The sequence below is a fragment of the Palleronia pelagia genome, assembly GCF_900110115.1.
In the GTDB taxonomy this organism is placed as follows: domain Bacteria; phylum Pseudomonadota; class Alphaproteobacteria; order Rhodobacterales; family Rhodobacteraceae; genus Palleronia; species Palleronia pelagia.
Window position 1 is genome coordinate 387,370 of sequence record NZ_FOCM01000001.1, and the last position, 112,118, is coordinate 499,487.

Annotated in this window: 100 protein-coding genes, 1 tRNA gene and 1 pseudogene (2 of these 102 only partly in view); 49 read left to right on the forward strand and 53 right to left on the reverse strand. The window is 68.3% G+C overall.

Annotation, left to right across the window (positions count from 1 at the left end):
- The 3 genes from BMX96_RS01950 to BMX96_RS01960 all read right to left on the reverse strand — a co-directional run.
- Positions 1-1,023: the 5' portion of an FIST N-terminal domain-containing protein gene (locus BMX96_RS01950; RefSeq protein ID WP_236736924.1), read on the reverse strand. Its footprint begins 60 nt before the window's first position; 1,023 of the gene's 1,083 nt are visible here — the first part of the coding sequence; its start codon is at positions 1,021-1,023; the stop codon falls past the left edge of the window.
- Between the two features lie 115 nt (positions 1,024-1,138).
- Positions 1,139-1,801 carry a response regulator gene (locus tag BMX96_RS01955; RefSeq protein ID WP_091843704.1) on the reverse strand — a complete coding sequence of 221 codons (663 nt, stop codon included), beginning with the start codon at positions 1,799-1,801 and terminating at the stop codon, positions 1,139-1,141.
- 215 nt (positions 1,802-2,016) lie between these two features.
- A complete protein-coding gene (locus tag BMX96_RS01960) occupies positions 2,017-3,786 on the reverse strand; it encodes a PQQ-dependent methanol/ethanol family dehydrogenase (RefSeq protein ID WP_091843706.1) in 1,770 nt (589 codons plus the stop codon).
- Between the two features lie 257 nt (positions 3,787-4,043).
- Between BMX96_RS01960 and BMX96_RS01965 the strand changes: the two genes are divergently transcribed.
- Together BMX96_RS01965 and BMX96_RS01970 are read left to right on the forward strand one after the other, a co-directional pair.
- A complete protein-coding gene (locus BMX96_RS01965; RefSeq protein ID WP_091843709.1) occupies positions 4,044-5,018 on the forward strand; it encodes an ABC transporter substrate-binding protein in 975 nt (324 codons plus the stop codon).
- Positions 5,019-5,029: 11 nt separating this feature from the next.
- The gene (locus tag BMX96_RS01970; RefSeq protein ID WP_236736925.1) at positions 5,030-5,698 is read left to right on the forward strand and encodes an ABC transporter ATP-binding protein; all 669 of its coding nucleotides are present in this window, start codon (positions 5,030-5,032) and stop codon (positions 5,696-5,698) included.
- Between the two features lie 36 nt (positions 5,699-5,734).
- On the opposite strand, the gene BMX96_RS01975 is transcribed toward BMX96_RS01970, so the two are convergent.
- The 6 genes from BMX96_RS01975 to BMX96_RS02000 form a co-directional block, all read right to left on the reverse strand.
- The gene (locus BMX96_RS01975) at positions 5,735-6,274 is read right to left on the reverse strand and encodes a tetratricopeptide repeat protein (RefSeq protein ID WP_091843714.1); all 540 of its coding nucleotides are present in this window, start codon (positions 6,272-6,274) and stop codon (positions 5,735-5,737) included.
- Between the two features lie 60 nt (positions 6,275-6,334).
- On the reverse strand, positions 6,335-7,123 hold the full coding sequence (locus tag BMX96_RS01980; RefSeq protein WP_073128806.1) for an ABC transporter permease: 789 nt from the start codon (positions 7,121-7,123) through the stop codon (positions 6,335-6,337).
- 94 nt (positions 7,124-7,217) lie between these two features.
- Positions 7,218-7,931, reverse strand: a complete 714-nt coding sequence (locus tag BMX96_RS01985; protein ID WP_091843717.1) for an ABC transporter ATP-binding protein — start codon at positions 7,929-7,931, stop codon at positions 7,218-7,220.
- Positions 7,928-8,356: a hypothetical protein gene (locus tag BMX96_RS01990; RefSeq protein WP_091843720.1), complete on the reverse strand. Its 429-nt coding sequence runs from the start codon at positions 8,354-8,356 to the stop codon at positions 7,928-7,930. Before BMX96_RS01990 ends, BMX96_RS01985 begins: the two co-directional genes overlap by 4 nt.
- Before the next feature lie 11 nt (positions 8,357-8,367).
- A complete protein-coding gene (locus BMX96_RS01995) occupies positions 8,368-9,339 on the reverse strand; it encodes a YVTN family beta-propeller repeat protein (RefSeq protein ID WP_091843722.1) in 972 nt (323 codons plus the stop codon).
- Between the two features lie 75 nt (positions 9,340-9,414).
- Positions 9,415-10,578: an ABC transporter substrate-binding protein gene (locus BMX96_RS02000; RefSeq protein ID WP_330220626.1), complete on the reverse strand. Its 1,164-nt coding sequence runs from the start codon at positions 10,576-10,578 to the stop codon at positions 9,415-9,417.
- A 133-nt stretch (positions 10,579-10,711) separates the two neighbouring features.
- Between BMX96_RS02000 and pedF the strand changes: the two genes are divergently transcribed.
- The 6 genes from pedF (at position 10,712) to BMX96_RS02030 (ending at position 16,739) form a co-directional block, all read left to right on the forward strand.
- The gene (gene pedF / locus BMX96_RS02005) at positions 10,712-11,404 is read left to right on the forward strand and encodes a cytochrome c-550 PedF (RefSeq protein ID WP_091844380.1); all 693 of its coding nucleotides are present in this window, start codon (positions 10,712-10,714) and stop codon (positions 11,402-11,404) included.
- Positions 11,401-12,303: a substrate-binding periplasmic protein gene (locus tag BMX96_RS02010; RefSeq protein ID WP_091843725.1), complete on the forward strand. Its 903-nt coding sequence runs from the start codon at positions 11,401-11,403 to the stop codon at positions 12,301-12,303. The genes pedF and BMX96_RS02010 overlap by 4 nt, the downstream gene beginning before the upstream one ends.
- Positions 12,304-12,382: 79 nt before the next feature.
- A complete protein-coding gene (locus BMX96_RS02015) occupies positions 12,383-12,919 on the forward strand; it encodes an SRPBCC family protein (RefSeq protein WP_091843728.1) in 537 nt (178 codons plus the stop codon).
- Positions 12,920-12,954: 35 nt separating this feature from the next.
- A complete protein-coding gene (locus BMX96_RS02020) occupies positions 12,955-13,440 on the forward strand; it encodes a (2Fe-2S)-binding protein (RefSeq protein WP_073126412.1) in 486 nt (161 codons plus the stop codon).
- A gap of 69 nt (positions 13,441-13,509) precedes the next feature.
- Complete coding sequence (locus BMX96_RS02025) at positions 13,510-15,876, forward strand: xanthine dehydrogenase family protein molybdopterin-binding subunit (protein ID WP_091843731.1); 2,367 nt, start codon at positions 13,510-13,512, stop codon at positions 15,874-15,876.
- 74 nt (positions 15,877-15,950) lie between these two features.
- Positions 15,951-16,739 carry an FAD binding domain-containing protein gene (locus BMX96_RS02030; protein ID WP_091843734.1) on the forward strand — a complete coding sequence of 263 codons (789 nt, stop codon included), beginning with the start codon at positions 15,951-15,953 and terminating at the stop codon, positions 16,737-16,739.
- Between the two features lie 137 nt (positions 16,740-16,876).
- On the opposite strand, the gene BMX96_RS02035 is transcribed toward BMX96_RS02030, so the two are convergent.
- Both BMX96_RS02035 and BMX96_RS02040 read right to left on the reverse strand, forming a co-directional pair.
- The gene (locus BMX96_RS02035) at positions 16,877-17,734 is read right to left on the reverse strand and encodes an FAD:protein FMN transferase (protein WP_175481633.1); all 858 of its coding nucleotides are present in this window, start codon (positions 17,732-17,734) and stop codon (positions 16,877-16,879) included.
- Positions 17,731-19,854 carry a 4Fe-4S binding protein gene (locus BMX96_RS02040; RefSeq protein WP_091843739.1) on the reverse strand — a complete coding sequence of 708 codons (2,124 nt, stop codon included), beginning with the start codon at positions 19,852-19,854 and terminating at the stop codon, positions 17,731-17,733. Before BMX96_RS02040 ends, BMX96_RS02035 begins: the two co-directional genes overlap by 4 nt.
- Before the next feature lie 88 nt (positions 19,855-19,942).
- Here BMX96_RS02040 and BMX96_RS02045 point away from each other — a divergent pair, with 88 nt between their 5' ends.
- Both BMX96_RS02045 and BMX96_RS19525 read left to right on the forward strand, forming a co-directional pair.
- Positions 19,943-20,728 carry an ABC transporter permease gene (locus BMX96_RS02045; protein WP_091843742.1) on the forward strand — a complete coding sequence of 262 codons (786 nt, stop codon included), beginning with the start codon at positions 19,943-19,945 and terminating at the stop codon, positions 20,726-20,728.
- A gap of 229 nt (positions 20,729-20,957) precedes the next feature.
- Positions 20,958-21,185 carry an EF-hand domain-containing protein gene (locus tag BMX96_RS19525; RefSeq protein WP_091843745.1) on the forward strand — a complete coding sequence of 76 codons (228 nt, stop codon included), beginning with the start codon at positions 20,958-20,960 and terminating at the stop codon, positions 21,183-21,185.
- Positions 21,186-21,222: 37 nt separating this feature from the next.
- Here BMX96_RS19525 and ilvN read toward each other — a convergent pair whose 3' ends face one another.
- Both ilvN and BMX96_RS02060 read right to left on the reverse strand, forming a co-directional pair.
- Positions 21,223-21,780 carry an acetolactate synthase small subunit gene (gene ilvN / locus BMX96_RS02055; RefSeq protein ID WP_091843747.1) on the reverse strand — a complete coding sequence of 186 codons (558 nt, stop codon included), beginning with the start codon at positions 21,778-21,780 and terminating at the stop codon, positions 21,223-21,225.
- An 87-nt stretch (positions 21,781-21,867) separates the two neighbouring features.
- Positions 21,868-23,622 carry an acetolactate synthase 3 large subunit gene (locus tag BMX96_RS02060; protein WP_091843750.1) on the reverse strand — a complete coding sequence of 585 codons (1,755 nt, stop codon included), beginning with the start codon at positions 23,620-23,622 and terminating at the stop codon, positions 21,868-21,870.
- 387 nt (positions 23,623-24,009) lie between these two features.
- Between BMX96_RS02060 and BMX96_RS02065 the strand changes: the two genes are divergently transcribed.
- From BMX96_RS02065 to BMX96_RS02080, 4 genes are all read left to right on the forward strand, one after another.
- Entirely contained in the window at positions 24,010-24,867 is an 858-nt protein-coding gene (locus tag BMX96_RS02065; RefSeq protein WP_175481634.1) for a YihY/virulence factor BrkB family protein, read from the forward strand.
- A 184-nt stretch (positions 24,868-25,051) separates the two neighbouring features.
- Positions 25,052-26,143: a TRAP transporter substrate-binding protein gene (locus tag BMX96_RS02070; protein ID WP_073126388.1), complete on the forward strand. Its 1,092-nt coding sequence runs from the start codon at positions 25,052-25,054 to the stop codon at positions 26,141-26,143.
- 120 nt (positions 26,144-26,263) lie between these two features.
- Positions 26,264-27,178: a TRAP transporter small permease subunit gene (locus BMX96_RS02075; protein ID WP_073126386.1), complete on the forward strand. Its 915-nt coding sequence runs from the start codon at positions 26,264-26,266 to the stop codon at positions 27,176-27,178.
- 1 nt (position 27,179) lies between these two features.
- Positions 27,180-29,534: a TRAP transporter large permease gene (locus tag BMX96_RS02080; protein WP_091843757.1), complete on the forward strand. Its 2,355-nt coding sequence runs from the start codon at positions 27,180-27,182 to the stop codon at positions 29,532-29,534.
- A 286-nt stretch (positions 29,535-29,820) separates the two neighbouring features.
- On the opposite strand, the gene BMX96_RS02085 is transcribed toward BMX96_RS02080, so the two are convergent.
- From BMX96_RS02085 to BMX96_RS02100, 4 genes are all read right to left on the reverse strand, one after another.
- A complete protein-coding gene (locus BMX96_RS02085) occupies positions 29,821-30,654 on the reverse strand; it encodes an arginyltransferase (protein WP_073126381.1) in 834 nt (277 codons plus the stop codon).
- A gap of 79 nt (positions 30,655-30,733) precedes the next feature.
- Positions 30,734-31,177, reverse strand: coding sequence for an RDD family protein (locus BMX96_RS02090; protein WP_073126379.1), 444 nt, complete (start codon positions 31,175-31,177; stop codon positions 30,734-30,736).
- Positions 31,178-31,242: 65 nt separating this feature from the next.
- On the reverse strand, positions 31,243-31,653 hold the full coding sequence (locus BMX96_RS02095; protein WP_073126376.1) for a DUF2852 domain-containing protein: 411 nt from the start codon (positions 31,651-31,653) through the stop codon (positions 31,243-31,245).
- A 101-nt stretch (positions 31,654-31,754) separates the two neighbouring features.
- Positions 31,755-32,240 (reverse strand): YbaK/EbsC family protein, encoded by a 486-nt coding sequence (locus BMX96_RS02100; RefSeq protein ID WP_091843760.1) that lies wholly within the window; start codon positions 32,238-32,240, stop codon positions 31,755-31,757.
- 79 nt (positions 32,241-32,319) lie between these two features.
- Between BMX96_RS02100 and BMX96_RS02105 the strand changes: the two genes are divergently transcribed.
- Together BMX96_RS02105 and BMX96_RS02110 are read left to right on the forward strand one after the other, a co-directional pair.
- Entirely contained in the window at positions 32,320-35,091 is a 2,772-nt protein-coding gene (locus BMX96_RS02105; RefSeq protein WP_091843763.1) for a bifunctional [glutamine synthetase] adenylyltransferase/[glutamine synthetase]-adenylyl-L-tyrosine phosphorylase, read from the forward strand.
- A gap of 9 nt (positions 35,092-35,100) precedes the next feature.
- Complete coding sequence (locus BMX96_RS02110; RefSeq protein ID WP_091843766.1) at positions 35,101-35,376, forward strand: hypothetical protein; 276 nt, start codon at positions 35,101-35,103, stop codon at positions 35,374-35,376.
- Positions 35,377-35,623: 247 nt separating this feature from the next.
- Here BMX96_RS02110 and eda read toward each other — a convergent pair whose 3' ends face one another.
- Entirely contained in the window at positions 35,624-36,265 is a 642-nt protein-coding gene (gene eda, locus BMX96_RS02115; RefSeq protein WP_091843769.1) for a bifunctional 4-hydroxy-2-oxoglutarate aldolase/2-dehydro-3-deoxy-phosphogluconate aldolase, read from the reverse strand.
- Between the two features lie 25 nt (positions 36,266-36,290).
- Entirely contained in the window at positions 36,291-38,096 is a 1,806-nt protein-coding gene (gene edd / locus BMX96_RS02120) for a phosphogluconate dehydratase (protein WP_091843771.1), read from the reverse strand.
- A 110-nt stretch (positions 38,097-38,206) separates the two neighbouring features.
- Here edd and BMX96_RS02125 point away from each other — a divergent pair, with 110 nt between their 5' ends.
- Together BMX96_RS02125 and BMX96_RS02130 are read left to right on the forward strand one after the other, a co-directional pair.
- Complete coding sequence (locus BMX96_RS02125; RefSeq protein ID WP_091843774.1) at positions 38,207-39,418, forward strand: RSP_2647 family RNA methyltransferase; 1,212 nt, start codon at positions 38,207-38,209, stop codon at positions 39,416-39,418.
- A complete protein-coding gene (locus BMX96_RS02130) occupies positions 39,415-39,966 on the forward strand; it encodes an RSP_2648 family PIN domain-containing protein (RefSeq protein ID WP_091843776.1) in 552 nt (183 codons plus the stop codon). Before BMX96_RS02125 ends, BMX96_RS02130 begins: the two co-directional genes overlap by 4 nt.
- 103 nt (positions 39,967-40,069) lie before the next feature.
- Here the strand turns inward: BMX96_RS02130 and BMX96_RS02135 are convergent, their stop codons facing one another.
- Together BMX96_RS02135 and BMX96_RS02140 are read right to left on the reverse strand one after the other, a co-directional pair.
- A complete protein-coding gene (locus tag BMX96_RS02135) occupies positions 40,070-40,753 on the reverse strand; it encodes a M48 family metallopeptidase (RefSeq protein WP_091843779.1) in 684 nt (227 codons plus the stop codon).
- 150 nt (positions 40,754-40,903) lie between these two features.
- The gene (locus BMX96_RS02140; protein ID WP_091843781.1) at positions 40,904-41,332 is read right to left on the reverse strand and encodes an OsmC family protein; all 429 of its coding nucleotides are present in this window, start codon (positions 41,330-41,332) and stop codon (positions 40,904-40,906) included.
- A gap of 186 nt (positions 41,333-41,518) precedes the next feature.
- On the opposite strand from BMX96_RS02140, the gene BMX96_RS02145 reads away from it, so the two are divergent.
- The gene (locus tag BMX96_RS02145) at positions 41,519-41,995 is read left to right on the forward strand and encodes a MarR family winged helix-turn-helix transcriptional regulator (RefSeq protein ID WP_091843784.1); all 477 of its coding nucleotides are present in this window, start codon (positions 41,519-41,521) and stop codon (positions 41,993-41,995) included.
- A 546-nt stretch (positions 41,996-42,541) separates the two neighbouring features.
- Here the strand turns inward: BMX96_RS02145 and BMX96_RS02155 are convergent.
- The 7 genes from BMX96_RS02155 to BMX96_RS02185 all read right to left on the reverse strand — a co-directional run bounded on the left by BMX96_RS02155 (position 42,542) and on the right by BMX96_RS02185 (position 47,806).
- Complete coding sequence (locus BMX96_RS02155) at positions 42,542-42,838, reverse strand: chorismate mutase (protein WP_407944645.1); 297 nt, start codon at positions 42,836-42,838, stop codon at positions 42,542-42,544.
- On the reverse strand, positions 42,835-44,019 hold the full coding sequence (locus BMX96_RS02160; protein WP_091843787.1) for a vWA domain-containing protein: 1,185 nt from the start codon (positions 44,017-44,019) through the stop codon (positions 42,835-42,837). Before BMX96_RS02160 ends, BMX96_RS02155 begins: the two co-directional genes overlap by 4 nt.
- Positions 44,020-44,184 (reverse strand): hypothetical protein, encoded by a 165-nt coding sequence (locus BMX96_RS19530; protein WP_091843791.1) that lies wholly within the window; start codon positions 44,182-44,184, stop codon positions 44,020-44,022. It lies immediately after the preceding gene.
- A complete protein-coding gene (locus BMX96_RS02170; protein WP_236736927.1) occupies positions 44,181-45,557 on the reverse strand; it encodes a DUF2927 domain-containing protein in 1,377 nt (458 codons plus the stop codon). Before BMX96_RS02170 ends, BMX96_RS19530 begins: the two co-directional genes overlap by 4 nt.
- Positions 45,554-45,991, reverse strand: coding sequence for a GNAT family N-acetyltransferase (locus BMX96_RS02175; RefSeq protein WP_091843798.1), 438 nt, complete (start codon positions 45,989-45,991; stop codon positions 45,554-45,556). Before BMX96_RS02175 ends, BMX96_RS02170 begins: the two co-directional genes overlap by 4 nt.
- The gene (locus tag BMX96_RS02180) at positions 45,991-46,890 is read right to left on the reverse strand and encodes an AEC family transporter (RefSeq protein ID WP_091843801.1); all 900 of its coding nucleotides are present in this window, start codon (positions 46,888-46,890) and stop codon (positions 45,991-45,993) included. Before BMX96_RS02180 ends, BMX96_RS02175 begins: the two co-directional genes overlap by 1 nt.
- 76 nt (positions 46,891-46,966) lie before the next feature.
- A complete protein-coding gene (locus BMX96_RS02185; RefSeq protein ID WP_073126339.1) occupies positions 46,967-47,806 on the reverse strand; it encodes an AAA family ATPase in 840 nt (279 codons plus the stop codon).
- 178 nt (positions 47,807-47,984) lie between these two features.
- On the opposite strand from BMX96_RS02185, the pseudogene dksA reads away from it, so the two are divergent.
- A pseudogene (gene dksA, locus BMX96_RS02190) lies at positions 47,985-48,406 on the forward strand (RNA polymerase-binding protein DksA).
- Between the two features lie 72 nt (positions 48,407-48,478).
- The gene (locus tag BMX96_RS02195; protein WP_091843804.1) at positions 48,479-49,612 is read left to right on the forward strand and encodes an FAD-dependent monooxygenase; all 1,134 of its coding nucleotides are present in this window, start codon (positions 48,479-48,481) and stop codon (positions 49,610-49,612) included.
- On the opposite strand, the gene tpiA is transcribed toward BMX96_RS02195, so the two are convergent.
- Positions 49,609-50,355, reverse strand: a complete 747-nt coding sequence (gene tpiA, locus BMX96_RS02200; RefSeq protein ID WP_091843806.1) for a triose-phosphate isomerase — start codon at positions 50,353-50,355, stop codon at positions 49,609-49,611. The two genes, BMX96_RS02195 and tpiA, sit on opposite strands and share 4 nt — an antisense overlap.
- Before the next feature lie 107 nt (positions 50,356-50,462).
- On the opposite strand from tpiA, the gene BMX96_RS02205 reads away from it, so the two are divergent.
- Complete coding sequence (locus BMX96_RS02205) at positions 50,463-51,392, forward strand: isopenicillin N synthase family dioxygenase (RefSeq protein WP_091843809.1); 930 nt, start codon at positions 50,463-50,465, stop codon at positions 51,390-51,392.
- A 6-nt stretch (positions 51,393-51,398) separates the two neighbouring features.
- Here the strand turns inward: BMX96_RS02205 and BMX96_RS02210 are convergent, their stop codons facing one another.
- Positions 51,399-52,136: a DsbA family protein gene (locus BMX96_RS02210; protein ID WP_091844381.1), complete on the reverse strand. Its 738-nt coding sequence runs from the start codon at positions 52,134-52,136 to the stop codon at positions 51,399-51,401.
- A gap of 158 nt (positions 52,137-52,294) precedes the next feature.
- Between BMX96_RS02210 and BMX96_RS02215 the strand changes: the two genes are divergently transcribed.
- The 4 genes from BMX96_RS02215 to prfB all read left to right on the forward strand — a co-directional run bounded on the left by BMX96_RS02215 (position 52,295) and on the right by prfB (position 58,586).
- Entirely contained in the window at positions 52,295-53,434 is a 1,140-nt protein-coding gene (locus tag BMX96_RS02215; RefSeq protein WP_091843812.1) for a pyridoxal phosphate-dependent aminotransferase, read from the forward strand.
- Positions 53,435-53,593: 159 nt separating this feature from the next.
- On the forward strand, positions 53,594-54,775 hold the full coding sequence (locus BMX96_RS02220; RefSeq protein ID WP_236736928.1) for an N-acetylmuramoyl-L-alanine amidase: 1,182 nt from the start codon (positions 53,594-53,596) through the stop codon (positions 54,773-54,775).
- Between the two features lie 111 nt (positions 54,776-54,886).
- Positions 54,887-57,382 carry a penicillin-binding protein 1A gene (locus BMX96_RS02225; RefSeq protein ID WP_091843817.1) on the forward strand — a complete coding sequence of 832 codons (2,496 nt, stop codon included), beginning with the start codon at positions 54,887-54,889 and terminating at the stop codon, positions 57,380-57,382.
- 76 nt (positions 57,383-57,458) lie between these two features.
- Positions 57,459-58,586 (forward strand): peptide chain release factor 2, encoded by a 1,128-nt coding sequence (gene prfB, locus BMX96_RS02230; protein WP_091843820.1) that lies wholly within the window; start codon positions 57,459-57,461, stop codon positions 58,584-58,586.
- A 4-nt stretch (positions 58,587-58,590) separates the two neighbouring features.
- Here the strand turns inward: prfB and BMX96_RS02235 are convergent, their stop codons facing one another.
- The 7 genes from BMX96_RS02235 to BMX96_RS02265 all read right to left on the reverse strand — a co-directional run bounded on the left by BMX96_RS02235 (position 58,591) and on the right by BMX96_RS02265 (position 66,730).
- The gene (locus BMX96_RS02235; protein WP_091843823.1) at positions 58,591-60,774 is read right to left on the reverse strand and encodes a spermidine synthase; all 2,184 of its coding nucleotides are present in this window, start codon (positions 60,772-60,774) and stop codon (positions 58,591-58,593) included.
- Between the two features lie 86 nt (positions 60,775-60,860).
- Positions 60,861-62,111 (reverse strand): glycosyltransferase, encoded by a 1,251-nt coding sequence (locus BMX96_RS02240; protein WP_091843826.1) that lies wholly within the window; start codon positions 62,109-62,111, stop codon positions 60,861-60,863.
- A 256-nt stretch (positions 62,112-62,367) separates the two neighbouring features.
- Positions 62,368-62,940, reverse strand: coding sequence for a bactofilin family protein (locus tag BMX96_RS02245; RefSeq protein ID WP_091843829.1), 573 nt, complete (start codon positions 62,938-62,940; stop codon positions 62,368-62,370).
- Positions 62,930-64,240 carry a M23 family metallopeptidase gene (locus BMX96_RS02250; RefSeq protein ID WP_091843832.1) on the reverse strand — a complete coding sequence of 437 codons (1,311 nt, stop codon included), beginning with the start codon at positions 64,238-64,240 and terminating at the stop codon, positions 62,930-62,932. The genes BMX96_RS02245 and BMX96_RS02250 overlap by 11 nt, the downstream gene beginning before the upstream one ends.
- Before the next feature lie 182 nt (positions 64,241-64,422).
- Complete coding sequence (locus tag BMX96_RS02255) at positions 64,423-65,241, reverse strand: ferritin-like domain-containing protein (protein WP_091843835.1); 819 nt, start codon at positions 65,239-65,241, stop codon at positions 64,423-64,425.
- A 41-nt stretch (positions 65,242-65,282) separates the two neighbouring features.
- Positions 65,283-65,741 carry a peroxiredoxin gene (locus BMX96_RS02260; RefSeq protein WP_091843838.1) on the reverse strand — a complete coding sequence of 153 codons (459 nt, stop codon included), beginning with the start codon at positions 65,739-65,741 and terminating at the stop codon, positions 65,283-65,285.
- 56 nt (positions 65,742-65,797) lie between these two features.
- Positions 65,798-66,730: a hypothetical protein gene (locus BMX96_RS02265; protein ID WP_139209922.1), complete on the reverse strand. Its 933-nt coding sequence runs from the start codon at positions 66,728-66,730 to the stop codon at positions 65,798-65,800.
- A 246-nt stretch (positions 66,731-66,976) separates the two neighbouring features.
- Between BMX96_RS02265 and BMX96_RS02270 the strand changes: the two genes are divergently transcribed.
- From BMX96_RS02270 to BMX96_RS19110, 6 genes are all read left to right on the forward strand, one after another.
- The gene (locus tag BMX96_RS02270; RefSeq protein WP_091843843.1) at positions 66,977-67,237 is read left to right on the forward strand and encodes a hypothetical protein; all 261 of its coding nucleotides are present in this window, start codon (positions 66,977-66,979) and stop codon (positions 67,235-67,237) included.
- Positions 67,238-67,307: 70 nt separating this feature from the next.
- The gene (locus BMX96_RS02275; protein ID WP_091843845.1) at positions 67,308-70,652 is read left to right on the forward strand and encodes a YhdP family protein; all 3,345 of its coding nucleotides are present in this window, start codon (positions 67,308-67,310) and stop codon (positions 70,650-70,652) included.
- Between the two features lie 16 nt (positions 70,653-70,668).
- Positions 70,669-71,721: a tRNA preQ1(34) S-adenosylmethionine ribosyltransferase-isomerase QueA gene (gene queA, locus BMX96_RS02280; protein ID WP_091843848.1), complete on the forward strand. Its 1,053-nt coding sequence runs from the start codon at positions 70,669-70,671 to the stop codon at positions 71,719-71,721.
- 93 nt (positions 71,722-71,814) lie between these two features.
- The gene (locus tag BMX96_RS02285) at positions 71,815-72,468 is read left to right on the forward strand and encodes a protein-L-isoaspartate O-methyltransferase family protein (protein WP_091843850.1); all 654 of its coding nucleotides are present in this window, start codon (positions 71,815-71,817) and stop codon (positions 72,466-72,468) included.
- Entirely contained in the window at positions 72,465-73,889 is a 1,425-nt protein-coding gene (locus BMX96_RS02290; RefSeq protein WP_091843853.1) for a TolC family outer membrane protein, read from the forward strand. The genes BMX96_RS02285 and BMX96_RS02290 overlap by 4 nt, the downstream gene beginning before the upstream one ends.
- Positions 73,890-73,993: 104 nt before the next feature.
- A complete protein-coding gene (locus tag BMX96_RS19110) occupies positions 73,994-75,220 on the forward strand; it encodes a hypothetical protein (RefSeq protein ID WP_139209924.1) in 1,227 nt (408 codons plus the stop codon).
- A 6-nt stretch (positions 75,221-75,226) separates the two neighbouring features.
- On the opposite strand, the gene BMX96_RS02300 is transcribed toward BMX96_RS19110, so the two are convergent.
- On the reverse strand, positions 75,227-76,687 hold the full coding sequence (locus BMX96_RS02300; protein WP_091843858.1) for a cobyric acid synthase: 1,461 nt from the start codon (positions 76,685-76,687) through the stop codon (positions 75,227-75,229).
- Between the two features lie 58 nt (positions 76,688-76,745).
- Here BMX96_RS02300 and BMX96_RS02305 point away from each other — a divergent pair, with 58 nt between their 5' ends.
- On the forward strand, positions 76,746-77,309 hold the full coding sequence (locus BMX96_RS02305) for a hypothetical protein (RefSeq protein ID WP_091843861.1): 564 nt from the start codon (positions 76,746-76,748) through the stop codon (positions 77,307-77,309).
- Positions 77,310-77,395: 86 nt separating this feature from the next.
- On the opposite strand, the gene BMX96_RS02310 is transcribed toward BMX96_RS02305, so the two are convergent.
- A complete protein-coding gene (locus tag BMX96_RS02310) occupies positions 77,396-77,713 on the reverse strand; it encodes a DUF6280 family protein (protein WP_073126289.1) in 318 nt (105 codons plus the stop codon).
- A 217-nt stretch (positions 77,714-77,930) separates the two neighbouring features.
- On the opposite strand from BMX96_RS02310, the gene efp reads away from it, so the two are divergent.
- A complete protein-coding gene (gene efp / locus BMX96_RS02315) occupies positions 77,931-78,494 on the forward strand; it encodes an elongation factor P (RefSeq protein WP_091843864.1) in 564 nt (187 codons plus the stop codon).
- On the opposite strand, the gene BMX96_RS02320 is transcribed toward efp, so the two are convergent.
- Positions 78,491-79,297, reverse strand: a complete 807-nt coding sequence (locus tag BMX96_RS02320; protein WP_091843867.1) for a fructosamine kinase family protein — start codon at positions 79,295-79,297, stop codon at positions 78,491-78,493. The two genes, efp and BMX96_RS02320, sit on opposite strands and share 4 nt — an antisense overlap.
- Positions 79,290-80,021: a CAF17-like 4Fe-4S cluster assembly/insertion protein YgfZ gene (ygfZ, locus tag BMX96_RS02325; protein ID WP_091843869.1), complete on the reverse strand. Its 732-nt coding sequence runs from the start codon at positions 80,019-80,021 to the stop codon at positions 79,290-79,292. Before ygfZ ends, BMX96_RS02320 begins: the two co-directional genes overlap by 8 nt.
- A gap of 133 nt (positions 80,022-80,154) precedes the next feature.
- Between ygfZ and BMX96_RS02330 the strand changes: the two genes are divergently transcribed.
- On the forward strand, positions 80,155-81,360 hold the full coding sequence (locus BMX96_RS02330) for a pyridoxal-phosphate-dependent aminotransferase family protein (protein ID WP_091843872.1): 1,206 nt from the start codon (positions 80,155-80,157) through the stop codon (positions 81,358-81,360).
- A 142-nt stretch (positions 81,361-81,502) separates the two neighbouring features.
- Here the strand turns inward: BMX96_RS02330 and BMX96_RS19115 are convergent, their stop codons facing one another.
- From BMX96_RS19115 to BMX96_RS02340, 3 genes are read right to left on the reverse strand one after another with little or no spacing between them, the layout of a single operon-like run.
- Positions 81,503-81,676, reverse strand: a complete 174-nt coding sequence (locus BMX96_RS19115) for a histidinol phosphate aminotransferase (RefSeq protein ID WP_139209926.1) — start codon at positions 81,674-81,676, stop codon at positions 81,503-81,505.
- Positions 81,677-81,712: 36 nt separating this feature from the next.
- Positions 81,713-82,822, reverse strand: coding sequence for a pyridoxal phosphate-dependent aminotransferase (locus tag BMX96_RS02335; protein ID WP_091843874.1), 1,110 nt, complete (start codon positions 82,820-82,822; stop codon positions 81,713-81,715).
- On the reverse strand, positions 82,819-85,968 hold the full coding sequence (locus BMX96_RS02340) for a valine--tRNA ligase (protein WP_091843876.1): 3,150 nt from the start codon (positions 85,966-85,968) through the stop codon (positions 82,819-82,821). Before BMX96_RS02340 ends, BMX96_RS02335 begins: the two co-directional genes overlap by 4 nt.
- Before the next feature lie 141 nt (positions 85,969-86,109).
- On the opposite strand from BMX96_RS02340, the gene BMX96_RS02345 reads away from it, so the two are divergent.
- Together BMX96_RS02345 and BMX96_RS02350 are read left to right on the forward strand one after the other, a co-directional pair.
- Positions 86,110-88,413, forward strand: a complete 2,304-nt coding sequence (locus BMX96_RS02345) for a xanthine dehydrogenase family protein molybdopterin-binding subunit (protein ID WP_091843879.1) — start codon at positions 86,110-86,112, stop codon at positions 88,411-88,413.
- Complete coding sequence (locus BMX96_RS02350; protein WP_091843881.1) at positions 88,394-89,533, forward strand: DUF2235 domain-containing protein; 1,140 nt, start codon at positions 88,394-88,396, stop codon at positions 89,531-89,533. The genes BMX96_RS02345 and BMX96_RS02350 overlap by 20 nt, the downstream gene beginning before the upstream one ends.
- Here BMX96_RS02350 and BMX96_RS02355 read toward each other — a convergent pair.
- Positions 89,511-89,996 carry a PaaI family thioesterase gene (locus tag BMX96_RS02355; protein ID WP_091843883.1) on the reverse strand — a complete coding sequence of 162 codons (486 nt, stop codon included), beginning with the start codon at positions 89,994-89,996 and terminating at the stop codon, positions 89,511-89,513. The two genes, BMX96_RS02350 and BMX96_RS02355, sit on opposite strands and share 23 nt — an antisense overlap.
- A gap of 67 nt (positions 89,997-90,063) precedes the next feature.
- Positions 90,064-90,927: a methylenetetrahydrofolate reductase [NAD(P)H] gene (metF, locus tag BMX96_RS02360; RefSeq protein ID WP_091843885.1), complete on the reverse strand. Its 864-nt coding sequence runs from the start codon at positions 90,925-90,927 to the stop codon at positions 90,064-90,066.
- Between the two features lie 93 nt (positions 90,928-91,020).
- Between metF and BMX96_RS02365 the strand changes: the two genes are divergently transcribed.
- On the forward strand, positions 91,021-91,953 hold the full coding sequence (locus BMX96_RS02365) for a LysR family transcriptional regulator (protein ID WP_091843887.1): 933 nt from the start codon (positions 91,021-91,023) through the stop codon (positions 91,951-91,953).
- Between the two features lie 148 nt (positions 91,954-92,101).
- Entirely contained in the window at positions 92,102-92,890 is a 789-nt protein-coding gene (locus tag BMX96_RS02370) for an inositol monophosphatase family protein (protein ID WP_073126264.1), read from the forward strand.
- Between the two features lie 33 nt (positions 92,891-92,923).
- Here BMX96_RS02370 and BMX96_RS02375 read toward each other — a convergent pair whose 3' ends face one another.
- Genes BMX96_RS02375 through putA form a run of 3 tightly spaced genes read right to left on the reverse strand, consistent with a single transcriptional unit; the run spans position 92,924 to position 97,579 of the window.
- Positions 92,924-93,658: a rhomboid family intramembrane serine protease gene (locus BMX96_RS02375; RefSeq protein ID WP_091843889.1), complete on the reverse strand. Its 735-nt coding sequence runs from the start codon at positions 93,656-93,658 to the stop codon at positions 92,924-92,926.
- 31 nt (positions 93,659-93,689) lie between these two features.
- Positions 93,690-94,190: a GNAT family N-acetyltransferase gene (locus tag BMX96_RS02380; protein WP_175481635.1), complete on the reverse strand. Its 501-nt coding sequence runs from the start codon at positions 94,188-94,190 to the stop codon at positions 93,690-93,692.
- On the reverse strand, positions 94,187-97,579 hold the full coding sequence (putA, locus tag BMX96_RS02385; RefSeq protein WP_091843893.1) for a bifunctional proline dehydrogenase/L-glutamate gamma-semialdehyde dehydrogenase PutA: 3,393 nt from the start codon (positions 97,577-97,579) through the stop codon (positions 94,187-94,189). Before putA ends, BMX96_RS02380 begins: the two co-directional genes overlap by 4 nt.
- Before the next feature lie 111 nt (positions 97,580-97,690).
- Here putA and BMX96_RS02390 point away from each other — a divergent pair, with 111 nt between their 5' ends.
- Both BMX96_RS02390 and BMX96_RS02395 read left to right on the forward strand, forming a co-directional pair.
- A complete protein-coding gene (locus BMX96_RS02390) occupies positions 97,691-98,170 on the forward strand; it encodes an Lrp/AsnC family transcriptional regulator (RefSeq protein WP_091843895.1) in 480 nt (159 codons plus the stop codon).
- 53 nt (positions 98,171-98,223) lie between these two features.
- Positions 98,224-98,766 (forward strand): tetratricopeptide repeat protein, encoded by a 543-nt coding sequence (locus tag BMX96_RS02395; protein ID WP_091844382.1) that lies wholly within the window; start codon positions 98,224-98,226, stop codon positions 98,764-98,766.
- A gap of 38 nt (positions 98,767-98,804) precedes the next feature.
- Here BMX96_RS02395 and BMX96_RS02400 read toward each other — a convergent pair.
- A tRNA-Ile gene (locus tag BMX96_RS02400) sits at positions 98,805-98,881 on the reverse strand.
- Between the two features lie 158 nt (positions 98,882-99,039).
- Here BMX96_RS02400 and purM point away from each other — a divergent pair.
- The 3 genes from purM (at position 99,040) to rnd (ending at position 101,914) form a co-directional block, all read left to right on the forward strand.
- Positions 99,040-100,089: a phosphoribosylformylglycinamidine cyclo-ligase gene (gene purM / locus BMX96_RS02405; protein ID WP_091843897.1), complete on the forward strand. Its 1,050-nt coding sequence runs from the start codon at positions 99,040-99,042 to the stop codon at positions 100,087-100,089.
- On the forward strand, positions 100,086-100,679 hold the full coding sequence (gene purN / locus BMX96_RS02410) for a phosphoribosylglycinamide formyltransferase (protein ID WP_091843900.1): 594 nt from the start codon (positions 100,086-100,088) through the stop codon (positions 100,677-100,679). Before purM ends, purN begins: the two co-directional genes overlap by 4 nt.
- 77 nt (positions 100,680-100,756) lie before the next feature.
- Entirely contained in the window at positions 100,757-101,914 is a 1,158-nt protein-coding gene (gene rnd / locus BMX96_RS02415) for a ribonuclease D (RefSeq protein WP_091843902.1), read from the forward strand.
- Here the strand turns inward: rnd and BMX96_RS02420 are convergent.
- Positions 101,911-102,363, reverse strand: a complete 453-nt coding sequence (locus BMX96_RS02420; protein WP_236736929.1) for a hypothetical protein — start codon at positions 102,361-102,363, stop codon at positions 101,911-101,913. The two genes, rnd and BMX96_RS02420, sit on opposite strands and share 4 nt — an antisense overlap.
- A gap of 129 nt (positions 102,364-102,492) precedes the next feature.
- Here BMX96_RS02420 and BMX96_RS02425 point away from each other — a divergent pair, with 129 nt between their 5' ends.
- Positions 102,493-102,906, forward strand: a complete 414-nt coding sequence (locus BMX96_RS02425; protein ID WP_073126242.1) for a SufE family protein — start codon at positions 102,493-102,495, stop codon at positions 102,904-102,906.
- Between the two features lie 71 nt (positions 102,907-102,977).
- Positions 102,978-104,738 (forward strand): ABCB family ABC transporter ATP-binding protein/permease, encoded by a 1,761-nt coding sequence (locus BMX96_RS02430; protein WP_407944650.1) that lies wholly within the window; start codon positions 102,978-102,980, stop codon positions 104,736-104,738.
- 61 nt (positions 104,739-104,799) lie between these two features.
- On the opposite strand, the gene BMX96_RS02435 is transcribed toward BMX96_RS02430, so the two are convergent.
- Positions 104,800-108,555 carry an efflux RND transporter permease subunit gene (locus tag BMX96_RS02435; RefSeq protein WP_091843906.1) on the reverse strand — a complete coding sequence of 1,252 codons (3,756 nt, stop codon included), beginning with the start codon at positions 108,553-108,555 and terminating at the stop codon, positions 104,800-104,802.
- Positions 108,552-109,769, reverse strand: coding sequence for an efflux RND transporter periplasmic adaptor subunit (locus BMX96_RS02440; RefSeq protein WP_091843908.1), 1,218 nt, complete (start codon positions 109,767-109,769; stop codon positions 108,552-108,554). The genes BMX96_RS02435 and BMX96_RS02440 overlap by 4 nt, the downstream gene beginning before the upstream one ends.
- A gap of 231 nt (positions 109,770-110,000) precedes the next feature.
- Here BMX96_RS02440 and BMX96_RS02445 point away from each other — a divergent pair, with 231 nt between their 5' ends.
- The 3 genes in view from BMX96_RS02445 to der are tightly spaced (at most 47 nt apart) and all read left to right on the forward strand, a layout consistent with a single transcriptional unit that may run on beyond the window.
- A complete protein-coding gene (locus tag BMX96_RS02445) occupies positions 110,001-110,654 on the forward strand; it encodes a hypothetical protein (RefSeq protein ID WP_091843911.1) in 654 nt (217 codons plus the stop codon).
- A 19-nt stretch (positions 110,655-110,673) separates the two neighbouring features.
- On the forward strand, positions 110,674-111,975 hold the full coding sequence (locus tag BMX96_RS02450; RefSeq protein WP_091843914.1) for a PQQ-like beta-propeller repeat protein: 1,302 nt from the start codon (positions 110,674-110,676) through the stop codon (positions 111,973-111,975).
- A gap of 47 nt (positions 111,976-112,022) precedes the next feature.
- A protein-coding gene (gene der, locus BMX96_RS02455; protein WP_091843916.1) for a ribosome biogenesis GTPase Der crosses the window boundary here: on the forward strand, positions 112,023-112,118 show its beginning. 1,368 nt of this gene lie beyond the right edge of the window; the window shows 96 of its 1,464 coding nt (coding positions 1-96); it begins with the start codon at positions 112,023-112,025; the stop codon falls past the right edge of the window.

Here is a 112,118-nt window from a genome sequence, read left to right on the forward strand (position 1 = left end):
CGGGCCAATCTGTTCGCCGTAGGTGGAAAAGCCCACCACGTTGTTCCGCGACAGGACGTCCGACACCGCGCGTGCGCTCTGGCCCTGCTCGGCGGCGATGCGGCGCAGGATGCAGTCGCAAGCCAGGATGTCTGTGGGGCCGCGGTCGCGCGCGATCTCGTACAGCGCGCGATCCAGGTGGCTCGAAAGGTCGTCGGCCCGCGCCACGCGCAAAACCATCCCGGTTTCGATCGCCGAGAAGAACACGAGCTCGCCCCGGTCGTTCACCCGCTGGATGGCGCGGACATGGTGTTGGTCGCCCAGCCGCACCACCACCGGGTGCGCGGCGAAGGTGAATTCGTTCAGCTGCTCGGGGTCCTTGCCGATCAGCCGCGCGTATTCGCGCGCGGCGGGCGCGCCGTTGATATGCGTGACCAGCCGCCGCTCGGGCACCGCCCCGGTCACCACCAGCCGGGTCTCGGTCGGGTGCAGGTTGTTCAGACTGAAGACATGCGTCTCGCAATCGGTCGCCACCAGAGACAGGATCGCCGCGTTTTCCAGCACATCGCCGTTGAGACCCAGCCGGGTCTTGCGGAACGACTGCCCGTCGCCCGCCGACCCGCCGAACAGGGGCAGGGCGCCCATCCCGGGCGCGATGGCCGAAAGCAGCCGGTCTTCCTGCAACGACAGCCCGTCGACCAGCAGGAAGCCGAACCCGCCGGGCATCTCGGGCACATCCGCGCCGAGCTGCATGCGTGCCTGCACGATCCGGTCCGACAGGTAGGTGCCGTCCAGATCGGTCAGCGGCGCGATGACGAACGGCGTCACGCGGAAGCGGGCGCGCGGCAGGGCGGTCGCCAGCACCGCATCCTCGCAATAGCCGTCGGGGCCGATCTCGCCCGCGGTCGTCACGAGGATGGTATTGCTGTTGGGAAACCTCTCGGCGGCCTGCCGCGTCAGCGTGTCGAAGTCGCTTGCGGGCGAGGCGAACAGGTACAGCGTGTCGATGTCCTGGTCCGAAAGCTGCTGCCCGACCTGGTCCACGACATCCGGCGCCCGCGCGGGCACCGCGCAGGACGGGATCAGCCGCTGGGGCGCGCCGTCGCGCTGGATCGAAGCCGTCGCGTCGATGTGTCGTCCTCCCGCGCGAAAGGGTGGATCAGCCGTCCGCGTTTGGCAAGATCGAGGCGAACTTGGCCTGCTGCGCCACCAGCACGGCCTGGGTGCGGCTCTGCACGCCAAGCTTGCGCATGATCGCCGTGACGTGGGCCTTCACCGTGGTCTCGGCGATGGACAGGTCATAGGCGATCTGCTTGTTCAGCTTGCCGTCGCAGATCAGCTCGAGGATGCGGGCCTGCTGCGCGGTCAGCGAGCCCAGGCGCGTCACCGCGTCGGCGCGCCCCTCGGGCTGGGGGCAGGCGACGAAATGGTCGGGCAGGTAGGTCCGGCCCTCGGCGATGGCATCCAGCGCGTTGCGGAATTCCACGTGGGGCGAATGCTTGGGCACGTAGCCCGCCGCGCCGGCCTGGACGGCGGCCGAGATGATGGCGTTTTCCGTCATCGAGGACACCACGATCACCGGCGTGCCGGGCGCGCTGTTGCGGATGCGGATCAGGCCGTCCATGCCGGTCACGTCCGGCAGGTTCAGGTCCAGCACGACGAGGTCGGGCGCCCCGTCCTCGGCGATGATCTCCAGCCCCGATTTCAGGCTCTCGGTGGTCGCCACCGCCTTGAACAACGCGACGTTGCGCAAGGTCAGCTCGAGCGCGTCGCAAAACAGCGGGTGGTCGTCGATGACCAGCGCCCAGCCCGACGCGTCCATCCGCGGGGCGGTCTCGTCGGATCGGGTGTGGTGGGATGGTGCTTGCATGATTTCACGCTAGGCCGGCTTCGCGCCGGATGCACCTGTCAAAAGGTCGATAGGGCGATCTCGGCACCGCCGCGCGCACGCCGTGCGAAAAGGAAAGGGGCGATGCGTTCCGCGACGCACCGCCCCTTGGGATCGTTGGACCGGGCCTTGCGGCCCGGCCGCTTGTCTTATTCGGCCGAGGCCAGCTGCTTCGGCAGCTTGAAGGTCCAGAGAAGACCACCCTGGTTGAGGTAGTTGACCTTCTTGGCGACTTCGCCACCCCAGAGCGGCACCGCGCCGCCCCAGCCCGAGATCACGGTCACGTACTGCTCGCCGTCCTGTTCCCAGGTGACGGGCTGGCCGACGATGCCCGAGCCGGTCTGGAACGACCACAACTCTTCGCCGGTCTCGTCGTCATAGGCGACGAAGCGGCCTTCGGGGGTGCCGGTGAAGACAAGGCCGCCCGCGGTCGCCATCACGCCACCCCAGAGAGGCGCGTCGTTTTTGGCTTCCCAGACCCATTCGCCGGTATTGGGATCGATGGCCTTGAGCGACCCGATATGGTCCTCGTAGTTAGGCTTGATGGTGAAGCCCGAGCCCAGATAGGCCGCGCCCTTCTTGTAGCTGATGGGCTCGTTCCAGATATCCATACCCCATTCGTTCGAGGGCACGTAGAACAGGCCCGTCTTCGGCGAATGCGCCATGGGCATCCAGTTCTTGCCGCCCAGGAACGAGGGCGACGAGAACACGATCTCGCCCTTCCCGCCGTCGGCGGCCTCGGACGGATCGCCGGGGCGGTTGTCTTCGTTGAAGATCGGGCGGCCGGTGTCGTCGATGCCCTCGGCCCAGGTGATGTCCTTCACGAAGGGCGCGGCCGAGACGAAAGCGCCGTCTTCGGCGTTCAGAACGTAGAAGAACCCGTTGCGGTCGGCAGTGGCCAGGCGGTCGTTGCCCTCGGCGTCCTGGAAGGCGACGACCTCGTTCACGCCGTCGTAGTCCCACCCCTCGCGCGGGGTGGACTGGAAGTGCCATTTGATCTCGCCGGTGTCGGGGTCGATCCCCAGCCGCGAGGCGGCATAGAGGTTGTCGCCGGTGTTGCCCTCGGTGGGCTGGCCGGCGCCGCGCAGGTGGCTGTTCCACGGCGCGGGGTTGCCGGTGCCGAAGATCAGCGTGTTGGTGCGCGCGTCGTACGAGCCGCCCAACCAGGTGGCGCCGCCACCCGTCTTCCACATATCGCCCGGCCAGGTGGCGTTCAGCTCGCCCGTCATGGTCGATTCTTCGCCGTTGAGGGTGCCCATGTGGCCCTCGATCACGGGGCGGGTCCAGACCATCTCGCCGGTGTCGGCGTCGCGGGCCTGCACTTCGCCGACGATGCCGAACTCACCGCCCGAGTTGCCGGTCACCACCAGCCCGTCCACGATCAGCGGTGCGGCGGTGTAGGAATAGCCGGCCTTGTAGTCGGCGATCTTGTCGCGCCACACCACGTCGCCGGTCTTCAGGTCCAGCGCCACCAGGCGCGCATCCAGCGTGCCGAAGATGATCTTGTCGTTCCAGATGGCGGCGCCGCGGTTCACCACATCGCAGCAGGGCAGGATGCCCTCGGGCAGGCGCGCGTCGTACTGCCAGATCTCCTCGCCGGTCTTGGCGTCGATGGCGTAGAGGCGCGAGTAGGAGCCGGTGATGTACATGATCCCGTCATGGATCAGCGGCTGGGTTTCCTGGCCGCGCTGCTTCTCGCCGCCCAGGCTGAAGGCGTAGGCGGGCACGAGGTTGGCCACGTTGTCCTTGTTGAGCATGTCTAGCGGCGAATAGCGCTGCAGGTCACGGCCCATGCCGTTGGTCAGCACGTCGCCGCCCGAGGCGGCGTCGCCCGCCAGCATCTCTTCGGTCACGCCCTGGGCGTGCGCGACGCCGGTGGCCAGAAGGCCCGCGGCGACGATGGTAACGAAACGATTCATTGGTGTCCTCCCTGATCGTTTGGGACGCAGACGCATCCCGGTCCGGACACGCTCGCAGTCGGCTCGATCATCGGCAGGCCTCTAGGCCACACATATTGAACAATGGTCGTACGACCCTGGGCGGGCGCGCGGTTGGCACGGAATTTCTTCTTGCGCTCAGTGGTTTGGCCGCGCGCCGCCGGCGCGTTTCGCCTTTGGTCGTATATGGATGCCGGCGCCCGCTGGTATCGTCGCGACAGCCACCCTGGGAGGAGATCATGGGAGTCATCAAGGCATTCGGCGCCGCCGTTCTGGCGGGCGCCCTCGGTACGGTCGCGGCATGGGCCGAGACGCCGACATTGCGCGCCGCGGTCCTGAAGTTCGGCACCGTCAACTGGGAGCTCGACACGATCCAGCACTACGGTCTGGACGCCGAGCAGGGCTTCACGCTCGACGTGCAGGGCGTTGCATCGGGCTCGGCGGGCGAGATCGCGTTCCAGGGCGGCGAGGCCGACGTGATCGTGTCCGACTGGCTCTGGGTGGCGCGGCAGCGCGCGGCGGGCCGCGACTACGTGTTCATTCCGTATTCCAAGGCGGTGGGCGGCGTGCTTGTCCCGGAAGGCTCCGGCGCCATGACGCTGGCGGATCTCGCCGGTGGCAAGATCGGTATCGCGGGCGGCCCGTTGGACAAGTCCTGGTTGATCCTCCAGGCCTACGCGCGGTCCGAGCTGGGCATGGACCTGTCCGGCGAGACCGAGCAGGTCTACGGCGCGCCCCCGCTCATCTACAAGACGGCGACGGGCGGCGACCTGGATGGCGCCATCAACTACTGGCACTTCATGGCCAAGATGGAAGCCGCCGGCATGCGCAAGCTGATCGATATCAGCGACGCGGCCATAGCCCTTGGACTCGACCCCGAGACGCCGCTGCTCGGATATGTGGTGAAGGGCGAGATGTTGCGTGATTCCCCCGAGTTGGTGCGCGGTTTGGCCGCCGCGTCGCGCGCCGCGAAGGACCTGCTGGGCACCGACGACAGCGCGTGGGACCGGCTGCGCGACCGCATGAATGCCGACAACGACGCCGAATTCGCGGCACTGGTCCAGGGCTTTCGCGCGGGTATCCCGGCCGAGGGTCCGGTGGACGAGGCCGCGGCCACGCGCATGCTGTCGCTGATGGCCGAGCTTGGCGGGGACGAGCTGGTGGGCGAGGCGACCGAGCTGCCCGAGGGCACGTTCCTGCAACCCGGCAGCTGATGTCGGCCACCGTGACCGAACTCAGACCGGGCGGTTCCGATCGCCCGGTTCTGCATATCCGGATCAACGGATTGCGGCTGGACGGGCGGCCCGTCCTGGGCGCGATGGAGCTGCGGGTGAAGCGCGGCGAGACGGTGGCGCTGGTCGGCCCGTCGGGCATCGGCAAGACGACGCTGCTGCGCGCCGTGGCCGGGCTGCAACGCGGGGCCGAGGGGCATATCGACGCCCCCGCGCGGACCGCGATGATCTTCCAGGAGCCCACCTTGCTGCCCTGGCGCACGCTGACCGACAACCTGCGGGTCACGACCGGGATTGATGCGGGCGCGGCCGACAAGCTGCTCGCCGAAATCGGGCTGGGCGGGCGCGGGGATGCTTTTCCGGGCCAGCTGTCGCTGGGCCAGCAACGCCGGATGGCGCTGGCCCGCGCCTTTGCCACGCGGCCCGAGCTGTTGCTGATGGACGAACCCTTCGTGTCGCTCGATCCCGGACTGGTGGACGAGATGATGGGCCTGTTCCTGCGCCTGCGCGCCGAGACTCAGGCCACCACGCTGTTCGTGACCCATGTGCGGGACGAGGCGGCGCGTCTGGCCAGCCGGATCGTCACGCTGGGCGGGCCGCCTGCGACGGTGGTCGACGACGCGCCCAACCGGGCCGGACCCAAGGGGGTGGGATACTGCTGACCTGCGGATCGATCCCGCCCGTGCCGTTGCGGCGGCTCAGAACAGCGGCGCGAACCGCCACTCGTCCGCGTCTGGCGTGACCGCGTTCGGGTCGTAGTCCGCCGCCTGAAGGCGCTTGGCGATATCCAGACCGTCGCGCGCGGCGGCATCGACCATGCGGCGGCCTTCCTCGGCGTCCTTGGCGATGCCGTGGCCGCGCAGCAGGTTCATGCCGTGGTTGAACTTGCCCACCGGGTCGCCCAGGTCCGCGGCACGCCGGTCCCACGCGGCACTCGCGTCGGGGTCGTAGTCGCCGCCCAGCCCGTTGTTGTCCAGCTGGCTCATCCACGTCATCGCGCCGGGATAGCCCGCCTCGGCGCAGCGCTCGAAAATCGCGCGGGCCGTGGCGTGGTCGCCGGACTTCGTCATCATGTAGCCCGACGCGCACAGGGTCATCGAGGTCTCGCCCCGCGCCGCGCGATCACGCATGGATTGCCACGTCATCTCGTCTGGATTGAGGGTGCCCAACGGATCGTCCTCGGCCAGGGCGGGCAAGGCGATCAGGCAGGCGATGGTGCAGGACAGGATCTGTTTCATGGGTCCACACCTAGCACGATCGTCCCGGCGCACCCATCGCGCCATGGTCGTAGACCGGGATCAGGCGCGCTTGCGGATCAGGCCGCGGGCCGGGTCGTATCCCCAGATCGCCAGGGCCCCGAAGGCCAGCGTGGCCAGCGTGACCCAAAGCAGCGCCCAGGGCTCGAGCCGCAGATACAGCGCGAAGCGGATCAGCTCGACCGCGTGGGTGAAGGGGTTCACCGCGCAGATGTCGTGCAGGAGTTCGGAAGATTCCGCCATCTTCCAAAGGGGATAGAGGGCGGAGCTGAGAAAGAACATCGGGAAGATCACGAAGTTCATCACGCCCGCGAAATTCTCGAGCTGGCGGATGAAGGACGACAAGGCCAGCCCCAGGGCGCCCAGCATCAGGCCCGCCAGCGCAAGCGCGGGCAGCACCGTGACATAGCCCCAGCCCGGCACGGTGATGCCGAACAGCGCGGCGATGGCGAGGAAGGCGTAGACCTGCAGGATCGAGATCGCGGTGGCGCCCGCCAGCTTCGACAGCAAGAGCCACCAGCGCGGCAGCGGTGCGGTCAGCAACAGCCGCATGGACCCCATCTCGCGGTCGTAGACGAGGCTCAGCGCGCTCTGCATCCCGTTGAACAGCAGGATCATGCCGCACAGGCCCGGCACGATATAGGTCTCGTAGGTGATGTAGGTCTGGTAGGGCGGGATGATGCTGAGCCCCAGTGCGGCGCGGAACCCGGCCGCGAAGACCAGCAGCCACACGAGTGGACGCACCAGCGCGGCGAGGAACCGCTCGCGCTGGTGGACGAAGCGCAGGGCCTCGCGCGCGACGATCGCCCTGAAGGCGGTGAGCCAGCTCATGGGTGTCCGGCCGACGAGGGGGGCCGCTCGCCCCCCGCGCTGCGCGCCCCCCCGAGAGGTATTTGGGGAAAGATGAAGGGGCGGGCGGCGCGGATCATGCGGCCACCCTGGTCAGGGTGAGGAACGTGTCGGAAAGGTTTGATCCTGCGGTGATTTCGGCGGCGCGGCCGTCGCGCAGGATGCGCCCCCGGTGCAGGATCAGGAGATGGTCGTCGGCGCGCACCTCGTCCGTCAGGTGGGTGGCCCAGAGGACGGTCAACCCGTCGCCGCAGAGGTCGTGGACGTGGTCGGTGATGGCGCTGCGGCTGGCGGCATCGAGGCCCACGGTGGGTTCGTCCAGCAGCAGCACGCGGGGCCGGTGGACCAAGGCGCGCGCGATCTCGGCCCGGCGGCGGTGGCCGCCGTTGAGGGCCCGCGCCCGCTCGCCCGCCCGTGCCCGCATGTCCAGCCGGTCGAGCGCGGCGTCGATCCTTGTGTCGGCCTCGCGTCCCGAGATCCCGTGCAGCGCCGCGAAATAGCGCAGGTTCTGCCGCACGGTCAGGTCCAGGTCGAGCGTCGTCTGCTGGAACACGATGCCCATGGCCCCCAGCGCCCGGCGCGGCGCGGTGTCGAGGTCGTGCCCCGCCATCGTGATCCGGCCGCCGGCGGTCGTGAAAAGCCGCGTCAGCAGGCCGAACAGCGTGGATTTTCCTGCCCCGTTCGGGCCCAGAAGGGCGCAGAATCGGCCCGCCGGAATGTCGAAGGACACCCCGTCCAGCGCCTGCCGCGCGCCGTAGGAGAAGCTCAGATCCGCGACCGACAGGCTCATTGGATGGTAATCTCGACCCTCTGGGTTTCGCCCTCGGTTCCGGGGATCGCCAGCGCGTAGCTGCCGGGCTTGATCGCGATGAAGCCGATTTCCATGGTGCCGGCCTCGTCGAATTCGACCGAATCAAGCCCCAGTGGCCGGATTTCCAGCCCGTTGATGACGATCTCGTCGATCCAGATGGCGCGAAAGAAGGCGGCGCCGGCCAGCGCCAGTTCCTGGCTGCCGTCCGCCTGGATCTCGATCTCGTAATAGGTGCCGGATTGCAGCGTCAGAGGACCGTCCGACACGGGCTGGCCGGCGGCAAGCGTCAGGGGCGGAAGGTCCTCTTTGTTGCCCGCGCTCAGGAGGCCGGCGAAGCCGAGATCGTGGGCGATGGCGGGGCCGGCGGCCAGCACCAGGGCAAGGGGCAGGGCGCGAAAGCGCATGTACGGTCCTTTCAGTTGGTGGGGCGGAAGGCGGCACCCCAGGGGAAGCGACCCACCTTGATGGTCTTCTCGGCCGTGCGCGAGGCCACGTCGACGACGGTCACGTCGCCCGACAGCCCGTTGGTGGTGAAAAGCTTGCTGCGGTCCGCGTTGAACGCCATGTGCCAGACCCGGCGGCCCACCAGGATGTAGTCCTCGACCTCGTAGGTCTCGGCATTGACCACGGCCAGGTGGTTCGATGGCCCCAGCGCGACGAAGGCGATCTCGTCTCCGTTGGTGAATTCGAACCCCACGGGTTGCACGCGGTCGGGATGGATGTTGGGCAGGTCGAAATCGATCTTCGCCTTCTCGGACTGCGTTTCGACGTCGAACACGGTGATGGTGCCGCCGATTTCCGAACTGACCCACAGCTCGGTTCCGTCCTTCACGAACTCGGCGTGGCGGGGGCGGCTGTCGACCAGCGTGTTGGCGAAAAGCTCCTGCGTCTCGGTGTCGATCCAGTGCGCCATGTTGGTGGTCTCGGACGTGGTGATGGCGATGGTGCCGTCGGGGCTGACCGCCATGCCTTCGGGCTCGATTCCGACGTCGATCTGGGCCACGACCTCGCGCGAGACGGTGTCGACCACGGTGGTGATCGCGTCGTCCTCGTTCGCGATGTAAAGGTGCCGGTTGTCGGGGTGCAGCACGAATTGCTCGGGGTCCTCGCCCGAGGGCAGGTCGTGCAGGATCTCGCCGGTTTCCGGGTCCATGACCTGCACCGCGTCACTGTCGGACGCGCAGATATAGACCACGCTGTGATCCTTGGCGAAGGTGATGCCGCGCGGGCGTTCGCCGGTGGGAATGGTACGCGTGACTTCGAGCGTCTCGATGTCGATGACCGAGATCGTGTCGTCGAATTCATTTGTCACCCAGATCTCGTCGGCCTGTGCGGGCAGGGCGACTGCCAGGGCGAGCGCGCTGGTGGCAAGGGTGGTTCGGATCATCGGCGTGTGTCTTTCTTGTTGCCGGGGAGGGGGTGCTGTCCCCGCTCGGGTATTACCGGACCGGCGAAGTTGGGTTCATTCGGAGAAGTCGGTGCATTGGGTTTCGGGGGCGTCGCGGCCCAGCGTGTCGAGTTCGGTCACCGGATGCAAAAAGCCTTCGAGCGGGGCTTGCGCCACCAATCCACGGGGATGGACCAGCGGGATCGGCTGGCGCATCTGGCCGTTCCACGCGCGGAAGCTGAGAGGGCGGCCAAGGAAGCCGCCGAGCTCGAAATCCGGGCCCAGGATGTAGTCGCGCAGTGCCTCCGGCTCGGCTGAACCAGTGCGCGTGGCGGCTTCGCCGAGGGTCCGGATGGCAGCCCAGGCGGCATAGTCGCGCGGCTGCATGGCGCGGCCCGCGATCTCGAGGAAGCGGTTCTGCAACTGCCGCGCGCCCCACTGCTCGACCACCGGGTGCCAGCCCGTGGGCACCAAGCCTTCCGAGCCCACGATCGGCCGCGGCTCCCACGTGTTGTACAGCATGTAGCGGGCGAAGTCGTGGATCTCGTCGGCGACGATCAGTGCATCGTAGCGGCCGAACTCCTGCGTGAAGAGCGGCATCTCGGTCGTGGCGGCGCGGCGGATATCGGTGTCGTAGCGCCAGTCCTTCCTGTCGCCGACGCGCAGCCCGAATTTTCGCAGCGATTGCTCGATGCTGGCCGCGAAGGCCTGGTCCGCCGGGTCGCCGCCCGTCACCATCGGCAGCTCGTCCCATCGCCGCAGCACCAGGAACTGCGCCAGCGCGTCGGTGCGCATGGCCGTGGAGGGCAGGGCGTGCAGCATGTTGGCGCGGCAGTCACCCTCGCGCAGGCGATTGTCCGGCGCGGCAACGTTGAAAACCAGCGCGTCGGCGGCGGCGGGCAAGTCCGTGACCGACAGAAGCGCGTCGGCGGGCGCGTCGACCAACAGCAGGTCCGTCCGCTCCAGCAGCGGCCCGGCGGCGGCCGCGATGTCCTCGCCCGGCGCGATGTCGACGAGGTCGAGCGCGTAGGTCTGGCCGGTGAAGCGGCCGGTCGTGGCGTTGTCCTCGATCCCCAGCCGCGCGCCGGCGATGCCCAGGTCCGGCGGCGGCAGGTCCAGGTCCGACACGGTGGGCGGCGGCGTTTCCTGCAGCCGCAGGTAGCCGATGGTCAGGTCCTGCGCCCATGCCGGCGCGGCAAGAAGGGCGAGGGATACGGCCAATGAACGAAATTTCATCATCCGCTCAGCGTATGGTGCGCCGCGGGTCGGGGAATTCGACTTTGGTGCAGGCAGGCGAAGGTCGCATGGAGCGGATGCGTCCGCTGCAGTAGCCATGGTGCCAACGCAGACCATGCAAGTGGAGGAGCAGATCATGCGGACCACATCGAAATTCGCCGTGGCGCTGACCGCCTTGGGGCTGGCCACCATGGCGTACGGCCACGGGGATGTCGCCCCGCAGGCCGTGGACACCGCCGGCCTGCCCGAGGTGGGCGAGGAATGGCTGACCGAGAACCCCTATCGCGTGGACGCGGCGGGCGAGGAGGTCTGGTTCAAGGCCATCCAGATCGGCGATTCGGGCTACAACCAGAACTGCGCCCGCTGCCACGGCCTGGGCGCCGTGTCGGGCGGGCTGGCGCCGGACCTGCGGTATCTCGAGGCCGAGGAATACGGCGACGAATGGTATGTCGAACGCTTCCGCCACGGGTACACCCAGAACGGCACCACCAAGATGCCGGCCTTCGGCGAGCTTCTGGGCCAGGAGGCCGCCTGGGCCATCCGCACCTATATCGAGACCCGGCCCGACGGCGAACAGGTGGCCGAGCACTCGGACGCGCTGCGCAGCATCCGCGACCAGCTTGCGGCCTGGGCCGAGGGCAACGGCGACGCGGATCCCGACGCGGCCAAGGCCGAGCTCGACGCCATCGCGGCGGATATAGAGACCCTGTCCTATGCACCGGTGGCCGACTCGATCGCCTGGCGCGCGAGCCGCCAGATCGACGGCACCGACGCCGGCTACAGCACCGCCGCCGACACACTGACCGTCGGCCTGTCCGCCGCGCAATGAGCCTGCGCGCCGTCCTTGCGGCGGGACTGATCTGCCTTGGGCTGTCGCTGCCGGCGGCGGCCCAGGACCCCTGCGCCGATTACGTCCCGCAGCCCAAGCCGCAGAATACGGGCCGGGACGAGGTCGGTCAGGACCTCGAGACGATCATGGAGCGCGGGTTCATGACCTTCGCGCTCTACGAGGATTACCCGCCCTACAGTTGGGAAGAGGGCGGCCAGCCCCGCGGCGTCGATGTCGAGATCGCCAGGCTGATCGCCGAATACGTGGGCGTCGACCCGCAGTTCCGCTTCGTCGCGGCGGGCGAGAACCTGGACGCCGACCTGCGCAACAATGTCTGGAAGGGTGGCATCGTCGGCGGGGCGGTGTCGAACGTGATGATGCGCGTGCCTTACGACAGCGCCTTCGCCTGCCGCCACGAGCAGGTCGTCTTCACCGGGCAGTACAGCGTCGAGCGCGTGGCCATCGCCTATCGCGAGGCGGAATATCCCGAGGAAAAGCCGGTGCCGGCCTATTTCCGCTTCGACACCGTGGCCGTCGAGAACGACTCGATCTCCGACTTCTACCTGTCGGCCTTCGCCGGCGGGCAACTGGCCCAGGGCGTGCGCCGCTTTCCCGACATGGAGGCCGCGATGGATGCCCTGGCGGCGGGCGAGACGATGGCCGCCATGGGGCCGCGCGGACAGCTGGAATGGGGCCTGGCCGACGGGCTCGGGCTGCACGAGCCGCCCCTGCCGGGCCTCGCGGTCGGCGACTGGACGCTGGGCGTGGCGGTGAACTTCCGCTTCCGGCCGCTTGCCTATACGGTTGACGACGCCATCCGCGACGGGCTGCAATCGGGCGCGATCGCCGGGATCTACGAGTCTTACGGGCTGAGCCTCGAGACGCCCGCCTACCGCTGAGCGCGGAAATTGGCCATTGGTCCTATAGGCGGGGCCGGGCGCCGCGCCTAGCGTAACCAACATAAAGGGAGACCCACCCATGGAAATGACCGGAAGCCGCACGATCGAGGCGCCACGCGACGCGGTGTGGGACGCGCTTCTCGACCCCGAGGTGCTGAAGCAATGCGTGCCGGGCTGCACCGAGATGTCGGGCAACGCCGACGAGGGCTTCGAGGCCACGGTGGTGCAGAAGGTCGGCCCGGTGAAGGCGACCTTCAAGGGGGCCGTGACGCTGGACGACAAGGTGCGCCCCGAAAGCCTGACCATCTCGGGCGAGGGCAAGGGCGGCGCGGCGGGCTTCGCCAAGGGCGGCGCCGATGTCACCCTGCGCGAAGAAGGTGACGCCACGGTGCTGGACTACCGGGTCGAGGCCAAGGTGGGCGGCAAGCTCGCCCAGCTGGGCAGCCGCATCATCGACAGCTTCGCCGCCAAGATGGCGGACCAGTTCTTCAACAGCTTCAAGGAGGCGGTCGAAGGCCCCTCGGCGCCCGAGGGCGAAGGCGACGATGCCGCCGCGCCCGTGGAGGCGCAGAAAGAGAAAAAAGGTTGGTTCGGCCGAAAGAAGGCCGCAACCTGACCGCGACGATCATCGGACCATCCAGGGAGAAAGACATGAATTCCATCAAGCTGCGCGTGAACGGCAAGGAGGTGACCGGCCAGGTCGAGGGCCGGACCCTTCTGGTCGACTTCCTGCGCAAGGACCTGCGCCTGACCGGCACCCACGTGGGCTGCGACACCACCCAGTGCGGTGCCTGCGTGGTGCACGTGAACGGCGAGCCGGTGAAGGCCTGCGCGATGCTGGCGGCCGAGGCCGACGGCGCCGAGGTCGCCACGATCGAGGGCCAGGCCAATGCCGACGGTTCGCTGTCGGTGGTCCAGCAGGCGTTCCAGGACCACCACGGCCTGCAATGCGGCTTCTGCACGCCGGGCATGGTGATGGCGGCGACCGCGCTGCTGAAGGAGAACCCCAAGCCCTCCGAGGCCGAGATCCGCGAATACCTGGACGGCAATATCTGCCGCTGCACCGGGTACCACAACATCGTGAAATCCATCATGGCGGCCTCCGGTCAGGACGTGCCCGCCATGGCGGCCGAGTAATCCAGAACATCGTTTCAGGGGCCGGGATGTCGCGACGCGAGATCTGACCCCGCAGGGAGGAGATTCCACATGCCCAAAGACGGCGGCATCGGCAGCAGCACCAAACGGCGCGAGGACGTACGCTTCCTCAGCGGCACGGGGCGCTATACCGACGACATCAACCTGCACGGCCAGCTCTACGCGCATTTCGTGCGCTCGGACGTGGCCCACGGCAAGATCAACGGCATCAACGCGGACGCGGCCATGGCCATGCCCGGTGTGGTGCGCGTGTTCACCGCGAAGGATTTCGAAGGCGTGGGCGGCGTGCCCTGCGGCTGGCAGATCACGTCCATCGACGGCAGCCCCATGCAGGAGCCCAAGCACCCCGTCCTGGCCGAGGGCAAGGTGCGCCACGTGGGCGACCCGATCGCCGTGGTCGTGGCCGAAAGCCTGGGCCAGGCCCGCGACGCGGCCGACGCGCTCGAGATCGATATCGAGATGCTGCCGGCGGTCATGGACATGAAGGAAGCCGTCAAGGATGGCGCGCCCAAGGTGCATGACGACCTGAGCTCGAACCTCTGCTACGACTGGGGCTTCGTCGAGGACAACAAGGATGCCGTCGCCAAGGCCATCGCCGATGCCGACCACGTCACCACGCTGGAGCTGGTCAACAACCGCCTCGTCGCCAACCCGATGGAGCCGCGCGTGGCCGTCGGCGACTACGACATGGCCAATGACGAGCACACGCTCTACACCACGTCGCAGAACCCGCACGTGATCCGCCTGCTGATGGGCGCCTTCGTGCTGGGCATCCCCGAGCACAAGCTGCGCGTGGTCGCCCCCGACGTGGGCGGCGGTTTCGGCGCCAAGATCTTCCACTACGCCGAGGAAGCGTTCTGCACCTTCGCGGCCAAGCAGCTGCGCCGCCCGGTCAAGTGGACGTCCTCGCGCTCGGAAGCGTTCATGTCCGACGCCCACGGTCGCGACCACGTGACCAAGATCGAACTGGCGATGGACAAGGACAACAACTTCACCGCCATCCGGACGGAAACCTACGCCAACATGGGCGCCTACCTGTCCACCTTCGCCCCGTCGGTCCCCACCTGGCTGCACGGCACGCTGATGGCCGGCAACTACAAGACGCCGCTGATCTACGTGAACGTGAAGGCCGTCTTCACCAACACGGTGCCGGTCGACGCCTACCGCGGCGCGGGCCGCCCCGAGGCGACGTTCCAGCTGGAGCGGGTGATCGACAAGGCGGCGCGCGAGCGCGGGGTCAGCCCCATCGAGCTGCGGCGCCAGAACTTCATCACCGAGTTCCCCTATGCCACGCCCGTGGCGGTGGAATACGACACCGGTGACTACCACGCGACCATGGACCGCGTGCTCGAGATGGCCGATCACGCCGGCTTCGAGGCGCGCGCCGCGGAAAGCAAGAAGAACGGCAAGCTGCGCGGCTTCGGCATCGCCCACTACATCGAGGCCTGCGGCATCGCGCCGTCGAACCTCGTGGGTCAGCTGGGCGCCCGGGCGGGTCTCTACGAATCCGCCACCGTCCGGGTGAACGCCACCGGGTCGATCAGCGTGATGACCGGCAGCCACAGCCACGGGCAGGGGCACGAGACCTCGTTCGCACAGGTGGTGTCCGAGATGATCGGCATCGACGCCACGCAGGTCGACATCGTCCACGGCGACACCTCGAAGACGCCCATGGGCATGGGCACCTACGGCTCGCGCTCGATCGCGGTCGGCGGCTCGGCCATGGTCCGCGCCACCGAGAAGATCATCGCCAAGGCCAAGAAGATCGCGGCCCACCTGATGGAGGCCAGCGAGGGCGATATCGAGCTGAAGGACGGCCAGTTCACCGTCGCGGGCACCGACAAGTCGGTCGCCTGGGGCGACGTGACGCTGGCGGCCTACGTGCCCCACAACTACCCGCTGGAGGACATCGAGCCGGGGCTGGAGGAAACCGCGTTCTACGATCCGGCGAACTTCACCTATCCGAGCGGTGGCTATGCCTGCGAGGTTGAGGTCGACCCGGACACTGGCAAGGTCGACGTGCTGTCCTTCTCGGCCGCGGACGATTTCGGCAACGTCATCAACCCGATGATCGTCGAAGGCCAGGTCCATGGCGGTGTGGCGCAGGGCTTCGGCCAGGCGATGATGGAAAACTGCGCCTACGACGCGGACGGACAGCTGATCTCGGCCAGCTACATGGACTATGCCATGCCGCGCGCGACCGATCTGCCGATGTTCAAGGTGGACCATTCCTGCCAGACGCCCTGCACCCACAACCCGCTGGGCGTGAAGGGCTGCGGCGAGGCCGGTGCCATCGGCTCGCCCCCGGCCTTCGTCAACGCGGTCATCGACGCGCTGCACCGGGGCGGCCACAAGGTCGAGCACATCAACATGCCGCTGACCCCCGACCGGGTCTGGACCGCCATCCAGAACAGCTGAGGTCCAGGAACTGAAGGCGGACCCCCGCGCGTGACCCGCGCGGGGGCAACCCGACCCAACAGGAGACAGAGAGAATGCAGAATTTCGAATTCGTCCGGCCCACCAGCGTTGCCGACGCGGTCGCGGCCCTGAAGGGCGACGAGGCGCAGCCCATGTCGGGCGGCCAGACCTTGATGCCCACCATGAAGGCCCGGCTTGCCGCGCCCGAGATCCTGGTGAGCCTGACCGCCATCGACGAGATGAAGGGCGTCCGCAAGGACGGCGACCAGATCTGGATCGGCGGCGGCACCACCCACGCCACCGTCGCGCGCGAGACCGCCGAAAGCTTCCCGGCGCTGTCGTCGCTGGCGGGACGCATCGGTGATCCCAGCGTGCGATCGCGCGGCACCATCGGCGGGTCCATCGCCAACAACGATCCCTCGGCCTGCTACCCGGCGGGCGCACTGGGGTCGGGCGCCACCATCGTCACCGACCGCCGCGAAATCGCGGCCGACGACTTCTTCCAGGGCATGTTCATGACCGCGCTGGACGAGGGCGAGATCGTCACGGCAGTGAAGTTCCCGGTGCCGCAAAGGGCGATCTACCAGAAGTTCATCCAGCCCGCGTCGCGCTTCCCGCTGACGGCCGTGTTCGTCGCCCATTTCGGCGACGATGTCCGCGTGGCCGTCACCGGCGCGTCCTCGGACGGCGTCTTCCGCTGGACCGAGGCCGAGGAGGCGCTGAAAGGCAACTTCAGCGCCGACGCGGTGTCGGGGCTGAGCGTGTCGGCCGACACGATGATCTCGGACCTGCACGGCTCGGGCGCCTACCGCGCGCAGCTGACCAAGGTCATGACCCAGCGCGCGGTGTCCGCGCTGGCCTGATCCCAGGGGTGAGACAGGATCGGGCGCCCCGCTGGAAACGGCGGGGCGTTTTGCGTTGCGCCCACATGTGAACGGCGCACGGGTCGGCAGCGGATCGCCGAGTATTTGAAGACCAGTGATGCGAGGGGCGTGGCGCGTCAGATCCGGCGGTGGCGGCCGTTGGCATCGACCGTGTGGATGGCCGTGGCGCCGGCGCCTTCCAGCAGACCGGGAAGCTCCCCGGGCGCCATGAACAGCGCGGCAGTCGACAGGGCGTCGGCCAGGGTGGCGTCCGGCGCCTCGACCGACACCGTGGCGTGGCGGGACGCCCTGCCATCGGGCGCGATCAGGTGCGGCGCCGCGCTGGTGGTGGCGATGGCGCCACCGGTGAGGGTCGTCCGGGCGACGAGGCCGGCGGCGGGGTCGGCGATGCCCAGCTGCCAGGGGCCGCCAAGCGCCGCGAATTCCCCCATGTTGACCAGGATCTCGCCCAGGCCCAGCGCGGCGAGACGCGCGCGCACCCTGTCGGTGGCGAAGCCCTGGGCGATGCCGTTGAAGGTCAGCGACTGGCCCCGCCGCAAGGCCACGGTCCCGGGCGCGCGATGGACGCGGTGCCACCCCACCGCGGCACGTGCGGGCGCCGGGTCGCGGCCTTGCGCCAGGGCCGCCCAGACGGCTTGCACGGTCGGGTCGAACAGGCCGCCGGTCAGCGCGTGCGCGCGGTCCACCTGCTGCGCGAGCTCGGTGAACAGGGGCGAGGGCCGCAAGATGCGCGAGGTGTTCAGCTGCACGAGTTCGCTGTCCTCGCGGTAGAAGCTGAAGGCCCGTTCGACGGTCTCGATCTCCTCGCGTGCGGCGGCGATGGCGTCGCGGGCCAGCGCGGGGGGCGCGCGCAGGGTCATCGACAGTTCGGCCCCCAGCCCGAAGCCGCGCCAACGGGTCTCGGGCCAGGCCGGGGTCGCGGCGGGCGCGGCCAGCGCCGCGGCGCTGAGGGCGAGGAAGCGGCGGCGTCTCATTCGGCGGGCACCGGGCCGGCATTGGGGTGGGCGGCGGTCGCGCGGGCCCGCCGCTTGGCGTCCACGATCAGCGGCACGCATTGGCGCGGGTCGTCGTGGATCGTCACGCAGTCGAGGCATTGGAAGCATTCGGAATAATCCACGCGGCCCGATTTCTCGATGCTGCCATAGCGGCATTTCACGCGGCAGAGCTGGCAGGGCGAGCCGCATTCCGCCCGCCGCGCGATCCAGTCGCGTCCGCGCAGGACGCCGCCGATGGCCATGAGCGCGCCCAGCGGGCAGACATAGCGGCAGAACCCCTTGAAGAGCGTCATGGACAGCACCAGCCAGAAGACGGCGTAGGCCACGTAGTACCATTCGCGCACGAAGAAGGTGGTGATCGCGGTCTTGAACGGCTCGACCTCGGCGGCCTTGTCGATGCGGGCGGGCGCGGTGAAGACGACGACCACCAGCGCCAGCAGCACCGCGTATTTCAGCCATTTCAGCCGCGCGTCCCACCGCGCCGACGGCTCGACCTGCGGCACGCGCAACAGGCGGCCCAGATGCGCGGCGAACTCCTGCAACGCGCCGAAGGGGCAGAGCCACCCGCAGAACAGGCCGCGCCCCCAGGCCACCAGCCCGGCGATGGCCACGGCCCAGATCACCAGCGAGAAGGGGTCGTAGGCCAGGAACATGAAACTGCCGCCCTCGACGCCCGCGCGCAGCACGCCCATGGCCGTGACGATCGACAGCTGCCCCTGTCCCCACCAGCCGATGAAGACCGTGACGAAGGCCAGGATACCCAAGCGGATCGCCGTGAAGTGGCGATGCCCGGCCAGCCGGTTCATCGCCCCGCCCAGCAGCATCAGCAGCAGCGTGAGGAACAGACCCAGCACGACCAGATCGGGCGCACGGGTCTTCAGCGCCTCGAGCCAGGGCGGCGCGGGCTTGCGCAGCTCGGGCCGGGTGAAGAAGCGTTCGGGCGTCGATTGCGTGCTGCTGAGCGTGACGGATCCCACCTCGGGCTTGAACATGCCGTGTTCGCGCACCGCCTTCACGTTCAGCGTCCAGTCCGACGCGGGGTCGAAGCCCAGCCGCCGGTCGGTGCGCAGGATCAGGGCGGATCCGAAATCCACCGCGTCGTGCAGCGCGTCCGGCACGTCGTCGGCCAGCGAGAACAGCAGGTCCGCGTCGCGCAGCGCCACCGGGAAGCCGCCCTGCTCGGCGCTGATCCAGTCGGGCGACGTATTGCGCGTAAACCCGTCAGAAACGAGGCCGTGGCGCGCGGTCTCGGCCACGAGGATCGGCTCGTCGTCGTTCGAGATCTCGAGGAAGGACTGCAGCGCCGCGAAGCCATCCTCGGACAGCACGGCGCGGGCGATGGCGGGCGGGCCGAGGTCGACCACCCACAGGTCCATGTAGGGCGCGTCGGGGTCGTCGCGCGCGGCGGGGTCGTCATCCGCCCAGACGGTGCCCGCGAATTCCGCGTCGATCTCGGCATTCGTCACCGTCAGGCGCCGCACGATGCCCTGGTCGACCAGGTCGGCCCAGCTCAGCGCCTCGTCATGGGTCGGGTCGGGATAGGCGGGCGGGCCGCTGCTGATCCCGCCCATCTTCTCGCGCGCGACCTGCAGCGTGGCGGCCAGAAGCGACTCGTGCGCGATCCGGACCGAGGCGGTGGCCTTGGTCACCCCGTCCAGGTAGACCAGCGCGCTGCTCTCGTCCGCCTCGCCGTAGGGGTTGCCCACCACCAGCGTGTCCGAGATCGACAGGCCGCGGTACTGGTCGAAGAAATCGTAGAACAGGTGCTCGGGCAGGCCCGAGACGAAGATCGGCTCGTTATGGTCCAGAAGCCGGACGTCCAGGAACCGGCCGTCGAGATCCAGCACCACCAGCACGTTCACCGGTGCACCGGAGAAGCCGGGCAGGGGGGCCATGGGCCGCGTCTCAAACACGTAGCCCGCCGCCGCGCCGCCCGAGTTCAGAAGGCTGTAGACCCCCTGGTCGTTCAGCGCCGGGCCCAGCTCCATGGGCGCGCGGATATGGGCGGCGATCTCGTCGCGCGGCGTGACCTCGGCGCGGGCGGCATGGGCCGCCACGGCCAGAGCAAGGGCAAGGATCAGTGACAGCACCCGCGACATGCGCCAACGCTACGTCCGCGCCGCGCGCGGTCCCATGCGACGAAGGTCGGGATGCGTTGCGCAGCCCCCACGGGCGAATGTCGAACCCATGCAGCAGCACGCCTCCTCCGACCGCAATCCCGGCCCCGTGACCATCGCGGTGTCGCTGCTGGCGCTGGTCGTTGCGTGGGCGCTGGCGGCGCGTATCTCGGCCGACCCCGAGATCCTGCCGGGCCCGGACGAGGTCTGGCGCATCTTCACCTCCGAGGTCGCGAAGGGCGCGCTGCAGTTCCACGTGGCGGCCACGCTGGCGCGGATGGCGGCGGCCTTCGCCATCGCCATGGGGGCGGGCGTTGCGTTGGGGCTGGCGCTGGGACTGGTACCACGGCTGAACCGCTGGCTGGGCCCGTGGGTAGTGGTGGCGCTGAACGTGCCCGCGCTGGTGGTGATCGTCCTTTGTTATCTCTGGATCGGCCTGAACGAGGTGGCGGCGATCACCGCCGTCGCGCTGAACAAGACCGCCATGGTGACGGTAAACATCCGCGAAGGGATCTGGGCGCTGGATCCCCGCGTGTCCGAGATGGCGCGCGCCTTCCGCATGTCGCCCGCGGCGCGGCTGCGCCACGTGATCCTGCCGCAGCTCTGGCCGTTCCTGGCGGCCAGCACGCGCAACGGGCTGGCGATCATCTGGAAGATCGTGCTGGTGGTCGAGTTCCTGGGACGCTCGAACGGGGTCGGCTTCCAGATCCACCTGTATTTCCAGCTGTTCGAGGTCGGCTACGTCTTGGCCTACGCCTTCGCCTTCGTCGCGGTGATGCTGCTGATCGAGTACGCTTTGCTGCAGGGCTGGGAACGGCGGACCACCGCCTGGCGCAGGGCCGCCGTCACCGGCTGATCCATGCGCGGCCCGCCGCTGGTCAGGCGCGGGCCGATGGGTCGGAACCCGCCACCGCTTCGACGTTGTTCCGGCGCGCGCGATGCGGCGCCGATTGCAGGCAGTGTGGCCGGCGTGGGACCGCCGGAAACATGTAGTCCGGGGTGTGGTCGCTGACGGGTCCCTTCGGCCGGGCGAATGTACGGATGCCTGGCCTTCGCGCCCGGCGCCGAATTCACGGAGAGCACAGATGACCCGATATATCCTGATCCTTGCCTTCTCCAGCCTGTGGATGTCGTCATCCCACGCCCAGGAGATCGACGCCGATGGCGACGGACTACTGAGCCTGCGCGAGGCGCAGACCGCCATCCCGGAACTGACCGAAGAGGTCTTCTTGATGGCCGACACCGACGGCAACGGGCTGCTTAGCCAAGCCGAACTCCTTTCAGCCAACGAGCGTGGCCTGCTGCCCAGCTGACTGCCCGCGGCGCCCTGCTATCCGTCCGCCGACCGGCCTAGCCGCGCGCCAGGGCCGCGACGCCGGTCCGCGCCATCTCGACCAGGCCCAGCGGGCGCATCAGGTCGGCGAAGGCGTCGATCTTGCCGGGCGCGCCGGTGATCTCGAAGGTGAAGTTCTCCAGCGTCGAGTCCACCACGCTGGCGCGGAAGATATCGGCAAGGCGCAGCGCCTCGACACGCTTGTCGCCGCCGCCGGCGACCTTGAACAGAGCCAGTTCACGCTCGACCGATGCGCCCTCGACGGTCAGGTCGTGCACCTCGTGCACCGGCACGATCCGGCCAAGCTGCGCCTTGATCTGCTCGATGATGGCGGGCGTGCCAGCCGTCACGATGGTGATGCGCGACGTGTGGCCGGTGTGGTCGATCTCGGCCACGGTCAGCGACTCGATGTTGTAGCCGCGTCCTGAAAACAGGCCGATGACGCGGGCCAGCACGCCCGCTTCGTTGTCGACGATCACGGCCAGCGTGTGCCGTTCGATGACGTCGGAATGCGGGTCGCGCAGGTCGTAGGCCGAATGCTTCGACGTGCCCTTCTTGATCTTCAGCGTGCTCATACTGTCCTCCGGCGCGCCGGCGCCTGCTTTATCTTTCCAGAAATACCTTGGGGGGCGCGGGGGGCTGGCCCCCCGCATCCCGGCGTCTCAGACCAGCACCGCGCCCGGGGCGGTGATCTGGCCCTGGGTCTCGGCATTGGCCAGCAGCATCTTGTTATGCGGCTCGCCCGACGGGATCATGGGGAAGCAGTTCTCGTGCTTCTCCACCAGGCAATCGAACAGCACCGGGCCGTCATGGGCGATCATCTCGCGGATGGCGTCGTCCAGATCGTCCGGATCGCTGACCTGGATGCCCTTCGCGCCGAAGGCCTCGGCCAGCTTGACGAAATCGGGCAGCGCCTCGGACCAGCTGTGGGAATAGCGCTCGCCGTGCAGCAGCTCCTGCCACTGGCGCACCATGCCCAGGCGTTCGTTGTTGAGGATGAACTGCTTCACCGGCAGGCGATACTGCACCGCGGTGCCCATCTCCTGCATGTTCATCAGCCACGAGGCCTCGCCCGCCACGTTGATGACCAGGGCGTCGGGATGGGCCAGCTGCACGCCGATCGAGGCCGGGTGGCCATAGCCCATGGTTCCCAGGCCACCGGACGTCATCCAGCGGTTGGGGTCCTCGAACCCCATGTATTGCGCGGCCCACATCTGGTGCTGGCCCACCTCGGTGCAGACATAGCGGTCGTGGTCCTTGGTCAGCGCCTCGAGCCGGGCCAGCGCGTGCTGGGGCTTGATGGTCTTGGCCGAGGGATCGAAGGCCAGGCAATTCACGGCACGCCACTGGTTGATCTGCTCCCACCACTTGGCGATCGCCTCTTGGTTGGTCTTGCGGCCCTTGGCCTTCCAGATGCGCAGCAGGTCCTCGAGCACGTGGGCCACGTCGCCGAGGATCGGCATGTCCACGTGGATCACCTTGTTGATCGAGCTCGCGTCGATATCGATATGGGCCTTCTTCGAGTTCGGGCTGAAATCCTGGATTCGGCCGGTGATGCGGTCGTCGAACCTCGCGCCGATGTTGATCATCAGGTCGCAGCCATGCATCGCCAGGTTGGCCTCGTAGAGACCGTGCATGCCCAGCATCCCCAGCCAGTTATTGCCCGACGCGGGGTAGGCGCCCAGCCCCATGAGGGTCGAGGTGACGGGGAAGTCGGTCTCGGCCACCAGCTCGCGCAGCAGCTGCGACGCCGCGGGGCCCGAGTTGATGACGCCGCCGCCCGAGTAGATGATCGGGCGCTTGGCCTTGGCCATGGCGTCGGCCAGCTCGGCGATGATGTCGGGATCGCCCTTCACCCGCGGCTGGTAGCGGCTGACATTGGCCTTCTGTTTGGGCGTGTACTTGCCCGCGGCGAATTGCACATCTTTCGGGATGTCGATCAGGACCGGGCCCGGGCGGCCCGACGCTGCCACGTGGAATGCCTCGTGCAGGACACCGGACAGGGCGTCGGTCTCCTTCACCAGCCAGTTGTGCTTGGTGCAGGGGCGGGTGATGCCGACGGTATCGGCCTCCTGGAAGCCGTCAGTGCCGATCATGAAGGTCGGGACCTGCCCGGTCAGCACGACCAGCGGGATCGAATCCATCAGCGCGTCGGTCAGGCCGGTCACCGCGTTGGTGGCGCCCGGGCCCGAGGTCACCAGCGCAACGCCGACCTTCCCGGTGGAGCGCGCGTAGCCTTCGGCCGCGTGAACGGCCGCCTGTTCGTGGCGGACGAGCACGTGGCGGATGTCGTTTTGCAGGAAGATCTCGTCATAGATCGGCAGGACCGCGCCGCCGGGATAGCCGAACACGACCTCGACCCCCTGGTCCCTCAGCGCCTGAACCACCATCTTCGCGCCTGTCATCGGCTTCGTCATCGTCCTGGTCTCCGCAATTCGCGCCATCTTCGGCGCATAAAAAAGCCCCCGAGGGTCAATCGAGGGCGCGTCCTTCCGTGATCGGGTCCGGCTACCGGTCCCTGCGCCCTGTCGATCTGCGTACGACGTCAATAAGCGGCATCACGATCTCGATCCTTTCATCGGTCCTGAGCCTGATAGTCAGAGCCGAACGGAGGGTCAACCGCCTGTCGGGGAAAACATGTCCTCGAATTGCATTTTCTTGAACTTTTGTTGCGCAGAGGGGCGTGAAGAAGAACTTTTGTGAAAATCTGCTGGGCGAAACAGCGTTTTTCCCGGTGTCGGAACGGCCCCCGCTCCCACGCGTTCGCAATTTGAGAGAAGGGGTGCCACGAGATGACGGACACGATGACACACAGCACGGCCCGCCCGCAGGGCGTCATGGGACTGGCCAAGGGCGTGAAGGCCGAGGCCGACCGGATGAAGCTGACGCTCGTCGGCGCCGGCGTCGCTTTCTTCGGCCTGCTGGCGCTGTTCCCCGGCATCGGCGCGATGGTCGCCATCGCCGGCCTGTTGGTCGATCCCGCCATGGTCGTCGACCAGATGGAGACCCTGTCATCGGTCCTGCCAGCGGCGGCGGCCGAGATCATCGTCGGGCAGGCGCAGGAGGTCGTGTCGAACCGGTCCGGCGGGCTGGGGCTGGCGGCGGCGGCCGGTCTGCTCCTGTCGCTCTACTCGGCATCGAAGGCGATGCAGGGGATCATGGACGGGCTGAACCTGGTCCACGGGGTCGAGGAACAGCGCGGGCTGATCCGTGCGACCGTGCTGAAGCTGTCCCTGACGCTGGGCCTGATCCTCGGCGTTCTCGTCTGCGTCGCGGTGGGGGCGGTGGTGCCCGCGGTCCTGGCGTGGCTGCCGCTGCCGGCGGGACAGGAAACCTTGATCATGCTCGTGCGCTGGCCGCTTCTGCTGATCATCGCCGGGGCCGGCATCGTGCTGACCTACCGCGTCGCGCCCGCGCGGCATTTCCCGAGTTGGTCCATGCTCGTCCCGGGTGCGGCGCTGGCCTGCGTGCTCTGGATCCTCGGCAGCATCGGCTTCGCGATCTACGTGCGCAGCTTCGGATCCTACAACGAAACCTTCGGCGCCATCGGCGGCACGATCATCCTTCTCATGTGGATGTGGCTGTCGGCCTGCATCGTCCTTCTGGGGGCCGTGGTGTCGAAACTCCTGGAAGAGCGATCGGAGAAAAGCGACACAACCTGACATGGATTGACCCTGCGGCAACCTGAGCTTGCCGCCCGAAATCGAGACGACTGCGCAATAAAACTGCGCTGGCCTGTCGCGATTCGGTATTTATTCCTCTCGCACCCTTGGCTAGGGTCCGCCCACTGCAACCGATCCGGGCGGGGCGCCAAGACCCCGTGCCGATATCCTTGGGAGGAATGTAATGGATCGTCGCTCTTTTCTGAAAAAGTCCGCTCTGGGCGGCTCGGCCGCCGCCGCCGCCTCGACGCTGGCCGCGCCGCTCTACGCGCAGGGCAACCGGACGCTGACCATGGTGACCTCGGTGCCGGACGGCTTCGCGATCTTCGATGACGCCGCGCAGCTGGCCGCCGACTACATCACCGAAATGACCGACGGTCAGGTGACCATCCAGAAGAACCCCGCCGGTTCGCTGGTTGGCGCGTTCGAGGTGTTCGACGCCGTGTCCGCCGGCCAGGCCGACCTGTATCACTCGGCCGACTACTACTTCCTGAACCAGCACCCGGGCTTCGCCTTCTTCACCGCCGTGCCGTTCGGCATGACCGGCCAGGAAATGGCGAACTGGTACTACCAGCGTGGCGGCCACGAGCTCCACAACGAGCTGGCCAGCCTGTTCAACCTGAAGTCGTTCCTCGCCGGCAACACGGCCATGCAGCCCGGCGGCTGGTTCAACCGCGAAATCACCTCGGCCTCGGACCTGCAGGGCCTGCGCTTCCGCATGCCGGGCCAGGGCGGCCAGGTGCTCAGCCGTCTGGGCGCGTCGGTGCAGAACATCCCCGGTGGCGAAATCTACCAGGCCCTGTCGTCGGGCGCGATCGAGGGCGCCGAGTGGATCGGACCCTACGCGGACGAGCGTCTGGGCTTCCAGGAGATCACCAAGATCTACTACACCGCCGGTTTCCACGAGCCGGGCTCGGCCCTGACCATCGGCATGAATCTCGACGTGTTCAACAGCCTGACCGCCGCCCAGCAGAAGATCGTCGAGGTCGCCTGCGCCGCGGTGCACCAGCACAACCTGTCGCTGTCGCTGGCCGAGAACGGCGCCGCGCTTCAGCGTCTGCAGGACCAGGGTGTCCAGGCCAAGCAGTTCCCCGATGACGTGTGGGATGCCTTCGGCCGCGCTTCGGCCGAGGTCCGCGAGGAGAACATGTCGGACGAGCTGTATGCGAAGATCGCGAACAGCTACTTCGAGTCGATGAATGAATCGGCCAGCTGGGCCGACATCGCCGACAACGAGTATGTGCGTCAGCGCAACCGCGTGAACGCCAGCATGTAAGACCGGAGCCCGGGCCATCGTTGCCCGGGATCTTTGGACGCGGCGCTGCTCCCGATGGTTCGGGGGCAGCGCCTTTCCGCGAAACCGGCAACCATGGCCGGGCGCTGGAGGAGGGGCAAAATGTTGGACGCGCTCGTCTGGTTCGTCAGCAATGTCGGGCTGGGCTTTTACAACTTTCTGTATGCGATCACGCATCCCGCATCGTGGCTTGGCTGGGCCGACCGCGAGGCGCTGGTGCGTTTCATCTATTACGGCGCATCGGTCGAATTCTTCTTCGTGGTGTTCGACATCGTGCTGGTGCTGACGGCCATCGGGATCTGGCGGCAAAGGCTGCTCTGGGCCGGCGTGGTCACGCTCGAAGCGATATCCAACGGCCTCGGCCGGGTGGTCGCCTGGGCGGGCCTCATCATGGTGCTGCAGCAGATCGTCATCGTCTTCGTGCAGCGGATCTTCGCGACCTCCAGCATCACGCTGGGCTTCGGCACGTCGGTCACCTTCGACATCAGCTGGTGGGCCGAGGGGCTGAAGTTCTACAACGCCCTGATCGTGGCGCTCTGCGTGTCCTACACCTTCGTCCAGCGCGGCCACGTGCGGGTCGACATCATCTATGCCGCGATCTCGTACCGCGCGAAGCGGATCATCGACATTATCGGCGCCATCATCTTCATGGTGCCCATCGTCGTGCTGATCTGGCTCTACAGCTGGTTCTTCATGTGGCGTCACCTGATCGTGCCCGCGCCCTCGGCGTCGGATACGCTCGACCGCCTGATCCAGCGCTCGCAGATCCTGCGCTGGAACGTCGAGACCACCGGCTTCGCGCCGCAGGGCTTCTCGGCCTATTTCCTCTTCAAGATCCTGCTGGTGCTCTTCGCCGCGCTGGTCTTCCTGCAGGCGGTGACCGTCATCTGGCGCGCCATCGCCGAGCTGCGCGAAGGCCCCGAGGGCGAAAACAAGTACCTGGATCTCGACGTGCTGGAAGATACGACCGCCGGCACGCCCCCCACTGAAAAAGAACTCCAGTCAGGAGCGAACTAAGATGCCATTCGGTCTGGACGGGGTCGAAGTCGCCCTGATCATCACCTTCCTGTGCCTGTTCGGCGGGATCCTCTCGGGCTTCCCGGTGGCCTTCGCCATCGGCGGCGCGGGTGTCATTTCCTTCGGTATCGTCGCGGTGCTCGACAACGCGGGCCTGCTCATCCACCAGGCCATCGATACCAGCTCGGCCGAGTATACCGCGCTGGTGGCCGAGGGGGTCGCCCGCGACGCCATCTCGACCTTCCGATACCCCGACCTGCCACGGGTGAACGAGGCGATTTTCCCCCAAGGCTGGGAAGTCGCCATGGATCGCAACCTGTCCTTCGTGGTGAACCGCATCAACGAACGCGTGCTGGCGGGCCAGTCGATCGAGACGCTGCTGGCGGTGCTGATGTTCGTCCTGATGGGCATCACGCTGGAACGCTCGCGCATTGCCAACGACCTGCTGACCACCATGGCGCGGGTCTTCGGCCCGCTGCCCGGCGGTCTCGCCGTTTCGGTGGTCGTCGTGGGCGCGTTTCTGGCGGCCTCGACGGGCATCGTCGGCGCGACAGTGGTGACCATGGGCCTGCTTTCGCTGCCCACCATGCTGCGCAACAACTACTCGCCGGAACTGGCGACCGGCGTCATCGCGGCGTCGGGCACCCTGGGCCAGATCATCCCGCCCTCCATCGTCATCGTGCTGCTGGGCACACTGGCGGGGGACCTCTACGCCACCGCGCAAGAGGCGCGGGCCCAGGCGCTGGGTTGCCGTGACGCGCTGACCCTGCTGGGCGAGGCGGCTGTGGTTTCGGTGGGCACCCTGTTCCAGGCGGCGCTGCTGCCGGGCATCTTCCTGGCGTTCCTCTACGGCGCCTATGCCTTCGGCTATGCCGTTCTGAACCCGCGCAAGGCACCGCCGGTCTTGGTCGACGGCGGCCCGGGCGAGATCATCACCCGCAACGAGGCGCTGACCTGGTTCTTGGGCGTGCCCGTCGCGCTGATCGTCGGGCTGTTCGTGCTCAGCGGGGCAGGGATCATCGGCTCCCAGACCCTGGGGGATCCGACGCAGGACACGACGGCCTCGGCATCGCTGCGCACCAACGTCTCCGAGCAGTGCCAGGCCTCGATGATCGAGCTGCACGGCCAGGACGCGTGGGACCGCGCGGTCGCCGAACAGGCGGCCATCTCCGAGGCCAGCTCCACCGCGACCGAGACAGTGGCACTGACCGAGGAAGAAACCGCCGCCGCCGAAGCCGCGCGCATGGCCGATCTCGCCCCAATGGGCACCGGCATCGCCATCGGCCTTCTGCTGGCGGGTCTCGTGCTGGCGCTGGCACGGGGCGTGGCGCCCACCGCGGACCACCGTCCGCTGGCCGTGGGTGCGCTGGGTCTGGTGCTGATCGCCCTGTGCGACCTGGTCTTCGTGGCCCCCACGACGACGCCGGGCGTGACCTTCCTCATCATCCTGCTGCCGCTTCTGCTGGTCCTCTACGGCCTCAAGAGCGCCGCGGGCCTCCTGGGCAAGAACGACCTGGTGCGCGTGGTCTTCCCGCCGCTGGTGCTGATCATCGCGGTGCTTGGCTCGATCCTGGGGGGCATCACCAACCCGACCCCGGCCGCCGCGCTGGGGGCGGGCGGGGCCATCATGCTGGCGGCCTATCGCCGGCTGCAGGAGGACGGGAAATCCGGCCGCATCATCCTGTGGACGACCTATGCCATCGTGCTGATGATCCTGATCGGGGTGAATTTCGACCTGCGCGTCAACGTCGGCGATGCCGGGTTCGAAACCTGGACGGCCTACATCCTGGCGCAGGCCGCGTATCTCTTCGCGATCTTCGGGATGCTCTACGCCTGCGCGGTGCTGTGGTTCGGCGGCGTGCTGCCGGCCGTGGTGCGCGAGACGGCGAAGGTCACGTCGATGGTGTTCACCATCCTCATCGGCTCGCAGCTGCTGAACCTGGTGGTGATCTCCTACGGGGGCGAGCACTATATTCAGCAGTTCCTGCGCAGCTTCGACAACGAGATGGTCGTCTTCCTGATCGTGATGCTGGTGCTGTTCTTCCTGGGCTTCGTGCTGGACTTCCTCGAGATCATCTACATCGTCATCCCCATCGTGGGCCCCGTCATCTACGGCGGCACCATGGACCCGAAATGGGTGACGATCATGATCGCGGTGAACCTTCAGACCAGCTTCCTGACGCCACCCTTCGGGTTCGCGCTGTTCTACCTGCGCGGCGTTGCGCCGAAGGAGGTCACGACGGGCCATATCTACCGCGGAGTGCTTCCCTTCGTGCTGATCCAGGTGATCGGTCTGGCGCTGCTCTGGACCTTCCCGGGCATCGTCACGCTGGTGCCCTCGCTGTTCCCGAACTGATCCCGGTGGCCGCGCCTCGCGCGGCCCCCGATCTCCGAAAGACAGGGGGGCGCGCCGGACAGATCCCGGCGCGCCCCCTTCCTTTTGCCGCACTGTAAGACGCCGACGCCAGCGAACGGAACCCGCCCGTACGACCAGCGGAGACCGCGCCCGTCCAAGGGCGCGCCTCGCCACATCACTGGTCTTCAAATACTCGAATCCGACCAAGCGCCGTCCGCAGACGCCCGCCTGGATGGAAAGCCGAGGCTGCCTTGACGGCCGCCCGCGCGGAACGCGAGCAGGGTCGTCAGTCGCGCCCGTTCATCGTGTCGGGCAAATCGATCCGGGCCACCTGTTCGGCGATCGGATCGGTCGACAGGGGCTGGGTCTTGGCCGAGAACGCCTCGGGCGAGGTCAGGGTCTGCCAGCGCCGGTCGGCATACACCTCGAGCGCGTCGAACTTGGCCTTGTAGCCCATCTTGGGGCTGCCCGGCACCCAGTAGCCCAGGTAGACATAGGGCAGGCCGGCCTCGCGCGCGATCTCCACGTGGTCGAGGATCGCGAAGGTCCCCAACGAGTCGCCCGCCAGGTCCGGGTCGAAGAACGAATAGACCATGGACAGCCCGTCATCGAGCACGTCGGTCAGGCACACGGCTGCAAGGTCCGAGCTGCCGTCGTTCGCGTCGGTCGCGGCGTATTCCACCACGCGGCTGCGGATGGGCGTCTCCTCGATCATCGCCGCGAATTCGAAGATATCCATGTCGGCCATGCCGCCATCGGCGTGTCGGCTGTCCAGATAGCGGCGGAAAAGGGCGTATTGATCTTCGGTCGCCCAGGGTGCGTTGGCCCGGCGGCTCAAATGCGCGTTGCGCTTGAGAACCCGGCGCTGGGTGCGCGATGGCTTGAAATCGGCCACCCGGATCCGCGCCGACAGGCAGGCCGAACATTCGGCGCAGCTGGGACGGTAAAGCACGTTCTGCGACCGGCGGAAGCCCTGTTTGGACAGGCTGTCGTTCAGCAATTGCGCCTCGTCGCCCTGCAGGGACGTGAACAGCTTACGCTCCATGCGGCCCGGCAGATACGGACAGCTTTGGGGCGCCGTCACGTAGAACTGCGGCGCAAGTGGTAACGAATGGCGCATACGACCCCCGGGGCTGACGAAACGGAGCCTAGCAACGCATCATCTGCCCGCCAAGCCCCGCAGTGGTCGCGTTTTTCGCTCAGCCCGCCGCGCGGTTGATCGCCGCCGTGCCGATCACGTGGTCGGTCAGACCCTGCGCCCGCGGGGTGGCCAGCATCATCACGCCCGAGACCAGCTGCAGCGGGAAGACCGCCATCGAGGCCGCGTAGCCGGCCGTGTGAAGAAATGCCGCGGTCAGGTCCAGCGGCAGGCCGCGATGGTCGCGGATCTCGATCGCCATGAGGCGCATGCCCCAGGTCGCCGACCCCCGTGCGAGGGTTGCCGTGCGATAGGCGAAGCCGACGCAGGCCGCGAAGAACGGAAAGTAGAAGATCGAGGTGAACAGCGTCAGCGGCGTCAGGACCAGCGACAGCGCGAAGATCGCGCAGATATCCACCAGCCACGCCAGGGCGCGCTTGGTCGGCACGCCCGCGTAGAACGCGTCGTGCAGGTCCGGGTCGGGCAGGCCGGGATGGGGCGTCATGTCGGGTCCTTCAACGGGGCGCCGCCCCCCGAGGGGGGCGGTGTCGCTTGTCTGGGTGATCGGGGTCATGCGTCTTCCGATTCACGCTGGTCGTTGTCGCGCTTCTTGGCGCGTTCGTCCATGAACTGGTCGAACTCGGCCTTGTCCTTCGCTTCGCGCAGGCGCTTGAGGAACTTCTCGAAGGCCTCCTGCTCGTCTTCCAGCCGGCGCAGCGTCTCGGTCCGGTAGGCGTCGAACGCGGCGTTCCCGCTCGACCCGTGCGCGGTGAACCGGGCCCGGCGCGTGGCGCAACCGCCGCCCTGGAACTTGCCGCGGAACAGCATGAAGGCCAGTAGCGCGAGACCCACGGGCCAGAACAGGATGAAACCCAGCACCATGGCCGCAATCCAGGCGCCCTTGCCGCGGGCGTCGAGCCAGGCTTCGGTGCGCGACAGGTAACTGCCGGTCTGCTGCGGGACGTCTGCGAATGTGGTCATTGTCTTCGGTCCTTTCCGAATTGCCGTGAATGTAAATTCCTTTCACATCACTCCAGATGCGCATCCGGGCTCGACCCTGCAAGGGCCGATGTGAAAAGAATTTACATTTGCGGCGAAGGACCCGCGAAATCAGCCACTTGCAGTCCGAATTTCTCGACCAGGACACCCGATGCGATGGGGAAATTATGCCGCGGGGTGCCGGCGGCGCACCAGATCACGTCGAAATCGAGCAACCGGCGGTCCAAGAAGGCCGGGCAGGGCGACAGGTGGCCCACGGGCGCGACCCCGCCGATGGCGAAGCCCGTCTGCGCCCGGATCAGCGCCGCATCGGCCTTGCCCAGCGGCTCGCCCACCAGGGCAGCGGCGCGGTCCGGATCCACCCTGTTGCCGCCCGCGGTCAGGAACAGGACGGCCCGGTCGCTGTCCTCGGCGCGGAAGATGATGGATTTGCCGATTTGGTCGGTTTCGACCCCCAGCGCGGCGGCGGCCTCGGCCGCGGTGCGGGTCTGGGTCGTGGCCTCGGTCGGGGTGACGTCGAGACCGGCATCGGACAGTGCGCGCATCACGCGTTTCAGGCTTTTGCTCATGGCGCCAAGTGGTGCCAGCAGGCCGCATGGGCCGCAAGGGTGCTTGACCATTCCGGCCGGGCAGCGTCACGGTCGCCCCATGGATTTCGCCAGCCGCCTGTCCCGACAGCCCCGCCCCTACGACACCGACCGAGCCGCCGAGGCCGCGGCGCTGTTCGACGACCAGGCGCCGGTGCTGCGGGACCTTCTGTCCGGCACGGCGGGCTGCAGCCCGTACCTTTGGGGGCTGATGACGCGCGAGGCCGAGTGGCTGCGCGCGACGCTGGCGGACAGCCCCGAGGCCGCGCTCGACCAGACGCTGGCCGCCATCGACGGTGACCTGTCCGTCGCGTTGCGGGTGGCCAAGCGGCGGGTGGCGCTGATCGCCGCGCTCGCTGATCTCGGCGGGATCTGGAGCCTCGAGGACGTGACCGGCGCGCTCACGCGCATGGCCGATCGGGCAACGCACCTGGCGCTCAGCAGCGAGGTCGCCCGCCTGGTCGACCGGGGCAAGCTGCCCGGCTTGATGGAGGCGGATGTCGAGACTGCGGGCGGGCTCACGGCGCTGGCCATGGGCAAGCAGGGCGCGTTCGAGCTGAACTATTCCAGCGATATCGACCTGATCGTTCTGTTCGACGACGACCGTTTCGCGCGCGACGACATCCCAGACGCGCAGGCGGGCTTCGTCCGGGCCACCCGCGCCGCCTGCAAGCTGCTGAGCGAGCAAACCGCCGAAGGGTACGTCTTTCGCACCGACCTGCGGCTGCGCCCCGATCCCAGCGTTACGCCCGTGGCCATGGCCATGTCGCGGGCCGAGCGGTACTACGAGTCGCTCGGCCGCACCTGGGAGCGGGCGGCCCATATCAAGGCGCGTCCCTGCGCGGGCGATCTCGTCGCGGGGCAGGGGTATCTAGACCGGCTGCGCCCCTTCGTGTGGCGGCGGCACCTGGACTTCGCCGCGATTCAGGACGCCCACGATATGCGCCTGCGCATCCGCGACCACAAGGGGCTGGGCGGGCCGATCACGCTGCCCGGGCACGACATGAAGCTGGGCCGTGGCGGGATCCGCGAGATCGAGTTCTTCACCCAGACTCGGCAGATCATCGCGGGGGGCCGCGATCCATCGCTGCGCGTGCGCGGCACGCTGGAAGGATTGGCGCGGCTGGTCGACGCGGGCTGGATCCCGTCCGAGATCGCGGACGAGTTGACCGGGCACTACCGCTTCCACCGCACGGTCGAACACCGGCTCCAGATGGTCGCCGACGCGCAGACCCACGCGCTGCCCGATAGCGACGAGGGCTTTCACCGCCTGGCCGCGATGATGGACCGCGACGTGGACGACTTGCGGGGCGAGCTGCGCGACCGGCTGCACCGCGTGTCCGAGCTGACCGAGGGCTTCTTTGCCGGCGACGACCGCGCCGTGGCGCAGATGCCCGAGCTGAGCGCGCAGCAGGAAGAGATGATGGAGGCCTGGCGCGGTCTGCCGGCCCTGCGCTCGGAACGCGCGCTGGACATCTTCGACCGGATCAAGCCGGCGCTGCTGCGCCGCCTGCTGGGCAGCGCACGGCCCGACCAGGCGCTGGCGCGGTTCGACGATTTCCTGCGGGGCCTGCCGGCCGGCGTGCAGCTGTTCTCGCTCTTCGAGGCCAACCCGCAGCTGATCGACCTGATCGCCGACATCGCCGGCACGACGCCCGACCTTGCGGGGTATCTGTCGCAGAACTCCTCGGTGCTCGACGCGGTGATCGGCGGGGCGTTTTTCGCGGACTGGCCAGGGCAGGCCGCGCTGGAAACCGCTCTGGCCCGCGCGCTGACCGAGGCCGATGATTACGAAGAACGGCTCGACGCCGCGCGGGCCTGGGCGCGCGATTGGCATTTCCGGGTGGGGGTGCATCACCTGCGCGGTCTCATCGATGGGGCCGAGGCGCAGCGGCAGTATACCGACCTCGCCCGCGCGGTCGTGGCGCAGATCTGGCCCGTGGTGATCGCCGATTTTGCGACCCGCCACGGCGCGCCGCCGGGACGCGGCGCCATGGTGCTGGGCATGGGGTCGGTGGGGGCCGGGGCGCTGAACGCGCGCTCGGACCTGGACCTGATCGTGATCTACGACGCCGACGGGCAGGAGTCCTCGGACGGGCGGCGCCCGCTGGGCGCCCGCGTCTACTACACGCGGCTTACCCAGGCGCTGGTCACCGCGCTGCAGGCGCCCATGGCGCAGGGGCGGCTTTACGAGGTCGACATGCGGCTGCGGCCCTCGGGGCGGCAGGGGCCGGTGGCCGTGTCGCTGGCGTCCTTCCGCAATTACCAGCGCGACGAGGCCTGGACGTGGGAGCACCTGGCCCTGACCCGCGCCACACCACTGGCGGGCCCCGAGCCCCTGTGCCGCGCGGTCGATGGGGTGCGCGACGCGGTGCTGGCACAGGACCACGCCCGGGAGGATGTCGCGCGCGACGTGTCCGAAATGCGCCGCCGCCTGCACGACGCCCGCCCCCGCGCGGCGTGGGAGGCAAAGGACGGCCCCGGCGGGTTGCAGGATATCGAGCTGCTGGCAACGGCGCTTGGTCTGTTGTCGGGCGCTGCCGGTCGCGACGTGGCGGGACAGGTGCAGGCGGGCCGCGCCGCAGGGCTGATTCAGCGCGACCCGGCGGACGCCCTGCTGGCCGCCCACGCCACCCTGTCGGCCTTTCGCATGGCGGCAAGGCTGCTGGGCCCCGGCGCGCCGGATGCCGAAACCACCGGCAGTTCCGGCGAGGCGCTGATCCTGCGTGCGCTGGGGCAGGACAGCCGCCCGGAGGCGGGGCACGAGCTGGTGAGGTTGCAGGACAGCGCCGCACGCCTCATCGAGGATTGCCTTGCGGGCTGGGCGGAATAAGACTTGGGCATGCGCCGCGACACCGACCCCATGGACCCCAAGGGCCTGATTCGCGAATCCTTCGCGATCGAGGGCATCAGCCCGCCGGAATGCCGGTCGATCCTGATGGACTGGGCCCTGTCGCTGCCGGACGACATGCCGCCCGAACGCGCGATCCGCGCGCTTCTGTCACGCCACCAGGGCGCACCCCGCGACCACCCCATGCAAACGGTCCTGCGCGAGGGGCTCAATACGCCGCCCGCGCCCCGGCGCCGGGGCGGGCGGGCCGGGCGGCTGTCGAACTGATCCAGCGTCCTACCCGTGGCGAGCGCTTCGCCGTGAGTATTTCCGGACCAGTGATGTGGAGGGACGGCGCCATCCTCGGGCGATGTTCCAAGACGCCGAAGTCGCGCCTGCTGTATCCGTCTGGACCAGATACTTGGAAGACCAGTGATGCAGGACGCGCGGACTTTGGCATCACTGGTCTTCAAATACTTCTGCCGGAGGGCCGCAACCGGCGGTCCGACCGAACCTTTCGCGCTTACGGGGGCGATCAGCGCGCCAGCGCGGCGGCCTCGCGGGCCAGCTCGGTGATTCCGTCCCAGTCGCCCGCCTCGACCTTGTCCTGCGGCGCGACCCAAGAGCCGCCCACGCAGAGCGTGTTGGACAGGCCAAGGTAACCCGGCGCGTTCTTCAGGCTGACGCCGCCCGTGGGGCAGAACCGGATCTGCGGCAGCGGCGCCCCGATGGCCTTCAGCGCGGGCGCCCCGCCGCTTGCCTCGGCGGGGAAGAATTTCTGCACGGTGTAGCCCCGCTCGAGCAGTGCCATCGCCTCGGTCGAGGTCGCGGCGCCCGGCAGCATGGGCAGCTCGGCCTCCTCGGCCGCATCCAGCAGCTTGGCGGTCGAGCCGGGCGAGACGCCGAAGCGCGCCCCGGCCTTGACCGCCGCCGAAACGTCCGCCGGGGTGAGCAGCGTGCCCGCGCCGACAGTGCCGCCCTCGACCGTGGCCATCTCGGCGATCACCTCCAGCGCGGCGGGGGTGCGCAGGGTGACCTCCAACGCCGGAAGGCCGCCCGCCACCAGCGCGCGGGCGAGCGGCGCGGCGTGGGCGGGGTCGTGGACCACCAGCACCGGGATCACCGGGGCCAGGCGGCAAATCTGTTCGGCCTGGGCCGAGGCTTGGCTGGGGTTCATGCTCTGCTCTCCTGATTGTCCTGTCTCAAACGACGGTACCTGCGCCCTGGCTGGCCAGGCCCACGTTCTGGCGGAAGACCTCGAACAGCTCGCGGCCGACGCCATGGCCGTTGTCGCTCAGATCCGCCGTGGCGACGTCGCGGCTGTCGAGATCCACGTCCAGCACGTCGAGCGTACCGTTGGTCGCATCCACCCGCACGACGTCGCCGTCGCGCAGCCGCGCGAGCGGGCCGCCGAGCGCCGCCTCGGGCGAGACGTGGATGCAGGCGGGCACCTTGCCGCTGGCCCCCGACATGCGGCCATCGGTGACCAGGGCGACCTTGAGCCCCTTGTCCTGCAGGTTCGCCAGCAGGGGGGTCAGCGAGTGCAATTCGGGCATGCCATTGGCGCGCGGCCCCTGGAAGCGGACGACGACCACCGTGTCTTCCGTGATCTCGCCCGCGCGGCACGCGGCCTTGACCTGTTCCTGGTTCTCGAAGATCCGGCAGGGCGCCTCGATCACGTGATAGTCAGATTTCACGGCGGAGATCTTCATCGCGCCGCGGCCGAGGTTGCCCTTCAGATCCGCCATGCCGCCCGTGGGCTGGAACGGGTCCGACACGGGGCGCAGGATCTTGTCGTTATGGGTCGTGCGGTCGGCATCTTCCCAGACGATGCGGTCGTCCTTCAGCTTCGGCTCTTTCACGTAATCCTTCAGCCCGTCGCCCATCACCGTGAGCGTGTCGTCGTGTAGCAGGCCCCCGTCGATCAACTCGCCGATCATGTAGGTCAGGCCGCCCGCCGCGTGGAAGTGGTTCACGTCGGCAAGGCCATTGGGATAGACCTTCGCCATCAGCGGCACGGCGGACGAAATGTCGGCGAAATCCTGCAGGTCGAGCTGCACGCCCGCCGCCCGCGCCATGGCCGGCAGGTGAATGAGCAGGTTGGTAGACCCGCCCGTGGCCATCAGCCCGACGATCCCGTTCACGAAGGCCTTTTCGTCCAGCACCTGGCCCGCGGGGCGATAGTCGTTGCCCATCTGGGTGATCTGCGTCGCCCGTTCGACCCCGGCGACGGTCAGCGCGTCGCGCAGCGGCGTGTTGGGGTTCACGAAGCTGGCGCCGGGCAGGTGCAGCCCCATGAACTCCATCAGCATCTGGTTGGAATTGGCGGTGCCGTAGAAGGTGCAGGTGCCCGGCCCGTGATAGGACGCCATCTCGGCCTCCATCAGCTTGTCACGACCGACTTCGCCGGCAGCGAATTGTTGGCGCACCTTCGCCTTCTCGTCGTTGGGGAGCCCGCTGGTCATCGGGCCGGCGGGCAGGAAAATCGCGGGGATGTAGCCGAAGGTCGCCGCGCCGATGACAAGGCCCGGCACGATCTTGTCGCACACGCCCAGGTACAACGCCGAGTCGTAGCAATTGTGCGACAGCCCCACGCCGGTGGCGAGCGCGATGACATCGCGCGAGAACAGCGAAAGCTCCATCCCGACCTGGCCCTGGGTGATCCCGTCGCACATGGCCGGGACCCCGCCCGCGACCTGCGCCGTGGCGCCGAAGTTGCGCGCCGCCGTGCGGATCAGGTCGGGGAACCGCTCGAACGGCTGGTGGGCCGACAGCATGTCGTTGTAGGCGGTGATGATCCCGATATTGGGCTGGTTCTCGGTGGCGAGCCTGTCCTGGTCCTGTCCCGCGCCTGCGTACGCGTGGGCTTGGTTGCCGCAGGTCAGGTGCGCGCGGCGGGGGCCTTCCTCGGCGGCGCGGGCCATGCGGTCGAGATAGGTCGACCGGCTGTCCTTCGAGCGTTCGACGATGCGGGCGGTGACGTCTGCGATGGTGGCGTTCAGGGGCATGGGAATCCTCCTCTGTCGGCACTGTGCGTCCGTCGGGGCGACGGCTCAACAGCATTCCAGATAGCGCTATCATGGAATGCGCCCGCTTTCCAAGCCCCGGCCCATCGCCTATGGCCGATGCCATGAACAGCGCCATCGATCCGCCCATCATCCGCCTGCGCCCCAAGGCCAACGCCCGCGCGATCCGCCATGGCTTTCCGTGGGTTTACGCCAACGAGCTGGTCGTCGACCGCCGCACCGGCAAGCTGCCGGCCGGGACCATCGCCCGTCTGCAGGATGCCGACCGCGCCGACCTGGGGCTCGTGGCGCTCAGCCCCGGCTCGCAGATCATCGCCCGGATGCTCGACCGTGATGCGGATGCCCGGATCGACGGCGACTGGCTGGCGGGCAAGGTGCGCCGCGCGCTCGCCCATCGCGACCGGCTCTACGATGCGCCGTTCTACCGCCTGATCCACGCCGAAGCGGACGGCCTGCCGGGCGTGGTGGTCGACCGCTTCGGCGACACGCTGGTGGTGCAGCCCAACGCCGCTTGGGCCGAGGCGTTGCTGGATCCGCTGACCGAGGCGCTGCGTGCCACCGCCGGCGCGACCTGCATCGTGAAGAACGCCGCCAGCCGGGGCCGCGCGCGCGAGGGGTTGGACGATGTGACGAAGGTTATCCTGGGCGAGGCGCCCGGGGCGCCGATCCCGGTGCCCATGAACGGGGCGACCTACATGGCCGACATCATGGGCGGCCAGAAGACCGGGCTGTTCTTCGACCAGCGTGACAATCACCGCTTCGCCGCCGGTCTGGCCCGGGGCGGCCGGGTGCTGGACGTGTTCAGCCACGTGGGCGGCTTCGGTCTGGCCTGCCTCGCCGCGGGCGCCGAAAGCGCTTTGGCCGTCGACGGCTCGGCCCCGGCGCTGGAGCTTGCCGCGGCGGGCGCGGCGGCCTCGGGCCACGGCGACCGTTTCGCCACGCGCCAGGGCGACGCCTTCGCGACGCTCGAAGCGCTGGCCGAGGAGGGGGTGCAGTTCGACACCGTCATCTGCGACCCGCCCGCTTTCGCGCCGTCGAAATCCGCGCGCGAGGCGGGGTTGCGCGCCTACGAACGGGTGGCGCGCCTGGCCGCGCCGCTGGTGGCGCCGGGGGGCTACCTGGGGCTGTGCTCGTGCTCGCACGCCGCGGACCTTGCCGCGTTCCGCGGCGCCAGCGTGCGCGGCATCGGGCGGGCCGGTCGGGCGGCGCAGCTGATCCACACGGGCTTTGCCGGGCCGGATCACCCGCAGCTGCCGCAGCTGGCCGAGACGGGCTATCTCAAGGCCCTGTTCTTCCGGCTGTGAGGGTCTGTCTCGACGCCTGCGTGCTGTTTCCCACCGTCCTGCGGGAATGCCTGACGGGCTGGGCGGCGGCGGGGCTGTACACGCCGATCTGGTCGGACCGCATTCTCGAGGAATGGGCCCGCGCCACGGTCAAGCTCGGCCCGGGGGCCGAGGACGTGGCGCGGGGCGAGATCGCGATGTTGCGCCAGGCCTTCCCGCGCGCCGGCGTCAGCCCCCGCGCGGGCGACATGGCGCGGCTGCACCTGCCGGACCCGAACGATATCCACGTTCTGGCCGCCGCCATCGCCGGGTCCGCCGACCTGATCTGCACCTTCAACGCGCAGGATTTCCCGCGCGCCGCGCTGGCCGAAGAGGGGATCGAGCGGGTGGATCCCGACCAGCTCGCCCGGCGCCTGCACGACCGGGATCCCGACGCGGTCGCCGGGGTGGTCGGCCGCGTCCACGCGACCGCCGAGCGCTTGTCGGGCGAGACGCTGGACCTGCGCGCCCTGATGAAGCGCGCGCGTCTGCCCCGGCTGGGCAAGCGGCTGGCGCCCCCCGCGTCCTAGGCACCTTCGCGCAACGATCGGGCCTCGCACGGCCCGCCTGCATCACTGGTCGAAAAATACTCCTGCCGACCGGTCCCGCCGCCGCCACGCCGGACTAGCGCGGTCAGACCCGCAACCACTTCGCCTCGTTCGCCTCGATGGCGGCGACCCGGTCGGCCGTCTTCGGGTGACTCATCAGCCAGGCGGGCGCGCGGCCGGTGGACCCGGTCAACGCGTCGAGCTTCGCGAACAGCGATTTCTGCCCCGCGGTGCCGATCCCCGACTTGATCAGAAGGGCCGAGGCGTAGGCGTCGGCCTCGTATTCATCGCTGCGCGACAGGCCCGCGGCGAGAAGCGAGGCCAAGGCGTTGGCGATCATCACCCCGATCCCGGGGATGAACCGCCCCAGGATCATGGCCAGCGCGGTGCGCAGCGCGTTCTGGCCCGAGAAGTCGATCATGCGCCGCCGCGAATGGCCGAGGGCCACGTGGCCCAGCTCGTGCGCGATCACCGAGGACATTTCCTCGCCCGTGACTTCGCCGGCGCGATACTTGTTGTAGAAGCCCCGCGTGATGAAGATGCGGCCATCGGGCGCGGCAAGACCGTTCACCGGGTCGATCTCGTAGATATGCACCTTGATCCGCTCGAGATCGAGCGCCTGCGCCATCCGGTCGGTCAGCTTGCGCAGGGTCGGATCGGCCAACTCGGTCGATTTGGAATCCAGCTCCTTCGATGTGCGCCAGACCGAGAAGCGGTACATCGCCAGCGCATAGAGGATGGCCAGCAGGATCGGGGTGAATTTCAACATGTATCGAAGATGGTGCGTGGCGCGCTTGCTTGCAATCGTTCGGACACCCCCGCGCGGCGCTTGGCCGCGTCCGCGCCCTATGGAAACAGGTAACGCCGGCCCTGTCCGGGGCCGGCGCCTGCATACTCCAGATACTCGTGAAGAACCTTGTCAGGCCATCTTGGCGTCCATCGTGATTTCGGCACCGGCCAGCACCTTGGACACCGGGCAGCCTTCCTTGGCGGCGTTGGTTGCGGTGTCGAACTGTTCCTGCGTGGCGCCGGGAACGCTCGCCGTCACGTCCAGGTGGATCTTGGTGATGGCGAAACCGCCCTCGACCTCTTCCAGGCTGACGGTGGCCTTCGTGTCGATGTTGTCAGCCGTCAGGTCGTGCTGGCCGAGGATCATCGAAAGCGCCATGGAATAGCACGCGGCATGGGCGGCGCCGATCAGCTCTTCTGGGTTGGTGTTCGTGCCGTCTTCAAAGCGCGAGTTGAAGCCGTAATTCTGGGCGTCCAGCACCTTGGTCTGGGTCGAAACCGTGCCGGTCCCGTCCTTCAGTCCACCTTTCCAGTTCGCGGATCCGTGCTTCTTGATCATCTTGCCTCCTTCGTCCGATCTAACGGACGGTGTGTGTCGGCTTCGGAAACGCGACACCCGGGCCTTCGTTCCAGCGAGCGGGCCCATTACTTGGAATCATTGCACACGATCCTGTCGTGGCCGATGTAAATTCACATCGGATTTGACTTTCTTGCGACAAGATCGCACACGATATAGTGTAACAGGATGATCGAGAATGTTCCTGAACACTACCTTACCCCCGAAGATATGCTGTGTTTCGACGTGCAAGCGGCGCATCAGGCATTCGGTCGTGTCTACAAGCCGCTTCTGGCGCCGCTGGGCCTGACCTATCCGCAATACGTGGTCATGTCCGTCCTGTGGGACGCTGCGCCGCTGGCCGTGGGCGGGATCGGCCGGCGCACGGGGATGGAGACGTCGACCCTGACGCCCCTGCTGAAGCGGCTCGAGGCGCAGGGCCTCGTGACACGCACCCGCGCGCGCGAAGACGAGCGCCGGGTCGAGATCGCGCTGACCGACGCGGGGCAGGGCATGGCGGCGCGCACAGCCCACGTGCCGGAATGCGTGGGCCGCGCAACGGGGATGAGCGAAGCCGAAATCGCCGATTTGCGAGCCACGCTCGGCCAACTGCGCCGCACGCTTGACGCTCAGGCAGATGCGACTTCCAGCAGGTTTGCGGGCTGACACTCCAACTCCGCGCATGCGGGCCAGCCACCCGAACCGAACGCCGCGCACCTTGCCGGATTTCGGCAGCGACAGGCTCCGTTCGGCTATCCAGATCCGCGACGCCAATTCGCGTGACGTGATCCTGCGCCGCGCGAGAATCACGATAAGCCGGACGATGATCTGTCCAATCGTACGATTTCGCGCCGATCGTCGCAGAGGTCCGCCATGAGCCCAAGCACCACAGCGTGGAAGGCCACCGCCGCCGTGGCGATCAGGCCCAACGCCTGCGCCGGGCTGATCCCGACGGCGATTATGCGCCCGCGGTTCGGCAGCGAGCGTGTTCAGAAGCCAGATCGGCACCGGTCCCATACATGGGCGGCGCGGCCGGGGTCACCGGCGGGCTTCTGCAAGCGCCTCTCGCGGTGGGCCTGCCTGTCCGCACCTTGCTGTCGGTCGACGGTGTGGCCTTGGTTCCGCTGACATAACGGGCGAACCCGTTCGACCGGCTGAGCGGCGACGAGGCCCGCGCCGTGCGGGAGCGTCTCGCGCCCTGCTGAAACGCGGTCAGTCGATCTCGCGCCGTTCGCGGGCGATGGACCATTCGATCAGTTCGGACCACAGGCGTTCCGCCAGATCGGGGTCCAGGTCGCGCGCTTGGGCCAGCGCGCGCACGTTCGCCACGACCTCGGCCACCCGGTCCTCGGCCCGGGCCCTGATGCCTTCGCCGGGCTTCAGGGCGATGGCGCGGTCGATATAGGTCGCGCGCTCGGCCAGCAGCGCGATCAGCTCGGCGTCCAGCGCGTCGATCTGAGTGCGCAGCTCGGCCATGGTCGCGCAGTTATCGGCGGGGGTGCGGGTCACGTCAGCGCCTTCATTCCCTGGCTCAGGCCCTGCAGGGTCATGGGCACCATCCGCTCGGGCCCGAAGATCTGCCGGATCATCTGGATCGACTGGGTATAGCCCCAGTATTTCTCGGGCGTCGGGTTGATCCAGAGATGGGCGGGCCACTGGTCGCGGGCGCGGGTCAGCCAGGTCTCGCCCGACTCGGGGTTCCAGTGCTCGTTCGCGCCGCCGGGATAGGCGACCTCGTAGGGGCTCATCGACGCGTCGCCCACGAAGATGCAGCGCCATTCCGGGCCATAGCGGTGCAGGATGTCCCAGGTTGGGGTCTGCTCGGTCCAGCGGCGGCGGTTGTCGCGCCAGACACCCTCGTAAAGGCAGTTGTGGAAATAGAACTGCTCGAGATGCCGGAACTCGGACTTGGCGGCCGAGAACAGGTCCGACACCGCGTGCACGTGGTCGTCCATGGACCCGCCCACGTCCAGGAACAGCAGCACGCGCACGGCATTGCGCCGCTCGGGCCGGGTCTTGACGTCGAGGTATCCCTGCGACGCGGTCGAGCGGATGGTGCCGGGCAGGTCGAGCTCTTCCGCCGCGCCCTCGCGCGCCCAGCGGCGCAGGCGCTTCAGGGCGACCTTGATGTTACGGGTGCCCAGTTCGCGGTCGTCGTCGAGATTGCGGAACTCGCGCTGGTCCCAGACCTTCACGGCGCGGCGATGGCGGCTTTCGTGCTGGCCGATACGCACGCCCTCGGGATTGTAGCCGTAGGCGCCGAAGGGCGAGGTGCCGGCGGTGCCGATCCACTTGTTGCCGCCCTGGTGCCGGCCTTCCTGTTCCTTCAGGCGCTGGCGCAGGGTCTCCATCAGCTTGTCGAAGCCGCCCAACGCCTCGATCTCGGCGCGCTCCTCGGGGCTCAGGTGCTTCTCGGCCATCTTGCGCAGCCAGTCGCCGGGCAGTTCCATCGCCTCGACCACCGCTTCGGGCGGGATGGACTCGATCCCCTTGAAGGCGGCGGCGAAGGCCTGGTCGAAGCGGTCCAGGTGGGCTTCGTTCTTCACCAGCGCGGTGCGCGCCAGGTAATAGAACCCGTCCACGTCGTAGGTGACGATGCCGGTCTTCAGAACCCCGAGGAAATCCAGGAATTCCCGCAGGCTGACCGGCACTTTGTGGCTGCGCAGCTGCTGGAAGAACGGCAGGAACATCTAGATCGACTTCTCCAGGATGATGGTCAGGATCAGTCCAAGAAGCGCGCCGGCAATGGCGGCGGCGGCGGCGTATTGCGCCATGTCCTTGCGGTTGCCGCCGCGACGGCGGGCCGTGGTGATGCCCCAGGCGATGCCGATGAGAACTCCGGCCAAAACGATCATGCGGGTGGTCCCTCGCGGTTGCGTGGCGATATGGCGACGATCTCGGCCAGGCGCTGGCGCACCTCGTCGTCCGAGCCGAACCCGTATCGCGCCCAGCCCAGACCCTCAAGCCGGAGGCGGGCCGCCTCGGCGTCGCGGTCCAGAAGCTCCAGCGCCTCGGCCTTGACCAGCAGCAGGGTCGCCAGCAGCGCCGCGTTCTCGGCCGCCATCACGGCGTCGGTATTGGCGTCCACGATGCGCAGGGCCTGTTCGGCCTGGCCGGCCGACAGGGCGAAGGCGGCCAGTTGCATGGCGATATGGGCCTCGTGCACCTGGGTCGACGGGTCGGCGGCATAGATGCTGGCCGCTTGCAGGAAACTGCCCAGGGCGAGCTCCGGCTCGGCCCCCAGCGACAGGCGCCCGAGCGCGAAAAGCGAGAAGGCAAGGCGGTTGTCGTTCCACCCGCTGGCCCGCGCGATGGCCACCGCGCGCTTGGCCGCCGCGCGCCGCGCGTCGAGCCCCGCCCGCGGCCCCAGCGCGCGTTCGACCTGGTCGATCCAGGCGCGGCTAGTCGCGGTCCGCCCCCGGCTGCCCCGGCCTTCGCCGGCCGGGTTCAGCCGGGCCAGGATGCCGGGCAGCCGTGCCGCCACCTGCGCGCGGGTCATGCCGTTGGAAAGCTCGGGCGCGTAGTAGACCCGCAGGATCAGCATGTCGAAGCCGGTCAGCACGGTGTGGAAGTTGTCGTCGTTGAAGACCGAATCGGTCAGCCGGTAAAGGTCGTTCAGCGGACCCAGCGCCTGGGCCAGTTCCTCGTGCAGGCAATCGCGCAGCTCCTGCGGGGGCACGTCGCGGGGGATGAAGATCGCCAGCGTCTGCCGCTCGGTCAGGGTGGTCCAGTCGGTGACGCCTCCGCGGCGATTGGCGCGGAATTCGTCCCAGCTGGACACGCGGGGCACCACGAAGCAGGCCGCCTCGGGGACGGCGCGGCGCAGCTGGGTGCGCGGGATCGTCTGGATGGTGACGTTGGCGCGCTGCCCGGCGGGCACGCGGCGGATGGTGATCTGCGCCTCGTCCCGCAACCGCCCGAGCAGACGCTCCAGGTCCCGGTCCAGCGACGGGGTGTTGCCCAGCACCCGCAGGCTCACCGGCTCGCTGAAGCGGGTGAAGACGGGCAGGGTGCGGCCCGATTCCAGCTGGAAGGTCAGGTCGAGGAAATCCTGCGCGATGTCGCGGTTGGACCGGGTGGGCCGGGTCACGCGCGGCCGCGCGAAGACCTTCATCGGCGGCAGCGCCACGCGCGTGGCTTCCGGCGCGGCGGCGGGGCGCGTGTCGACGGCGGCGCAGGCGGTCAGCCCGAGCGACAGCGTCAATGCGAGGAGGGAGCGGATGATCATGCCCTTTGATACTTGATGAAGGGCGTGCATTTGCCAATGCGGTCATAGAGCCGGCGCGCCACGTCGTTGTGCTCCTGCGTCATCCAGTACACATCCGGGCAGCCGTGGGCATCGGCGCGGGCATAGACGGCCTCGATCAGCGCGCGGCCCGCCCCGGTGCCGCGCAGATCGGGACTGACGAACAGGTCCTGCAGGTAACAGACGCGGGTCAGCTTCCAGCCGTGGACGTGGAAGTGGTAGTGAACAAGGCCGCGCGGCGCGCCGTCGACTTCGAGCAGCAGGCCGCGCATCGTCGTGTCGTCGTCGGACATCAGCCGCGCCCATTGCGCCTCGAAGATCTCGGGCGGCAAGGTGGTTTCGTAGAAGGCAAGATAGTCGCGCCATAGCGCGTCCCAGGCAGGGCGGTCTTCGTGGGTCGGGGGGCGGATATGCATCAGGCGAGCCAGGCGAGCGAGAACAGGGACAGGATCGAGGTCCAGACGATCACCGGGGCGATGGTGTCGGTGCGCACGCCGTAAAGCAAGGCCAGCGCGAAGGGCATGGCGCCCGACGGCCCGGCGGCGGTCAGCACCATCTGCGCCGACCAGTCCGACCCGGGCGCCAGCAGCGCCGCCAGCCCGAAGACCAGTGCCGGGAATCCCAGCAGCTTCAGCCCCGCGATGCCGGCGATGGCCGGGGTGGGCGCCAGCGCGGTGCCCGACAGGATGACCCCCAGGGCGAACAGCGTCATGGGCGCGGCGGCGGGACCGGCGAAGGCCAGCGCGTTCAGCACCGGCTGGGGCAGGGGCACGCCGCCCACATTGACCAGCGCGCCCACGGCGATGGCCAGCAGCACCGGGTTCAGCGCGATTCGGCCCAGGGTCGCCTTCCAGGCCTTGCCGCCCGCCATGACCTCCATGGACAGGATGAAGAACGAGAAGAAGATCGCGGTGTCGAGCAGCACCACCGCCGTGACCGGCAGAACGCCGTCCGCGCCGTAGATCAGCACCGTGATGGGCCAGACATAGAGCAGCGAGTTCACGAACATCGTCGCCATGCCCAGCAGCCAGGCCTCGCGCAGGTCGCGGCCGAAGACGCGGCGCGCGATTGTGAAGGCCAGCACGAACATCAGCACCTCGCCCAGCGCGTAGGCGGCGAGCGGGCGGGGCGCCACGCCGCTCAGGTCCGCGCCGGCCATGAGCGGGAAGATCAGCGCGGGCTGCAGGACCAGGAAGGACACGCGGTTGACCGCCCGCGCCTCGACCGTGCCCACCACGCCGCCGCGCCCCATGGCGAAGCCCAGCGCCAGCATGGCGAAGACCGGCAGGATGTCGTGGGTGAGGATATGGATCATCGACGGGACCAGCGGGGGCCAGCCCCCGCACCCCCGAGGTATTTCCCGAAAGATGAAGAGGCCGCGTCGGGCGGCATCATCCCTGTCGGCGGGCCATGAAGGCCAGGCGTTCGAACAGGTGGACGTCCTGCTCGTTCTTCAGGAGCGCGCCGTGCAGGCGCGGCAGGGCCGCGGCGCCGTCGCGCTTCAGATCCTCGGCGCTCAGGTCCTCGGCCAGCAGCAGCTTCAGCCAGTCGAGCACCTCGGAGGTCGAGGGCTTCTTCTTGAGGCCCTGCTGCTCGCGCAGCTCGTAGAACTGCGTCAGCGCGGCCGTCAGCAGCTGCGACTTGATGCCGGGATGATGCACCTCGACGATCTTCTTCATTGTCTCCATGTCCGGGAAGCGGATGTAGTGGAAGAAGCAGCGGCGCAGGAAAGCGTCGGGCAGCTCCTTTTCGTTGTTGGAGGTGATGATGACGATGGGGCGCTGGCGCGCCCGCACCGTTTCGCCGGTTTCGTAGACATGGAACTCCATCCGGTCGAGTTCCTGCAGCAGGTCGTTGGGAAACTCGATATCGGCCTTGTCGATCTCGTCGATCAGCAGCACGCAGCGGTCGTCACGCTCGAACGCTTCCCACAGCTTGCCGCGGCGGATGTAGTTGCGCACGTCGTGCACGCGCGCGTCGCCGAGCTGGCTGTCGCGCAACCGGCTGACGGCGTCGTATTCGTAAAGGCCCTGCTGGGCGCGGGTGGTGGATTTGACGTGCCATTCGATCATCGGCAGGCCCAGCCCCGCGCTGACCTGTCGGGCGAGTTCGGTCTTGCCGGTTCCCGGCTCGCCCTTTACCAGAAGCGGGCGTTCCAGGGTGATGGCAGCGTTCACGGCCAGCGTCAGGTCTTCGGTTGCAACGTAGCCGTCGGTCGATTCAAATTTCATTGCTGATGCGTCCCGGATGCCAGAATTTCGCGGACCATAGGTGTGGCAGAAAGAAGCCGCAACCGATGCAACATGAAGCGTGACAAGCATTTGTCCATGGGATAAGTCCCGCCGCAGGAGTAGCCAACGGTAAGCGGTGCGGTGGTGGTCATCCCGCACCCGGTAGGGGAGAACGGGGATGAAATTGGATACAATCATTGCGGACGAATACACGCCGAGTGACGACGAGCCGTTCATGAACGCACGTCAGACGGAGTATTTCCGTCGCAAGCTCATCGCGTGGCGCAACGATCTTCTGGACGAAAGCCGCAGCACCATCAACGGGCTGCAGGACGGCACCCGCAACATCCCCGACGTGGCCGACCGCGCCTCCGAGGAAACCGACCGCGCGCTGGAACTGCGCACCCGCGATCGCCAGCGCAAGCTGGTCGCCAAGATCGACGCCGCACTGCGCCGGATCGACGAAGGCGAATACGGCTATTGCGAGGTCACGGGCGAGCCCATCTCGCTCAAGCGGCTGGACGCGCGTCCCATCGCCACGCTCAGCCTCGAAGCGCAGGAGCGGCACGAGCGCGCGAGAAGGTGCATCGCGACGACTGAGACCGCGCCCATTACGGGCCGACTGATGAACCGGGGCCCTCACGCCCCGGTTTTTCTTTGGGAAGAGTGCATATGAGCGAGGCGATCACCATCGTGGGCGGCGGGATCGGCGGGCTGACCGCCGCAATCGCGCTGGCCCGCCGCGGATTCGCGCCGACGGTGATCGAGCGCGCGTCGCGGATCGCCGAGGTCGGCGCCGGCGTGCAGGTCAGCCCGAACGGCTTTGCCGTGCTGCGGGCTCTGGGCCATGGCGACGCGCTGGGTGCCGTGTCTGTCCCCAGCGAGGCCGTGGCGCTGATCGACGGTCCCAGCGGGCGGCCCATCGCGCGCATGGACCTGGCGGGGCGCGACTATCACATGGTGCACCGGGCCGCGCTGATCGACCTGCTGGCGGGCGCCGCGCGGGAGGCCGGTGTTGCGTTTCGGCTGGGCGAACGCGTCACCGGGGCCGAGGATGGGGTCGAGTGCCGGTTATCGTTCGGCGATCGCATGGAATCGCACCCGTTCGTCGTCGGCGCGGATGGTCTGAACTCGGTCCTTCGGGGCGCGCTGAACGGGACGGATGCGCCGTTCTTCACCGGGCAGGTGGCGTGGCGGGCCATCGTCCCGGCCATGGCGCCGCCGCGCGCGCAGGTCTTTCTGGGACCGGGCCGGCACCTCGTGGCCTATCCGCTGGGCCGTGGACGGCTGAACCTGGTCGCGGTCGAGGAACGGTCCGACTGGGCCGAGGAAGGCTGGCACATCCCTGGGGACCCTGACGCGCTGCGCCGCGCCTTCGCCGGGTTCGGCGGGCCGGTGCCGGACTGGCTGGCGCGGGTCGAGATCTGCCACCTGTGGGGTCTTTTCCGTCATCCCGTGGCGCCGCGCTGGCACGGGCGATCCATGGCGCTGCTGGGCGACGCGGCGCACCCGACGCTGCCGTTCCTGGCGCAGGGCGCGAACCTCGCGCTGGAGGATGCTTGGTGCCTGGCAGGGGCGCTGGCCGCGCCGGACCGCGCGGCAGCGTTGGCGGGCTACCAGAAGCAGCGCGCACCGCGGGTGACGCGCGCCATCGCCGCGGCAAACGCGAACGCCCGCAATTACCACCTGCGTGGCCCCGCGCGATTGGCCGCCCACGCGGCGCTGCGGGTGGCAGGGCGGGTGCCGGGCCTGCTGCTGGGCCGGTTCGACTGGCTCTACGGCCACGACGTGACCGCCGGGGCCTAGCCCTCCAGCGCCGCGATGATCCCGCCGAAATCGTCGGCCTTAAGCGACGCGCCGCCCACAAGGGCGCCGTCGACCTTGTCCACCGCGAAGATCTCGGCCGCGTTCGAGGGCTTGACCGACCCGCCATAGAGCAGGGCGATCGCGTCGCCCGCGTCTCCGAACCGTTCTTTCAGCCGGGCATTCATGTGCGCGTGGACCTCGGCGATCTGCTCGGTGGTGGGGACCTTGCCGGTGCCGATGGCCCAGACGGGCTCGTAGGCGATGACGACAGTGTCTCCGGTGGCGCCATCGGGCACAGACCCGGCCAGTTGGGTGTCGATCACGTCCAGCGTCCGGCCGCCTTCGCGTTCGTCCAGCGTCTCGCCCACGCAAACGATGGCGACCAGTCCCGCGCCGATTGCGGCCTCGGTCTTGGCGCGCACGTCCACGTCGGTTTCGCCGTGGTCGGCGCGGCGCTCGGAATGGCCGGTGATCACGTGGCTCGCGCCCGCGTCGCGCAGCATGCCGGCCGAGATGTCGCCGGTATGCGCGCCCTTCTCGGCGGCGTGGCAATCCTGCCCGCCGACGGCGATCTTGCCGCCCGCGCGTGCGACCATGGGCGCGATCAGCGTGGCGGGCGGGCAGATCAGCACCTCGCAGCCCGCGTCGCCATGGGCGGCGACCAGTGCATCGATCTGCGACAGCTCGGCGGTGGTGCCGTTCATTTTCCAGTTGCCGGCGGCAAGCTTGCGGCGATCGGCCATGGGGGATCCTTCCTGCTGTGGTTCCTGTCCGTTGCGCGAAAAGCTAGCGTGTTTGCGTGCGGGTCAAAAGACCACCATATGCAAAGCACCGCCCGAAGGAGTTCCGCATGATCCCCCGTATCGACGCTGCCCGCCTTATCGCCCCGGACGACCCGTCTCATGCCGCGCTGCTGCAGGACATGGCGCACGCAGCGACCGAGACAGGCTTCCTGACGGTTCATAATACGGCGCTGTCCGGGGATGATGTGCGCACGGTGATCGAGGCCTATCGGGCCTTCTTTCATCTGCCGGCCACCCGCAAGGCCCGGATCGACATGGCGGCGACAGGATCGAACCGGGGTTGGGGCGCGCCGGGGGCCGAGCGCGTGGATCCGAACGCGAACGCCGATTACAAGCAGGTTTTCGACATGGGGTTCGAGCTTGCGGCGGACGACCCGCTGGCGCGGCACGGGCTGAAATACTACGCGCCGAACCACTGGCCCGAGGATCTGCCGGGGTTTCGCGAAACGCTGGAGGCGTATTACGCGCAGTCCATGGGCGTGGCGCTGGATCTGTTGCGCGGGCTGGCGCGCAGCCTGCGCGCACCGCACGATTTCTTCGACGACAAGTTCGACCGGCCCATGGCGCTGTTGCGCGGGAATTTCTACCCCGAGCGGCCCGCCTGGGCGACCGCGAAGGATTTCGGGATCGGCACCCATACCGATTACGGCTGCCTGACACTGCTGGCCACCGACGGCACGCCGGGGCTGGAGGTGCGCAAGCGCGGTGGCGGCTGGATCCCGCTACAGGCGCCGCCGGGCGAGTTCATCGTCAACTTCGGCGAGATGCTGGAGATGTGGACCGGCGGGCGCGTTCGCGCCACGCCGCATCGGGTGGTGGGCACCGCGGCCGAGCGGATCTCGGTCCCGCTGTTCTTCAACCCGAACTACGACACCAACGTCGCGCCCATGGGCTCCGGCAAGACGGTGCTGGCGGGCGATCACCTGTCCCGCCGCTATGACGAGACGTATCTGCATTTGGCGAACGGAACGGGGTAGGGCGGTTCAGCCCTCGTCCCGCTCCTCGGCCACGATCTGGCGCATGGCGTCCAGCGGTACGTATCCGCGCACCATCTGGTCGCCGAAGACGAAGCTGGGCGTGCCCGAGATGCCCATGGTCTGCGCCAGGGCATAATTCTCGGCGATCTTGGCGTCGATCTCGGGCGTGCCCATGGCGCCCATGATGGCGGAACCGTCCAGCTCCAGCTCATCGGCCAGAGCGCCCAGGCTGTCGGCGGTGATTTCGCCGCGCATGGTCATCAGGGCATCGCTGACCTCGCCATAGGCCTCGCTGCCCGCGACCTCGAGCGTCGCCATGGCGAAGCGCGAGGCGAGGACCGACTGCTCGCCCAGGATCGGGAATTCCTTCACGATCAGGCGGATGTTGCCGTCGCTTTGCAGAAGCTCGGCCACCTCGGGATGGGCGCGCTTGCAGTAGCCGCAGCGGTAATCGAGAAACTCGACCACGGTCACGTCGCCCTCGGGATTGCCGCCGACCCAGTCGCCTTCGGCCCGGAACAGCGCATCGGCATTGTCGGCCACCAGCTGGTTGTCCTGCGCGGCCTGCGCCTCGGACTCCTGCGCCTCGAGCGCGGCGACCGCTTCCATGATGACCTGCGGGTTCTCCATCAGGTAGGCGCGGACCCGCTCGCCAAATTCGGCATCGCTCATCTGCTGGGCCAGCGCGCCCTGACCCAGGGCCAGCGCGGGGGCAAGGATGGCGGCGAGGGTGAGGGTCTTCATGGCATGGCTCCGGCGCTTGAAACTGTCGCGCGCATACTCGCAGATCGGGACGCCGGCGCAACCGGCCATGACCCCAATGTGAAAGGCCCGCGCGGCTTGACGCCACCTTGGCTTCGCGCCAGTCAGGCGGCGGAATTCCGAAAACAGGAGAAGCTTTCATGCGGGTGTCGAAACGCGGCGCGGTCGATCCATTCCTGGTCATGGACGTGATGGAGCGGGCCCGCGCACGCGAAGAGGCCGGCCACCGCGTCATCCACATGGAGGTAGGCCAGCCCGGCACCCCCGCGCCCGAAGGTGCCCGTGCGGCCCTAAGTGCCGCGATGGCGGCCGGGCCGCTGGGCTATACCGTCGGCCTGGGCCTGCCCGCGCTGCGCCAGCGGATCGCGCGCCACTATGGCGAGACCTACGATGTCGATCTCGACCCGGGCCGCGTGGTGGTGACGGCGGGCGCCTCGGGCGCGTTCATCCTGTCCTTCACCGCGCTGTTCGAGGCGGGCGACAAGGTGGCGCTGGGGCTGCCGGGATACCCGTCCTACCGCCAAATCCTGCGCGCGCTGAGCCTTGATCCGCTGGGTATCGAGACGCGGATGGAAGACCGCTTCCAGCCGGTGCCGGACCAGATCCCCGCGAAGGCCGACGGATTGATCGTGGCGAGCCCGGGCAACCCCACGGGCACCATGCTGGACCGTGCGGCTCTGGCCGCGCTGTTGGACGCCTGCGCCGCGCGCGATGTCGCTTTCATCTCGGACGAGATCTATCACGGGATCGACTACGACATGCGTCCGGTCTCGGCGCTGGAACTCACCAACGACGTGCACGTGGTCAATTCGTTCTCGAAGTATTTTTCGATGACGGGCTGGCGCGTGGGCTGGATGGTCGTCCCCGAGGAACACGTGCGGATCATCGAGCGTCTGGCCCAGAACCTGTTCATCTGCGCCCCCCATGCCAGCCAGGTGGCCGCGCTGGCCGCCTTCGACTGTCGGGACGAGCTGGACCGCAACCTATCGGTGTATGCAGCCAACCGGCAGCTGATGGTCGACGGCCTGCGCGCGGCGGGCTTCACCGCCTTCGCGCCGCCCGACGGCGCGTTCTACATCTACGCCGATGTGTCCGATCTGACCGATGACGCGCTGGCCCTGTCGGCCGAGATCCTCGACAAGGCCGGGGTCTCCGTGACGCCGGGGCTGGATTTCGATCCGGGGCGCGGGGGGCGGATGCTGCGCTTTTCCTACGCCGGATCCACCGAGGACATAACCGAGGGTCTGTCGCGCCTGAAGGCATGGCGGCACAATCGATAGGCGATTTCGTCTTCCCCCGACCCCAGCCTTCGCGTTAGGCTAGTGTCAGAGGGGCGCAAAGCCTCCGAAACAGGCGGATCGGGGCAACAGATGGTCATTGCACGGGCCTTTCGAACAGTTGTGGCGCTTGGCGCCCTCTCTCTCGCGATCGGGGCGGCCGTGCCGGCTGCGTCCTCCGAACCCGCGCAGCTGACCGCCCTGGCGCGGATCGACACAGAGACCAGCCGTATCGCCGATTTCGGCCCCGACCTGCAGTTCGAACTCGCGCTCAGCCAACCGGTGCCGTGGCGCGTCTTCACCCTGTCCGATCCCAGACGGCTCGTGGTCGATTTCGGCGAAGTCGATTTCACCGGCAGCGACCTGGCCGGGATCGTTGCGTCGGATTGTATCGCGGATCTGAGCCACGGGCGCATGCGTGACGGCTGGTCTCGGCTCGTCGTCACACTGGCCGAGCCCATGGCGATCGAAACGGCGGGCTTGGTCATTGCCGAAAGCACGGGTCGCGCGGTGTTGAAGCTGTCGCTGGCGCCCAGCACGGAGAAGGCGTTCGACGCCGCCGCCGGCGCGCCCGAGTCGGGCCTCTTCGCTTTGCCCGAGCCTGCCGCGATGGACGCGCCGCTCACCCGGCAGAAGGGGGACCGCCCATTGCGGGTGGTGCTCGATCCCGGACACGGCGGGATCGATCCGGGCGCCATGGCAGAGGGCCTGACCGAGGCCGACGTAATCCTGGGCATCGCCCACGAGCTTGGCGATGCGCTACGCGAGGCCGGACACGAGGTCACCCTGACGCGCGAGGACGACAGCTTCGTCTCGCTGGAGCGCCGGGTCAGCATTGCCCGTGCGGCCCGCGCCGACCTGTTCATGTCCTTGCACGCCGACGCCCTGACCGAGGGCCGCGCCTCGGGGGCCAGCGTCTACACGCTCAGCGACCGGGCTTCCGATGTGGCGTCGCAGAAGTTGGCCGAACGGCACGACCGCAGCGATCTCCTGGCCGGGCTGGACCTGCACAGCCACGACGACGAGGTCGCGCTGGTGCTCATGGACCTGGCCCGGCGGGACACCGCCCCGCGCAGCGACCGGCTGGCCGCGCGGCTGGTTGACGGGCTGGCAAGCTACACGGGCGACCTGCACAAACGGCCGCGTCTGCAGGCCGGGTTCTCGGTCCTCAAGGCGCCCGACATCCCCTCGGTGCTGGTCGAGCTAGGCTTTCTCAGCAGCGCACGGGACCGGGTGAACCTGACCGATCCCGAGTGGCGGGCGCAGGCCGTGGCAGGCATCGTGCATGCCGTCGATGCCTGGGCGGCCGAGGACGCGGTCGAGGCGCGCGGCCTGCGGCAATAGCCACTCTCCGGGCGCCGCGTTTCGTGAACCGGACGTCGCGTCAGTTCTTTTGATCTTTATCCCCGGCCAAGATAAGACGGGGCACCCGATGCCCACGAAGGCCCTCAGCCCATGATCCGTTTCATTCTGTCCATTTTCGGCGGTTTTTTCACCCTGGTGACCATGGGTGTGCTCGCCGTCGCGCTGACCATCGGCGCAGTGTTCTGGATGTACGGCGCGGACCTGCCCGACACCGATCAGCTGAGCCAGTACCAGCCCCCGACGATCAGCCGAATCTACTCCGGCGAGGGGCGGATCATCGACGAATTCGCCGAGGAGCGGCGCCTGTTCACGCCGGCTGGCGACATTCCCGACCTGGTGAAGCACGCCTTCATCTCGGCCGAGGACAAGAACTTCTACACCCACCAGGGCTATGATCCCCGCGGCATGGTCGCCGCGGCCATCGATGCGGCACGGGGTCAGGGCGTGCGCGGGGCGTCGACCATCACCCAGCAGGTGATGAAGAACTTCCTTCTGGGCGGCGAACGCAGCGCCGAGCGCAAGGTCAAGGAACTGATCCTTGCCAGTCGCATCGAGGACTCGCTGAGCAAGGAGAAGATTCTGGAACTTTACCTGAACGAGATCTTTCTCGGCCAGAACTCTTATGGCGTGACGGCTGCCGCGCAGAGCTATTTCAACAAGCCCCTGGCCGCGCTGCAGCCGGAAGAGGCCGCCTATCTCGCGGCGCTGCCCAAGGCGCCGTCGACCTATCACCCCGTCCGCGAGAAAGAGCGCGCGATCTCGCGCCGCAACTTCGTTTTGCGCGAGATGTTCGAGAACGGTTTCTTGGACGAGGACGATTACCGCGCCGCCCGGGTCGCGCCGTTGCAAACCGTGCAGAGCGGCGATTTCGACAGTTTCCGCTCCGAGATCCCGCCGCGCGACTACTTCACCGACGAGATCCGCCGCCAGCTGAGCCGCGACTACGGCGAGGGCGAGTTCCTGTCGGGCGGCCTGTCGGTTCGCGCCACCATCGACCGCGAGCTTCAGACCGTGGCCGCCCACAGCCTGCAGCGCGCGCTGGAGGATTACGACCGTTCCACCGGCCGCTGGCGCGGCACGGGCGAGACGATCGATCCGGCCGAACTGGACAACTGGGAAGAGGCGCTGGCCGGCACCGACGTGCCGCGCGACATCGACCTGGACAACCAGTGGTACCCGGCCGTCGTCCTGGACATCGCCGACCAGTCGCTGACCGTCGGCGTCGAGGGCGAGGGCGAGCAATCCGTCCCGCGCGACGATATCGCCTGGCTGCGCGGCGACTTCTTCGACAATTTCGAACGCGGCGACGTCGTCCATGTGCGCCGCATGACCAACGATAGCGACGGCAGCCTGATCCGCTGGAGCCTGCGCCAGGTTCCCGAGGTTCAGGGCGCCTTCATGGCGATGGACGTGGATACGGGCCGCGTGCTGGCGATGCAGGGCGGCTTCTCCTACCAGGACTCGGTCTTCAACCGCGCCACCCAGGCCACCCGGCAGCCGGGATCGAGCTTCAAGCCCTTCGTCTTCGCCGCGGCGCTGGATTCGGGCTTCTCGCCCGCGACGATTGTGGTGGACGCCCCGATCGAGATCAACACGCCGCAGGGCCTGTGGCGGCCCAAGAACTATTCCAACCGGTTCTACGGCCCCACGCCGCTGCGCACCGGGATCGAGCAGTCGCGCAACCTGATGACCGTGCGCCTTGCGCAGGAAGTCGGGATGGACGTGGTGGCGAGCTATGCCGAACGCTTCGGGGTCTACGACCGGATGGGCGGCTACCTGTCGGCATCGCTCGGGTCCGAGGAAACGACGCTCTACAAGATGGTGGCGGCCTACTCCATGTTCGCCAATGGCGGCGAGCGGGTGGAGCCTACGCTGGTCGACCGGGTGCAGGACCGCTACGGGCGCACCGTCTACCGTCACGACCAGCGCGAGTGCCTGGATTGCGACACCGCGCAGCTCGAGCCCGGATACGGGCCACGCATCGCGTCCGACCGCGAACGCGTCATGGACGCGATCACCGCCTATCAGCTGACATCCATGATGAAGGGCGTGGTCGAGCGCGGCACGGCGCGCGGCCGCGTCAACCTGAACGTGCCCGTCGCGGGCAAGACCGGCACCACCAACGACGCCAAGGACGTGTGGTTCGTGGGCTTCACGAGCAACATCGCCGCCGGCTGCTATATCGGCTTCGACCAGCCGCGCAGCCTTGGCAGCGGCGCCTCGGGTGGTGGCATGTGCGCGCCGGTCTTCGACCGCTTCATGCAGGAAGCCACGGCAAAATACGGTGGTGGTCCGTTCGACGTGCCGCCGGGCGGCCATTTCATCAAGATCGACCGGTTCACCGGCGCGCGCCTGTCGGACGGGGCCAGCGGCGACAACGTCGTGGCCGAGTATTTCCGCCTGGGCGAAGAGCCTGTCTTCGGCGTGGCCTTCGACGGCGGCTTCGCCATGGGCGCGAACCTTCCGCTGTTCGAAGAGGCGGCCGGCGGCGGCACGCAGCGCGTGCGCAATGCCGACGGCTCGACAGCGACAATTCCGCAGAAGAAGGCCACGTTCGGCACGCTCAGTTCCGGCGGGCTCTACTAGCCGGGACGTCCCGACGCGGGCCGTTGCGGGCGGGCGGCGGCGTTGCTATCTGGTGCGCTGACAGGAAAGGCACCCAATGCGCGCAGAAACCCAGAACACCGTCGACGCCATCGAGAAATCGCTGGACCTGCTGCGCCAGCGTATGGACTGGGAGACGGCGTCCTACAGGCTTGAGGAATTCAACGCGCGCGTCGAGGATCCGACCCTGTGGGACGATCCCGACAACGCCCAGAAGCTCATGCGCGAGCGGCAGGCACTGGTCGATGCCATGGACCGCTATAAGGCCATGGCGCAGGAGCTTTCGGACAATATCGAGCTGATCGAACTGGGCGAGATGGAAGACGATGCCGAGGTCGTGGCCGACGCCGAGAAGGCCCTGGCCCGCCTGAAGGACCGCGCCGCCGCCGCCGAGATCGAGGCGTTGCTGAACGGCGAGGCCGACGCCAACGATACCTTCCTAGAAATCAACGCGGGCGCGGGCGGGACCGAGTCCTGCGACTGGGCCTCGATGCTTGCGCGGATGTATGTCCGCTGGGCCGAGAAGAAGGGCTACAAGGTCGAGCTTCAGTCCGAATCCTCCGGAGACGAGGCGGGGATCAAGTCGGCCTCCTACAAGATCAGCGGCCACAACGCCTATGGCTGGCTCAAGTCCGAATCCGGCGTGCACCGTCTGGTGCGGATTTCGCCCTACGACAGCGCCGCGCGCCGCCACACCTCGTTCAGCTCGGTGTGGGTCTACCCGGTGGTCGACGACAATATCGAAATCGAGGTCAATCCGGCCGATATCCGGGTCGATACCTATCGCTCCTCGGGCGCGGGCGGCCAGCACGTGAACACCACCGACTCGGCCGTCCGGATCACCCACGAGCCCACGGGCATCGTCGTGACCAGTTCCGAGAAGTCGCAGCACCAGAACCGCGACATCGCCATGAAGGCCCTGAAATCGCGGCTCTACCAGATGGAGCTCGACCGGCGGACCGCCGATATCAACGCCGCGCACGAGGCCAAGGGCGATGCGGGCTGGGGCAACCAGATCCGATCCTACGTCCTGCAGCCCTACCAGATGGTGAAGGACTTGCGCACCAGCGTGGAAACTTCGGATACGCAGGGTGTGCTGAACGGCGATCTCGACCGGTTCATGGCGGCGACGCTGGCGCAAGACGTGTCCGGCAAGTCCCGCGCCGAGGCCAGCGCCGAGGACTGACGCCTCAGCGCAGCAGCAGCCCCAGAAGGTTGGCGTGATCGTCGGTCCATTCGCGGCCGCCGTCATCCAGCAGCGCCTGCCAGTCGGAGGCCGCCGTCGCCGACGCCAGCGTCCCTGGATCGCGGGCCAGTGCCACGACCGAGCTGGCATGGGCGTTCAACTCGTCCTCTTCGGGCCGGTCGTAGCGGTGCGCACCCGCCAGCCCCAGCGCGCTGGCCGAGCGGCCCAGCGGCACCGTCAGGTCGTAATAGCGGTTCGAGATGTGGTAGATCAGCAATCCGCCGGGATTCAGCCGGTCGAGGTAAAGCTGCATCGCCTCGGTCGTGGTCAGGTGCACCGGCACGGCGTCCGATGAATAGGCGTCGATCACCAACACGTCGTAGGTCTGGTCCTGCCGCTCCAGCACCATCCGCGCGTCGCCCAGGTGAACGGGCGCGTCGGGGGTGCAGTCCGACAGGTAGGTGAACAGGTCCGGGTCGGTGGCGATGCGGGCCACGACCGGGTCGATCTCGTAGTACTGCCAGTTCTGGCCCGGGGCGGCATGGCAGGCCATGGCGCCCACGCCCAGCCCCACGATCCCCACGTCCCGCGCGGCGCGGCCCACGGGCGAGGTCACGAGCTCGGCCAGCGGCAGGCCGGCGTGGTAATAGCTCAGCGGCGTGGGCTTGCCCGGCTCTTCCAGAATCTGCGCGCCGTGCAGCGTGGTGCCGTTGGTATAGCTGCGGGCGAACCCGTCTTCGTCGACCTTGTGCACGCCGAAGAAGCTGCGATCGCGGAAGACGGCGTCATCCGGCAGGCTTTGCATCGCGGGCCAGGTGAAGGCGGCCAGCGCCAGAAGCGCGGCGCCGATCCGCGCGCGAAGGGACAGCAGCAGCACGAGGGCCGTGACCAGCAGCAGAATCTTTGCGACCAGCTCGGGCTGGGGGGCAACGCGCGACAGTAAAAGAAGGGCGAACCCGGCCGCGGAGCCGAGGATCCAAGCCAGCACGGCACGGCGGCGGCGGATGGCGAAAGCCCGGGGGCTGAGCAGCAACGCGGCGGCCACGGCCAGCGTGACCGGCCCCTCGGCCAGCGTGTCGAACAGCGCGGGCGCGAGGACCGAGTTGAACAGCCCGCCCAGGGCGCCGCCCACCGACATGGCCAGGTAGAAGCCGGTCAGTCGCGCCCCCTCGGGCCGCGCCTCGTAGAGCCTGCGATGGGCGAAAAGTGCCACCGCGAAGAAGGCCGCCGCCATGGCGATGATCATGCCCAGCTTCTGGTGGCCGCCGGTCACGCCCAGGAACACGGCCCCCAGAAGGGCCAACGCCCCGATGGTGGCCAGCCGCAAGGCGGGCAGGGGCAGGATGGGCCTGGCGCGGAAGGTCAGCACGAAGGACAGCAGGTAAAGCGACAAAGGCACCGCCCAGACCAGCGGGATCGCCCCGATATCGGTACTGATCTTGGTGGTGACGGCCAGCATCAGCGACGAGGGCACGAAGGCGAGAACCAGCCACAGCCCGATGCGCCGCCAAGGCAAGGGGGCAGACGACACGCTAGCGACGCGCCGCCGGGCCTCGCCCCGCGCCATCAGCCCGGCGGCCAGCAACCCGGCGCCCAGAACGGCATAGCCCGCCGCGAACCCGGCGCCTATGCCGCTGGTGCCCCAGACCGGCTCGGCCACCAGCGGAAAGCCCAGCAGCGCGATCAGCGACCCGAGGTTCGACGCGCCGTAGAGGAAATAGGGATCGTCGGCGGCCGCGCCGCCCGACCGGGCGTACCACGCCTGGATCAGCGGCGCGTTGGCCGACAGGGCCGCGAAGGGCACACCCACACCCAGCGCGAACAGGGTCAACGTCTGCCACGCGGCGGGCTGTCCGGGCGTCCAGGTCCAGCCGTCGGGAATCGCCAGGGGCAGGAAGAACAGGCCCAGCCCCCAGACCCCCAGGTGCACCGCCACCTGCGCGCCCACCGGCAGGTAGCGCGTGATCAGGTGGGCATAGAGATACCCCGCCAGCAGCACTGTCTGGAAGAACAGCATCGCCGTGGTCCAGACCGCCGCCGCGCCGCCGATCTCGGGCAGAACGATCTTGGCGAAAAGCGGCTGCACGAAGAACAGCAGCCCCGCCGACAGGAAGATCGTGGCGGTGAAGACCACGGGCGCCACCCGGGTCAGGCCGGGGCGGTGGGACAAGGTGTCGGTCAGGGACATGGATTTGCGGCTCTTGGATGGCGTGTCGCGGCGACAATCCCCGGGCAATGCGCCGATTGTTGGGCGAGATGGCGGTCTTTCGGGCTTCAAAACCGTGACATCATCTGGTCCGCCGCCCGGACCGCGCCGTCCGGGATCAGCCGCGCGGCGAGGCTTTGTGCGACATCCGCCCGTCGGCGCATGTCCTTAAGATCTTCCACTGCCTTCGGGCCGTCCACCTGCCCGCGCAAGCGGTGTGCGACGCCCAGCCGCTCGGCCCGCGCAGCATTGTCCGGCTGGTCCGCGCCCAGTGGCAGGATCAGCTGCGGCACGCCCGCGTGCAGCGCCCGGCCCAGCGTGCCCATGCCGCCATGGTGCAGCACCACGCCCGCGCGCGCAAAAAGCGGCGCGTGGGGCGCGAAGGGTAAGGCGAGGATATCGTCCCCCCGCGGGGCATCGACCGGCCCGGACAGCAGGACCATCCGCATCCCGGCCGCGCGGCCCAATCGCACGGCCCGGTCCCAGAAGTCGCGCCCGGCCAGCCGGTGGGACACCGACCCCAGCGTGACCACGAAAGGCGGTGGCCCGGCATCGAGAAATTCCCGCAAGCCGACGGGCAGCGCGCCGTCATCCGGCAGCGCCGAGAACCCGGTGACCTCCACCGCCGCCGCGTCCTTTGGCGGCGTACCCAGCACGGGATCCCAAAGCCCCAGCCGCAGCGCCGGCTCGACCGCGTGGCCGAAGAACGGGACGGCGTTGGTTGGGGGCAGGCCCAGTTCCTTGCGCACCCGTGCCTGCGCCCGTCCGTGGCGGCGCCGCATTTCCAGGTCGACGATGCCCAGCCACGTCCTGTTCCAGCCCAAGGCCAGCCGACCCCCGGGGCGCGGGATCATGGGCGGCACGAATCCCCGCACGCGCGGCGGAGCCAGGGCCGAACGCATGAGCATCGGCTGCAACAGGATCGGCGCGTGCGGCACGCCCTCGCGTTCGGCCGCCAGCGGGGCCGCCATGGCCAGCGCGGTCCAGCCCACGGCCCGGCAGCCGCGCGCGTGTGGCTGCATCTCGCGCGCGAGGTCGGCCAGCATCGGGTAAGTCGCTTGCCGCAGGATCGGCGACGGGTCGCGGAACACCTGCCGGGCGATGGCGTCGCGGTCCATCCCCAGCCGCGCGGCCACGGTCGCGCTGTCCGGTCCGAAAGCGGTCGCCTCGATCCCCAGGCCCGCCGCCGTGTCCCGGTCGTCGGGGCCGAGAAGAAGGCGCACGGGCTGGCCGCGCGCCCGCAGCGCCCGGGCCAGCGCCAGCACCGGGAAGAGGTCGCCCAGGGAGCCAACCGTGCTGAGCAGGATCGGCGCCGTCATGCGGTGATGTCCATGGTGCCCCCGTGCGTTGGCCGGGCGCCGCTTGCGTCCCGGCCCGCGTCACCACATGCGGTGGCGGCGGGTCAGGGCAAGCCCGGGGATGTCCCACAGCACGCACTCGCACGGTCACCGGGACGCCGCGCGGATGCGCCGAAAGCGTGGCGACCCTTGATGGGGGTGCAAAAGAGGAAGGGCACCGCGACCTGCTGCCGCGATGCCCTTTCATGAAAGATATATGGCGCGACGCGCCCGACGATCAGCCCTTGCTGTCGCTGCCGCCGGATCCCGAGCCGGACGCAGAGCTTGCGGGGGCCGAGGATTGCGACGACTGCGCCGGCGCCGACTGCTGCGCGGGGCGCTGGCCGCCACCGGTGGTGTTCAGCGGATCGTCGCGACGGGCCACCGAGCCTTCGAAATGCGCACCGGATTCTATCGCGATGGTCTTATGGATGATGTCGCCTTCGACCCGCGCGGTCGAGGTCAGGCGCACCTTCAGGCCGCGCACGCGACCGACCACGCGACCGTTCACCACCACGTCGTCGGCCATGACCTCGCCCTTGACGGTGGCGCCTTCGCCGACGGTCAGCAGGTGGGCGCGGATATCGCCTTCGATGGTGCCTTCGATCTGGATGTCACCGGTCGTCTTCAGGTTGCCCTTGATGGTCAGGTCGGACGACAGGATCGACGCCGGCGGCTTCGATTTCGATCCGGAGCCGGGGGCGTCGGTATTGGTCTTGGGTGCGTTCATGGGACTCTCGCTTGTGGGTCGGGTCACAGCCTCGCCGCCCTGTTTGGGGCCGGGCTCGTTGATCTTGCTCTTAGAAAACATCTTGCGCTGCCTTGATATAGGTCATCGGATTGACGGGCTTGCCGCCGACGCGCACCTCATAGTGCAAATGCGTCCCGGTCGAACGTCCGGTATTTCCCATATCACCGATACGCTCACCGCGCGATACCCTTTGGCCGACTTTCACCCGTGCGCGAGACATGTGGGCATAGCGCGTCTCGATGCCGAACTCGTGCTTGATCTTCACCAGGATGCCGTAGCTGGACAGCCGGCCGGCATGGGTGACGACGCCGTCGGCGGTGGCGTGGATGGGGGTGCCGTGGGCGCCGGCGAAATCGGTGCCGTTGTGCATCCGGCCCCAGCGCGGACCGAATCCGCTGGTGAAGCGGAACGAGCCGTGGACTGGAAGGGCGAAGGGGGCCTTCTGCGCCGCCAGCCGGTAGAGGTTCATGCGGTCGAGCTTCTCGAGGATCGAGTTGGCGCGCTGGCCGTCGGCGTCGATATCGCCGCCCTTGGTCGAGAACGAGATCGGCGTCAGCGGGCCGCCCTGGCCGGAATAGCCCCGCTTGACCTGGTTCAGCAGCGTTTCGGTGTTCAGCCCGGCCGAGCGGAACATCTTGTCCAGCGGCGCAACCGAGATCGTCAGGGCATCTTCGAGCTGGCCGAAGATCTGATCGTTGCGGTCCTCCTTGAGCTTCGCCTCGTAGATCATCTCTTCGGCGAAGGTCTCGGCCTCCTGCGCCTCGACGGCCATGGCATCGCGTTGACCGGCAGCGGCGGTCAGGGCCGACGCCAGCAGGTCGACGGTGTCTTCCATTTCGTCCAGCCGCGCGATGTCGGCGGCACCTTCGCCATCCCCCTCGAGAAGGGCGGCCAGGTCCTGTGCCTTGGCCTGCGCCGCGTCGCGGGCGAGAACGACTTCGCGCAGCTTGTCGTGGGTCACGGACATGCCACGCTGCAACTCGGTCAGGTCGGCCTCGGCGCGCAGCAGGTCGGATTGCATGCTGCTGACCTGACGTAGCGCCGCGTTGAAACGCTCCTGCGCGGCGCTGGCATCGTGCAGAGCAGCGTCGCGTTCGGCGGACAGGGCGTTCAGCCGCTGTTCGTAAAGCGCCTGCTCGCGGGCGGCCTGGTCGCGGGACTGGTCGGCGCCGATGCTGTCCATCAGCAGAACGGCCGAGGCGATGATGCTCCAACCGACGACCGCCGCGACGCCGGTGACGGCGCAAAGCTGGGTTCCGGGGCTGAGACGGACGTAGCGGGTTTCGGTGTCTGACCGCAGGAACAGCCGTTTTTCGGGGAAAGCACGAGCCAGCGCCGCACTGAATACACTCGACCGCATTGCTGTCAAAACGCTGTCCCTTCCGCTGTGTCTGCCGCCTGCGCCCGATCTGCCGTGGGCGTCATATTGTTTCCAAGGTGCCTAGCAACCCAAAAACCACACCGCAACAATTTTGCCTGGCATTTGTCGAATGGTTCCGGAAGGCGCCGAAAATCGGCGAGAATCTGCCGAGTCTCGCGGGGTTAGCGGTCGGCGCGTTCGGCCAGCGGCCAGTAGAAATCCGGCGGCAGCCCGGCATCGGCACGCTTCTCGGTGTTGAATGGCGGCTTCAGCGCGCCGTGGAAATAGCGCCGGACCAGTGTGTGGAACGTGGGCGTGGGGTCCAGGTTCTCGCGTCCGCACAGAAAGTGAAACCACTTCGATCCGTAGGCCACGTGCGTCACCTCCTCGCCGTAGATGATCTCGAGCGCGGCGACGGCATCCTTGGCGCCCGAGCGGCGGAAGATCTCGATCATGCCTGGCGTCACGTCGAGCCCCCGCGCCTCGAGGACCATGGGCACCACCGCCAGCCGGCCCATGATGTCGTCCTTGGTGTCCTCGGCGGCGCGCCACATTCCGGCATGGGCGGGCAGGGCGCCGTAATGGCTGCCCATCGCCTCCAGGCAGTCGCAGATCAGGTTGAAGTGTTTCGACTCCTCGTCCGCCGCCTGCACCCAATCGTCGTGGAAGCCGGGCGGGAAATCCAGGTGCCCGAACCGCGCGACCATGTCCCAGTGCAGATCGACGGCGTTCAACTCGATATGCGCGACGGCGTGCAGCATCGCGATGCGGCCCTCGGGCGATCCGGGCTTGCGGCGGAGCACGTCACGCGGGTCGACCAGCTCCGGCAGCGCGGGGCGGGCGGGACGGTCGGGCGGCGCGCCACGGCCGACAGCCTCGCGGCCTGCGCCCTGGGCGCGCATTTCGCGCCAGCGGGCGGCATGGGCGTGCGACAGGGCGGTCTTCTCGCGGCCATCGGCACAGGTCAGAACCTCGCAGGCCATCTGGGTCAGGGATGTCATCACTCTTGGTTGACCCGCCGCCGCCGCCCCGTCAACCGCGACTAGAGCGCGCGCGCCGCCTCCAGCACCTCGTCGACGTGGCCCGGCACCTTCACCTTGCGCCATTCGCGCTTCACCGTGCCGTCCGCGCCGATCAGGAAGGTCGCCCGCTCGATCCCCATCGACGTCTTGCCGTACATCTTCTTCTCGACCCAGACGCCGTAATCCTCGCAGACCGATCCGTCCTCGTCGGCCAGCAGGGCGATCTTCAGCCCGTGCTTGTCGCGGAACTTCTCGTGCTTGGCCACGGTGTCGCGGCTCACGCCCAGCACGGTCACGCCCGCGCCAGCGAAATTGTCCACCGCCTCGGTGAAGCCCACGGCCTCTTTCGTGCAGCCCGGCGTGTCGTCGCGCGGATAGAAGTAAAGAACCACCGGCCCATCGATGGCCGACAGCGTGACGGTCTCGCCGCCGTCGCGGGGCAGGGTGAAATCGGGGGCTTTCTGGTCCTGAAGGCTCATTCGGTCGCTCCTGTCGATGTCTCAGATCGGGACAGATAGGCCGCCGCGGCGCGATGTCAGATGTCCGATCGCCGCGTCTCCGGCGGCAGCAGCCGCGAGGTGGCGGGCACCTGTCCGAACCACGTCCCCTTGCCGGTCGTCGCCACCCGGAGCCCCGGCGTGGCCGCTTTCATCAGGTCGTAGGGCACCCGGCACATGGTCGCCGGGACCGGGCCCGCGGCGACCCTGAGCGATCGCCCGCAGCCCGTTCGGTCGTCGAAATCCGGGTCAACGCCGACGATCGTGAAGACATCGGTCCGAACGCTGCCACCGATCTGCGCGGCCACCCACGGCACAGTGTGCGACAGCGCCCCGTGCACCGCATAGATCGACAATCCGAACATGACGACAGCCGGCCCCGCCACCTTCGGCAGCAGGCGCAGCCGCGCACCGGGTTCTGCGCCCGCCATGAAGACGGCCCCCACAGCCATCGCGGTCAGCGACGAAGCGGCGAAGGCCGGCAGCGGAATGATCGCGGCCCAGTCCGGCGCGGCAAGCGCCCTTGGCCCGAAAATGACGGGAAGTCCCAGCGCGAACGGATGCAGGGTCAGAACCGCAAGAGCCGCCCGGGTCACGGGGCGCTCCCTCAGCCGTGCGCGACCGCGCTCTCGGAGCTCACTCAGGGTCGGCGTGGGGTTGGACGGAACGATCCCGGCGATGGCGCGCCCTGGCAGAACGAACAGCACCAGCAGCGGCAGGCAGACGGCGATCATCACCCAGGGCGAGACGCTCTGCGACAGGGTCCCGACCATCGCGCTCAGAAGCAGCAGCACGGCCAGTTTGACGCGCGCGGCATTCGGGCCGACCTGCGCGGCCAGCGCCCTGACCAGCCGCAGGCCCCGCGACGGGCGGATCATGATCAGCGCGAAGATTGCCACGAGCAGGATGGAAAGGATGCGCAGGACATCGGCCACAGGCTCTACCCCGAGGTAGAAGTAGGTGACGCGCACCGCCTTGGCGGCGACTTAAAGGGCGACGACGCCGAATACGGCGATGAACGGCGGGGCAAGGCGATCACTGGACATGCTCCAGCACCTGACCCCGCAATGCGGTCAGAATGGGGCGGCGCCGGCGCGCCATCGGGTCAACGCCTGGAGCCCGACCACATTATTTTCAGACGCATCTTGCGTTGGATCCGGGCGGGGCCATTTACCGCGCACGCAATCTCGCGTGGCCCTTTTTGCAAGGCACACCCCATGACCCGTATCGGTCTTCTCTCCCTCTCCGCCGCCCTGTTCGCAGCCCCCGCTTTCGCCGACACGGTGACGGGCACCGTCCTGGCCTTCGACCGGATGGCACAGGTGATCGTCCTGGACGACAAGTCCGTCTGGTCTTTGGAGGATGGCGGCGCGACCGCGCCCGAAGGGCTGGTGGCCGGCGACACCGTGACGATCGATTTCCAGACCGTCAGCGACAACGGCTTCGGCAAGATCCTGGGCATCGGCATCGCCGGGTAGCGCGCGTTCGTGATCGGCGGCGCCGGGAAACCGGCTGGCGTGACCGCGCGGGTTGGGAAATAAAGTCCACATGACCGACCCCGCGGCCGATCCGAAAGGGCCCGGCGGCCCCAAGCCGCCCAGGCCGCCCAAGCGCTGGCGGTCGCACGCCCGCCGCGCCCACGCCGTGGCCTGGGGATGGGTCGTGGCCCTGTCCACCATGGCGGTCGTCCTTGTCTTCGCCCTGGCGTTGAGCGAGGCGCGCCTCTCGCTGCCCGACAGCGTCGCCCGCGCGGTCGAAACGCGCGTGGCCCGCGCGCTGCCGCAAACCCGGCTGGAGATCGGCGGGATCGAGGTCGGGCTCGACCGGCGCGCGGTGCCGCGGGTCTGGATCACCGAGGCGCAGCTGGCCACGGATGCGGGCCAGCAGCTGGCGCAGATCGCGCGCATCGGGCTGGCCTTCGACCCGGCCGCGGCTCTGCGCGGGCGGCTTGCGCCCCGGGTGCTGCGCGTCTCGGGCGTGACGGTGACCCTGCGCCGCGACCGGCAGGGCGCGTTCCAGGTCGCCTTCGGGGGTGGCGGCGTGCAACTGGGCGGCGGATTGGCCGGCGTTCTGGCCGCGTTGGACGGCGCGCTGGACCGCGCCCCGCTGGACCGCGTGGACCGGGTCGAGCTCGAGGGCGCGACGATCAGCGTCGAGGATGCCCGCACGGCCCGCGTGTGGCAGTTGACCGACGCCGGGGCGCGGCTGGCCCGTGACGCGGACGGGCTCGGCGGCACGCTGTCGGCCGATATTTTCAACGGCACGGACAGCCTGGGCCGGGTCGAGATCAGCGCGACCGCCCTGCCGGAAGCGGGCGGGGCGACGGCCTCGCTGCGGCTGTCGAACGTCCAGGCCCGCGATATCGCGCTGCAAAGTCCGGCACTCAGTTTTCTCGGGGTGCTCGAGGCGCCTCTGTCCGGCGCGCTGCGCCTGTCGGTCAGTGGCGAGGGCGCGTTGGAGGACCTGGCCGGCACGCTGGATATCGGCGCGGGCCGGCTCGCGCCGAGGGCGGGCGCGCAGCCGCTGTCCTTCGACCGGGCGCAGGCCTATTTCACCTTCGATCCGGTGGCGGGACGTTTGCGGTTTTCGCAGGTCTCGGCAGATGGCGCACTGGGATCGGGCACGCTGACCGGCCACGCCGACCTTGCCGATATCGGGCCCGACGGCTTCCCCCGCGCGCTGGTGGCACAGATGACCGTGGACGCGTTGAACCTGGACGCGCCCGAGCTGTTCGACGCCCCCCTGTCGCTCAGCCGCGGACAGATCGATATGCGCCTGCGGCTCAACCCGTTCGTGGCTGAGTTCGGCCAGATCGCGCTGCCCGACATGGGCGGCGCGCCCGGTCGCGATCTGCTGCTGTCGGGACGCGCTGCGCCGGGTGCCGACGGTTGGCGCGTCTCCGTCGATGGACGGGCGCAGAGCCTGGGGATCGACGCGCTGCTGCGGCTGTGGCCGCGCCCGATATCCCCGAAGGCCCGGCAATGGCTGGTGGATAACATCCAGGCCGCCACCGCGCGCAATGTCGACGCGGCTCTCCGTTATGGCCCCGGGGACGAGAAGCCGCAGCTGAACCTGACCTTCGGCTTCGACGAGGCGCGGGTGCGGGTGATGCGCGACGTGCCGCCGGTGCAGGATGCCTCGGGCCTCGGGTCGATCATGGATCACCGGCTGGTCATCGACGTGGCCGCCGGAACCCTGCCGGTCGAAGGACGCGGCGCGCTGGACATCGCGGGTTCGACCTTCGTCATCCCCGACGGCCGGATCAAGCCCAGCCCGGCCGAGATCACCTTGCGGGCGGACGGCCCGCTGCCCGCGCTGCTGGCGGTGCTGGACGGCCCGCGCTTCAACCTTCTGTCCCGCAGCGGCCGCGATGCCGACCTGGCCGAGGGTCGCGTCAGTGGGACCGCGCGGATCGACCTGCTGCTGCGCAAGGGCAACCGCCCCGAGGATATAGATTTCGCGGTGGACGCGACGCTGAGCGACCTGTCCTCCGACCGGATCGTGCCGGGGCGGTCCCTTGCCGCAGACAGCCTGGCGCTGACGCTCGAGGACATGGTTCTGCGGGCCGGCGGGCAGGCGACGCTGGACGGCGTGCCCTTCGACGGAGCCTGGCAGCTGTCGCTGGCGGGCGAGGACCGGGGGCAGGGCGAAGTGGCCGGGCAGGTGACGCTGGGCCCGGACAGCCTGCGCCGCTTCGGCGTCAGCCTGCCGGACGGTTTGCTGTCGGGCCGGACCCGTGCAGACCTTACCATAGACCTTGCCCCCGGAACCCCGCCGCGCCTGCGGCTGGCGTCGGACCTGGTAGGGGCGGGTCTGAGCGTTGGCGCGGTGGGTTGGTCCAAGCCCGCCGGCACGCCCGCGGATTTCGACCTGACGATGGAGCTTGGCGACACCCCGCGGGTCGAGGAGCTTTCGCTGAGCGCACCCGGCCTGTCGGCGCAGGGCAGGGTGCGGCTGGCGCCCGGTCCGCGCTTCGAGGCGCTGGAGCTGTCGCGCGTGCGGCTGGGCGACTGGCTGGATGGTGCAGTTACGGTGAGCGCGCGGGGGCAGGGGCAGCCGCCCGCGATCCGCGTGACGGGGGGCGAGATCGACATCCGACGCGCGAACCTGGGCTCGGGCGGCAGCGGCGGTGGTGCGGCGCGCGGGCCGGTCAGCCTGCGGCTCGACCGGCTGGTGGTCACGGACACGCTGGCACTGAACGGCTTCGCCATGGATCTAGATCCTGGCCGGGCACTGGCCGGCGGGTTCCGGGGCGCGCTGAACGGTGGCGTTCCGGTGGCGGGCACCCTCGCGGGCACGGCGCGGGGCCCGGCGATCCGGGTCCAGGCCAATGACGCGGGCGCGGTCCTGCGCGATGCGGGGCTGTTTCGCGACGTGCGCGGCGGGACGATGGACCTGATCCTGCGGCCCACCGGGCAACGCGGCGAATACGACGGCACGCTGAGGGTGCTTGGCCCGCAACTGCGCAACGCCCCCGCGCTGGCCGAGCTTCTGTCGGCGGTGTCGGTCGTGGGCCTGCTGGAGCAGCTGAACGGGCAGGGCATCCCGTTCGAAGAGGTCAGCGCCGAGTTCCGTCTGTCGCCCTCGCGCATCACGCTCTACCGGTCTTCGGCCACGGGCAACGCTCTCGGCCTGTCCATGGACGGAATCTACGACCCTAGGGCGCGGGTCATGGACATGCAGGGCGTGCTGTCGCCCGTCTATCTCTTGAACCGGGTGGGCGAGGTGTTTACCCGGCGCGGCGAGGGGCTGTTCGGCGTGAACTTCACCCTGCGCGGACCCGTGCGCGACCCGTCGGTGGGGGTGAACCCGCTGTCGATCTTTACGCCGGGCATGTTCCGCGAGATCTTTCGCCGCGCGCCGCCGGAGCGTCCCGCCGCGCGCGCCAACTGAGTTCGAGGAGAATTCGATGCGCCTGTCGGAGTTCGATTTCGATCTGCCCGAGGACCGGATCGCGGTGCGTCCGGCGCGGCCCCGGTCGTCCGCGCGGATGCTGGTGGCGCGCGGCGACCGCATCGACGATGCCGTGGTGCGCGATCTGCCCGACTGGCTGTCGCCCGGCGACCTGCTGGTGCTGAACGACACCAAGGTGATCCCCGCGCGGCTGTCGGGCCATCGGACCCGGCAGGGCGCCGAGGGCGAGACCACGGCACGGATCGAGGCCACCCTGCTCGAGCCGCGCGCCGACGGCACATGGTCCGCCTTGCTGAAGCCCCTGAAGAAGGTGCGGGACGGCGAGGTCGTCGTCTTCTCGGACCAACTGTCGGCCACGGTCGAGGGACGGTCCGACGGCACCGCGCACCTGCGGTTCAACCTCGCGGGTGACGATTTCGACGCCGCGCTGGCCGACGCCGGCGCCATGCCACTGCCGCCCTATATCGCGGCCAAGAGGCCCGCCGACGCGCAGGATCACGAGGATTACCAGACCATCTGGGCGGCCCGAAGCGGCGCCGTCGCGGCGCCCACCGCCTCGCTGCATTTCGACCCGCCCCTGATGGAACGGCTGGCCGCGCGCGGGATCGAGATCGCCCATGTCACCCTGCATGTCGGAGCAGGGACGTTCCTGCCGGTCAAGGTCGATGACGTGAGCGAGCACAAGATGCACGCAGAGTGGGGTGAAGTCTCGCAAGCGGCGGCCGACGCGATGATGGCAGCGCGTGCCCGCGGCAATCGCGTCATCCCCGTGGGCACCACCGCACTGCGCCTGATCGAAACGGCGGCGACAGCCAGGGGTCAGATCGCGGCCTGGTCCGGTGACACGGACATTTTTATCACGCCCGGCTTCGCCTTCCGGATGGCCGACGCGCTGATGACGAATTTCCACCTGCCGAAATCCACGCTGATGATGCTGGTCTCGGCCTTTCTCGGGGTCGAGAGAATCCGCCGCGTCTATGATCACGCGATCGGGAACGACTACCGTTTCTTCAGCTATGGTGATGCATCTCTGCTGATCCCGGAGTGAAATTCTTCCCGCGATTCTATACACCGTTGCCCAAACGGGGTTGCTGTGGCAGGCCTTGAACAAGGATCCAAACCAACGGGACGCTCGAGGCTCATGGCAGATTACACCCAGCGCAGGCGCATGATGGTCGACACCCAAGTCCGTCCCTCGGACGTGACCGAATTTCCCATCATCGACGCCATGTTGAATGTTCCGCGCGAATTGTTCGTCCCGCAGGCGCTGCGCGAAGCCGCGTATTCGGGCGAACACCTCCCGCTGGGGCCGGGCCGGGTCATCATGGACCCGCGCATCCTGGCCAAGCTGCTGGATGCGCTCGATATCACGCCGAAGGATCTCGTGCTCGATCTGGGAACGGGCATGGGCTATTCGGCCGCGATCCTCGCACGGCTGTCCCAGGCCGTCGTCGCGGTCGAGTCCGAGCCGGCCCACGTGGCCGAGGCACAGGCCGCCCTGGTCGAGGTCGGCATCGACAATGCCACCGTGAACGAAGGTGCGCTGGCCGATGGCGCCCCGGAATACGCCCCGTTCGACGTGATCGTCATCCAAGGGGGTGTCGAAGAGGTCCCCGACGCGATCACCGATCAGCTGGCCGAAGGCGGTCGGATCGGTTGCATCTTCATGGAAGGGGCCAATGGCACCTGCCGCGTCGGTCACAAGATCGATGGACGCCTGAACTGGCGATACGCCTTCAATGGCACCGCACCCGTTTTGCCGGGCTTTGCCGCGAAACGGAGCTTTGCGCTATGATCACGACCAAGATTGTCCGCTCGGCACGGCGGCTAAGCGCCGTCGCGCTCCTGGCTCTGGGCACCGCGCTGCCCGTGCAGGCCGAAACGCTTGCCGACGCGCTGGTGTCGGCCTACCGGAATGCGGGGCTCATCGACAAGAATGCCGCCGCCCTGCGCGCCGCCGACGAGGACGTGGCCCAGGCGCTGGCCGCGCTGCGCCCGATCATCAACTACACGGCGTCGTTGACGCGGACCTGGCAATTCCCGAATGACCGCACGGTCGTCACGCCGACCGGCCCCCAGCGGATCGAGAACAGCGCGGAGACCTCGGCCACCATCGGAATAAGCGCAGATCTTCTGCTGTGGGACGGTGGAGCCACGCGCCTGCGCGGCGACGTCGCGCGCGAGCTTGTGCTCGCCACGCGTCAAGGACTGATCAACGCCGAGCAACAGGTGCTGCTGAACGGCGTGCTGGCCTATCTCGGCGTGCGCGAGGCGATCGCCTTCGTCAATCTGCGCCAGAGCAACGTTCAGCTGATCTCCGAGCAGCTGCGCGCGGCGCAGGACCGTTTCGAAGTGGGCGAAGTGACGCGCACGGACGTGGCGGTGGCCGAGGCGGCCCTGGCCTCGGCGCGGTCGAACCTCGCCTTGGCGCGGGGCGACCTGGAACAGGCGCGGGCCGATTTCGTCCGTTTCGTGGGTCGCCAGCCGGGCCAGTTGCAGGATGTCTCGGCCCCCGCGCCGGCCGCCGGATCGCTGGACGCCGCGCAGCGCGTGGCGCGGCGCTCGCATCCGCTGATCCGCCAGCAGATGCGCCTGGTCACGGTGGGCGATCTCAACGTCCTTCGGGCTGAAGCCGCCATGAAACCGTCTATCTCGGCCAATGCGCGGGTCTCGGTCGCGGACGAATTCGAAGAGCAGGCTTCCGTCGGTGTCACCATGACCGGTCCGATCTATCGGGGCGGCCAGCTGTCGTCGCTGTATCGCCAAGCGGTGGCAAACCGGGACGAAACCCGCGCCGACCTGCACATCACGACGGACGATGTTCTGCAGAGCGTGGCCCAGGCCTGGGCGCAGCTGTCCGTGTCGCGCGCCCGGATCCAGGCCAGCCAGCTTGAAGTGCGGGCCGCGACACTGGCTTTCCGGTCGGTCCAGGAAGAGGTTCGCTTCGGCACCCGCACCACGCTGGACGTGCTCGACTCCGAGCAGGATCTGCAGGACGCGCGCGCCAACCTGATCTCGAGCCGCATCGCCGAGATCCGGGCCTCCTACCAGCTTCTGTCCTCCATGGGGCTGCTGACGGTCGAGCATCTGAACCTGCCCGTCGTCACCTATGACCCGTCGGCCTATTACAACGCGGTCAAGACGGCGCCGGTTCGCAAGGTGTCGCCGCAGGGTGAGAAGCTGGACCTGCTGCTTAAGTCTCTGGGAAAAAATTAAACTCTGCGTGTCATGCTGTCTTGTGCAACGCACGCCAGCGTTGTGTGATCGATTGCAACGGGCTACCCTTGCTTAAAAAGCACGAGTGACAACGAGGCAGGCATATGTCCGATCCAGCGAAGACCCCGGAAATCGAAGATGTATTGGCCTCAATTCGCAGGCTCGTTTCGGTCGACTCGCAACCGGACGGTGACAGCGGTCGACGCAGCCAACGCGCGCCAACCTCGAAGCTTGTCCTGACCTCTGATCAGCGTGTGGGACCCGTCGCGCACAATACAGAGAAAGCAAGTGCGTCGCAGCCCAAGCCCTACGCCGAGAACGGCAAGGAGCAGCCTGGATCCGCGCATGACGCGTGGCAGGCCGGGACCGCCAGGAACCCGGGTTCGGACGGTCGGCCTTCTCCGAACGGGTCCGAAATCGTCGCCCCGGTCGTGACGTCAGAGCGCTTGGCGCGAAAGCCCGCCAATGGTGAGAGCCCGATCTTTCGGTCAGGCACGAACAAGGCCGTTCAGCGTCAGCAGGGCGCGTCGCCGTCCACCTTGGAAGAGCGCATCGCGCAGTTGGAGAGCGCCGTTTCCTCTGGCGCCGATTTCGAACCCGATGGAAGCGAGGATCAGGCGCAACATGTCCCGACCAGTGTGCCGAAGCATCGGACACGGGGCGCGCAGGACGGTCCCGATGGCCGTACCACCCTTGAACGGTTGGTTCAGGATGCAACCCGCGAAGCACTGACGGGCTCGTCCGACATCTCGCAATTCAAGTCACGTCAGCCGGCCACCGCGACGCACGCTTCTTCGGATCGCATGGAGTCCGGCCCGGATTCGGACACGCCGCCGCTCGAACTCATCCCCGACAACCGGACCGAGGGTTCGCAGGATGCCGCGCCGCGGGGCGAGGGCACGACGGGGTTCCGCCACCAGCGTATGGCGCCGCGTCTTCACTTGGGCACGCCCGATACCGGGCGCTTCTCGGTTCCGGTGGACGAATTTCACTTCGGCCCCCCGGAGAAGGAGGATCTGCCAGAAGCGGACGATGCGGAGACTGCCGACACAGACGCCGAGGAAGAGGCCCAAGCCTCGACGAGGGAAACCGATGCGCCCGGGATCCGGGAGGATGCAGGGCACGAGCCCGAAGAACCGCAGCCCAACGCCTTCAACACCGACGAGCTGTCAGAAGACGGCGTCCTGGATGAAGCTGCGCTGCGTGACCTCGTGGCCGAAATCGTGCGCGAGGAATTGCAGGGCGCATTGGGCGAGCGGATCACCCGCAACGTGCGCAAGCTGGTCCGGCGCGAGATCATGCGCGCCATCACGGTCCGTAATTTCGAGTAATCCCGCCTAGCCGACAGGGTCCGCCAGCGACAGCAGGCGGTTGAGATCCATGTGCCGTTCCAGGTGATCCGCCAACGCGTCGAGCGTGGCGTCGACTCCGTCGTCGAAGCCCACCTCTGACGGCGCAGCACCGAGCCGCTGCAGATACCAGCGCCGGAAGTCGTCCCCGTTGAACAGCCCGTGCAGGTAGCATCCCATGACGCGCCCGTCGGGCGAGGCCGCGCCCTCGGGCCGGCCGTCCAGCCGCAGCCAGGCCCGCGCGCCGTCCGGCCCTTCGGTATGGCCCAGGTGGATCTCGTAGCCGCTGACCGGAAGGCCGGTATCGGCGTGGGTGGCGTGCGAGACTGACAGGCGCTTCTCGGGGCGCATCCGCGTGACTACGTCCAGATGACCCAGTCCGTCGACGCCACCGGGCGGGCCCTCGATGCCGTCGGGATCCTCGATCCGGCGGCCCAGCATCTGGTAACCGCCGCAGATCCCCATCACGTGGCCGCCGCGCCGCAGATGCGCGGCCAGGTCGATGTCCCAGCCCGCCGCGCGGAAGGCGGCCAGGTCCGCGATGGTCGACTTGGACCCCGGCAACAGCACGAGGTCCGCGTCGCCGGGCAGGGGCTGGCCCGGCGCGATCATCCTTAAGGAGACGCCCGGTTCGGCCGCCAGCGGGTCCAGGTCGTCGAAATTCGCGATCCGGCCCAGCCGCGGCACGGCGATAACCAGCGCGCCCGCGTTGCGGGCCGGACGGTCGAGGTCCAGCACATCCTCGGCCGGTAGGCGCCAGGCGTCGTCGAACCAGGGGATGACACCAAGGCCGGCCCAGCCGGTGCGCGCGGCGATCATCTCGTACCCGTCGTCGAACAGCCGCTTGTCGCCCCGGAACTTGTTGATGGCGAAGCCGCGGATGCGGTCGCGGTCGGCGGGCGGCAGCACCGCGTGGGTGCCCACGCATTGCGCGATGACGCCGCCCCGGTCGATATCGCCCACTAGAACCACGGGCACGTTCGCGGCCTCGGCGAAACCCATGTTGGCGATGTCGCCCGCGCGCAGGTTCACCTCGGCCGGGCTGCCCGCGCCCTCGATCAGAACCAGGTCGGACGTGGCGGCCAGGCGGTGGAAACTCTCCAGCACGCGCGGCATAAGCTCGGCCTTGCGGCTGCCGTATTCGCGCGCGCGCATGGTCCCCACGCGGTGGCCCTGCACGATGACCTGTGCGCCTTGATCGGACTCGGGCTTCAGCAGGACGGGGTTCATGTCCACGCGCGGTGCAAGGCCCGCCGCGCGGGCCTGGAGCGCTTGCGCGCGCCCGATCTCGCCGCCATCCTCGGTCACGGCGGCATTGTTCGACATGTTCTGCGGCTTGAAGGGCGCCACGCTCAGGCCCCGAAGCATCATGGCCCGGGCGATGCCCGCGACGAGCATCGACTTGCCCACGTTCGACCCCGCGCCTTGGATCATGATGGCCTTGGTCATGTCCGCCCCTTCAATACTGCCAACGCCCTAACGGGCGGGCCACGAAAGGAAAAGAGCAGTGAACACCCCGACCCACCTGATCATGGGCGCCGCGCTGTTCAGCCGGGCGGGCGACCGGGGCCGGACCTGGGGCGCCATCGCGGGGTCCTTCGCACCGGATCTGTCGCTTTACCTGATGGCGAGCGTGGCGCTGGCCCTGGGCATCTCGGCGGGCCGCGTGTTCGGCGAGCTCTATTACTCGGCCGCGTGGCAGCAGGTCTTCGCCGTCGACAATTCCTTCGTTCTATGGGCGTTGGCCTTCGCCATGGCGTGGTGGTCGGGGCGCGGTTGGGCCATCGCCTTCACCGGGGCGGCGCTGGTGCACCTGGCCTTCGACTTCCCGCTGCACAGCCACGACGCGCGCGCCCATTTCTGGCCGCTCACCGATTGGAAGTTCATCTCGCCCGTCTCCTATTGGGAGGGTGAAGGAGGCCGCCTTGTCGGGATGCTGGAGCTTGCCCTCGTCATCGTGCTTGGGGCGATCCTGCTGATCCGCCATTCCGATTGGCGCGCGCGGGCCGGGTTCGCCGCAATTGGCGCGGCGCAACTGGCGCCCGCGATTCTCTGGCCGCTCTTGCTCTGATCCGCCTCGACCGCCGGGTGCCGCACGAAAAAACGCCGCGGGGTTGAGCCGCGGCGTTGAAAAGGGGTCGTGCAAGTGTCGTCGGATCAGGCGGCTTCGGCCTGGGCGGCGTTGCGACGCTCGCTTTCCTCGCGGCTCAGCGCGACCGAGGTGCGCACGCCCTTCGACACGAATTCCATCAGCCCCGACACGACACGTTCGTTCGGGTCGATACCGGCGCAGCTCAGCACTTCGCGACCGTCGCGCGACCGCGCCCAGCGGGCAATCTGCTCGGGGCCGTTGCCATATTTCTTGTCATCGGCAATCGCATCGTCCAGCGCAGCCAAGACCACGGCGGCAAACAGCTTGCGCGCGCGATTGCCCTGCTCGTGGTTAAATGCGGTTCCGTCAACGAAGTCGGTCATACGACGATCCTTATTGCTCTTTCCGTTTGCACTTGCGGCGTGACGGCCCTTATGGACCATTTGGACCGCTTTTGTCACCTTGTTTCGGAATACCAGCCATGCGCTGCGAGCATAGCCGCAGCATCAAGCACCCCAGATCGGCCATGTTGCAGCCGTTCCGAACCACAGATATAGGTGCCCCGAATAGTCGATCAACCTTTTGCCACGGTTTTGCCCAATGCCTAAAATCAACGGAAACGAGATCCGCCCCGGGAACGTCCTGGAGCACAATGGCGGCCTCTGGGCCGCCGTGAAGGTGGATCACGTAAAGCCCGGAAAGGGCGGCGCTTTTGCCCAGGTCGAGATGCGCAACCTGCGCAACGGCTCGAAGCTGAACGAGCGCTTCCGCAGTGCCGACAAGGTCGACCGCGTGCGGCTCGAGCAGAAGGACCAGCAGTTCCTTTACGAGACCGACGGCATGCTGGTCTTCATGGACAACGAGACCTTCGAGCAGATCGAGCTGCCGGCCGACATTCTAGGCGAGCGGCGGCCGTTCCTTCAGGACGGCATGACCATCCAGATCGAGTACTACGAGTCCGAGGCGCTGAACGCGACCCTGCCGCAGAAGGTCACCTGCAAGGTGGTCGAGACCGAGCCGGTGGTGAAGGGCCAGACCGCGGCCAACAGCTTCAAGCCCGCGATCCTCGACAACGGCGTGAAGGTCATGGTGCCGCCCTTCGTCGGCCAGGACGAGGATATCGTCATCAACACCGAGACGATGGAATACGCCGAGCGCGCCTAGACGCCCACGCGGTCCAGCAACCCGTCCACCATCCCGCGATAGCCCGCGCCGAACAGGCGCAGATGCACCAGTGCGGGCCAAAGCTGGTAGATCGGCCGCCGGTCGTCCCAGCCCGGCTCCATCGGGCCGTAGGTGTCCCGGAATCTGGCGGGCGGGGTGCCGAAGACCGTCAGCATGGCAAGGTCCACTTCGGCATGTCCGCGGTAGCAGGCCGGATCGATCAGGCCGGAAAAGCTGTCACCCGACAAAAGCACGTTGCCCTGCCACAGATCCCCGTGCAGGAGGCTGGGCGCGGGGTCTTTCGGCAGAAGGTCGGGCAGCCGCGCGGCCAGCCGCTCGACCCGGCGGGCCGTGTCGCGCGGAAGATGCTCGGGCCAGGCCAGCAGGCGTCTCTCGGCCCAGAAAACGGTCCAGTCATCGGTGGGCGACGCAGGGCAGGGGACATGGCCAAAGGCGGTGTCCGTGTGCCAGCCATACCCGTCACCGTGCGCCGCGTGCAGCGCGGCGATCGCACGGCCCGCCTCGGCCCAACCCGCCTCGCTGCCGCGGCCTTCCGCCAGTTCGGAGAGGATCAGCAGGTCATCTCCGTGCCAGAGCACCTTCGGGGCCGGGCACCCCGTCGCGGCGATGGCGTGCAGCATCCCGGCCTCGACGCGGGCGTCCCCGCCGCTTTTCGCGATGACACGGCGTCCGTCTTCCAGGGTCATGCGGGCGACGCTGGACAGATCACCCCCCTGGAGCCGCACGCTGTCGCTGACCCCAGCCCCGAGGGCCGTCGCCACGGATGTGGCCAGGTCAGCCATCGTAGGCGACGACCGCGTCCCCCGCCTGCATGCCCGCGCCCGCCCGGTCGAACCGCAGCCAGGCCAGCGCCCGCTCACCCGACTGGGTGAACAATGTGCCCGCGGGCTTGCCCGCCGCGGTGATCTCGGTTCCGGGCTTTGCCGCACCGGTCACGGACACCTGCACCAGGCCCTTCTTCAGCTGGGTCTTGTGCTTCATCCGCGCCGTAACCTCCTGGCCCACGTAGCAGCCCTTGCGGAAGTCGATGCCGTTCAGCCGGTCCAGCCCGAATTCCAGCGGGTAGCTGTCGTTCGGCCGCAGCTCGATCCCCGACTGCGGCACGATCAGTGCGACGCGCCGCGCGTCCCAGTCCGTCGCGTCGCTCGCGTCCGTTTCGCCGATCATGCGCCAACCCAGGTCCGGATGCCGCGGGTCCGCCAGGGCGCCCTCCGGGGCCGCGCCGGTCCCGCGCGACACCACCAGGTCGGTCATCTCCAGGCCCACGTCGCGGCGGAGGCGATACATGGACAACCTCTGCATCAGCCCCTCGGCCAGATCATCGGCCACGTCGATCAGCATCGCGTCGGCCCGGTGCGAGACGAAGAAATCCGCCAGGTATTTTCCTTGCGGTGTCAGCAGCGCGGCGTAGACCAGCGCGCCCGGTTGGGTGACGTCGTTCGTCACCATGTCCTGCAGGAAGTCGACGCGGTCCTTCCCCGTCAGCGCGATCACCTTGCGGCCCATGGTCAGTCTGCCCCCTTTGGTTTGCCTCTGCGGCATTAGCTGGGATGCCGGGCGTCCGCGGTCAATGCGCAATTGACGCCGCCGCGCCCCGCGCCTACGCGAAGATCAAGTCATCGTTGAAGGATTCCGATCCATGTCGCTTGCCAATGGCCGCTCCTACCTTGCCATTCCCGGCCCCTCGGTGGTGCCCGAGGCCGTCCTGCGGGCCATGCACCGCGCCGCGCCCAACATCTATACCGGCGAGCTGCGCGAGATGATGCCGGGGATCATCGCGGACCTGAAACGCGTTGCGAGGACCGAAGCGCACTGCGCCATCTACATCGCCAACGGCCACGGGATCTGGGAGGCGGCGCTGGCCAATATCCTGTCACCCGGCGACCGGCTGCTGGTGCCCGCCACGGGGCGCTTCGCCCATGGCTGGTCCGACATCGCGCGGCGGCTGGGCGCCGAGGTCGAGATCCTGGATTTCGGCAAGCGCGACCCCATCGACGCGGCCCGCGTGGCCGAGGTGCTGCGCGCCGATACCGAGCATCGCATCAAGGCGCTGCCGGTGGTCTATGTCGACACCTCCACCGGCATCCGTAACGACATCGCCGCCATCCGCGCGGCGCTGGACGAAACCGGGCATCCCGCGCTGCTGCTGGCCGATTGCATCGCGTCGCTGGCCTGCGACCCGTTCGAGATGGACGCCTGGGGCGTCGACGTGACCATCGCGGCCAGCCAGAAGGGGCTGATGACCCCGCCGGGCATCGGGTTCGTGTGGTACAACGACCGCGCCGATGCCGCGCGCGAGACGGCCGGCTGCGTCACCCATTACTGGGACTGGCGGCCGCGCACCGATCCGGATCAGCTCTATCTCTATTTCGACGGCACCGCGCCGACCCATCACCTCTACGGTCTTCGCACGGCGCTCGACATGATCCACGACGAAGGGCTCGACCGCGTGCTCGCGCGGCACGCGACGCTGGCCCGCGCCATCTGGGCGGCGCTCGATGCCTGGGGGCAGGGCGGCCCGCTCGAGGTCAACATGGCCGACCACGCGCATCGCAGCCACGCGGTCACCGCGATCCGGCTGGGGGGCGACCGGGCCGACCGCCTGCGCCACTGGTGCGAGTTCACGGGCGGCGTGACGCTGGGCATCGGGCTGGGCATGGCCGAGCCGGGCAGCCCCGAGGCGGGCGGATTCTTCCGCATCGGCCACATGGGCCACGTGAACGCGCACATGGTGCTGGGCACGCTGGGCGTGATGCAGGCGGGGCTTCTGGCGTGCGACATTCCCCACGGCCCCGGTGCGCTGGACGCCGCCGCCGCCGTCTGCGCGGCGGCCGACCCCGGCTAGGGGCGCCGCATCCCATCACTGGTCCTCAAATACTCATGGCCGGCGACACGCCATACCGGAACGCGGCTCGGGCCGCTGGTACGGCCGGTCCCATCACTGGTCCGAAAACACCCGTGGCGCCCCACGCGCTGCGTGCGCGACTTCAGGACCGGCGCGCCAGCCGCGTGATCGCCTTGTCGGACGCATAGGTCACGCCCAGGGCAGCCAGCAGCCCCCAGATCACCCAGATCGCCATCAGCGCGATGAACACCAGGGGCGCGAGCGACACGAGGAAGGCGCGGGTATAGTCGGGGGCGGGCTGACGCGGATAATCCATGTCGCGTAGGTTAGCGCGCCGCGGATTTCTGTCACGTTACTTTTTCGTGGCCATTTCCAGCGCGATCGGCAGCGCCTGCTTAAGCGTCACCATGTCCCGTTCCGGCCCGCAGGAGATGCGGATGCAACGGTCGAGCGGGGCCACGCCGGGCATCCGGATGAAAACGCCGCGCTCGGCCAGCGATGTCAGCACGCGCCGGGCGAAATCCCCGTCGCGCCCGCACTCCAGCGTGACGAAGTTCGTCGCCGTGGGCAGCGGCTGTAGCCCGTTCGCGCGCCCGATTGCGGAAATGCGCTCGACGCTGTGCGCGATCATCTCGCGCACCTCGTCCAGGTAGTCGGTATCGGCGAGAGCGGCGAGCGCGCCGGTCTGGGCGATGCGCGACACGCCGAAATGATTGCGCACCTTGCCGAAGGCCCCGATCAGCGATTTCGGCCCCACGGCGTATCCGATCCGCGCACCCGCCATCCCGTAGGCCTTGGAGAAGGTCCGGAAGCGGATGACGTTCGGATGCTCCGGCGCCCAGGCGGGCGCGCTTCGGGCCGCGCTGCACTCGGCATAGGCCTCGTCCAGCACCAGCACGCAGGTCTCGGGAATGCGGTCGATGAAGGCGGCGATGGAGTCCGCGTCGTGCCACGAGCCCATGGGATTGTCGGGGTTCGACAGGTAGATCAGCTTGGCGTCCATCTCCACGGCCTTGTCCAGCAGCGCGTCCAGGTCCTCGGCATCGTCGCGGTAGGTGACCTTGTGCAGCACCCCGCCGAAGCCCGCCACGTGGTAGTTGAACGTCGGATAGGCGCCGTCCGAGGTCACCACCGCGTCGCCCCGGTCCACCAGCAGCCGTACGGTCGAGCCCAGCAGCCCGTCGATCCCGGCGCCGACCACGATGTGATCCGCGCCGATGCCGTGATGCTGGGCCAGCGACTGGCGCAGCTCGTGGTTCTCGGGGTCGGGATACATCCACGCGTCCTGCGCCGCGCGGGCCATGGCCTCGACCGCCCTGGGGCTGGGGCCGAAGGGCGACTCGTTCGCGCCCAACCGGGCGCGGAACGCCGCCTTGGCCGCGCGCTCCTGCGCTTCGGGCCCGACGAAGGGCACGGTGTCGGGCAGCGCGGCCGCCAGCGACGTCAGGCGCGGGTCGCTCACAGCTCGGCCAGCCGCGCAGCGGCGGTTTCCAGCCGCTGCTTCTCGTCTGTCTTCTCGGCCAGCAGGGCCTTGGTCTCGGCCACGACCTCGTCGGGCGCGCTGTCGAGGAACTTGGGGTTCTTCAACCGGCCGTTCAGCCCGCCCAGGTCCTTCTCCAGCTTGCCCAGTGTCTTGGCCAGGCGCGCCTTCTCCGCCTCGACATCCACGATGCCGGCCAGGGGCAGGGCAAACGTGCCGCCCTTGACCGCGATGGTCAGGGCACCCTTGGGCAGCTCGGACGCCTCGGTCAGCGTCTCGATCCGCGCGAGGCGCTGGATGATCTCGGCATTGGCGGCCCAGGCCGCGCGGCCCGCGTCGTCCAGCTCGATCTGCAGGAGCTCAACTTTCAGGCCGGCAGGCACGTTCAGCTCGCCCCGGACGGACCGGATCGCCTCGATCAGCGCGATGACCCAGCTGATTTCCGCGTCGGCGGCCGGATCGACAAGGTCGCTCGCGCCCTCGGTGGGCCACTCGCTGATCGCCAGCATCCGTTCGCCGGCCCACAGTTCCTCGGTGATGAAGGGCATCATCGGGTGCAGCAGCGCCAGGCACCGGTCCAGAACGAAGGCCAGCGTGGCGCGCGTCTCGGCCACCAGCGCGGCATCGTCGCTGGAGAAAAGCGGCTTCGACAGTTCGAGATACCAGTCGCAGACCACGTTCCACACGAACTTGTAGATCGCGTCCGCCGCCTCGTTGAACTTGAACCCGGCCAGCGCCGCGTCCACCGCGTCACGCGCGCGGCCCGTCTCGCCCAGGATCCAGGCGTTGACCGCGTGCGACGTCTCGGGCCGCGCGCCGCCCTGCATCTCGAGCGCGCCGTTCATCTCGGCGAAGCGGAACGCGTTCCACAGCTTGGTCGAGAAGTTGCGATAGCCCTCGATCCGCTTCTCGTCCAACCGGATCGTGCCGGTCATCGTCGCCATGGCGGCGTTGTTGAAGCGGTAAGCGTCGGCGCCGTATTTCTCGACCAGGTCAAGCGGATCGACGACGTTGCCGATGCTTTTCGACATCTTCTGCCCCTTGGCGTCGCGGACGAGGCCATGGAGGTAGACGGTGTCGAACGGCTTTTGGTCGACCACCGCGTATTGCATCATCATCATCCGCGCGACCCAGAAGAACAGGATGTCGCTGCCGGTGATCAGCACGCTGGTCGGGAAATACCGCTCCATGAAGCTCTGGTCGTCGTCGCCCCAGCCCAGCGTCCCGATCGGCCACAGGCCCGAGCTGAACCAGGTGTCCAGCACGTCGGGGTCACGCCAGACCGGGTAGACCAGCTGTGTGGGATCCTGCGAGACGGCATAGTCGGCAAGGCTTTTCGCCATCACGTGCAGCGCGTTGTCGCGGCTTTCGACCTCGACCACGCGGGCGTGGTTCAGCGGCGTGGGCAGATCGTCCAGCAGGTCGCCGAAGCGGGACTTCACCGTGTCGAAATCGGCGGCGCAGTGGGGCTTCAGCTCGCCGTTCGACAGGCTGTCGGACGATAGGATGCGGCCCAGTTCGACCTCGTCCAGCGCGCCGTCGCCCTCGTCGTCGCGGAACCCGTTCGCGTGCAGGTCGAAGCCGTACCAGACGGGGATCCGGTGGCCCCACCACAGCTGGCGCGAGATGCACCACGGCTCGATATTCTCAAGCCAGTGAAAGTAAGTCTTTTCACCGCTTTCCGGGATGATCTTGACCTCGCCCGAGCGCACGGCGTCCAGCGCGGGACCGACGATCTTGTCGGTGTCCACGAACCACTGGTCGGTCAGCATGGGCTCGATCACGACCTTCGAGCGGTCGCCGAAGGGCTGCATGATCGGCTTCGACTCGACCAGCGGGGTCAGCTGGTCCAGCCGCCGCTCGCCGCCTTCTTCCGGGGCCAGCGCCTTCGCCGGCTCGCCCAGGCGCGGATCGGTGGGCGGCACCATGACGGCCAGCCCTTCCTCGGTGATCTGCTCGACCACCGCGTTGCGCGCTTCGAACCGGTCCAGCCCGCGCAGGTCGTCGGGCACCAGGTTCACGCTGTCGGCCTCGGCCTCGCCCAGGGTCCGCTCGTCCTTGGCCACGGCCATGGCGATGGCGGCGGCCTCGGCATAGGGGGCGCCGTCGTCACGCATGGCGCCCTTCATGTCCATGAGGCGATACATGGGAATGCCGCCGCGCCGCGCGACCTCGTAGTCGTTGAAGTCATGCGCGCCGGTGATCTTCACCGCGCCCGAGCCGAAATCCGGGTCGGGATACTCGTCGGTGATGATCGGGATCAGGCGGCGATGCTCTTTCGGGCCGACCGGGATTTCGCAGAGTTTCCCGACGATTGGCGCATACCGCTCATCCGACGGATGAACCGCGACAGCGCCGTCGCCCAGCATGGTCTCGGGCCGGGTCGTGGCGATCGAGATGTAATCGCGCTCTTCCTCGAACAGGACGTTCCCATCCTCGTCCTTCTCGACATAGGTATAGGTCGCGCCCCCGGCCAGCGGGTACTTGAAGTGCCACATGTGGCCCGGCACTTCCTTGTTTTCGACCTCCAGGTCGCTGATCGCGGTCTCGAAATGCGGATCCCAGTTCACCAGCCGCTTGCCGCGATAGATGAAGCCCTTCTCGTACATGTCGACGAAGACGCGGATGACGGCATCGTGGAAGTTCGGGCCGTCCTCGGGGCTGGGGTCGCCCGGCGCGCCCTGCATGGTGAAGGCCTCGCGCGTCCAGTCCATGGAACAGCCCAGCCGCTTGTCCTGTTCGACGATCTTGCCGCCGGACGTGGCCTTCCATTCCCAGACCTTGGCGACGAAATCCTCGCGGCTCAGGTCCGTGCGCTTGATGCCCTGCTCGGACAGCTGGCGTTCGACCACCAGCTGTGTCGCGATGCCCGCGTGGTCCAGCCCCGGCTGCCAAAGCACGTCATCGCCCTTCATCCGGTGCCAGCGCGTCAGAATATCCATCAGCGTGTGGTTGAACCCGTGGCCCGCGTGAAGGAAGCCGGTCACGTTCGGCGGCGGCAGCAGGATCGAGAAGGCCGACGCGCCCGGTTTCGCCCCGGCGCCCGCCACGAAGCAGCCGGCCTTTTCCCAGGCGTCGTAGAGGGCGGGCTCGCGCGCGGCGGCGTCGAACGATTTTTCCATGGGCATCGGCGGTATTCCTTCGCAAAACTTGAGGCAGGGGATAGCCAAAAGCCCGGCCAAGGGGAAGGGCGCGCAAGGGCCGCATGCGGGGTGCTGGAAAATCCCGCGCGGGCGGGTAGTCTGCCGGTAAATCAGCGAGGAGCAGTGATGCAGAGTTTCGGGAAAAGCCAGTCGGTGACGCGCCGCGAGGACCAGCGCCTTTTGACGGGGCACGGGCGCTACGTGGATGACATCGCACCCGAGGGCGCGCTGTTCGCCGCGTTCGTCCGCTCGCCCGTGGGCCACGCCGAGCTGCGCGGCATCGACACGGACGAGGCCCGCGGCCTGCCGGGTGTGGTCGACATCCTGACGGCCGATGATTGCGCCGCGATGGGGCTGACGCTGGGCATGCAATTCACCTGCGTGCCCACGCAGGACGGCGGCAAGGGCACCGCGCCCGAGCGTCCCTTCCTCGCGCGCGGTCGCGTGCGCTTCGTGGGCGAGCCGGTGGCGATGGTGCTGGCCGAGACCGAGCTGCAGGCCCGCGACGCCGCCGTGGCCGTGATGCTCGACCTCGAAGATCTGCCGGCTCATATGGACCTGTCTACCGGCGGCGAGGCGCTGCATGACGTGGCGCCCGACAATCTCGCCTTCGACTATGGAAAGGGCGACGAGGCGGGCGTCGCGCGGGCCGTGCGCGATGCGGCCCACGTGGTGCGCCTGAGGGTCGAGGACAACCGCATCATGGTGTCCTCCATGGAGGGGCGCGGTTGCTGGGCGGAATGGGCCGACGACCGGCTGCATGTCTGTTTTTCGGGCCAGGGAGTGTGGGGGCTGAAAGGCGAGCTCGCCGCCAATTTCGGTCTGAACCCGGAACAGGTGCGCACCAGCAACCCCGACGTGGGTGGCGGCTTCGGGATGAAGGGCTTCAACTACCCCGAATATTTCGCCGTCGCCGCGGGGGCGATGAAGGCCGGCCGCCCTGTGCGCTGGATGTCGGATCGGACCGAGGCGATGCTGTCCGACAATGGCGGTCGCGACCTGGTGCACGACGCCATGCTGGCCTTTGACGAGGATCTGAAGATCACCGCTTACAGCGTGGAAAATACTTGCAATATAGGCGCCTACAACTCGAACTTCGCGCAGATGATCCAGACCGAGCTTTTCAGCCGCGTGCTCATGGGCACCTACGACGTGCAGACCACCTGGCTGCGCACGCGCGGGATCTATACCAACACCGCACCCGTGGACGCCTATCGCGGCGCGGGACGGCCCGAGGCGATCTTCACGCTCGAGCGGGTCATGTCACGCGCCGCGCGCGAGCTGGGGGTCGATCCGCACGAGCTGCGGCGGCGCAACTTCATCAAGCCGGACCAGTTTCCCTATGTCTCGGCCACGGGCGAGACCTATGACGTGGGCGATTTCGCCGCCACCATGGCCAAGGGCGAGGATATCGGCGACATGGCAGGCTTCGCCGAGCGCCGCGCGGCGTCCGAAGCCGCGGGCAAGCTGCGCGGTATCGGCAGCTGCTACTATATCGAGTCGATCCTGGGCGATCCGACCGAGCACGTGAAGATCGCCTTCCACGAGGATGGCACCGCTTCGATTTTTGTCGGCACCCAGTCGAACGGTCAGGGACACGAGACGGTCTTTCCGCAGTTCCTGTCGGACCACACGGGCATTCCGGTGGACAAGATCCACTTCGTTCAGGGCGACTCGGACGCCATTCCCAAGGGCGGCGGCACCGGCGGGTCCCGCTCCGTCACCGTGCAGAACAACGCCACCTACGGCACGGCCAAGCGCATGATCTCGGAATTCTCGGCCTTCCTGGCGGACGAAATGGGCGTCGGGACGGATGACGTCAGATTCGATGACGAGCGCTTCCGCGTGACGGGCAGCAATGACGCCCCCACCATGCTGGACCTGGCGGCGCTGGCGCGAGAGCGCGGGCGCGAGGATCTGCTGACCTTCACCGGCTCGGAGAAGCTGCCGGGCCGATCCTATCCCAACGGCCTGCACCTGACCGAGGTCGAGATCGACCCCGAGACCGGCGACACCCGCGTCGTGAAATACAGCGTCTGCGACGATTTCGGAAACCTTATCAACCCGATGCTGGCCGAAGGTCAGGTTCATGGCGGCGTCGTGCAGGGGATCGGGCAGGCGATCCAGGAACGCGTGGTCTACGACGAGGACGGCCAGCTTCTGACCGCCAGCTTCATGGATTACGGCGTGCCGCGCGCGACGGATGTGCCGATGATGGCGTTCTCGACCAACCCGGTGCCCTCCACCGCCAACCCGCTTGGCATGAAGGGCTGCGGCGAGGCGGGAACGGTCGGAGCGCTGGCCGCCGTGGCGAACGCGGTCGAGGACGCGCTGTGGGACCTCGGCGTGCGGCAGGTGGACCTTCCTTTCACGCCGGCCCGGGTCTGGACACTGCTGAACGACGCCCAAGATGCCGTCGCCGCCGAATGAGGACAGGCGCCCCCGGATCAATACCGGGGGCCTGGCCCGGCAGCTGCTGTCGTGGCTTGGACGCGGGCGCCATCTGGAACAGACGGCGCCCACCGCGCGGCGCGGCCCCGTCACCCATGTGGTCATCCTCGACGGGACCATGTCCTCGCTCGAGCCGGAACGCGAGACCAATGCCGGGCTGACCTGGAAGCTGCTGCGCGAGCTGTCGCCGGCGGCCGACCTGTCGGTGCGGTACGAGCCGGGCATCCAGTTCACGTCTTGGCGGCAGGTGCGCGACGTGGCCGAGGGGCGCGGGCTCAACCGCCAGATCCGCCGGTCCTACGGGTGGCTGGCCTCGCGGTATCGGCCCGGCGACCGGATCTTCCTGTTCGGCTATTCCCGCGGCGCCTACGCCGTCCGCTCGCTCGCCGGGGTGATCGACCGGATCGGGCTGCTGCGTCCCGACGCCGCGACCGAGCGCAACGTGCACATGGCCTACCGACACTACCGCACGATCCCCGACAGCCACGGGGCCCGCGAATTCGCGCGGCTGTTCTGCCACGCCGCCGTCGAGGTGCAGATGATCGGGGCCTGGGACACGGTGAAGGCGCTGGGTCTGCGACTGCCCGTGGTCTGGCGCTGGTCGTCTATGGCGCACCGGTTCCACAACCACGCGCTGGGGCCGACGACCCGCTCGGGCTTTCACGCGCTCGCGCTGAACGAGACGCGCGAGGCCTACCGCCCGGTCATGTGGCGGCTGGACGGCGCCTGGGACGGCGACTGCGAGCAGGTCTGGTTCCCCGGCACCCACGGCGACGTGGGCGGGCAACTGGACGGCGTGCGCGCGGCGCGGCCTCTGGCAAATATCTCGCTGGTCTGGATGCTGCAGAAGGCGGAAGCGCAGGGCCTGCGCCTTCCCGAGGGATGGCGCGCCCGCTTCGGCACCGATCCGCAGGCGCCGTCCATCGGGCTGAACCGTGGCTGGGGCCGGATCTTCGTGGCACGCACCCCGCGCGTCGTCGGGGCTGACCGGTCCGAGCGGCTTCATCCCTCGGTCCTCGCGCGCGGTGCCGTGGGCCCCGATGCCGAAGGCTTGCCGGTGGCCGAGGATGCGGCCGTCAGACGACCGGCAGCGCCATGATCAGGCAGGTGGTCGACCCGGTGGCGTAGACCCGCCCGTCCTTCGCGCCCCGGATCTCGCCATTGGCGACCCCGGTCGACCGGCCCGCATGCACCACGGTTCCGGTGGCCACGATCTCGGTATCCGCGGGCAGGGCGCGGGTGATATTCACCTTGTATTCCAACGTCGTATAGGTCGACCCGCAAGGCACCTTGGTCATCACCGCGCAGGCCATGGCCGAATCCAGCAGCGTGCCGTACCAGCCGCCATGGACCCCGCCCATCGGGTTCAAGGTCTGGAAATGCGGCGTGCCGGTGAACCGCACCAGCCCGTCCTCGACATGATCGAGTGCGAAGCCCATGGCGTCGCCGATGGGCGGACCGGCCCGCTCGCCGCTCAGGATCGCCTGCATGAATTCCAGGCCCGACTGCCGCCGCAGATCTTCGATATCGGCAAGGTCTGCGGCGCTGGCGGCGGTTTTCATCGGCTCGGGTCCTTCGGGCTGTGGTGCGCCCGGACCCTTGCCCAGATTCGCGACAATGGAAAGCCGGTCAGGCGACCTTCTCCAGTTGCCGCTCGGGGGCGAGACCCAGCGCATGGACCACGTCGCGGGTCAGCTGCGGCTTGTTCAGCGTGTAGAAGTGCAGGTGCTCGACACCGTCGTCGAGCAAGGCCGAGCACATCTCGGTCGCCAGCGCCGTCGACAGCAGCTCTTCGCGGCCGTCGCGCTTGGCGGTCTCGAACGCGTCGTCCAGCCAGGTGGGGATCGGCGTGCCGCAGGCGGTGGCGAACTTGCGCACGCCGGCCCAGTTCTCGATCGGCAGGATGCCGGGGATGATCGGCGCGTCGATGCCGGCCGCGACACAGCGGTCGCGGAACCGGAAGAACGTGTCGGCCTCGAAGAAGAACTGGGTGATCGCCGCATCCGCGCCCGCGTCGATCTTGCGCTTCAGCCAGTCCACGTCGGCGGTGTCGGTTGCCGCCTCGGGGTGGCGGTCGGGATAGGCGCCCACGCGCAGGGTGAAATCACCGGTCGCGGCCAGCGCCTCGATCAGCTCGACCGAGTTGGCGAAGCCCTCGGGGTGGGGCTGGAACGGCTTGCCGCCCGGCATGTCGCCGCGCAGGGCCACCAGGTCGGTCACGCCCGCCGCCGCATAGCTCCGCGCGATCTCTAGCGTCTCTTCCTTGCTGGCGTTCACGCAGGTCAGGTGAGCCGCCACGCGCAGGCCGGTGGTCTTGCCGATGGTGGTCACCGCCTCGTGGGTCAGCGCGCGGGTGGTGCCGCCGGCGCCGTAGGTGACCGACACGAATTCGGGGGCCAGCGGGGCCAGCGTGTGGATCGTGTCCCACAGGCGAAACGACGCTTCGAGCGACTTGGGCGGGAAGAATTCGAACGAGATCGAGGGGGCGGTCATGACGGTGTCCTTGCAGGTTTGGACCCTTGTCTCACGGCGCGGCGCATGAGACAAACTCATAACTTTCAACATCAACATGAGGCGAAGGCGCGGATGCACATCGAATTCCGCCATTTGCGCACGATCAAGGCCATCCACGACGAGGGCGGGCTGGCGCGTGCGGCCGACCGGCTGAACATCACCCAAAGCGCGCTGAGCCACCAGGTCAAGGGCCTGGAGGAACAGGCCGGGGTCGAGCTTTTCGTCCGCCGGTCGAAACCGCTGAAGCTGTCGGCGGCGGGCCAGCGCCTGCTGCGCGCGGCCGAGCGGATCCTGCCCGAGGTCGCCGCGCTCGAGGCCGAGTTCGCGGGCCTGCAATCGGGCAAGTCGGGCCGGCTGCATATCGCCATCGAATGCCACGCCTGCTTTGAATGGCTGTTCCCGGTGCTCGAGAAATTCCGCCACGCCTGGCCCGACGTGGATGTCGACATCCGCCCGGGCCTCGCCTTCGGTGCGCTGCCCGCGCTCATGCGCGAAGAGGTCGACCTAGTGGTGTCATCGGACCCCGAGGACCTGGCTGACGTGGATTTCACGCCGCTTTTCGACTACGAGCCCGTTTTCGTCGCCGCCTCGCGCCACCCGCTGGCGCAGAAGCCCTTCATCGAAGCCGAGGATTTCCGCGACCAGACGCTCATCACCTACCCGGTGGACCGCGCGCGGCTGGACGTGTTCAGCCAGCTTCTGACGCCCGCCAAGGTCGAACCGGCGGCGATCCGGCAGGTCGAGCTGACGGCGGTGATTCTGCTGCTGGTGGCCTCCATGCGCGGGGTGGCCGTGCTGCCCGACTGGGTGGTGCGCGACGTGCGGCTGCAATCCGACTACGTGACGCGGCCCCTGACCAAGGGCGGCCTGACCCGCCGTCTCTATGCCGCGACACGCTCGGCCGAGACCACGGCGCCCTTCATGGCCCACCTGCTGAGGCTGGCCAAGACCGAGCCGGTCAAGCTGCAACGCCAGTTCCACGGGGGCGACGCCGCGCCGGGCTGATCGCCGCGCGCGCTGCATCACCGGTCCCGGAATACTTCGAAACTGCCACCTGCCCATCGCGGGCCGCCTGCCACTTGGCATCCCGCGCGCGCTGGCGTATGCGGGCCCACCATTCCACGACCGACAGACCGACCGAAAGGTGACCGCCATGCAGGGCAGCGCGAATCTGAACATCATGATGAAGGCCGCCCGCAAGGCCGCGCGGGGGCTGGTGAAGGATTTCCGCGAGGTCGAGAACCTGCAGGTGTCCAGCAAGGGAGCGGGCGACTTCGTCAGCCGCGCGGACATCGCCGCCGAGACGGCGCTGCGCGACGCGCTCCTGGGCGAGCGGCCGAACTACGGCTGGCTGGGCGAGGAAACGGACGAGATCGCCGGCAAGGACCCCACCCGCCGCTGGATCGTCGATCCGCTTGATGGGACGACCAACTACCTCCACGGCCTGCCGCACTGGGCGATTTCCATCGCGCTTGAGCACAAGGGCGAGATCGTGGCCGGCGTGATCTACGACGCCGCCAAGGACGAGATGTTCACGGCCGAGAAGGGCGGGGGAGCGTTCCTCAACGACACGCGCCTGCGGGTGTCGGACCGTCACCGCATGATCGAATCAATCTTCGCCACCGGCCTCCCGTTCGGCGGCCGTCCGCAGCTGCCGGCCATCCTCAAGGACCTGGGCCGCGTTCTGCCGGCCAGCGCGGGCGTGCGCCGGATGGGCGCCGCGGCGCTCGACCTCGCCTACGTGGCCGCCGGCCGCTACGACGGCTACTGGGAGCGGGGGATCAAGCCCTGGGACGTGGCCGCGGGCTTGCTGATCGTGCGCGAGGCGGGCGGTTTCGTGGCGCCCATCGGCGAGGCCGGGTCGATCTTCGACAGCGAAACCATCGTCGCCGCCAACGGGGCGATCTTCGAGACCTTCGCCAAGGTCATCCGCGATAGCTGACCGGCGGGTCGGAAGCTCCAACCCACGAAAGACCTAGCGGCGGCGGTCGACCTTCGGGATCGACGTGCGACGCATGCGGTACTGCGCCTCGGGGTGGGGCGGCGTGCCGTGGGTGGTGCGCCAGAACGCGGGACCGCCCAGCCGCCGCCACAGCGGAAAGGTCAGGGCTAGCCCCGCGACGAAACCCCCCGCATGCGCCCAGTAGGCCACGCCGCCGACGCCCGCGGGCGTGGCCGCGCCCGATCCGATCTGTAGCGCGAACCACAGCCCCAGCACGACCCAGGCCGGGATCGCGAAGATCCGGAAGAAGATCAGCAGGATCACCAGGATATCGATGCGCGCGCGCGGGAACAGAAGCAGGTAGCCGCCCATGACCCCCGCGATGGCGCCGGACGCGCCCACCATGGGGATGGTCGAGCCCGGCTCGCTCAGGCTTTGCGCCAGCGCCGCCGCCACCCCGCAGGCCAGGTAGAAGCCGAGAAAGGGGAAATGCCCCATCTCGTCCTCCAGGTTGTCGCCGTAGAGCCAGAGAAACCACATGTTGCCGGCCAGGTGCAGAAGGCCGCCATGCAGGAACTGCGACGTGACGAAGGTCACCGGGTCCGATACCGCCGGGATCACGGCGAACCGGACCAGAAAGTCCTGCGCCGCAGCCTCGTTCGACAGGGCGGGCAGGGTGGTGAAGAAGGCCACCACGTTCACCGCGATCAGCGTGAGCGTGACCCATGGAACGGTCTGCGACGGGTTGTGGTCTCGGATCGGAAACATGGAGGTCAGCTAGGCCCCGGCGCCGGGCCGGTCAAGCAAGCCCGCGCCCGAGATCGACCTGTTCGAGCGCCTGTCCGAAGGCGTGGACCGGCCGGCGTCTCTCTTCGGCAAAGCCGCGCCGATGATAGAGCGTCAGCGCAGCGGCGTGCCGGGTGAAGGTCGAGACGACCACGCGCTCAAGGTCCATGGCCCGCGCGTGGTCCAGTGCACGGTCGAGCATCCGGCCCCCGAGGCCGCTGCCCCGCAGCGCCGGGTCGAGATAGAACAGCCGCAGCCTGCCTGCCGCGTCGTGATGATCATCGGGCGCCAGGAACAGCGACCCGCGCGGGACGCCACCGGCTTCGGCGATTTGGAAGAGGCTGCGGGGATCGTGGGCGCGAACGTGCAGCGAGGCGATGGCGCTGTCCACGGCGGCGGCAAAGCTGGCGTCGAAGCCTTCGACCCGCTGGTAATGGTCCAGATGGACCGCGCGTAACCAATCCCCGTCCCCCGGGCCGAAGGGCCTGAGGGACGGGGCAGGATCATCGCTCACTCGGCGGCCATCTTGTGCGGGTCGTCGGCGGCCACCTGCGCCAGCAGCGCGGCGTTGCCGCCCGACGCCGTGGTGTCGATGCACAGGTGGCGTTCATGCATGACGTCCGGCACCGTGATCGAGCCGGTGACAAGCCGCAGAAGCGGGCCGTCGCGACGGGCAAGCTGCGCGGCAAGCTTGCGCGCCGTGTCCTCGTCGCCCCACCAGATCGCGCTGCCGAAGGCGTCGGCCTTCTCAAGGTCCGGCACATCGGTCATCGGCTTGGCGATCCCGCCCAGCGCGTTCACCGCGGCCACCTGCGCCCGGCGCTGTTCGTCGCTGGGACCGAGACACAGAACCGGTGCCCGCGGCTCCAGCGTCAGGCGGTTCGATTCGCCGGTGGGCCCGGGCATCTCCATCATGAGCTCGGGGACGTCTGGCGTCTTCGCCTCGGCGAAGCGCGGCAGGTAGAACGGGCCGCCCGCCTTGGGGCCGGTGCCCGACAAGCCCTCGCCGCCGAAGGGCTGCGAGCCCACGATTGCGCCGATCTGGTTGCGGTTCACGTACATGTTGCCGGCCTCGATCCGGTCGGTCACGTGCTGGACGCGGTCGTCGATGCGGGTGTGCAACCCGAAGGTCAGGCCGTAGCCGGTGCTGTTGATGGCATCGATGACCTTGTCGATGTTCTTGGACTTGAACGTCGCCACGTGAAGCACCGGGCCGAAGACCTCGCGCTCCATGTCCTCGATGCCGTTCACGCGGATCAGCGTGGGCGACAGGAAATGGCCCTTGTCTGGCGACGCGGTCTGGTGGATCAGCCGCCCTTCCTTGCGGGCCTTCTCGACGTAGTCCGAGATCTGGTCATACGCCGCCTGGTCGATCAACGGACCGCTGTCGGCCTTGATCTGCCACGGGTCGTCCAGGCGGAACACGTCCATGGCGCCCTTCAGCATGGCCAGGAATTCCTTGGACACGTCCTCTTGCACGTAGAGGCAGCGCAGCGCCGAGCAGCGTTGGCCCGCCGACTGGAACGACGATTGCAGGATGTCGCGGATCGCCTGCTCGGGCAGGGCGGTGCTGTCCACGATCATCGCGTTCAGGCCGCCGGTTTCCGCGATCAGCGGGGCGCCGGGGTCGCAGTGCTCGGCCATGGCCTGCTTGATCTTGCGGGCCGTCGCGGTCGAGCCGGTGAAGGCCACGCCCTTGATCCGCGCGTCCGACGTCACCGCGGCACCCACGTCGCCGCCGCCGGGCAGCAGTTGCAGCGCGGTGCGCGGCACGCCCGCCTCATGCATCAGCGTGGTGGCGAAGTGGGCGATGACCGGCGTCTGTTCGGCCGGCTTTGCCAGCACCGCGTTGCCGGCCGCAAGACCCGCCGCGACCTGGCCGGTGAAGATGGCCATGGGGAAGTTCCAGGGCGAGATGCAGGTGAAGGTGCCCAGCGCCGGCGCGTCCAGATACTCGATCTGGGCGGCATAGTATCGCAGGAAATCCACCGCCTCGCGCAGCTCGGCCACCGCGTCCATCTGGGTCTTGCCGGCCTCGCGGGCGAGGATCGCGAAGACCTGGCCGAAGTTCTCCTCGTAGAGATCGGCGGCGCGGTTCAGAATCTCGGCCCGCTCGGCCGGGCTGGCGTCCCACGGCTTGGCCTTGGACAGCGCGGTTTCCACGTCCTCAGGGCTGGCCGTCTGCACGCGCGCCACCAGGCTGTCGGGATCGGCCGGGTTGAACCGCTCCATGGGCTCTCCGCCCGACACGTCACCCGCCAGCAGCGGGGCGACTTCGAAGATCGTTTCGCGATAGGGGGCGCGCGCCGCGTCGATCTCTTCCAGGTGCGACGTGCAGGCCAGGTCCCAGCCCTTGGAATTGCGCCGCTCGGGCAGGAAGATGTCGGTGCCGGGCGTCACCGGCGGGGTGTAGCCCAGGGCCTCGAACGGGTCGGCGGCGACCTCCTCGGGCGGGACCGACACGTCGACGATCTGGTTCACGAAGCTCGAGTTGGCGCCGTTCTCCAGCAGGCGCCGCACAAGGTAGGCCAGCAGGTCGCGATGGGCGCCCACGGGGGCGTAGATGCGGCAGCGGACGTCTTCCATCTTCATGGTGATGTCGTAGAGCGCCTCGCCCATGCCGTGCAGGCGCTGGAACTCGTACTCGTCCTTGCGCACGCCCATCTGGCTGGCCATCTGCAGGACGGCCGCCACGGTATTGGCGTTGTGAGTGGCGAATTGCGGATAGATGTGGTCGCGCAGCTGCAGCAGCTTGCGCGAATTGGCGATGTAGCTCACGTCGGTGGCGGGCTTGCGGGTGAACACCGGGAAGCGTTCCATCCCCTGCACCTGCGCCAGCTTCACCTCGGTGTCCCAGTAGGCACCCTTCACCAGCCGCACCATGATCTTGCGGTCCAGCGCCTTGGCCTGGTCGGCGATCCAGTCGATGGCATAGGACGCGCGCGGGCCATAGGCCTGCACGACCACGCCGAAGCCGTCCCAGCCCTTGAGCCGGCGGTCCTTCAGCACACGCCCGATCACCTCGAGCGACAGGGTCAGGCGGTTGGCCTCCTCGGCGTCGATGTTGAAGCCGATGCCCAGCCGCGCGGCCTTGGCGGCCAGGTCGGCCACCAGCGGCGTCAGCTCGTCCAGGATCTCGTCGTGCTGCGCCATTTCATAGCGCGGGTGCAGTGCCGACAGCTTGACCGAGATACCGGGGTTCTTGGCGATGCTGTCGTATTTCGCCTGGCGCGAGATCGATTCGATCGCGTTGTCGTAGCTTTTGTAATAGCGGCGCGCGTCTTCCATGGTGCGCGCGGCCTCGCCCAGCATGTCGTAGCTGTAGGTATAGCCCTTTTCCTGCTGGGCCTTGGCGCGCTCCATCGCCTTGTCCATGGTCTGGCCCAGGACGAACTGCTGGCCCATCACGCGCATGGCCTGGCCGGTGGCGGTGCGGATCACCGGCTCGCCCAGACGCTTCATCGCGCCCTTCAGCGCCTTCACCGGCGAGGGCCGCTTCTTGTCCAGCACGCGGCCCGTCAGCATCAGCGCCCAGGTCGAGGCGTTGACCAGCGGCGAGGACGAGTGGCCCATGTGGGTGCCCCAGTCGCCCGGCGCGATCTTGTCCTCGATCAGCGCGTCGATGGTGGGCGCGTCGGGCACCCGCAGCAGCGCCTCGGCCAGGCACATGAGCGCGATGCCCTCGTCGGTGCTGAGCCCGTATTCGGCGAGGAAGACTTCCATCATGCCCGGTTCCGCATCGTTGCGGATGCGGCGGACGAGATCCGTGGCCCGTGCGTGGATCTGCTTGCGATCCTCCTCCGACAGGTCGGCCATGGCGATGAGCTTCTTCAGCTCGGTATCGGCATCCGGGTAGGGATCGATCGGCAGGATCGCGGGCGGCAGAACGGTATCTCGCGGCATATCTCTCTCCTAGGCTTTTGATCAAAGTAGGTTAATGTGGTCGGGATGACGGCCCGCAATCGCCCGGTCTTGCGGGCACATCGCCTTTGTTTCCAGCCTAGGGCACCACGAATGAAAGACAACGGCCTGGATCAGTTCGACTTGGCGATGCTCGATGTGCTGGGCGTCGAGGGTCGGATCAGCGTGACCGAGCTCGCCAGCCGCGTCGGGCTGTCGAAAAGCCCGGTCCAGGCCCGGCTCAAACGGCTGGAACAAAGCGGTGTCATCACCGGCTATCGCGCGCTGATCGATCCCGTGCGGCTGGACCGCGAACACGTGGCCTTCGTCGAGGTCAAGCTGACCGAAACCCGCGAGTCGGCGCTGGCGGCCTTCAACGAGGCTGTGCGCCTGATCCCCGAGGTCGAGCAGTGCCACCTGATCGCCGGCGATTTCGACTACCTGCTCAAGGTCCGCACCGCGGACATGGTGACCTATCGCGCGGTGCTGGGGGCGCATATCTCGACGCTGCCCTTTGTCGCCCACACGTCGACCTACGTGGCGATGCAGTCGATCAAGGACAGCGACGGCACGCCGGCCAAGCCGCCGGAGTGACCCGCGACCTCGCGTCGCTTGACAGCTGCGGCCTGCGACGGCCCAATCGGGGGATGCTCAAGCACGTTGCCCTGCTGGTCTGCCTTGCCGGTCCCGCCCTTGCGCAGGAATGCCCGCCGGCGCCCGATCGTTCGGGCGAGCTTGCGTTCCTGTTTAACCGCGCCAACGCGGCACGCAGCCCGATCGAGGCACGGCCAATCGCCGACGCCATGTGGTCGATCTGGGCCGACGCGCCCGACGACAGGGCGCAGGCGCTGCTGGACGATGGCCGCGAATTGATCGGCGAGGGCGAGCTGGACGACGCGACCGAGGTGCTGGACGACCTGGTGGCGTACTGCCCGGACTACGCCGAGGGCTACAACCAGCGGGCCTTCGCGGCTTATCTTCAGGGGGAATTCGCGGCCGCGCTGGTCGATCTGAACGCCGCGCTGGAACGCCAGCCGCTGCACGTGGCCGCGCTCAGCGGCAAGGCGCTGACGCTGATCGGTCTCGGCCGCGGGGTCGAGGGGCAGCGCGTGTTGCGCCAGGCACTGAAGCTGAACCCGTGGCTGTCGGAACGCGCGCTGCTGCGCGAAATGCCCGAGGACACGTTCTAGACCGGTCCGGATGTTCGCGGGGGATCCGCGCGCGGCGATGGTAGGCCCGGCAGGACTTGAACCCGCAACCAAAGCGTTATGAGCGCTCTGCTCTAACCAATTGAGCTACAGGCCCGCAGCGAGTTGATTAGAAGGCGGCGCGAGGCCCGTCAAGATTGCGTGACGGGGTCGAGCACGCGAGATTCTCGTCCCGACAATCCGCCCCGCGTTGCGCGGCGCGTCGATTGACGCTATCGCGGCGCCAAACGTGAACTCCCCCGAAAGGCGCGCGGCATGAGCGAGGACAAGACCGGACTGACCTACGCCGAGGCGGGCGTGGATATCGACGCCGGAAACGCGCTGGTCGATCGGATCAAGCCCGCTGCCGCCGCAACCAAGCGGCCCGGCACCATGGCGGGGCTGGGCGGGTTCGGCGCGCTGTTCGACCCGCGCGCGGCCGGCTATTCCGACCCGGTGCTGGTTGCAGCGACAGACGGCGTGGGCACCAAGCTGCGACTGGCCATCGACACAGGCCACCTGTCCGGCGTGGGCATCGACCTGGTGGCCATGTGCGTGAACGACCTGGTCTGCCAGGGGGCCGAACCTTTGTTCTTCCTCGACTATTTCGCCACGGGCAAGCTGGACACCGAAAGCGCCGCTCGGGTGATCGAGGGCATCGCCGAAGGGTGCCGGCGGTCCAAAACCGCGCTGATCGGCGGCGAGACGGCCGAGATGCCCGGTATGTACGCCGGCGGCGATTTCGACCTCGCCGGCTTCGCCGTCGGCGCGATGGAGCGGGGCAGCGACCTGCCGGCCGGCATCGCGGCGGGCGACGTGGTGCTGGGCCTTGCCTCGGACGGGGTTCATTCCAACGGCTTTTCGCTGGTGCGTCGCGTGGCCGAACATGCGGGCCTCGGCTGGGACGACCCGGCGCCGTGGGAGGATGGCTCTTCCCTGGGCCACGCGTTGCTAACGCCCACGCGGCTCTACGTGACCTCGGTGCTGGCGGCGATCCGCGCGGGCGGCGTGCGCGGGCTCGCCCATATCACCGGCGGTGGCCTGACTGAGAACCTGCCGCGCATCCTGCCCGAGGGCCTTGGCGCGCGGATCGACCTGTCGGCCATGCCCCTGCCGCCGGTCTTCGCCTGGATGCGCGACGCGGGCGGCATCGCGGATGCCGAGATGCTGAAGACCTTCAACTGCGGCATCGGCATGGTCGTGGTCGCCGCGCCCGACCGGGCCGAGGACCTGGCGCGCCTGCTGATCGACGCGGGCGAGCGGGTCGTGCCGCTCGGAACGGTCGAGCCGGGGCAGGGCGTGTCCTACGAGGGCGCCCTGTCTTGAGCCTGCGGGTCGCGATCCTGCTGTCGGGCTCCGGCTCCAACATGGCCGCCCTGGCCGACAGCATGACCGGCCTGCATCCGGCGCGGCCCTGTCTCGTGCTTTCGAATGTCCCCGGCGCAGGCGGGCTTGAGCGCGCGGCCGAGCGGGACATTCCCACCGCGACGGTCGATCACCGCCCGTTCAAGGGCGACCGCGCGGCGTTCGAAGCCGCGCTGCAGGACCGGCTGGTCGAGGCCGCGCCGGACCTGGTGTGCCTCGCCGGGTTTATTCGCATCCTGACCGCGCCTTTCATCGCCAGCTGGGAAGGGCGGATGCTGAATATCCACCCGTCGCTGCTGCCGAAATATCGCGGGCTCGATACCCACGCCCGCGCCCTGGCCGCCGGCGATATCGAGGCGGGCTGCACCGTGCACGAGGTGACGGCGGAACTGGACGACGGGCCGATCCTGGGGCAGGCGCGGGTGCCGATTCGGCCCGGCGACACGCCCGACAGCCTGGCCGCGCGGGTGCTGAAGGCCGAGCACGAGCTCTACCCCTCGGTGCTGCGCCGGGTGGCCGAAGGCGAGCGGTCGCCACTGCTGCTGGGCTGAGGCTTTTCTTCCGCCCGTTTCCCGATTATCACGCCCGAACGCGGGGGATAGCGAGCGAAAAGGAAACCGACGACCCGATGATCACCATCACGACGACCGAAGAGCTGAACGCCTTCTGCACCCGCGCCAGCACCCATCCCTATGTCACGGTCGATACCGAGTTCCTGCGCGAGCGGACCTATTATTCCAAGCTGTGCCTGATCCAGCTGGCCGTGCCCGGCAAGGACGAAGCCGACGCTGTCCTGGTCGACCCGCTGGCCAAGGGCCTGTCGCTCGAGCCGCTTTACGAGCTGTTCCGCGACCCCGGCGTGGTCAAGGTGTTCCACGCCGCGCGCCAGGATCTCGAGATCTTCTGCATCGACGGCGACGTGATCCCCGCGCCGCTGTTCGACACGCAGGTGGCCGCCATGGTCTGCGGCTTCGGCGAGCAGGTGGGCTACGAGACGCTGGTGCGCAAGATTGCCAAGTCGAGCATCGACAAGTCGTCGCGCTTCACCGACTGGTCGCGCCGCCCGCTGACCGACCAGCAGAAAGCCTATGCGCTGGCCGACGTGACGCATCTGCGCGTCATCTACGAACACCTGGCGGGCGAACTGGCGCGCACCGGCCGCACCGCCTGGGTCGAGGAAGAGCTGTCGATTCTCAGCGACCCCGAGACCTATCGCGTCCGGCCGGAAGACGCGTGGAAGCGCGTGAAGACCCGCACCCAGACCGGCAAGTTCATGGCCATCCTGCGCGAGCTTGCCGCCTTCCGCGAGGAATACGCGCAGACCAACAACGTGCCGCGCAACCGGGTCTTCAAGGACGACGCCATGGTCGAGCTGGCCTCGACCAAGCCGCAGAGCGAGAAGGACCTGTCGCGCGCCCGTCTTCTGTTGCGCGAGGCGCGCAAGGGCGAAATCGCCGATGGCATCCTGGCCGCCGTGAAACGGGGCATGGCCATCGAGCCAGCGGATTACCCTCAGCTCGACCGGTCGCGCGAGAAATTGCAGGTGAACCCGGCGCTGGCCGACCTGCTGCGCGTCCTGCTGAAGGCCAAGGCCGAGACCGCGGGCGTGGCGCAGAAGCTGATCGCGACCTCGTCGGACCTGGATCTGATCGCCGCGGGCGACCGCGACGTGCAGGCGCTGTCGGGCTGGCGCGCGAAGGTGTTCGGCCGTGACGCCCTGCGCATGGTCGACGGGCGCCTGGGCCTGAAGGCGCAGGGCAGCGACGTGGTGGTGTTCGAGCTCTAGCGGCGGACGGCGCGGGCGTTGCGCGCGCCGGATACCCGGATCTCGCGGATGCCGCCCAGCTGCCGGTTGGTCAGGTACTCGGCCACCGTGACCTCGCGCGAGCGTTCGGTGCTGACGCGTGTCGCGGTGGGCGGTGGCGCGGCCCGGAATTCGTAGGCCAGTACGCCCGGCTCGGTGCCCGGGACACGCAGCAGCGCGCCCTCGTAGAAGCCCTGCCGGTCGGCCACGCCCGTTGCGCGCACCACGGCGCCGCCGGGGTTCTGCGTGACCTCGAGCGTGGCGATCTGGTCGATCAATGGCCGGGGGTCGGCGGCGGGCGCATCGGACAGGGTCACCGTTGCCGGCGCGGACCGCGAAAACCAGTTGAACGGGTTCAACCGCGAGTCGGCCACCCGACCGCATCCCGCAAGAAGGCCGATCACCATCACACCCGTCACGACTGTCCGCATTTTCGTTCCCCGCTGGTCGCCCACGCCACGACTAGCCCAGCCCGCCCGGTTTGAAAAGCGCGCCCGCGCTTGCAAGGCCGGAACCAACCGCCTAGGTCCATGGCAGACGCTAGAAAACGGGACGATACCATGGCCCAAGCCGAATTCGACGAGATTGCCGAAACCTTTGAGTTTCTCGACGACTGGGAAGACCGCTATCGCCACGTGATCGAGCTGGGCCGCGATCTGCCGCCGCTTGACGACAGCCTGAAGGGCCCGGCCAGCAAGGTCGACGGCTGCGCCAGCCAGGTGTGGCTTGTGCCCAAGCTGGAGGGCGACCGCTTCGATTTCGACGGCGACAGCGACGCGATGATCGTGAAGGGGCTGATCGCCATCCTGCACGCGCTTTATGCCGGGCGCCCGGTGGCCGAGGTGCCGCAGGTCGACGCGCTGGCGGCCATGTCGCGGCTGGGCCTGGATGAACACCTGTCGTCGCAGCGGTCGAACGGCCTGCGCGCCATGATCGACCGGATCCGGCTGGTGACCGCGAACGCGGCGGCGTGAGGTCGCTGTCGCGCGGCCGCACGGGCGGCCCCACCTCCACCGATCCCGACCCGTCCGCGGGCGGGTTCAGCATCATCGCCCGCGTGGCGCCCTATCTCTGGCCGGATGGCGAGCCGTGGGTGAAGCGCCGCGTGATCATCGCGGTCGCCGCGCTGGTGCTGGCCAAGCTCATCGCCGTGGCGACGCCGTTTTTCTACAAGACCGCCGTCGACGCGCTGGCGGGCGAGGGCACGCAGCCCGCGTGGCTGCTGGGCGCGGGCGCCATCGGTCTGACCGTCGCCTATGGCGTGGCACGGGCGATGAACACCGGCATGCAACAGCTGCGCGACGTGGTCTTCGCCGCCGTGGGCCAACGCGCGCTGCGGGCGCTGGCGCTCGAGACCTTCACCCATATCCACCGCCTGTCGCTGCGCTATCACATCCAGCGCAAGACGGGCGGGCTGTCCCGGATCATCGAGCGGGGCGTGCGCGGGGTCGAGTTCCTGCTGCGGTTCCTGCTGTTCTCCATCGGCCCGCTGGCGCTGGAGCTGCTGCTGATCGCCGGCGTGCTCGCCTGGCTTTTCGACATCTGGTACCTGGTGGTCGTCGCCGCGACCATCGCGGCCTATGTCTGGTTCACCTTCACCATCACCGAATGGCGCGTGAAGATTCGGCGCGAGATGAACGAGCAGGACAACGACGCCACCCAGAAGGCGATCGACAGCCTGCTGAATTTCGAAACGGTGAAGTATTTCGGGGCCGAAACGCGCGAGGCCGCGCGCTATGACGGCGCCATGGCCAAATACGTCGCCGCCGCGCTGAAGACCTCGTACACGCTGGCCGCGCTGAACCTGGGACAGGCGGTCATCATCACCACGGGCCTTGTCGTCGTCATGGTCATGGCGGCCATGGGGGTGCAGTCGGGGCAGCTGACCGTGGGCGATTTCGTGATGGTCAACGCCTACATGATCCAGGTCACCATGCCGCTGAACTTCCTCGGCACGGTGTATCGCGAAATCCGGCAGGCGCTTGTGGACATGGGCCAGATGTTCGGCCTGCTGGATCAACCGCCCGAGGTGCAGGACCAGTCGGGGTCAGGTCCGCTCGCGGTCTCCGACGGTGCGGTCGAGTTGCACGACGTCCACTTCGGCTACGAGAGCGACCGGGTGATCCTCGACGGCATTTCGCTGACGGTTCCGGGTGGCAGCACCACGGCCATCGTCGGCCCCTCGGGGTCGGGGAAGTCCACCATAGGACGGCTGCTGTTCCGGTTCTACGATGTGACCCAGGGCGCGATCCGCATCGACGGTCAGGACCTGCGCGACGTGACGCAGGACAGCCTGCACGCGCAGATCGGCGTGGTGCCGCAGGACACGGTGCTGTTCAACGACTCAATCCTCTACAACATCGCCTACGGCCGCCCCGACGCCACCCGCGACGAGATCGAGCAGGCGGCCCGCGCGGCCCGCATCCACGATTTCATCGCGGGTCTGCCGCAGGGCTATGACACGCAGGTGGGCGAGCGGGGCCTGAAACTGTCGGGCGGCGAGAAGCAGCGCGTGGGCATCGCGCGCACGCTCTTGAAGAACCCGCCGATCCTGCTGCTGGACGAGGCGACCAGCGCGCTGGATTCCGAGACCGAGGCCTCGATCCAGTCCGAGCTGCGTTTGCTGGGGCAAGGGCGCACCACGCTGGTGATCGCCCACCGCCTGTCGACCATCGCCGACGCGGACGAGATCGTGGTGCTGGAGCAGGGGCGCATCGTCGAACGCGGGACCCACGACGCGCTGTTGGCGCGCGGCGGGCGATATGCCGCGCTGTGGCAACGTCAGCAATCCGAAGACGCGGCCTGAGGGACGCCGGCGGCGGCGGCGCGCGACCGGGACCGTGCCCGACCGCGCGGCTGGCCCGCCGTTACTCGGCCGCCTGCAGCGGCGCGACGATGCGCGGGGGGTGCCCCTTTTGATCGTCGCGGCCCGGGTCGGTGCCGTCGTCGATCCACTGGATCTCGGGCGCCTTGGCCTTGCGCGCCTTCCGGGCCAGCCGCATGTCCTCGCGCACCTTGAGCACGCTCAGCGATTTGAGGCTGCGCACGCCCTTGTAGGCCCCGCGCGAGATCCAGACCCGCAGCGCCAGCGCCGAGGGCGTGAAGACCAGCGTCAGTACCGTTGCGATGCCAAGGCCGAACACCACCGCCGTGGCCAGCTGCTTCCACCACAGCGCCGTGGGGCTGTCGATGGAATAGCCGCCGGCGATGAAGTCCAGGCTCAGGCCGAACATCATCGGCGCCAGGCCCGCCATGGTGGTGATGGTCGTCAGCAGCACCGGGCGGATGCGATCCTCGGCCGTGCGGATGATCGCCTCGATCCGCGGCATGTAGCGCGAGTATTCCTGGTAGGTGTCGATCAGCACGATGTTGTTGTTCACCACGATCCCGGCCAGCGCTACGATGCCGGTGCCGGTCATGATGATCGAGAAGGGCTGGTTCATCACCAGCATCCCGATCAGGCAGCCCGCGGTCGACAGCACCACGGCCAGCAACACCAGCACCGCGTTGTAGACCGAGTTGAACTGCGCCAGCAGGATGATGAACATCAGCCCCAGCGCGCCGGCGAAGGCCTTCATCAGGAAGGCGCCGCTTTCGGCCTGGTCTTCCTGGTCACCGGTCCATTCCCAGTTGACGCTGCCGGGCAGCGGGTTGTCGGGCCCGTTCAGCCATTCGGTCAGCACGCCGATGCGCTCGTTCGCGTTGGCAGGCACGGCGCTGAGGGTGCCATTTTCCAGACCTTGCGACAGGTCCGAGACCGAGGCCGCGGCCTGGAGCGATACGATGCGCTGCGGCTCGCCGTTCAGGGTCAGCCCGCCGTCCGGTTCGTCGCCCGTCACGGGCGCGACGAAGCCCGCGATGACGCCTTCGTCGTCCACCAGCTTTTGCAGGCCAGGGACCACGTCGGCTTTCACGTCGAAATGCCGGGTCTGGTCCACGCGGTCGATCTGGCCCAGCGACGGGACGGGCTTGCGGGTGATGAAGTTCGACAGAGGCACCAGCCCGTCGGCGGTGCGCACCTTCAGACTGTCCAGCGTCGACAGGACGCGGTCTTCCTCGGGCAGACGCACGCGGATGTCGATTTCCTCGTCCGAGCTGTCCACGCGCATGGTGTCGAGCAGCAGGCCGCGGGTGACCAGCTGCACCATGCCGCCCACGGTGGCGACGTCGGCGCCGAACTGGCCGGCCTTCTCGACATCGACCTCGATCTCCCAGTCGATGCCGGGCAGGGGCAGGGTGTCCTCGATATCGATGAGGCCCGGGGTGTCCTCGAACTTCAGCCGGGCGATGCGCGCGGCGTCCTGCAGCTCGGCCCAGTCGTCGCCCAGCAGACGCAGGTTCACCGGTTTGCCGCTGGCCGGACCCTGGGCCAGGTTCAGCGTCTCGGTCACCACGCCCGGCAGGCGGTCCAGCTGGTCCTGAAGGTTCGCAAGCACCACGTCGCCGTCCAGCTGCTCGATGGTCACGTCCTCGCGCGCGTTGGCGAAATCGGGCCGCTCGTCCCACGGGATCAGCTCGATCTGGACCTGCCCGATCGTGTCGAGCGGGGCTTCGGCGCCGCCGGTATTGCTATTGAGCCCACCTTCCCCGGCGAAGGCGAAGGCGGATTCGACGCCGAAGGTGTTCAGCGCGATGGCCTCGGCCTCGCGCAGCAGCGCGTCCTTTTCCGACAGCGACAGGTTGCCGCGCGCCCGGACATAGACGATCGCCTGCTCGGGCTCGGATTCGACAAAGAATTCGACGCCGTTGTTGTTCGCGGCGTAGTACATGTAGGTCGAGACGACGAAGGCGCTGACCGCGCCGATGGCGAGCACCGGCATGATCGGGTTCGCCACGATCATCTTGATGACCCAGCCGAAGGGCGTGCGGCCACGGCCCGCGCGCACCTCGCGCGGGGCGCGGTTCCATTTCACCGATCCGAGCGTGATGCCCAGCGCCACGGCGCCGCCCAGGAACAGGACCGCGCCGGGCAGGAAGGCGACGGGGCCGGGCAGGGGCGAGGGGCCCCCGAACAGGTAGCCGTGGTTCAGCGACTGCATTGCGCCGATGAACACCACGTAGGCGGCCGCGACGGCCAGTGCGGCGCGGACCACCCACGGCAGCATCCGGCGCAGGGCGTTCGACCCGCCCTCGAAGGCCCGGCTCATCCGGCCGGCGACGCCGCCCATCACGGGCAGGTAGATCAGCGCCACGATCAGCGATGCCGACAGCACGAAGATCAGCGTGACCGGCAGCATGCCCATGAACTCGCCCGGAACGCCGGGCCAGAACAGCATGGGCAGGAAGGCGCAAAGCGTCGTCGCGGTCGAACTGACGATGGGCCAGAACATCCGCTTGGCGGCCTCGGTGAAGGCGGTCATGGGGCCGGCCCCTTCCGAGATCCGGCGGTCGGCGTATTCCACGACCACGATCGCGCCGTCCACCAGCATGCCGACGGCCAGGATCAGGCCGAACATGACGATGTTGGAAATGCTGATGCCCATGATGCCCAGCAGGATGAAGCACAGCAGGAACGACGTGGGAATCGCGAAGCCCACCAGCAGGGCCGAGCGGATGCCCAGCGCCGCCAGCACCACGATCATCACCAGCGCCACCGCGGTCAGGACCGAGCCCTCCAGCTGGGACACCATGGATTCGACCTGCGTCGACTGGTCGTTCGAGGTGTTCACCCGGATCGCCTGTTGCAGGTCCTCGGGCCACTCGGCCTCGGCCGCAGCGACCTCGTCCCGGATCAGCGCGGTGGTGTCGATCAGGTTGAAGCCCTTGCGCTTGACCACCTGCAGGGCAACGGTTTCCTCGCCGTTGAACCGCGCCGTGCCGGTGCGATCTTCGAAGGTCAGGCGGATGGTCGCCAGATCGCCCAGCGTCACCACGCGGTCTCCGTTCACCTTCACCGGCAGGTCGTAGATGTCGCGCTGGTCATCGAAGGACGACGGGATCTTGACCGCGAAGGCGCCGCTTTCGGTCTCGACCTCGCCCGCCGCGATCAGCTGGTTGTTGTTCTGCACGACCGAGATCAGCTCGCCCGCGGTGACGTTGTAGGATTCCAGCCGGAGCGGGTCGATCAGGACCTCGACCATCTCGTCCCGGTGGCCCGCCAGCCCGGCCTCGAGAACCGGCTCGAGCCCTTCAAGGCGGTCCTGCAGGTCCTGCGCCACGCGCAGCAGCGTGCGCTCGGGCAGATTGCCCGTGAGCGATACGATGATGATCGGGAATTCCGAGAAGTTGATCTCGTTGATCGAATACTGTTCGGCCCCATCGGGGAAGTTCGCCTCGGCGTTCGACATGGCGTCGCGCACGTCGGCCATGATTTTGGTCTTGTCCCAGCCGAATTCGAACTCCATCGCGACGCCGGCGTAACCTTCGGAGGCGGTGGCACTCATGGTCTTGAGACCGTCGAGATCGCTCAGCTCGGTCTCCATCGGCTTGACCAGCAGGCGTTCGCTGTCCTCGGCCGAAATGCCGGGGAAGGGCACCGACACGAACAGGGCCGGGATCTCGATATCCGGCTCGCCCTCTTTCGGCAGCGTATCGTAGGTGACCCAGCCCACCGTCAACGACAGGACGATGAAGGCCAGGACCATCCGCGCGTGCTGCGCGGCCCAATCGACGATTCCGGTCATGATCCGTCCCCGCGCATTGTGATCGTCAGCGGCACGCCGTCGGCCACGTATTCCTGACCCACGACGATCACCCGTTCGGTCGCGTCGAGGCCGCTGACATAGATGCCGTCCACCGTGTCGCGTACCACGGTGACGGGTTTGAAAAGCGCGGTGTCATCCTCGGTGGCGACCCGCACGCCGAGCGCGCCGTCATCGTCCAGCGTCAGCGCGGATTGCGGTAGCAGGTGCGCCTGGCTTCCATCGCTCTGGATCATGATTTCGGCGGTCTGGCCGTCGCGGATCGTCAGGTCCTCGTTCGGCACCGAGACTTCGACTCGGAAGGTTCGCGTCTGGTCATCGGCCGAACGCGACAGGAACGTGACCTCGCCCTGAACTTCCTGCCCCGACGCAAGGCGCGCACCGGCCATGGCGCCGGTTTCGATACGGTCGACGGCGGTTTCTGGCACGAAGCCCACCAGCTTGATCGGGTCGAGTTGCAGGATCGTGGCGCACAGCCCAGCGGGTTGCAAAAACGCACCCAGCTCGGCCGTGTCGGATTCGAGAAGGCCCGAGAAGGGGGCGGTGATCTTCAGGCGATCCAGCTCGGTCTGCGCGGCGGCGACGGCGGCCTCGGCGCTCTGGACCGTGGCGGCGCTGGATTCCAGCCCGCCCCGGGCGGCCTCGATGGACGCGAGGGCCGATTCGACACCCGCGTCTGCGCCGGCCACGCGGGCGTCGGATGCGAATCCGTCCTGCGATAGGCGCTGCGCGGCGTTCTGATCGATTTGGGCCTGGCGCAGGGCCGCCTCGGCCTCGGCCAGCCGGGCGCGGGCCGATGGCGCGCTGGCCCTTGCTTCGGCCAGCCGGGCTTCGGCCTCGGCCAGGGCCACGTCGCGGGTGCCGGGATCCAGCTCGCACAGCAGGTCACCCTCGGCCACGGTCGCGCCCTTGCGCAACGGGTCCGAGATGATCTTGCCGCTGGTTTCGGCGCGGACGTCGACCTGGCGCGCCGCCTCGGTCCGGCCGCGCGTGATGACAGCGGTGTCGATGGCGCGCGCCTCGGACTGCATGGCGACCACCGAAACGGCGCTGGCGTCCGACAGGGTGTCGGTCTCGCCCTCGGCCCCGACAAGGCTGTCGGTTCCGGCGAGTTCCAGCACGGTGTCGCGTTCGAAGACGAGCAGATACAGGCTCGCCGCGACGACCAGTGCTATCAGGATCGAGACAAGTCTCATGGCGCAGTCCCGTAATAGAGAAAAGACGTGGTGTTGAGCGGTGACATAAGGGCCGGTGCCAACATAAGAAAGGGTGCAAGGTAAACTAATCGGTTCACTTTTTGCGACAAGATCGCGGCGCCGCGGCATTTTGGCCGGGAGGAGCCGCCCGAACGGGTACGAGAACCGGGTCTTTGCATTGGGCGCACGCCCGGGCTAGAAGGTCGCGAACACCGGGGACGAGGCCAGAAATTGAGCAACAACGACAGTTTCATCGACGAGGTCAGCGACGAGCTGCGCCGTGACCGTCTGTTCGGGATGCTTCGCCGTTACGGCTGGATCGCCATCGCGCTCGTGCTGCTGCTGGTGGGCGGGGCCGCCGTCTACGAATACCAGCGGGCCCAGGACAGGGCAGAGGCGCAGGCGTTCGGAGACGCGCTTCTGGCGGCCTTGGGTGAGGATTCGCCCGAGGCCCGTCGCGAGGCGCTTATGCAGATCGAGGCCGAGGGCACGCGCCGCGCCCTGATCGCCATGCTGGCGGCCGACCGGCTGGAAGGGGACGAGGCGCGTGCCGCGACCCGCACCGAGCTCGACGCCGTCGCCGCGGATGATAGCCTGCCCGCGCTCTATCGCGAGCTTGCGGTGTTGAAATGGGCGATGATCGCGCAGGATACGGTTGACGCGCAGGAGGTCATCGACCGCCTGTCGCCGCTGACCATCCCGGGCGCGCCCTATCGCCTTCTCGCGCTGGAGCAGCAAGCGGTCGCCCGCCTGCGCGCGGGCGAGGCCGACGCCGCGCTGAGTGACCTTCAGACCATCATCGCCGACGAGGCCGTGACGCGGGACTTGCGCCAGCGGGCACGGCGGTTGATTGTGGCGCTGGGTGGGTCGCTTGAAGCGGCATGAGGCAAGGACAGGGCACGGCATGACGCGCAAGACACGGGCATTGCTGGGTATTTGCGCAGCCGCTTTGATGGCCTGCGGTGAACAGGAAACCATCCTGACGGGCGAACGCCTGAGCCTGCGGGCGCTGGACGGTGCCGAGCAGACCGTTGATCAGAGCCGCCCGATCAGCCTGCCGCCGATGCAGACGCTCGCCGATTGGGGCCATCGCGCCGCCAATGCGCGGCACGCGATCCCGCACGCAACGCTGTCGGCCCAGCCGCAACTGATCTTCTCCAGCGCCATCGGGCAGGGCGACAGCCGCAAGCACCGCATCAGTGCCGATCCGGTCGTGGGCGGTGGTCGGATCTACACCGTCGACAGCCGGGCCCGCGTCATGGCCCACGCGCCGAACGGGGCCGCGCTGTGGTCCGCCGACGTCACGCCGGCGGGCGAGCCGTCGGACGACGCCTCGGGTGCCGGGCTCGCCTATGCCAACGGACGGCTTTACGTCTCGACCGGTTTCGGCCAGGTCCATGCACTGGATGCCGCGACGGGCCGGACGTACTGGACGCAGGACTTGGGCGCCTCGGCCGCGGGCGCGCCCACCGTCGTGGGCGGGCGTGTCTACGTGGTGGCCCGCGACGCGACGGGCTGGGCGCTGGACGCCGCGACCGGCCGCGTCGACTGGACCGAGCAGGGCTCGCCCTCGGATGCCGGCGTGGTCGGAGGCGCGGCGCCTGCCGTATCGGGGGATACCATCGTCATGCCCTTTGCCAGCCGCGAGCTGGTGGGCCTTCTGCCCGGCGGCACGCGGACCTGGGTCTCGGACGTGGCCGGAACGCGGCTGGGCCGGGTCTATGCCACCATCACCGACATCACGGGCGATCCCGTCATCGTGGGCGATACCGTCTACGCGGGCAGCCCCTCGGGCCGGACCAATGCCGTGGACCTCGCCTCGGGCGAGGTGATCTGGTCGGCCGAGGACGGCGCCATGTCGCCCGCCCTGGTCGCGGGCGGATCGGTCTTCACCGTGTCCGACCAGTCCGAACTGGTCCGTCTCGACGCGGCCACGGGCGACCGGATCTGGGCCACGCCCATGCCCTTCTTCCAGCGTAACGCACCGAAGAAGCGGCAGGGGATCTATGCCCATTACGGCCCCATCCTTGCCGGCGGACGGCTTTGGGTGGCGTCCGGCGACAACCTCCTGCGCGCGTTCTCGCCCGAGACCGGCGCGCTGGCGGCGCAGGTTCCGCTGCCGGGTGGCGCGGCGACGAACCCCGTGGTGGCGAACGGAACGCTCTACGTCGTATCGTCGAACGGACGGCTGCTGGCCTTCCGCTGAGGATGGGTATATGCGGCGCGCCTGATCCCTGACCTGAGGCCAGCGCCATGAGCTTCACCCTTGCCATCGTCGGTCGCCCCAATGTGGGCAAGTCGACCCTGTTCAACCGCCTTGTCGGCAAGCGCCTGGCGCTGGTGGACGAC

What these genes read in the sequence shown, in the direction of transcription:
- BMX96_RS01955 (WP_091843704.1), bottom strand. Translation starts at nt 1,801, where the DNA reads ATGGACGCGTCGGGCTGGGCGCTGGTCATCGACGACCACCCGCTGTTT.
- BMX96_RS01960 (WP_091843706.1), bottom strand. Translation starts at nt 3,786, where the DNA reads ATGAATCGTTTCGTTACCATCGTCGCCGCGGGCCTTCTGGCCACCGGC.
- BMX96_RS01965 (WP_091843709.1), top strand. Translation starts at nt 4,044, where the DNA reads ATGGGAGTCATCAAGGCATTCGGCGCCGCCGTTCTGGCGGGCGCCCTC.
- BMX96_RS01975 (WP_091843714.1), bottom strand. Translation starts at nt 6,274, where the DNA reads ATGAAACAGATCCTGTCCTGCACCATCGCCTGCCTGATCGCCTTGCCC.
- BMX96_RS01980 (WP_073128806.1), bottom strand. Translation starts at nt 7,123, where the DNA reads ATGAGCTGGCTCACCGCCTTCAGGGCGATCGTCGCGCGCGAGGCCCTG.
- BMX96_RS01985 (WP_091843717.1), bottom strand. Translation starts at nt 7,931, where the DNA reads ATGAGCCTGTCGGTCGCGGATCTGAGCTTCTCCTACGGCGCGCGGCAG.
- BMX96_RS01990 (WP_091843720.1), bottom strand. Translation starts at nt 8,356, where the DNA reads ATGCGCTTTCGCGCCCTGCCCCTTGCCCTGGTGCTGGCCGCCGGCCCC.
- BMX96_RS01995 (WP_091843722.1), bottom strand. Translation starts at nt 9,339, where the DNA reads ATGATCCGAACCACCCTTGCCACCAGCGCGCTCGCCCTGGCAGTCGCC.
- BMX96_RS02000 (WP_330220626.1), bottom strand. Translation starts at nt 10,578, where the DNA reads ATGATGAAATTTCGTTCATTGGCCGTATCCCTCGCCCTTCTTGCCGCG.
- pedF (WP_091844380.1), top strand. Translation starts at nt 10,712, where the DNA reads ATGCGGACCACATCGAAATTCGCCGTGGCGCTGACCGCCTTGGGGCTG.
- BMX96_RS02010 (WP_091843725.1), top strand. Translation starts at nt 11,401, where the DNA reads ATGAGCCTGCGCGCCGTCCTTGCGGCGGGACTGATCTGCCTTGGGCTG.
- BMX96_RS02015 (WP_091843728.1), top strand. Translation starts at nt 12,383, where the DNA reads ATGGAAATGACCGGAAGCCGCACGATCGAGGCGCCACGCGACGCGGTG.
- BMX96_RS02020 (WP_073126412.1), top strand. Translation starts at nt 12,955, where the DNA reads ATGAATTCCATCAAGCTGCGCGTGAACGGCAAGGAGGTGACCGGCCAG.
- BMX96_RS02025 (WP_091843731.1), top strand. Translation starts at nt 13,510, where the DNA reads ATGCCCAAAGACGGCGGCATCGGCAGCAGCACCAAACGGCGCGAGGAC.
- BMX96_RS02030 (WP_091843734.1), top strand. Translation starts at nt 15,951, where the DNA reads ATGCAGAATTTCGAATTCGTCCGGCCCACCAGCGTTGCCGACGCGGTC.
- BMX96_RS02035 (WP_175481633.1), bottom strand. Translation starts at nt 17,734, where the DNA reads ATGAGACGCCGCCGCTTCCTCGCCCTCAGCGCCGCGGCGCTGGCCGCG.
- BMX96_RS02040 (WP_091843739.1), bottom strand. Translation starts at nt 19,854, where the DNA reads ATGTCGCGGGTGCTGTCACTGATCCTTGCCCTTGCTCTGGCCGTGGCG.
- BMX96_RS02045 (WP_091843742.1), top strand. Translation starts at nt 19,943, where the DNA reads ATGCAGCAGCACGCCTCCTCCGACCGCAATCCCGGCCCCGTGACCATC.
- BMX96_RS19525 (WP_091843745.1), top strand. Translation starts at nt 20,958, where the DNA reads ATGACCCGATATATCCTGATCCTTGCCTTCTCCAGCCTGTGGATGTCG.
- ilvN (WP_091843747.1), bottom strand. Translation starts at nt 21,780, where the DNA reads ATGAGCACGCTGAAGATCAAGAAGGGCACGTCGAAGCATTCGGCCTAC.
- BMX96_RS02060 (WP_091843750.1), bottom strand. Translation starts at nt 23,622, where the DNA reads ATGACGAAGCCGATGACAGGCGCGAAGATGGTGGTTCAGGCGCTGAGG.
- BMX96_RS02065 (WP_175481634.1), top strand. Translation starts at nt 24,010, where the DNA reads ATGACACACAGCACGGCCCGCCCGCAGGGCGTCATGGGACTGGCCAAG.
- BMX96_RS02070 (WP_073126388.1), top strand. Translation starts at nt 25,052, where the DNA reads ATGGATCGTCGCTCTTTTCTGAAAAAGTCCGCTCTGGGCGGCTCGGCC.
- BMX96_RS02075 (WP_073126386.1), top strand. Translation starts at nt 26,264, where the DNA reads ATGTTGGACGCGCTCGTCTGGTTCGTCAGCAATGTCGGGCTGGGCTTT.
- BMX96_RS02080 (WP_091843757.1), top strand. Translation starts at nt 27,180, where the DNA reads ATGCCATTCGGTCTGGACGGGGTCGAAGTCGCCCTGATCATCACCTTC.
- BMX96_RS02085 (WP_073126381.1), bottom strand. Translation starts at nt 30,654, where the DNA reads ATGCGCCATTCGTTACCACTTGCGCCGCAGTTCTACGTGACGGCGCCC.
- BMX96_RS02090 (WP_073126379.1), bottom strand. Translation starts at nt 31,177, where the DNA reads ATGACGCCCCATCCCGGCCTGCCCGACCCGGACCTGCACGACGCGTTC.
- BMX96_RS02095 (WP_073126376.1), bottom strand. Translation starts at nt 31,653, where the DNA reads ATGACCACATTCGCAGACGTCCCGCAGCAGACCGGCAGTTACCTGTCG.
- BMX96_RS02100 (WP_091843760.1), bottom strand. Translation starts at nt 32,240, where the DNA reads ATGAGCAAAAGCCTGAAACGCGTGATGCGCGCACTGTCCGATGCCGGT.
- BMX96_RS02105 (WP_091843763.1), top strand. Translation starts at nt 32,320, where the DNA reads ATGGATTTCGCCAGCCGCCTGTCCCGACAGCCCCGCCCCTACGACACC.
- BMX96_RS02110 (WP_091843766.1), top strand. Translation starts at nt 35,101, where the DNA reads ATGCGCCGCGACACCGACCCCATGGACCCCAAGGGCCTGATTCGCGAA.
- eda (WP_091843769.1), bottom strand. Translation starts at nt 36,265, where the DNA reads ATGAACCCCAGCCAAGCCTCGGCCCAGGCCGAACAGATTTGCCGCCTG.
- edd (WP_091843771.1), bottom strand. Translation starts at nt 38,096, where the DNA reads ATGCCCCTGAACGCCACCATCGCAGACGTCACCGCCCGCATCGTCGAA.
- BMX96_RS02125 (WP_091843774.1), top strand. Translation starts at nt 38,207, where the DNA reads ATGGCCGATGCCATGAACAGCGCCATCGATCCGCCCATCATCCGCCTG.
- BMX96_RS02135 (WP_091843779.1), bottom strand. Translation starts at nt 40,753, where the DNA reads ATGTTGAAATTCACCCCGATCCTGCTGGCCATCCTCTATGCGCTGGCG.
- BMX96_RS02140 (WP_091843781.1), bottom strand. Translation starts at nt 41,332, where the DNA reads ATGATCAAGAAGCACGGATCCGCGAACTGGAAAGGTGGACTGAAGGAC.
- BMX96_RS02145 (WP_091843784.1), top strand. Translation starts at nt 41,519, where the DNA reads ATGATCGAGAATGTTCCTGAACACTACCTTACCCCCGAAGATATGCTG.
- BMX96_RS02160 (WP_091843787.1), bottom strand. Translation starts at nt 44,019, where the DNA reads ATGTTCCTGCCGTTCTTCCAGCAGCTGCGCAGCCACAAAGTGCCGGTC.
- BMX96_RS19530 (WP_091843791.1), bottom strand. Translation starts at nt 44,184, where the DNA reads ATGATCGTTTTGGCCGGAGTTCTCATCGGCATCGCCTGGGGCATCACC.
- BMX96_RS02170 (WP_236736927.1), bottom strand. Translation starts at nt 45,557, where the DNA reads ATGATCATCCGCTCCCTCCTCGCATTGACGCTGTCGCTCGGGCTGACC.
- BMX96_RS02175 (WP_091843798.1), bottom strand. Translation starts at nt 45,991, where the DNA reads ATGCATATCCGCCCCCCGACCCACGAAGACCGCCCTGCCTGGGACGCG.
- BMX96_RS02180 (WP_091843801.1), bottom strand. Translation starts at nt 46,890, where the DNA reads ATGATCCATATCCTCACCCACGACATCCTGCCGGTCTTCGCCATGCTG.
- BMX96_RS02185 (WP_073126339.1), bottom strand. Translation starts at nt 47,806, where the DNA reads ATGAAATTTGAATCGACCGACGGCTACGTTGCAACCGAAGACCTGACG.
- BMX96_RS02195 (WP_091843804.1), top strand. Translation starts at nt 48,479, where the DNA reads ATGAGCGAGGCGATCACCATCGTGGGCGGCGGGATCGGCGGGCTGACC.
- tpiA (WP_091843806.1), bottom strand. Translation starts at nt 50,355, where the DNA reads ATGGCCGATCGCCGCAAGCTTGCCGCCGGCAACTGGAAAATGAACGGC.
- BMX96_RS02205 (WP_091843809.1), top strand. Translation starts at nt 50,463, where the DNA reads ATGATCCCCCGTATCGACGCTGCCCGCCTTATCGCCCCGGACGACCCG.
- BMX96_RS02210 (WP_091844381.1), bottom strand. Translation starts at nt 52,136, where the DNA reads ATGAAGACCCTCACCCTCGCCGCCATCCTTGCCCCCGCGCTGGCCCTG.
- BMX96_RS02215 (WP_091843812.1), top strand. Translation starts at nt 52,295, where the DNA reads ATGCGGGTGTCGAAACGCGGCGCGGTCGATCCATTCCTGGTCATGGAC.
- BMX96_RS02225 (WP_091843817.1), top strand. Translation starts at nt 54,887, where the DNA reads ATGATCCGTTTCATTCTGTCCATTTTCGGCGGTTTTTTCACCCTGGTG.
- prfB (WP_091843820.1), top strand. Translation starts at nt 57,459, where the DNA reads ATGCGCGCAGAAACCCAGAACACCGTCGACGCCATCGAGAAATCGCTG.
- BMX96_RS02235 (WP_091843823.1), bottom strand. Translation starts at nt 60,774, where the DNA reads ATGTCCCTGACCGACACCTTGTCCCACCGCCCCGGCCTGACCCGGGTG.
- BMX96_RS02240 (WP_091843826.1), bottom strand. Translation starts at nt 62,111, where the DNA reads ATGACGGCGCCGATCCTGCTCAGCACGGTTGGCTCCCTGGGCGACCTC.
- BMX96_RS02245 (WP_091843829.1), bottom strand. Translation starts at nt 62,940, where the DNA reads ATGTTTTCTAAGAGCAAGATCAACGAGCCCGGCCCCAAACAGGGCGGC.
- BMX96_RS02250 (WP_091843832.1), bottom strand. Translation starts at nt 64,240, where the DNA reads ATGCGGTCGAGTGTATTCAGTGCGGCGCTGGCTCGTGCTTTCCCCGAA.
- BMX96_RS02255 (WP_091843835.1), bottom strand. Translation starts at nt 65,241, where the DNA reads ATGACATCCCTGACCCAGATGGCCTGCGAGGTTCTGACCTGTGCCGAT.
- BMX96_RS02260 (WP_091843838.1), bottom strand. Translation starts at nt 65,741, where the DNA reads ATGAGCCTTCAGGACCAGAAAGCCCCCGATTTCACCCTGCCCCGCGAC.
- BMX96_RS02270 (WP_091843843.1), top strand. Translation starts at nt 66,977, where the DNA reads ATGACCCGTATCGGTCTTCTCTCCCTCTCCGCCGCCCTGTTCGCAGCC.
- BMX96_RS02275 (WP_091843845.1), top strand. Translation starts at nt 67,308, where the DNA reads ATGACCGACCCCGCGGCCGATCCGAAAGGGCCCGGCGGCCCCAAGCCG.
- queA (WP_091843848.1), top strand. Translation starts at nt 70,669, where the DNA reads ATGCGCCTGTCGGAGTTCGATTTCGATCTGCCCGAGGACCGGATCGCG.
- BMX96_RS02285 (WP_091843850.1), top strand. Translation starts at nt 71,815, where the DNA reads ATGGCAGATTACACCCAGCGCAGGCGCATGATGGTCGACACCCAAGTC.
- BMX96_RS02290 (WP_091843853.1), top strand. Translation starts at nt 72,465, where the DNA reads ATGATCACGACCAAGATTGTCCGCTCGGCACGGCGGCTAAGCGCCGTC.
- BMX96_RS19110 (WP_139209924.1), top strand. Translation starts at nt 73,994, where the DNA reads ATGTCCGATCCAGCGAAGACCCCGGAAATCGAAGATGTATTGGCCTCA.
- BMX96_RS02300 (WP_091843858.1), bottom strand. Translation starts at nt 76,687, where the DNA reads ATGACCAAGGCCATCATGATCCAAGGCGCGGGGTCGAACGTGGGCAAG.
- BMX96_RS02310 (WP_073126289.1), bottom strand. Translation starts at nt 77,713, where the DNA reads ATGACCGACTTCGTTGACGGAACCGCATTTAACCACGAGCAGGGCAAT.
- efp (WP_091843864.1), top strand. Translation starts at nt 77,931, where the DNA reads ATGCCTAAAATCAACGGAAACGAGATCCGCCCCGGGAACGTCCTGGAG.
- BMX96_RS02320 (WP_091843867.1), bottom strand. Translation starts at nt 79,297, where the DNA reads ATGGCTGACCTGGCCACATCCGTGGCGACGGCCCTCGGGGCTGGGGTC.
- ygfZ (WP_091843869.1), bottom strand. Translation starts at nt 80,021, where the DNA reads ATGGGCCGCAAGGTGATCGCGCTGACGGGGAAGGACCGCGTCGACTTC.
- BMX96_RS02330 (WP_091843872.1), top strand. Translation starts at nt 80,155, where the DNA reads ATGTCGCTTGCCAATGGCCGCTCCTACCTTGCCATTCCCGGCCCCTCG.
- BMX96_RS19115 (WP_139209926.1), bottom strand. Translation starts at nt 81,676, where the DNA reads ATGGATTATCCGCGTCAGCCCGCCCCCGACTATACCCGCGCCTTCCTC.
- BMX96_RS02340 (WP_091843876.1), bottom strand. Translation starts at nt 85,968, where the DNA reads ATGCCCATGGAAAAATCGTTCGACGCCGCCGCGCGCGAGCCCGCCCTC.
- BMX96_RS02345 (WP_091843879.1), top strand. Translation starts at nt 86,110, where the DNA reads ATGCAGAGTTTCGGGAAAAGCCAGTCGGTGACGCGCCGCGAGGACCAG.
- BMX96_RS02350 (WP_091843881.1), top strand. Translation starts at nt 88,394, where the DNA reads ATGCCGTCGCCGCCGAATGAGGACAGGCGCCCCCGGATCAATACCGGG.
- BMX96_RS02355 (WP_091843883.1), bottom strand. Translation starts at nt 89,996, where the DNA reads ATGAAAACCGCCGCCAGCGCCGCAGACCTTGCCGATATCGAAGATCTG.
- metF (WP_091843885.1), bottom strand. Translation starts at nt 90,927, where the DNA reads ATGACCGCCCCCTCGATCTCGTTCGAATTCTTCCCGCCCAAGTCGCTC.
- BMX96_RS02365 (WP_091843887.1), top strand. Translation starts at nt 91,021, where the DNA reads ATGCACATCGAATTCCGCCATTTGCGCACGATCAAGGCCATCCACGAC.
- BMX96_RS02370 (WP_073126264.1), top strand. Translation starts at nt 92,102, where the DNA reads ATGCAGGGCAGCGCGAATCTGAACATCATGATGAAGGCCGCCCGCAAG.
- BMX96_RS02375 (WP_091843889.1), bottom strand. Translation starts at nt 93,658, where the DNA reads ATGTTTCCGATCCGAGACCACAACCCGTCGCAGACCGTTCCATGGGTC.
- putA (WP_091843893.1), bottom strand. Translation starts at nt 97,579, where the DNA reads ATGCCGCGAGATACCGTTCTGCCGCCCGCGATCCTGCCGATCGATCCC.
- BMX96_RS02390 (WP_091843895.1), top strand. Translation starts at nt 97,691, where the DNA reads ATGAAAGACAACGGCCTGGATCAGTTCGACTTGGCGATGCTCGATGTG.
- BMX96_RS02395 (WP_091844382.1), top strand. Translation starts at nt 98,224, where the DNA reads ATGCTCAAGCACGTTGCCCTGCTGGTCTGCCTTGCCGGTCCCGCCCTT.
- purM (WP_091843897.1), top strand. Translation starts at nt 99,040, where the DNA reads ATGAGCGAGGACAAGACCGGACTGACCTACGCCGAGGCGGGCGTGGAT.
- rnd (WP_091843902.1), top strand. Translation starts at nt 100,757, where the DNA reads ATGATCACCATCACGACGACCGAAGAGCTGAACGCCTTCTGCACCCGC.
- BMX96_RS02420 (WP_236736929.1), bottom strand. Translation starts at nt 102,363, where the DNA reads ATGCGGACAGTCGTGACGGGTGTGATGGTGATCGGCCTTCTTGCGGGA.
- BMX96_RS02425 (WP_073126242.1), top strand. Translation starts at nt 102,493, where the DNA reads ATGGCCCAAGCCGAATTCGACGAGATTGCCGAAACCTTTGAGTTTCTC.
- BMX96_RS02435 (WP_091843906.1), bottom strand. Translation starts at nt 108,555, where the DNA reads ATGACCGGAATCGTCGATTGGGCCGCGCAGCACGCGCGGATGGTCCTG.
- BMX96_RS02440 (WP_091843908.1), bottom strand. Translation starts at nt 109,769, where the DNA reads ATGAGACTTGTCTCGATCCTGATAGCACTGGTCGTCGCGGCGAGCCTG.
- BMX96_RS02450 (WP_091843914.1), top strand. Translation starts at nt 110,674, where the DNA reads ATGACGCGCAAGACACGGGCATTGCTGGGTATTTGCGCAGCCGCTTTG.